The organism is Advenella sp. S44 (assembly GCF_002810445.1).
Lineage (GTDB): Bacteria > Pseudomonadota > Gammaproteobacteria > Burkholderiales > Burkholderiaceae_B > Advenella.
Genome location: NZ_NEXS01000003.1, coordinates 1,036,053 through 1,151,395 on the forward strand (window position 1 = coordinate 1,036,053; position 115,343 = coordinate 1,151,395).

General features: G+C 53.1%; 101 protein-coding genes, 4 tRNA genes and 1 pseudogene (2 of these 106 cut by a window edge). 71 read left to right on the forward strand and 35 right to left on the reverse strand.

Annotated elements, in window-relative coordinates; translation table 11 throughout:
* Positions 1-1,198 carry the 3' portion of a thiosulfohydrolase SoxB gene (gene soxB, locus CAP48_RS08840; RefSeq protein WP_100696737.1) on the forward strand. The gene continues 512 nt to the left of window position 1, outside the view, so the window shows 1,198 of its 1,710 coding nt (coding positions 513-1,710); the start codon falls outside the window, past its left edge; it ends in the stop codon at positions 1,196-1,198.
* Here soxB and CAP48_RS08845 read toward each other — a convergent pair.
* The 5 genes from CAP48_RS08845 to CAP48_RS08865 all read right to left on the reverse strand — a co-directional run bounded on the left by CAP48_RS08845 (position 1,183) and on the right by CAP48_RS08865 (position 6,535).
* Positions 1,183-1,605, reverse strand: a complete 423-nt coding sequence (locus CAP48_RS08845; RefSeq protein ID WP_100695641.1) for a DsrE family protein — start codon at positions 1,603-1,605, stop codon at positions 1,183-1,185. The genes soxB and CAP48_RS08845 overlap by 16 nt on opposite strands.
* Positions 1,606-1,980: 375 nt before the next feature.
* Positions 1,981-2,493, reverse strand: a complete 513-nt coding sequence (locus CAP48_RS08850) for a hypothetical protein (RefSeq protein ID WP_153045670.1) — start codon at positions 2,491-2,493, stop codon at positions 1,981-1,983.
* A 323-nt stretch (positions 2,494-2,816) separates the two neighbouring features.
* Positions 2,817-4,481 carry a GMC family oxidoreductase gene (locus CAP48_RS08855; protein ID WP_100695645.1) on the reverse strand — a complete coding sequence of 555 codons (1,665 nt, stop codon included), beginning with the start codon at positions 4,479-4,481 and terminating at the stop codon, positions 2,817-2,819.
* A 182-nt stretch (positions 4,482-4,663) separates the two neighbouring features.
* Positions 4,664-5,515 (reverse strand): NADPH-dependent oxidoreductase, encoded by an 852-nt coding sequence (locus CAP48_RS08860; RefSeq protein WP_242444370.1) that lies wholly within the window; start codon positions 5,513-5,515, stop codon positions 4,664-4,666.
* 33 nt (positions 5,516-5,548) lie between these two features.
* Positions 5,549-6,535, reverse strand: coding sequence for a tripartite tricarboxylate transporter substrate binding protein (locus CAP48_RS08865; RefSeq protein ID WP_161495223.1), 987 nt, complete (start codon positions 6,533-6,535; stop codon positions 5,549-5,551).
* Between the two features lie 389 nt (positions 6,536-6,924).
* On the opposite strand from CAP48_RS08865, the gene CAP48_RS08870 reads away from it, so the two are divergent.
* The 9 genes from CAP48_RS08870 (at position 6,925) to CAP48_RS08910 (ending at position 18,858) form a co-directional block, all read left to right on the forward strand.
* Positions 6,925-8,925, forward strand: a complete 2,001-nt coding sequence (locus CAP48_RS08870; protein WP_242444371.1) for a TonB-dependent receptor domain-containing protein — start codon at positions 6,925-6,927, stop codon at positions 8,923-8,925.
* Positions 8,925-12,863 (forward strand): cobaltochelatase subunit CobN, encoded by a 3,939-nt coding sequence (gene cobN / locus CAP48_RS08875; protein ID WP_197707250.1) that lies wholly within the window; start codon positions 8,925-8,927, stop codon positions 12,861-12,863. Before CAP48_RS08870 ends, cobN begins: the two co-directional genes overlap by 1 nt.
* 48 nt (positions 12,864-12,911) lie before the next feature.
* On the forward strand, positions 12,912-13,421 hold the full coding sequence (locus tag CAP48_RS08880) for a MotA/TolQ/ExbB proton channel family protein (RefSeq protein ID WP_100695651.1): 510 nt from the start codon (positions 12,912-12,914) through the stop codon (positions 13,419-13,421).
* Positions 13,421-13,747 carry a DUF2149 domain-containing protein gene (locus CAP48_RS08885; protein WP_100695653.1) on the forward strand — a complete coding sequence of 109 codons (327 nt, stop codon included), beginning with the start codon at positions 13,421-13,423 and terminating at the stop codon, positions 13,745-13,747. Before CAP48_RS08880 ends, CAP48_RS08885 begins: the two co-directional genes overlap by 1 nt.
* Before the next feature lie 151 nt (positions 13,748-13,898).
* On the forward strand, positions 13,899-15,218 hold the full coding sequence (gene hisD, locus CAP48_RS08890; RefSeq protein WP_100696744.1) for a histidinol dehydrogenase: 1,320 nt from the start codon (positions 13,899-13,901) through the stop codon (positions 15,216-15,218).
* On the forward strand, positions 15,215-15,982 hold the full coding sequence (locus tag CAP48_RS08895) for an SDR family NAD(P)-dependent oxidoreductase (protein ID WP_100695655.1): 768 nt from the start codon (positions 15,215-15,217) through the stop codon (positions 15,980-15,982). Before hisD ends, CAP48_RS08895 begins: the two co-directional genes overlap by 4 nt.
* Positions 15,979-16,995, forward strand: coding sequence for a LacI family DNA-binding transcriptional regulator (locus CAP48_RS08900; protein WP_100695657.1), 1,017 nt, complete (start codon positions 15,979-15,981; stop codon positions 16,993-16,995). The genes CAP48_RS08895 and CAP48_RS08900 overlap by 4 nt, the downstream gene beginning before the upstream one ends.
* A gap of 67 nt (positions 16,996-17,062) precedes the next feature.
* Positions 17,063-18,049 (forward strand): tripartite tricarboxylate transporter substrate binding protein, encoded by a 987-nt coding sequence (locus tag CAP48_RS08905; RefSeq protein ID WP_100695659.1) that lies wholly within the window; start codon positions 17,063-17,065, stop codon positions 18,047-18,049.
* Between the two features lie 23 nt (positions 18,050-18,072).
* Complete coding sequence (locus CAP48_RS08910) at positions 18,073-18,858, forward strand: HpcH/HpaI aldolase/citrate lyase family protein (RefSeq protein ID WP_100695661.1); 786 nt, start codon at positions 18,073-18,075, stop codon at positions 18,856-18,858.
* A gap of 45 nt (positions 18,859-18,903) precedes the next feature.
* On the opposite strand, the gene CAP48_RS08915 is transcribed toward CAP48_RS08910, so the two are convergent.
* On the reverse strand, positions 18,904-19,374 hold the full coding sequence (locus CAP48_RS08915; protein WP_369806333.1) for a MarR family winged helix-turn-helix transcriptional regulator: 471 nt from the start codon (positions 19,372-19,374) through the stop codon (positions 18,904-18,906).
* 62 nt (positions 19,375-19,436) lie between these two features.
* Between CAP48_RS08915 and CAP48_RS08920 the strand changes: the two genes are divergently transcribed.
* The 3 genes from CAP48_RS08920 (at position 19,437) to CAP48_RS08930 (ending at position 23,495) form a co-directional block, all read left to right on the forward strand.
* On the forward strand, positions 19,437-20,930 hold the full coding sequence (locus CAP48_RS08920; RefSeq protein ID WP_100695665.1) for an FAD-dependent oxidoreductase: 1,494 nt from the start codon (positions 19,437-19,439) through the stop codon (positions 20,928-20,930).
* A gap of 188 nt (positions 20,931-21,118) precedes the next feature.
* Positions 21,119-22,108 (forward strand): tripartite tricarboxylate transporter substrate binding protein, encoded by a 990-nt coding sequence (locus CAP48_RS08925; RefSeq protein WP_100695667.1) that lies wholly within the window; start codon positions 21,119-21,121, stop codon positions 22,106-22,108.
* A gap of 139 nt (positions 22,109-22,247) precedes the next feature.
* Positions 22,248-23,495, forward strand: coding sequence for a serine hydrolase (locus tag CAP48_RS08930; RefSeq protein WP_100695669.1), 1,248 nt, complete (start codon positions 22,248-22,250; stop codon positions 23,493-23,495).
* Between the two features lie 81 nt (positions 23,496-23,576).
* On the opposite strand, the gene CAP48_RS08935 is transcribed toward CAP48_RS08930, so the two are convergent.
* Together CAP48_RS08935 and CAP48_RS08940 are read right to left on the reverse strand one after the other, a co-directional pair.
* Positions 23,577-23,825, reverse strand: coding sequence for a hypothetical protein (locus CAP48_RS08935; RefSeq protein ID WP_192871303.1), 249 nt, complete (start codon positions 23,823-23,825; stop codon positions 23,577-23,579).
* On the reverse strand, positions 23,822-24,988 hold the full coding sequence (locus CAP48_RS08940) for an acyl-CoA dehydrogenase family protein (RefSeq protein ID WP_100695673.1): 1,167 nt from the start codon (positions 24,986-24,988) through the stop codon (positions 23,822-23,824). The genes CAP48_RS08935 and CAP48_RS08940 overlap by 4 nt, the downstream gene beginning before the upstream one ends.
* Positions 24,989-25,094: 106 nt before the next feature.
* Here CAP48_RS08940 and CAP48_RS08945 point away from each other — a divergent pair, with 106 nt between their 5' ends.
* Positions 25,095-26,009: a LysR family transcriptional regulator gene (locus CAP48_RS08945; RefSeq protein ID WP_100695675.1), complete on the forward strand. Its 915-nt coding sequence runs from the start codon at positions 25,095-25,097 to the stop codon at positions 26,007-26,009.
* A gap of 17 nt (positions 26,010-26,026) precedes the next feature.
* Here the strand turns inward: CAP48_RS08945 and CAP48_RS08950 are convergent, their stop codons facing one another.
* Entirely contained in the window at positions 26,027-27,580 is a 1,554-nt protein-coding gene (locus CAP48_RS08950) for a long-chain fatty acid--CoA ligase (protein WP_100695677.1), read from the reverse strand.
* A 240-nt stretch (positions 27,581-27,820) separates the two neighbouring features.
* Between CAP48_RS08950 and CAP48_RS08955 the strand changes: the two genes are divergently transcribed.
* Both CAP48_RS08955 and CAP48_RS08960 read left to right on the forward strand, forming a co-directional pair.
* Positions 27,821-28,801, forward strand: coding sequence for a tripartite tricarboxylate transporter substrate binding protein (locus tag CAP48_RS08955; RefSeq protein ID WP_100695679.1), 981 nt, complete (start codon positions 27,821-27,823; stop codon positions 28,799-28,801).
* Between the two features lie 493 nt (positions 28,802-29,294).
* Positions 29,295-31,496: an OsmC domain/YcaO domain-containing protein gene (locus tag CAP48_RS08960; protein ID WP_100695681.1), complete on the forward strand. Its 2,202-nt coding sequence runs from the start codon at positions 29,295-29,297 to the stop codon at positions 31,494-31,496.
* Between the two features lie 172 nt (positions 31,497-31,668).
* On the opposite strand, the gene CAP48_RS08965 is transcribed toward CAP48_RS08960, so the two are convergent.
* Positions 31,669-32,577, reverse strand: coding sequence for a LysR family transcriptional regulator (locus CAP48_RS08965; protein WP_100695683.1), 909 nt, complete (start codon positions 32,575-32,577; stop codon positions 31,669-31,671).
* A gap of 102 nt (positions 32,578-32,679) precedes the next feature.
* Between CAP48_RS08965 and CAP48_RS08970 the strand changes: the two genes are divergently transcribed.
* Positions 32,680-34,026, forward strand: coding sequence for an aspartate aminotransferase family protein (locus CAP48_RS08970; protein WP_100695685.1), 1,347 nt, complete (start codon positions 32,680-32,682; stop codon positions 34,024-34,026).
* Between the two features lie 156 nt (positions 34,027-34,182).
* Here the strand turns inward: CAP48_RS08970 and CAP48_RS08975 are convergent, their stop codons facing one another.
* Entirely contained in the window at positions 34,183-34,998 is an 816-nt protein-coding gene (locus CAP48_RS08975) for an IclR family transcriptional regulator (protein WP_100695687.1), read from the reverse strand.
* A gap of 106 nt (positions 34,999-35,104) precedes the next feature.
* On the opposite strand from CAP48_RS08975, the gene CAP48_RS08980 reads away from it, so the two are divergent.
* Both CAP48_RS08980 and CAP48_RS08985 read left to right on the forward strand, forming a co-directional pair.
* The gene (locus tag CAP48_RS08980; RefSeq protein WP_100695689.1) at positions 35,105-37,153 is read left to right on the forward strand and encodes a metallophosphoesterase; all 2,049 of its coding nucleotides are present in this window, start codon (positions 35,105-35,107) and stop codon (positions 37,151-37,153) included.
* A 64-nt stretch (positions 37,154-37,217) separates the two neighbouring features.
* Positions 37,218-38,183 (forward strand): tripartite tricarboxylate transporter substrate binding protein, encoded by a 966-nt coding sequence (locus CAP48_RS08985; protein WP_100695691.1) that lies wholly within the window; start codon positions 37,218-37,220, stop codon positions 38,181-38,183.
* Positions 38,184-38,388: 205 nt separating this feature from the next.
* Here the strand turns inward: CAP48_RS08985 and CAP48_RS08990 are convergent, their stop codons facing one another.
* From CAP48_RS08990 to CAP48_RS09010, 5 genes are read right to left on the reverse strand one after another with little or no spacing between them, the layout of a single operon-like run.
* Positions 38,389-39,201, reverse strand: coding sequence for an enoyl-CoA hydratase (locus CAP48_RS08990; protein ID WP_100695694.1), 813 nt, complete (start codon positions 39,199-39,201; stop codon positions 38,389-38,391).
* A gap of 11 nt (positions 39,202-39,212) precedes the next feature.
* The gene (locus CAP48_RS08995; protein ID WP_100695696.1) at positions 39,213-40,652 is read right to left on the reverse strand and encodes an aldehyde dehydrogenase family protein; all 1,440 of its coding nucleotides are present in this window, start codon (positions 40,650-40,652) and stop codon (positions 39,213-39,215) included.
* A gap of 6 nt (positions 40,653-40,658) precedes the next feature.
* The gene (locus CAP48_RS09000; RefSeq protein ID WP_100695698.1) at positions 40,659-41,453 is read right to left on the reverse strand and encodes an enoyl-CoA hydratase/isomerase family protein; all 795 of its coding nucleotides are present in this window, start codon (positions 41,451-41,453) and stop codon (positions 40,659-40,661) included.
* The gene (locus tag CAP48_RS09005; RefSeq protein ID WP_100695700.1) at positions 41,450-43,567 is read right to left on the reverse strand and encodes an acetate--CoA ligase family protein; all 2,118 of its coding nucleotides are present in this window, start codon (positions 43,565-43,567) and stop codon (positions 41,450-41,452) included. Before CAP48_RS09005 ends, CAP48_RS09000 begins: the two co-directional genes overlap by 4 nt.
* Before the next feature lie 14 nt (positions 43,568-43,581).
* A complete protein-coding gene (locus CAP48_RS09010; RefSeq protein WP_100695702.1) occupies positions 43,582-44,559 on the reverse strand; it encodes a tripartite tricarboxylate transporter substrate binding protein in 978 nt (325 codons plus the stop codon).
* 105 nt (positions 44,560-44,664) lie between these two features.
* Between CAP48_RS09010 and CAP48_RS09015 the strand changes: the two genes are divergently transcribed.
* On the forward strand, positions 44,665-45,576 hold the full coding sequence (locus CAP48_RS09015; RefSeq protein WP_100695704.1) for a LysR family transcriptional regulator: 912 nt from the start codon (positions 44,665-44,667) through the stop codon (positions 45,574-45,576).
* Between the two features lie 249 nt (positions 45,577-45,825).
* Here CAP48_RS09015 and CAP48_RS09020 read toward each other — a convergent pair whose 3' ends face one another.
* Entirely contained in the window at positions 45,826-46,740 is a 915-nt protein-coding gene (locus CAP48_RS09020) for a LysR family transcriptional regulator (protein WP_100695706.1), read from the reverse strand.
* Positions 46,741-46,865: 125 nt separating this feature from the next.
* On the opposite strand from CAP48_RS09020, the gene CAP48_RS09025 reads away from it, so the two are divergent.
* From CAP48_RS09025 to CAP48_RS09080, 11 genes are all read left to right on the forward strand, one after another.
* Positions 46,866-48,053, forward strand: a complete 1,188-nt coding sequence (locus tag CAP48_RS09025) for an amidohydrolase family protein (protein ID WP_100695708.1) — start codon at positions 46,866-46,868, stop codon at positions 48,051-48,053.
* Positions 48,043-48,396, forward strand: a complete 354-nt coding sequence (locus CAP48_RS09030) for a Rieske (2Fe-2S) protein (RefSeq protein WP_100695710.1) — start codon at positions 48,043-48,045, stop codon at positions 48,394-48,396. Before CAP48_RS09025 ends, CAP48_RS09030 begins: the two co-directional genes overlap by 11 nt.
* A gap of 62 nt (positions 48,397-48,458) precedes the next feature.
* Positions 48,459-48,860, forward strand: a complete 402-nt coding sequence (locus tag CAP48_RS09035; protein ID WP_100695712.1) for a carboxymuconolactone decarboxylase family protein — start codon at positions 48,459-48,461, stop codon at positions 48,858-48,860.
* The gene (locus CAP48_RS09040; protein WP_100695714.1) at positions 48,857-50,290 is read left to right on the forward strand and encodes an aldehyde dehydrogenase family protein; all 1,434 of its coding nucleotides are present in this window, start codon (positions 48,857-48,859) and stop codon (positions 50,288-50,290) included. The genes CAP48_RS09035 and CAP48_RS09040 overlap by 4 nt, the downstream gene beginning before the upstream one ends.
* An 82-nt stretch (positions 50,291-50,372) precedes the next feature.
* The gene (locus tag CAP48_RS09045) at positions 50,373-51,350 is read left to right on the forward strand and encodes a tripartite tricarboxylate transporter substrate binding protein (RefSeq protein WP_100695716.1); all 978 of its coding nucleotides are present in this window, start codon (positions 50,373-50,375) and stop codon (positions 51,348-51,350) included.
* 81 nt (positions 51,351-51,431) lie between these two features.
* Complete coding sequence (locus CAP48_RS09050; RefSeq protein ID WP_100695718.1) at positions 51,432-52,670, forward strand: NAD(P)/FAD-dependent oxidoreductase; 1,239 nt, start codon at positions 51,432-51,434, stop codon at positions 52,668-52,670.
* Positions 52,671-52,686: 16 nt separating this feature from the next.
* Positions 52,687-53,007: a 2Fe-2S iron-sulfur cluster-binding protein gene (locus CAP48_RS09055; protein WP_100695720.1), complete on the forward strand. Its 321-nt coding sequence runs from the start codon at positions 52,687-52,689 to the stop codon at positions 53,005-53,007.
* 11 nt (positions 53,008-53,018) lie between these two features.
* Positions 53,019-53,945 (forward strand): NAD(P)-dependent oxidoreductase, encoded by a 927-nt coding sequence (locus tag CAP48_RS09060; RefSeq protein ID WP_100695722.1) that lies wholly within the window; start codon positions 53,019-53,021, stop codon positions 53,943-53,945.
* A 387-nt stretch (positions 53,946-54,332) separates the two neighbouring features.
* Positions 54,333-57,887: an ABC transporter ATP-binding protein gene (locus CAP48_RS09070; protein ID WP_100695726.1), complete on the forward strand. Its 3,555-nt coding sequence runs from the start codon at positions 54,333-54,335 to the stop codon at positions 57,885-57,887.
* A 75-nt stretch (positions 57,888-57,962) separates the two neighbouring features.
* Positions 57,963-58,583, forward strand: coding sequence for a hypothetical protein (locus CAP48_RS09075; RefSeq protein WP_100695728.1), 621 nt, complete (start codon positions 57,963-57,965; stop codon positions 58,581-58,583).
* A gap of 16 nt (positions 58,584-58,599) precedes the next feature.
* Entirely contained in the window at positions 58,600-58,878 is a 279-nt protein-coding gene (locus tag CAP48_RS09080; RefSeq protein ID WP_242444372.1) for a helix-turn-helix domain-containing protein, read from the forward strand.
* A gap of 238 nt (positions 58,879-59,116) precedes the next feature.
* On the opposite strand, the gene CAP48_RS09085 is transcribed toward CAP48_RS09080, so the two are convergent.
* A complete protein-coding gene (locus CAP48_RS09085; protein ID WP_100695730.1) occupies positions 59,117-60,022 on the reverse strand; it encodes a LysR family transcriptional regulator in 906 nt (301 codons plus the stop codon).
* Positions 60,023-60,122: 100 nt separating this feature from the next.
* Here CAP48_RS09085 and CAP48_RS09090 point away from each other — a divergent pair, with 100 nt between their 5' ends.
* The 6 genes from CAP48_RS09090 to CAP48_RS09115 all read left to right on the forward strand — a co-directional run bounded on the left by CAP48_RS09090 (position 60,123) and on the right by CAP48_RS09115 (position 67,120).
* On the forward strand, positions 60,123-60,914 hold the full coding sequence (locus tag CAP48_RS09090) for an enoyl-CoA hydratase-related protein (protein ID WP_100695732.1): 792 nt from the start codon (positions 60,123-60,125) through the stop codon (positions 60,912-60,914).
* 33 nt (positions 60,915-60,947) lie between these two features.
* Complete coding sequence (locus CAP48_RS09095) at positions 60,948-62,159, forward strand: thiolase family protein (protein ID WP_100695734.1); 1,212 nt, start codon at positions 60,948-60,950, stop codon at positions 62,157-62,159.
* Positions 62,160-62,173: 14 nt separating this feature from the next.
* Positions 62,174-62,596, forward strand: coding sequence for a Zn-ribbon domain-containing OB-fold protein (locus tag CAP48_RS09100; protein ID WP_100695736.1), 423 nt, complete (start codon positions 62,174-62,176; stop codon positions 62,594-62,596).
* A 46-nt stretch (positions 62,597-62,642) separates the two neighbouring features.
* Positions 62,643-63,818 (forward strand): acyl-CoA dehydrogenase, encoded by a 1,176-nt coding sequence (locus CAP48_RS09105; protein WP_100696748.1) that lies wholly within the window; start codon positions 62,643-62,645, stop codon positions 63,816-63,818.
* 93 nt (positions 63,819-63,911) lie between these two features.
* Positions 63,912-66,053, forward strand: coding sequence for an acetate--CoA ligase family protein (locus CAP48_RS09110; protein WP_100695738.1), 2,142 nt, complete (start codon positions 63,912-63,914; stop codon positions 66,051-66,053).
* A gap of 62 nt (positions 66,054-66,115) precedes the next feature.
* The gene (locus CAP48_RS09115) at positions 66,116-67,120 is read left to right on the forward strand and encodes a tripartite tricarboxylate transporter substrate binding protein (protein ID WP_100695740.1); all 1,005 of its coding nucleotides are present in this window, start codon (positions 66,116-66,118) and stop codon (positions 67,118-67,120) included.
* A gap of 129 nt (positions 67,121-67,249) precedes the next feature.
* Here the strand turns inward: CAP48_RS09115 and CAP48_RS09120 are convergent, their stop codons facing one another.
* The 7 genes from CAP48_RS09120 to CAP48_RS09150 are packed head-to-tail and all read right to left on the reverse strand — an operon-like array spanning position 67,250 to position 74,067.
* Positions 67,250-68,740: an aldehyde dehydrogenase family protein gene (locus tag CAP48_RS09120; protein ID WP_100695742.1), complete on the reverse strand. Its 1,491-nt coding sequence runs from the start codon at positions 68,738-68,740 to the stop codon at positions 67,250-67,252.
* Positions 68,741-68,755: 15 nt separating this feature from the next.
* Positions 68,756-69,535: an enoyl-CoA hydratase/isomerase family protein gene (locus CAP48_RS09125; RefSeq protein ID WP_100695743.1), complete on the reverse strand. Its 780-nt coding sequence runs from the start codon at positions 69,533-69,535 to the stop codon at positions 68,756-68,758.
* Between the two features lie 20 nt (positions 69,536-69,555).
* Positions 69,556-70,749 carry a CaiB/BaiF CoA-transferase family protein gene (locus CAP48_RS09130; RefSeq protein ID WP_100695745.1) on the reverse strand — a complete coding sequence of 398 codons (1,194 nt, stop codon included), beginning with the start codon at positions 70,747-70,749 and terminating at the stop codon, positions 69,556-69,558.
* Positions 70,750-70,775: 26 nt separating this feature from the next.
* The gene (locus CAP48_RS09135; protein ID WP_100695747.1) at positions 70,776-71,765 is read right to left on the reverse strand and encodes a tripartite tricarboxylate transporter substrate binding protein; all 990 of its coding nucleotides are present in this window, start codon (positions 71,763-71,765) and stop codon (positions 70,776-70,778) included.
* A gap of 46 nt (positions 71,766-71,811) precedes the next feature.
* Positions 71,812-72,456 carry a GntR family transcriptional regulator gene (locus CAP48_RS09140; protein ID WP_100695749.1) on the reverse strand — a complete coding sequence of 215 codons (645 nt, stop codon included), beginning with the start codon at positions 72,454-72,456 and terminating at the stop codon, positions 71,812-71,814.
* A 13-nt stretch (positions 72,457-72,469) separates the two neighbouring features.
* Positions 72,470-72,880: a Zn-ribbon domain-containing OB-fold protein gene (locus CAP48_RS09145; RefSeq protein WP_100695751.1), complete on the reverse strand. Its 411-nt coding sequence runs from the start codon at positions 72,878-72,880 to the stop codon at positions 72,470-72,472.
* A gap of 2 nt (positions 72,881-72,882) precedes the next feature.
* Positions 72,883-74,067: a thiolase family protein gene (locus CAP48_RS09150; RefSeq protein WP_100695754.1), complete on the reverse strand. Its 1,185-nt coding sequence runs from the start codon at positions 74,065-74,067 to the stop codon at positions 72,883-72,885.
* A gap of 644 nt (positions 74,068-74,711) precedes the next feature.
* Between CAP48_RS09150 and CAP48_RS09160 the strand changes: the two genes are divergently transcribed.
* From CAP48_RS09160 to CAP48_RS09180, 5 genes are all read left to right on the forward strand, one after another.
* Complete coding sequence (locus tag CAP48_RS09160) at positions 74,712-75,620, forward strand: LysR substrate-binding domain-containing protein (protein WP_161495225.1); 909 nt, start codon at positions 74,712-74,714, stop codon at positions 75,618-75,620.
* A gap of 349 nt (positions 75,621-75,969) precedes the next feature.
* A complete protein-coding gene (locus CAP48_RS09165) occupies positions 75,970-77,184 on the forward strand; it encodes a CaiB/BaiF CoA-transferase family protein (RefSeq protein ID WP_100695761.1) in 1,215 nt (404 codons plus the stop codon).
* Positions 77,168-77,617 (forward strand): hypothetical protein, encoded by a 450-nt coding sequence (locus CAP48_RS09170; protein ID WP_100695763.1) that lies wholly within the window; start codon positions 77,168-77,170, stop codon positions 77,615-77,617. Before CAP48_RS09165 ends, CAP48_RS09170 begins: the two co-directional genes overlap by 17 nt.
* A gap of 46 nt (positions 77,618-77,663) precedes the next feature.
* On the forward strand, positions 77,664-78,011 hold the full coding sequence (locus CAP48_RS09175; protein ID WP_100695765.1) for a MaoC family dehydratase: 348 nt from the start codon (positions 77,664-77,666) through the stop codon (positions 78,009-78,011).
* 9 nt (positions 78,012-78,020) lie between these two features.
* On the forward strand, positions 78,021-78,794 hold the full coding sequence (locus tag CAP48_RS09180; RefSeq protein WP_100695767.1) for a citryl-CoA lyase: 774 nt from the start codon (positions 78,021-78,023) through the stop codon (positions 78,792-78,794).
* Positions 78,795-78,916: 122 nt separating this feature from the next.
* On the opposite strand, the gene CAP48_RS09185 is transcribed toward CAP48_RS09180, so the two are convergent.
* On the reverse strand, positions 78,917-79,975 hold the full coding sequence (locus tag CAP48_RS09185; RefSeq protein ID WP_100695769.1) for a tripartite tricarboxylate transporter substrate binding protein: 1,059 nt from the start codon (positions 79,973-79,975) through the stop codon (positions 78,917-78,919).
* A gap of 389 nt (positions 79,976-80,364) precedes the next feature.
* On the opposite strand from CAP48_RS09185, the gene CAP48_RS09190 reads away from it, so the two are divergent.
* Positions 80,365-81,171, forward strand: a complete 807-nt coding sequence (locus tag CAP48_RS09190; protein WP_100695771.1) for a transporter substrate-binding domain-containing protein — start codon at positions 80,365-80,367, stop codon at positions 81,169-81,171.
* Positions 81,172-81,220: 49 nt separating this feature from the next.
* Here the strand turns inward: CAP48_RS09190 and CAP48_RS09195 are convergent, their stop codons facing one another.
* A complete protein-coding gene (locus CAP48_RS09195; protein ID WP_100695773.1) occupies positions 81,221-82,141 on the reverse strand; it encodes a LysR family transcriptional regulator in 921 nt (306 codons plus the stop codon).
* 131 nt (positions 82,142-82,272) lie between these two features.
* Here CAP48_RS09195 and CAP48_RS09200 point away from each other — a divergent pair, with 131 nt between their 5' ends.
* Genes CAP48_RS09200 through CAP48_RS09210 form a run of 3 tightly spaced genes read left to right on the forward strand, consistent with a single transcriptional unit; the run spans position 82,273 to position 84,760 of the window.
* Positions 82,273-83,259 carry a tripartite tricarboxylate transporter substrate binding protein gene (locus CAP48_RS09200; protein WP_242444373.1) on the forward strand — a complete coding sequence of 329 codons (987 nt, stop codon included), beginning with the start codon at positions 82,273-82,275 and terminating at the stop codon, positions 83,257-83,259.
* 49 nt (positions 83,260-83,308) lie between these two features.
* Entirely contained in the window at positions 83,309-84,022 is a 714-nt protein-coding gene (locus CAP48_RS09205) for a PIG-L deacetylase family protein (protein ID WP_100695775.1), read from the forward strand.
* 24 nt (positions 84,023-84,046) lie between these two features.
* Complete coding sequence (locus CAP48_RS09210) at positions 84,047-84,760, forward strand: RraA family protein (RefSeq protein WP_100695777.1); 714 nt, start codon at positions 84,047-84,049, stop codon at positions 84,758-84,760.
* A 394-nt stretch (positions 84,761-85,154) separates the two neighbouring features.
* On the opposite strand, the gene CAP48_RS09215 is transcribed toward CAP48_RS09210, so the two are convergent.
* From CAP48_RS09215 to CAP48_RS09230, 4 genes are read right to left on the reverse strand one after another with little or no spacing between them, the layout of a single operon-like run.
* Positions 85,155-85,925, reverse strand: coding sequence for a fumarylacetoacetate hydrolase family protein (locus tag CAP48_RS09215; RefSeq protein ID WP_100695779.1), 771 nt, complete (start codon positions 85,923-85,925; stop codon positions 85,155-85,157).
* Positions 85,926-85,940: 15 nt separating this feature from the next.
* A complete protein-coding gene (locus CAP48_RS09220; protein ID WP_100695781.1) occupies positions 85,941-86,372 on the reverse strand; it encodes a nuclear transport factor 2 family protein in 432 nt (143 codons plus the stop codon).
* On the reverse strand, positions 86,369-87,337 hold the full coding sequence (locus CAP48_RS09225; RefSeq protein WP_242444374.1) for a TauD/TfdA family dioxygenase: 969 nt from the start codon (positions 87,335-87,337) through the stop codon (positions 86,369-86,371). Before CAP48_RS09225 ends, CAP48_RS09220 begins: the two co-directional genes overlap by 4 nt.
* The gene (locus CAP48_RS09230; RefSeq protein WP_100695785.1) at positions 87,303-88,478 is read right to left on the reverse strand and encodes an alpha-hydroxy acid oxidase; all 1,176 of its coding nucleotides are present in this window, start codon (positions 88,476-88,478) and stop codon (positions 87,303-87,305) included. The genes CAP48_RS09225 and CAP48_RS09230 overlap by 35 nt, the downstream gene beginning before the upstream one ends.
* Positions 88,479-88,663: 185 nt before the next feature.
* On the opposite strand from CAP48_RS09230, the gene CAP48_RS09235 reads away from it, so the two are divergent.
* On the forward strand, positions 88,664-89,578 hold the full coding sequence (locus CAP48_RS09235; protein WP_161495226.1) for a LysR family transcriptional regulator: 915 nt from the start codon (positions 88,664-88,666) through the stop codon (positions 89,576-89,578).
* A gap of 53 nt (positions 89,579-89,631) precedes the next feature.
* Here CAP48_RS09235 and CAP48_RS09240 read toward each other — a convergent pair whose 3' ends face one another.
* The 4 genes from CAP48_RS09240 to CAP48_RS09265 form a co-directional block, all read right to left on the reverse strand.
* A complete protein-coding gene (locus CAP48_RS09240) occupies positions 89,632-90,675 on the reverse strand; it encodes a D-isomer specific 2-hydroxyacid dehydrogenase family protein (protein WP_100695789.1) in 1,044 nt (347 codons plus the stop codon).
* 110 nt (positions 90,676-90,785) lie between these two features.
* Complete coding sequence (locus tag CAP48_RS09245; RefSeq protein ID WP_100695791.1) at positions 90,786-91,766, reverse strand: tripartite tricarboxylate transporter substrate binding protein; 981 nt, start codon at positions 91,764-91,766, stop codon at positions 90,786-90,788.
* A gap of 1,057 nt (positions 91,767-92,823) precedes the next feature.
* Positions 92,824-92,900, reverse strand: a tRNA-Pro gene (locus tag CAP48_RS09260).
* 93 nt (positions 92,901-92,993) lie between these two features.
* Positions 92,994-93,362 carry a hypothetical protein gene (locus CAP48_RS09265; RefSeq protein WP_153045672.1) on the reverse strand — a complete coding sequence of 123 codons (369 nt, stop codon included), beginning with the start codon at positions 93,360-93,362 and terminating at the stop codon, positions 92,994-92,996.
* A 576-nt stretch (positions 93,363-93,938) separates the two neighbouring features.
* Here CAP48_RS09265 and CAP48_RS09270 point away from each other — a divergent pair.
* From CAP48_RS09270 to CAP48_RS09390, 24 genes and pseudogenes are all read left to right on the forward strand, one after another.
* Positions 93,939-94,026: transfer RNA gene (locus CAP48_RS09270), tRNA-Leu, on the forward strand.
* A 21-nt stretch (positions 94,027-94,047) separates the two neighbouring features.
* Positions 94,048-94,137, forward strand: a tRNA-Ser gene (locus CAP48_RS09275).
* Between the two features lie 609 nt (positions 94,138-94,746).
* Positions 94,747-95,988: an MFS transporter gene (locus tag CAP48_RS09280; RefSeq protein ID WP_100695799.1), complete on the forward strand. Its 1,242-nt coding sequence runs from the start codon at positions 94,747-94,749 to the stop codon at positions 95,986-95,988.
* A gap of 372 nt (positions 95,989-96,360) precedes the next feature.
* A pseudogene (locus tag CAP48_RS09285) lies at positions 96,361-96,719 on the forward strand (STAS domain-containing protein); the annotation flags it as partial.
* A complete protein-coding gene (locus CAP48_RS09290; RefSeq protein WP_100695801.1) occupies positions 96,716-97,570 on the forward strand; it encodes a universal stress protein in 855 nt (284 codons plus the stop codon). The pseudogene CAP48_RS09285 and the gene CAP48_RS09290, both read left to right, overlap by 4 nt.
* A 156-nt stretch (positions 97,571-97,726) precedes the next feature.
* Positions 97,727-98,704: an NAD(P)H-quinone oxidoreductase gene (locus tag CAP48_RS09295; RefSeq protein WP_100695803.1), complete on the forward strand. Its 978-nt coding sequence runs from the start codon at positions 97,727-97,729 to the stop codon at positions 98,702-98,704.
* Positions 98,705-98,772: 68 nt separating this feature from the next.
* Complete coding sequence (tpiA, locus tag CAP48_RS09300) at positions 98,773-99,525, forward strand: triose-phosphate isomerase (protein WP_100695805.1); 753 nt, start codon at positions 98,773-98,775, stop codon at positions 99,523-99,525.
* Between the two features lie 45 nt (positions 99,526-99,570).
* Positions 99,571-100,152 (forward strand): preprotein translocase subunit SecG, encoded by a 582-nt coding sequence (secG, locus tag CAP48_RS09305; RefSeq protein WP_100695807.1) that lies wholly within the window; start codon positions 99,571-99,573, stop codon positions 100,150-100,152.
* A 44-nt stretch (positions 100,153-100,196) separates the two neighbouring features.
* Positions 100,197-100,281, forward strand: a tRNA-Leu gene (locus CAP48_RS09310).
* A gap of 420 nt (positions 100,282-100,701) precedes the next feature.
* Positions 100,702-101,160, forward strand: coding sequence for an azurin (gene azu / locus CAP48_RS09315; protein WP_100695809.1), 459 nt, complete (start codon positions 100,702-100,704; stop codon positions 101,158-101,160).
* 532 nt (positions 101,161-101,692) lie between these two features.
* Complete coding sequence (locus tag CAP48_RS09320) at positions 101,693-102,901, forward strand: porin (RefSeq protein WP_100695811.1); 1,209 nt, start codon at positions 101,693-101,695, stop codon at positions 102,899-102,901.
* Positions 102,902-103,588: 687 nt separating this feature from the next.
* The gene (locus CAP48_RS09330; protein WP_100695815.1) at positions 103,589-103,948 is read left to right on the forward strand and encodes an NADH-quinone oxidoreductase subunit A; all 360 of its coding nucleotides are present in this window, start codon (positions 103,589-103,591) and stop codon (positions 103,946-103,948) included.
* 24 nt (positions 103,949-103,972) lie between these two features.
* Positions 103,973-104,461: an NADH-quinone oxidoreductase subunit B family protein gene (locus tag CAP48_RS09335; protein WP_014750293.1), complete on the forward strand. Its 489-nt coding sequence runs from the start codon at positions 103,973-103,975 to the stop codon at positions 104,459-104,461.
* Positions 104,462-104,503: 42 nt separating this feature from the next.
* Positions 104,504-105,118 (forward strand): NADH-quinone oxidoreductase subunit C, encoded by a 615-nt coding sequence (locus CAP48_RS09340; RefSeq protein ID WP_100695817.1) that lies wholly within the window; start codon positions 104,504-104,506, stop codon positions 105,116-105,118.
* A gap of 1 nt (position 105,119) precedes the next feature.
* Positions 105,120-106,376: an NADH-quinone oxidoreductase subunit D gene (locus CAP48_RS09345; protein ID WP_100695821.1), complete on the forward strand. Its 1,257-nt coding sequence runs from the start codon at positions 105,120-105,122 to the stop codon at positions 106,374-106,376.
* A gap of 25 nt (positions 106,377-106,401) precedes the next feature.
* Positions 106,402-106,896 (forward strand): NADH-quinone oxidoreductase subunit NuoE, encoded by a 495-nt coding sequence (gene nuoE / locus CAP48_RS09350; protein ID WP_100695823.1) that lies wholly within the window; start codon positions 106,402-106,404, stop codon positions 106,894-106,896.
* On the forward strand, positions 106,893-108,254 hold the full coding sequence (gene nuoF, locus CAP48_RS09355; RefSeq protein ID WP_100695825.1) for an NADH-quinone oxidoreductase subunit NuoF: 1,362 nt from the start codon (positions 106,893-106,895) through the stop codon (positions 108,252-108,254). The genes nuoE and nuoF overlap by 4 nt, the downstream gene beginning before the upstream one ends.
* A gap of 8 nt (positions 108,255-108,262) precedes the next feature.
* Entirely contained in the window at positions 108,263-110,599 is a 2,337-nt protein-coding gene (gene nuoG / locus CAP48_RS09360; RefSeq protein ID WP_100695827.1) for an NADH-quinone oxidoreductase subunit NuoG, read from the forward strand.
* Entirely contained in the window at positions 110,599-111,693 is a 1,095-nt protein-coding gene (gene nuoH / locus CAP48_RS09365; RefSeq protein ID WP_100695829.1) for an NADH-quinone oxidoreductase subunit NuoH, read from the forward strand. The genes nuoG and nuoH overlap by 1 nt, the downstream gene beginning before the upstream one ends.
* Positions 111,694-111,705: 12 nt before the next feature.
* On the forward strand, positions 111,706-112,194 hold the full coding sequence (nuoI, locus tag CAP48_RS09370) for an NADH-quinone oxidoreductase subunit NuoI (protein WP_100695831.1): 489 nt from the start codon (positions 111,706-111,708) through the stop codon (positions 112,192-112,194).
* A 20-nt stretch (positions 112,195-112,214) separates the two neighbouring features.
* The gene (locus CAP48_RS09375; RefSeq protein ID WP_100695833.1) at positions 112,215-112,853 is read left to right on the forward strand and encodes an NADH-quinone oxidoreductase subunit J; all 639 of its coding nucleotides are present in this window, start codon (positions 112,215-112,217) and stop codon (positions 112,851-112,853) included.
* The gene (nuoK, locus tag CAP48_RS09380) at positions 112,850-113,176 is read left to right on the forward strand and encodes an NADH-quinone oxidoreductase subunit NuoK (RefSeq protein ID WP_025373168.1); all 327 of its coding nucleotides are present in this window, start codon (positions 112,850-112,852) and stop codon (positions 113,174-113,176) included. Before CAP48_RS09375 ends, nuoK begins: the two co-directional genes overlap by 4 nt.
* Positions 113,177-113,185: 9 nt before the next feature.
* Positions 113,186-115,237 carry an NADH-quinone oxidoreductase subunit L gene (gene nuoL / locus CAP48_RS09385; protein WP_100695835.1) on the forward strand — a complete coding sequence of 684 codons (2,052 nt, stop codon included), beginning with the start codon at positions 113,186-113,188 and terminating at the stop codon, positions 115,235-115,237.
* A gap of 10 nt (positions 115,238-115,247) precedes the next feature.
* A protein-coding gene (locus tag CAP48_RS09390; RefSeq protein ID WP_100696752.1) for an NADH-quinone oxidoreductase subunit M crosses the window boundary here: on the forward strand, positions 115,248-115,343 show its beginning. It continues 1,386 nt past the right edge of the window; 96 of the gene's 1,482 nt are visible here — the first part of the coding sequence; it begins with the start codon at positions 115,248-115,250; the stop codon falls past the right edge of the window.

Genomic DNA, 115,343 nt, shown 5'->3' on the forward strand with positions numbered 1-115,343 from the left:
GGCGCATTGGGAATTTACTTATGGCATGGATCGTGTGCAGGAAGCGGTAGAGGGCCTGAAGGGCAAGATCAATTTTCTGGCACAGAATGTAGAAACCTCGGACTTTGGCGATCCGGTCTTTGAACCTTATTCCATCCGTGAAATAAATGGCGTACCGGTTGCAGTTATCGGTCAGGCTTTTCCATATACCCCTATTGCCAACCCGCGCTATATGGTCAGCGACTGGACATTCGGTATTCAGGACCAGAAATTACAGGAAACCGTTGACGAGGTCCGAGGCAAAGGCGTGGCTGCGGTTATTGTCCTGTCTCATAATGGGATGGACGTTGACCTGAAGCTTGCAAGCAGGGTCACTGGGATCGACGCCATATTAGGAGGGCACACGCACGATGGTGTACCGGATCCTGTGATCGTGTCCAATGGAAAAGGCAAAACTCTGGTGACCAATGCCGGCAGTAATGGTAAGTATCTGGGTGTACTGGATTTGAACGTGGATAAGGGTGGCGTTAAGGACTTTCAGTATAAATTGCTGCCGGTATTTTCCAACTTCCTGGATCCGGACCCGCAGATGGAAAAGATGATCCAGTCCGTGCGGGCACCATATCTGGATAAGTTGAACCAAAAACTCGCGGTCACAAACGAGTTGCTTTATCGCAGAGGCAATTTCAACGGATCTTTTGATCAGCTCATTGTTGATGCATTGCTGCAGGAAAAAGGCGCACAGATTGCTTTTTCACCCGGATTTCGCTGGGGGACCACCTTGTTGCCAGGGCAGACAATCACGATGGAAGATGTGATGAATCAAACTGCGATTACGTATCCGGGTACGACGCTCAATGAGATGAGCGGTGATACGATAAAAACCGTGCTGGAAGATGTCGCTGACAACCTGTTCAATACCGATCCTTACTATCAGCAAGGCGGCGATATGGTTCGTGTCGGTGGCTTGAACTATACCATTGATCCGAATCAGTCCATGGGCAATCGCATCAGCAATATGACACTAAACGATAAGCCGCTGGAATCGGGCAAAGTGTATAAGGTTGCGGGCTGGGCTTCCGTGCAGGAGTCGAGTGAGCAGGGCGAGCCCATCTGGGAGCTGGTCAGTCGCTATCTGACAGACAAAAAAGTGGTCGGAGATATTCAACTGAACACTCCGAAAATTAAAGGCATTGAAAACAATCAGGGCTTGATGTAAGCATAGCCCTGATTTTGCAATTGCGTGAGACGTACAACACCGGACGGGGTAAAGTCAGCTTCCAGCATGAATTTATCCTTGTCCAGCTTTCTGCGCTTTATTGTAATTTCACATACTTCAAACGTGACGTTTCTCGCCGCCAGTGCAGCAATGAGCGGGGCCGTGGAGGCAGCATCTTTATAGTCAGTCATCATCATGTCTACGCCTTCCGAGTGCATGACAACTTTCATATCTGTCTCGGGATTGTAGTCCATTTGATTGCGAATATTGCGCAAGGCCTTGAGCGCTTGATGCTCGGAATCATCTATGTGGTAAACGACCTTGTCCTTGGCAAGCGCTACGCCGGAAGCTAAAACACAAGAAACACCAATTATTAAAAGTGAAATTTTTCTGAGCATATTCATCATCCAATTTAAAAAAATCTGTAATTAATTTAGTCGCTGCAATATTAGAATGCGAGTTTTCCAACGGCAGCGAAATGGGGAAAACCCCTAGGACATGATCATTGCTCTTATATTTATTTCATTTGAAATAATTTAATTAAATGCACTTGACCTGGGCTGAATGAAAACAAGCATTTAGCCTGGATACCTGCGTTCAGATAACCGTACATTGACTTTGTTTAGATTGTTGTTGCTGATGTTTATATACGTCAGCTTAATATTCCATTAATCTTCGGAGTGCATAATTGGCCCGCATTTGCGTCAGCATGAAAAGTGCGTTGCAAGAACACTTAATCGTCGCAGTGCGCGGCACCTGATCAGACACTGCGGATCTATAAACTAATGCATCTGTGAAGCGTCATGTCGCGACAGCGTATTTAGCGCGTCATCGCTGCTCATTCCCTGCTCGCGCAGTGTTGAGTAATACTGACACAGTGCTCCGAAACGGGCGCTTTGGATCGACGGGTTTTTAATGGAATTGAGTTTGACGATAATATCTCTGGCACGCTCGTTGATCCCCTTACTTGCTAGCGTATTTTGCAGTTGAACTGCCCGGTTCGCGATCATCCGGGCTGACTCGACAAAGTTCTCGTTAGCGCGATCGAGCAGTTCCCGGATCTCGGCCGTCGCCGCCTCTTTGTCATAAGCCGGATCGTTCGCGGCTTCTTTTTCTGCCATCCACTGGGCCGGATCAACGTTATCTTCACGCTTTAACCAATCTTTCGTGAGTTCGTCATCCTGGGTGACAATCGTGGGGGCCGTTAGAACCGGATCCTCCTGCGGCTCTTCGCCGCATCCTGAAAGAATAGCGGCAAGCAGAACCATGCCGCCGCAAGCTGTCCTGGTAGACATTGTTTACGCCCTTTGCTTATGCTCAAGAGTACGACAAACGGGATATATTGTGTCTTGATAGTATCGGTTTGCAGTCATTACCTATGCTGCGAATATACTACATTATCGTCATTGGATGACCGGGTCTTGATCAGGGATCTGCTGAATTACCCCATTGAATTATCACTTACGCATTTGGCATCTTCGCTTGCGGCCAGGGTCGATCAGTTCTGGTCCAAAGCGTCGTTGACGCGGGCGGCACCGGTATGCGGCTCTAGCAGCAGACCCGCTTTCCTCAATCTGATAAGGCTATGCCAGTTGGCATGGGCGATCCGAACAATTAGTTAGTCGTTATCCATGATCCAGCGCGAGGCTTTCTCTGCAATCATCAGCGTCGGGCTATTGGTATTGCCGCTGGTGATAGTGGGCATGATACTGGCGTCAACCACTCTCAATCCTGAGACGCCGTGAACCCTGAGGCGGGAGTCCACCACTGCCATGAGATCATCGGCATTCCCCATTTTGGCAGTGCCGACAGGATGAAAGATCGTGGTGGCGATGTCGCCGGCCAGCCGGGCAAGTGCCTCTTCAGTTTGAAACTGAATGCCTGGCTTGTATTCTACGGGCTTATATTTGGCCAGAGCAGGTTGGTCCACAATGCTGCGGGTCAGCCGCAGCGAGTCGACGGCAACTTTGCGGTCTTCGACGGTGCTCAGATAATTGGGGCGGATTGCAGGTGCCTGGGCCGGATCAGGCCCCTGCAACTGTACCGTGCCTCGACTCGTTGGGTTCAGATTGCAAACGCTTGCGGTAAAGGCATTGAAGCTATGTAGGGACTGGCCAAACGCATCCAGGCTCAAGGGCTGCACGTGGTACTGTATATTGGGGTGTGGGCGCGACGGGTCGCTGCGCGTAAAGGCGCCAAGCTGCGAGGGCGCCATGCTCATGGGGCCGGTGCGGCGCAAGGCATACTCCAGACCGATCCTGGCTTTGCCCCATCGAGTGCCTGTGATCTGGTTCAAAGTACGGGTTCCTTCCACTTTATAGATTGTCCGTATTTGCAAATGGTCCTGCAAATTGGCACCGACCCCTGGTTTGTCCAGGAGCACATCAATTCCATGTTGCTGAAGCAGGGCGCCAGGGCCGATTCCGGAGAGCTGGAGCAAATGCGGTGTGCCGATGCTGCCCGTGGCGAGAATGACCTCGCGTCTGGCTCGAATATGATGGCGAGCCCCGTTACGAATAAGCTCGACTCCCATGCAGGTTAAACCGAGCGTGCTGTCACGCGAGATGTCCAGGCGTGTGACCTGCGTGTGTGTCCAGAGCGAAAAATTGGCGCGTTGCATGCAGATCGGCCGCAGAAACGCCTTGGCCGTATTCCAGCGCCAGCCGGCTTTCTGATTGACTTCGAAATAACCCACCCCTTCATTATCGCCCTGATTGAAGTCTTCTGTGGCGGGAATACCGCTCTGTCGGGCTGCATCCATAAACGCGTCAAGAATGTCCCAGCGCAGTCGTTGTTTCTCTATTCGCCACTCGCCGCCATGGCCATGGAAGTGGGAAAAGGCCTCATCCGGCTTACTTTGACTGCTGGCGGCATCAAGGCGATAGTGATTTTCATGGCGTTTGAAATCGGCCAGGCAGTTTTCCCAAGCCCAACTGTTGTCGCCCGTAGCTGTGGCCCATTCATTGTAATCGCGGGCCTGGCCACGCATGTATATCATGCCGTTTATGCTGGAGCAGCCGCCCAGCGTCTTGCCGCGCGGATAGGACAGAGATCGGCCATTCAGGCCGACTTCAGGCTCGGTTCGGTAGAGCCAGTCGGTGCGGGCGTTGCCGATGCAGTAAAGATAGCCAACCGGAACGTGAATCCAGTGGTAATTGTCTTTGCCACCGGCTTCGATCAGCAGCACCTTGTTCTCTGTCTGCGCGCTCAGGCGATTTGCCAGCAGGCATCCCGCCGTACCTGCACCGATGATGATATAGTCAAATTCCTCGTTAGCGCTCATGCTTTGTTCTTTTGTCGGAAACTTGGGGACCAAGCGATCAAGTTTCGAAAGGTTCGTATATACACAGCATTTGATCCTTATATAAGTGAGCAGTTTGCAAAAAAACTCTATGATCACGGCTACACTGGAGGCGCTCAGCGTGTGGGATCTTAGTTGCAGCCTTCCTGGCGAAGAGGGTAAAGCTAACGTAGCTCGAACCCCAGATTATTAAGGGCCTCAACCAGACGGTGTCGTCCTGCCATCGCGTCCGGGCCGCGAACACGATTCAGGGAGTGCAAATCCCAAGGGCCACTGTTTTTCATCCCCTGCGTCGCGTAAAACTCCGTCATGGTTGCGTTATAGCTTTGTGTGGCGGCATCAAGGGTCGATCCGTCATACTTCTCCATATGAAGGACCGCCTCCTGAGGAAGGCGTGGCTTGATCGACGCGGGCCGGGCGGCGTCCGGATGGCCAATACACATGCCAAAGGTTGCGAATGTCAAATCAGGTAAACCAAGCTCCTTGGCGACTTCCTCGGGGTGGTTTCGCATCCCGCCGATATAAACCACTCCAAGACCCATTGATTCGGCCGCGAGTGCGGCATTCTGTGCGGCCAGTGCCGAATCGATGGTTGCCACCAGGAATGTCTCTAAATGATCAAGACTGCCATGACGCACGTCGAGCTTCAGGCCAAGCGTTTTCAAACGTGATAAATCGGCCAACCAGACAAGAAACAGTGGGCAGCGTCGAATGTGTTCCTGGTTTCCTGCCAATCGAGCTAACCGATCCTTGCTTGCAGGGTCCTGTACAGCCACTACGCTCCAGGTCTGTAAATTGGATGATGACGACGCCGATTGCGCAGCAGCAATCAGTGTCTCCAGCGTATTGGGCTTGAGCGCTTCGTCGGTATACGCACGGACCGAACGGTGATTGAGTATGGTTTCTATCGTCGCATTCAGTTTGTCTGCAATGAAGGGTGCTTGCCGATAGCGTGCCTGGATAAGGTCTTGCGGGACACTGGAGGTCGTGGCAGGGTGCATGGTTTCTTTACTCATAGATTAACGTAATTGCTTGTTTCGTTGCAGTGACTAATCGACTTTGATCCCGAGCTGACGGATCAACGGCGCCCACCGATCCATTTCGCTTCGTATGAACACGTCCAGCTCCTCAGGCGTGGAGCTGACCAGTTCCATGGCTGAAAGACGATCCCCCAAACCGGGAAGCCCTACAATGCGTCGGATTTCCGTGTTGAGCTTCTCAACGATGTCGGGCGGTGTGCCAGCGGGCGCAAGCAGGCCAAGCCATTCTGTCGTAACCACATCTATCCCTTGTTCCTTAAAGGTAGGAATATCGGGCATGGACGGATAACGTTTCTCAGATGAAATACCTAAAGGTTTGACTTTCCTGTTTTTATATTGCTCCCACGCCTGGCCTACGGTCGCGAACGTCATGGGTATATGGCCCGCCATTGTGTCCAAGAGGGCCGGCGTCCCGCCTTTGTATACGACATGCTGGATGTCTATTCCTGTCTTCTGTTTCATCAGTTCAGCCGTCAGATGCGTCATGGACCCCGTGCCGGCGGATCCGAAGCTGATGACATTCGGTTTGCGTTTGGCCAACGCAACCAGTTCGGTCAGATTATTCGCTTCAAAGCCGGGATTGGCATAGGCCACAATAGGCGTACGAGCCATCAGGCTGATGGGTTGAAAATCCTTGAGCGTGTCATAGGGCATCGTCGAGCGCATAGCCGGATTGGTCGTGTGATTGCTGACGGAAATAATGAGCGTATAACCGTCCGCCGGCGATCGAGCCAGTGCGGTCGTTCCGATCAGCGTGGATGCTCCGGGTCGCAATTCAACCAGGACTGGCTGCCCCCAATGCTCCTGCATTTTCTGGCTGATCACGCGTGCAAACGTGTCTACCGGCCCGCCCGCCGCAAAGGGCACGATAATCCTGATCGGCTTTTCCGGGTACTTGTCAGCTGCTGACTGTGCGAATGGGGCGCTTGTCATACACAGGCCGATTGTCGTGGCGACTGACACCACGAGTGTTCGACGTTTGATATTTGTCGTCATCTCCATGTCCTTTGGAAGGTTGTTGTGTTTTGTGCCGCAAAAGCCATTGCATCGGCCGATTTTATTGAGCGTATTATATCGGCGTATTTTTCGAAATATGATGCTTCAGTATTTCGATATTCGAAACACTATTTTTCCTTTATGGCCGGAGGCAATAGGTGTATTACGCTGTTTGAAGAACACCCGGCGAAGCCGTAGTAAGGCTGTAAATATAGCCCTTGCTATCGTGGTCGTCCCTTTCTTTAGTCGTTCACGCCAAGACAATAACGCAAATCATTCTGGTATTTTTAACTGTTATGTTATAACATTGCAATTTTTGCCGCTTGAACATCAGCATTGACCTGATGCGATGGCGTCGAGTCGATAGCGCGATGAAAACCGGATTTGCCATGAATAATCGAAGTAAGGTCGCAGCCAGCCTGATTGCGTTGCTAGTGTGGAGCACTGGCGTCTGCGCTCCGTCCGCGCCTATGGAAGAGGGGCGGCAAAACGAAAGCAACTCGGGCGCTCTACTGCCAAAGCATGATGACGTAACGATCCTACCCAGCGTTGTGGTGACTGCGACTGCCAATGAAAGGGCTCCCGACAATGTACCTGCCAGTATTGCTGTTGTCGGGGGCGACGACCTGCGCCGGCGCCCCGTGAACGATCTGGCAGACGCGCTTCGGGGCGCAGAAGGAATCAGTCTGGAAGACGTGGGCCAGGGCCGCCGGGGTATTTCGATTCGGGGCATGAGCAGCGAACATACCCTGATGCTGGTGGATGGACAGCGAATCAGCGCATCTGCCTCTGCTATTGCGCATTCGGATTTCGAACTGGGCTGGGTGCCCGCTGAAGCCATCGACCGGCTGGAAGTCGTACGCGGGCCGATGTCTTCCTTATACGGCTCAGAAGCGCTTGGCGGCGTCGTTAACGTTATTACTCGTGCGCCGACCGATCACTGGACCGGGTCTTTGAGCAGTTACGCCCTCGCCACCGATCATGGTCTGGGTGGCAACCAATATAAAAACGGATTTTACATTGCCGGACCGCTGATACCGGGTCAACTGGGCCTGAGCGCCTGGGGCGAAGTCAGACGCCGTCATATGTTGCACGATGCGTCCAGCCCGGCACTAAGCGCCCTGGACCGGCAGCGTGCTGTTACCGGACATCTTGGGCTAAGCTGGACGCCAGACGCACGCCAGCGTATCGACCTGACGATAGATGCGGTTAACGAGGATCAGACAGGCTTACACGCCGGAACCCGCAATATTCCGTATCAATCCGACAATGAGATTCAGCGTCGCCGTTACGCTTTTACACATACCGGCCAGTGGAGCTGGGGAAACAGCCGTGTCCGGCTGTATCGCAGCACACTTGACCGACAGATCTGGCGCAGCGACGGGGATCAGGCCAGCGGCCCCAACCGATTCGTCGATACTGTCTTCGATACCCAGGCAAGTTTTTCTCCCGTTTCTGCACATCGGCTCACGGTAGGCGGGCAGCTAAGAAGAGAAAGCCTGCAAGATCCGAATGTAAACCGTCAGGGAAAGAAAGCGCAGGCCCATCAGGCGTTCTTTGTGCAGGACGAGATGACGCTTGGCAGTCACTGGGAACTGGTGTTGGGCAGCCGTTTTGACCGACATGATAGTTTCGGTTGGGAGATCAGTCCTCGTGCCTATGTGCTTTTTCACCCGCTGGATGGGTTGGTATTGAAGGCCGGGGTCGGGCGTGGATTTAAAGCACCTACCCTTAAGCAGTTATCGCCGGAGTTCGAATCCTGGGCAGCGATGGGCGGGCGGGGCGTTATCCGCGGCAATCCCGATTTGCAGCCGGAAACGAATCTGTCGTACGAACTGGGTGCGACCTATGAGGCTGATAGCTGGTCGGCAGCAGCGACTTTTTTCCATAACAATGTACGCAACTTGATTGATACCGTCAGGCAGCCCACTTGTTTTGCTCCCGGTCGTGTCTGTCTGGCGTACGAAAATGTGGCCAGGGTTCGCTTGCAAGGCGTGGAATTGACTGGTGGCGCCGATCTTTCCGCAAGTTGGCGACTGGATGCCAACTATACCTATCTGGATGCTCGCGACCGGATAACCGGGGAACCGATGCCCGATCGTTCCCGGCATCGTGCTAATGCCACATTGGCCTGGAAACCGCTGGCGTCCTTGTCTACGCGTGTGCAGCTTGAGTATATAGGCGCCCAAGTTCGCCAAGACCAGGAAGGCAAGCGTCCAGGCTATGCAATGTTGCACTGGTATTTGGATTACGACCTGAACCGCAATCTCAGTGTGCAGCTCGGTGTAGAGAACCTGACGGATAAGCGGCTGGCCAACGATGATATTGGTCTTTTTAGCCGGGCAGACGAGGGGCGGCGCTATTTTGTCGGCATGCGGGTGCAGTTCTGATGCGATTATTACGAATCATACTGCACATGTGTTATTACCTGTTCATCGGCTTGGCAAGTCTTGCCCCTGTCTGCGTGTCTGCTAGTCCAGTGGTGCAGGTCCTGCACAATAGTTTTGTCTCGGCAGAAAAGTTCCGGCACCTGCAGTCTTTGGCCGCAGGGCAGGGATTGCGATTGCAGCATCAGAATGTTGAGTCCGCATCGCCACAGGCGTTAAGTGCAGCCGTCGCTGACGCGGCACTTACCGTGCTGGATGTGCCCCGCCCGGGTGACCGGTCAATGGTCGAGCAACGGCTGGCACAAGCACTAAATCAGCACAAGAGCCGCGCTGCGACCCGCTTGACAGTTGGCGGCGGCCAGCCCGCCTGGCACGGCCTGGCGGCGCCCGTGGGTGAGGTATTGGCTGAACTTTATGTGGCAGGCGGTCAAGCCAATTATTCACGTTTTTTCACGTTGCTCAGATCAATTCATGAAGGCGTGGCGCCATCCCCAGATTTGCTGGCGCCACCTGAAAAACCGCCTGCCACAGGTTTTTATCATCCGCAAGCACCACATACCCTGGACAATATACAGTCCTATCTGAATTGGTATGCGTCTGCGGTTTCCGCCTCAGTCAAAGGGCCTACTTCCATGGGCCGGGTCGCGTTTTTAATTTCCCGACAAATGGTGACCGGTTTCGTGACCAGCGAAGTAGATGCGCTGATTCGCCGTAGTGAGGCTGCCGGCTTGTTGCCTATCGTTTTCTGGGCTGATGCTGACGATCCGAAAGGATTTCAGGCAGCATTGCAAAACGCTGGCGTGGATGTGCTGGTTAACTTGACGCATATGCGAGGCGGCGCCCGGCGCACGCGTGATTTCAAGGCGTTGAATGTCCCGGTGATTCAGACACTGCATTTTCGCGAGGGCGACGCAGCGGACTGGCCAGCCGCAGCCAGTGGCGTTAACGCACGTACTGCCGCAGTTTTCCTGGCGGGGCCCGAAGGGTGGGGCGTTAGCGATCCGTTGGTGCTGTCTGCTGCAACTGCGGGCGTAGACAAACTGCTGCCGCAACAAGCGGAAGCTTTGATCGGTAAATTGCAAGCTTTGGTGGCCTTGCGACACACAAGCGCTGCAGACAAACGACTGGCGCTAATGTTCTGGAACTACCCGGCCGGTGAAAAAAACCTGGGCGCATCCCATCTGAATGTGCCTCGCAGTATTGTTTCTATTCAGCGTGCATTGGCGCAGCAGGGTTATGCGGTGGGCGATCCCGTAAGCGAAAGCGAGGTCATCGAGAAAGGCCAGCGTATGTTGGGCGCCCTGTATGGCAGCGTATCGCTGGATGCATTACTGACAGAAGATCTGGCGGCGCTGTATCCGCTGGCTGACTATGAAAGCTGGCTCTTGAGCCTGCCCGAGGAGCGGCAGACACAATTGCGCCATCAGGGCCCGCCTGGTGAACATCGTGCGATAAGATTAATCGATGGCCAGCGCTACTTCGTCATTCCCAGGTGGAAGATTGGGCACCTGCTGGTCATGCCGCAAATGCCGCGGCATCCTGATGCGGCCAGGCATTACCATGACACCGCGAGCGTACCCGACCATCTGTATATGGCCGCTTACCGGTATGTACAAAAACAGTATGCCGCCCATGCGCTCATTCATCTGGGCACGCATGGTACGCAGGAGTGGCTGCCTGGCAAGGATCGGGGCCTGGCGGCCAGCGACTATCCCTGGCTGGCTGTGGGTAGCATGCCAGTGTTCTATCCCTATATTCAGGATAACGTTGGCGAAGCCATCCAGGCCAAGCGGCGCGGGCGGGCAGTGACGATCAGTCATCAGACGCCTCCGTTTGCGCCTGCCGGACTATACGACCAGATGCGCGATCTGCACCACCTGATTCATGAGTATCAGCAGCTTGATGAAGGGGCCGTTCGTCAACAAGTGGCCTCGCATATCCTGGAGGCGGCGTTCGAGGCGAATCTGCATCGGGATCTGGGTTGGAGTAATGAGCAGGCCGAACGAGATTTTCCGGGCTTTATTCAGGCAGTCCATGACCAGTTGCATGAATTGGCGCGGACCGCCATGCCGCTTGGACTACATACTTTTGGGCAGCCGGCGAGCGACGAGCACCGGGCCAGCACGATCATGCAACAGCTCGCAGATCCATTCTATGCAGCCGTGGGGATCGACAGGCAAGAGCTGTTTGCCCAGGATCACAAGGACCTGAACAATAATCCTGCCTATCTTGCAGTACGTCAGTTGCTCAATGCGGACCGACAGCCTGCGGTGTCTGAGCCAATTGCCGCCTTTGCCGATCGCGCCAGGGAGCAGGACCGGCGTTTACGCGACACCCAGGAAAATGAGGCTTTGCTGGCTGGCCTGGCAGGCCGATTCATTGAGCCGGGCGCCGGCGGCGATCCCGTGCGCAACCCGGATGTCATGAGCGGACGCAATTTATATGCCTTCGAGGCCGATAAGGTCCCCGCCAAATCAGCTTATGATTCGGCTGCTACGGCATATGACCAACTTGTTCAGGCATTCCGTTCCGCACATGGCGGCCAGTGGCCGCGCAAACTGGCATTCAGCTTGTGGTCGTCCGAGGCGATTCGTCACTTGGGAATGACCGAGGCACAAATTCTGCACGCGCTTGGCTTACGTCCGGTCTGGGACGCAGGTGGACGTGTCACTGCGCTGGATATTATTCCGCGTAGCGAACTGGGCCGGCCCCGCACCGATGTCGTGATTCAGATTACCGGCGTATATCGCGACCAGTTCGACAGTTTTATCCGCCTGCTGGATGACGCCCTGGCGCGGCTGGCCACATTGGACGAGCCTGGTAATCCGATTATTGCCAACAATAAGCGTATTGCTGCCTCTTTGCATGAAGCGGGGATGCCATTGGAGCAGGCAGCCGCCGCGGCCAGCGCACGTATTTTTGGCAACGCCCCGGGGCAGTACGGCACGGGCGTGCCCGATCTGGCCTTGCGCTCTACCGAATGGAATGATGACGCCGAACTGGCGCAGCGCTTTCTGGCTAGCAGCAAATACGCATACGGCAGCCAGCAGTGGGGCAGCGCCCCGGCAAAAGCCAATCTGCTGGCGCAGCAGCTGCGCGGCACACAGGCCGCCATTATGTCGCGGTCCTCCAATCTTCATGGGGTGCTCTCAACCGACCATCCGTTTGAGTTTCTGGGGGGATTGTCGTCGGCCGTGCGGCATCTTGACGGCCAGGCCCCGCAACTGCTGATTTCGGATTTGCGCGACGGCCAGGTAAAAACGACCGGATTGCCGCGCTTTCTTGCCAACGAGATGCGCGCGCGTTATCTGAACCCGCAATGGATAGCTTCCATGCAGCAGGAAGGGTATGCCGGTACGCTGCAAGTGCTCAATGTCACGAACAATCTATTTGGCTGGCAGGTCATGGACCCGGAAGCGGTGCGAGACGACCAATGGCAGGCCATGTTCGATACCTATGTCAATGATACGCGGGACCTGGGCACCAAAGAGTGGTTCGAGCAGCACAATCCGACGGCGCAGGCGCAGATACTCGAACGGATGGCAGAAGCCATGCGCAAAGGGTACTGGGATGCATCGGAGCAGACGCAGCGCGAACTTGTCCAGCGCTGGCAACAACTGGCTGAACAGTTCGACGTTCAGACTGGAGCCCAGCAGACGCGCCGCTATATTGCCGAGCTTGCACAGGGATTTGGCTTGAACTCCGGAACGGCGCCCGACATGGACACCGCTGCACCCGCCGAGCCCTTGCCCGAAAGCCAGGCGCCGGCGGGGCAGCAATTAGAAGCGGTGCAAGGCCAGGTGCTGGAGCGGGTGCAAGTGTCGCCCGAGCCTTCATCCGAGACTTCACGGGTATTGCTTCTGTTGCTGTTTGTCGCCATGGCGGGTGCAGTGCGGCAATGGCGCGCCGGCCGTGCGCCCGAGCGCGTGATACCGATTTGATCTGCAGCCATCGCCATTTTCTCTTTTACCGTTTTCCGAGACCGTCTTATGGACTTTTTTGCCAATATCGAACAGCTGCTTTACGCCGTTTCCCGTGTTTTTCTTATGCCGATCCTGTTTCTGATCGTCTTGTCGCTGCTTTATGCAGTTGCAATGCTGGGCGCTTTCCTGGTCGAAGGCTGGCAACGGCGGGGGCAGGGCAGTGCAGACCGACTGGTGATGCAGGCCAGGCACTATTTACAGCGTCAGGTGATTACGTCGGCCGATTTGGAGCTGTACATCTTGAAGCGGCTGGAATGGCTGCGCATTGTGTCGCGCACTGCGCCAATGCTGGGCCTGATTGCGACCATGATCCCGATGGGGCCGGCTTTACTGGCACTGGGCAATGGCGATGCGACTGAAGTGGGTAAAAACATGGTGGCGGCATTCTCGGCCGTTATTCTCGCCCTGCTGGCTGCCAGCCTTTGCTTTTTCATCCTTATAATACGCCGCCGCTGGCTGCTGCAGGATCTGCATCAAGCTGAACGCAGTATGCTCTCTCAAGAGGAGTCTGCCTGATGCGCTTTCTTGACGACGACGACACCGATCCGATGCTCTCGGTGGTCAATCTCATTGATCTGTTCCTGGTGATCATCGGGCTGTTGATGATTATCATTGCCCAGAATCCGCTGGGCCCGTTAGCCAGTGAAAACGCAGTCCTTGTGGAAAACCCGGGCCAATCTGATATGCGCATCACAATCAAAGAAGGCAAGGAGCTGACACGCTACGAATCCAGCGGCAAAGTTGGTCAGGGGCAGGGTGCACGCGCGGGCGTAACGTACCGTCTGGATGACGGGCGGATGATTTATATTCCCGAAGATAAGGAAAAGCCAGCAAACAAGTAGTGTGAGCGATGGTGCACTGAGTCAGTTTGGCGAGACTATTTCCAATAAAAATTAATTGATCCAAGGGTAAACCCCTATTTGCATACCTATGCAAGAAATCGAACATAAGGTCAATTCCATTTTTTATAGCCATGCCAAAGACCAAACCATTATGATCCAATACCTGAAACGCGGCCGCTCGGCACAAGTCAAAACCGATGATGATGCGAAGGTGCGCGCCACTGTCGAAGACATTATTCGTCATATCGAACAAGACGGGGACGAAGCTGTCCGCCAGTACAGCCGCAAGTTCGACAATTGGGACCCGGAAGACTTCCGGCTGTCTCGTGACCAGATTGCCGCAGCGCGCAAGCAACTGTCTGCGCGCGAGATCGAGGATATCGCTTTTGCCCAGGAACAAGTTCGCAATTTCGCGCAAATTCAGCGTGATTCCATGAAGGATGTGGAAGTGGAGACATATCCCGGCGTCGTGTTAGGCCATAAGCACATCCCAATGAATGCGGTGGGCTGTTATATTCCCGGCGGCAAGTACCCCTTGCTGGCATCTGCCCATATGAGTGTGCTGACCGCAAAAGTGGCGGGCGTCAAGCGCGTGGTGTCTACCGCGCCACCGTATCAGGGCAATCCGCATCCAGCCATTGTGACGGCGATGGACATGGCAGGCGCTGACGAAATTCTGGTGCTTGGGGGCGTGCAGGCCGTTGTGGCCATGGCAGTTGGCACACCCAGCGTCGCCCCGGTGGATATGCTGGTCGGGCCTGGCAATATGTTCGTGGCCGAGGCCAAGCGCCAGTTGTATGGTCGCGTGGGTATCGACCTGTTTGCCGGGCCCACCGAAACGCTGGTGATTGCCGATGATAGTGTCGACGGCCAGTTGTGCGCCGTTGACCTTCTCGGCCAGGCAGAGCATGGCCCGACCTCGCCAGCCGTATTGCTGACCACCAGCGAAAAGCTGGCGCGCGACACGCTGGCCGAGATCGAACGCCAATTGACGATACTGCCCACGGCCGCCATTGCCCGGCAAAGCTGGGACGATTGCGGTGAAGTTATTCTCTGCGATACGGATGAAGAAATGCTTCGTGTGGCCGATGAACTGGCTTTTGAACATGTGCAAGTGATGACCCACGACGTGGATTATTTCCTCAAAAACATGACGAACTATGGCGCGCTGTTCCTGGGGCCACGTACCAACGTGAGTTTCGGCGACAAGGTCATCGGCACCAATCATACGCTACCTACTAACCGCAACGCTCGCTATACCGGTGGTTTGTGGGTTGGCAAGTTTCTGAAGACCTGCACGTATCAGCGCGTGCTCACCGATGAGGCCAGCGTGACCATGGGCGAGTATTGTTCGCGCTTGTGTCATATGGAAAATTTTGCGGGCCACGGTGAGCAGGCAAACATCCGGGTGCGTCGTTATGGCAATCGTCCCGAGTTGCCTTGGTATGAACCGGTAAGGGATCAGGCATGATTGAGCTGCCTACATGCCCGGATTTTCGGGTGGATGGCAAGCGTGCGCTGGTGACCGGCGGTAGCAGTGGTATCGGGCTGGCTGCGGCGACGGCGTTAGGCCGCGCCGGTGCCCATGTCACCCTGGCGGCGCGCCGCAGCGCCGAACTGGGAAACGCGTGCGCAGCCTTGCGTGACAGCCAAATCTCCTGTGATTTCGTGGTGCTGGACGTCACGCAGTCTGCAGATGTCGATGCCGCCATTGCCAATGCGTTGCCGTACGATATTCTGGTGAACAACGCCGGAATGAACCGGCCGGTGCCGCTGATTGAGCAGAATGACGATGAGATTGATCAGGTGTTCGAGGTGAACGTCAAGGCGGCATTCTACACCAGCCGGGCAGTGGCGCGACGCCTGTTGGCGGCCAACCGTCCCGGTTCCATTATCAATATATCGTCGCAGATGGGGCATGTAGGCAGTCCAGGCCGAGTGCTGTATTGTGCCAGCAAACACGCCATGGAAGGCATGACCAAAGCCCTGGCGTGGGAGCTGGGTGCAAAGAATATCCGCGTCAATTCCATCTGCCCGACCTTTATTGAAACACCGATGACGGCAGCAATGTTCGATAAACCCGGCTTCAGACAATGGGTTTGCGAAAGAATTGCCCTGGGCCGCCTGGGCCGGGTTGATGAAGTGATGGGGGCAGTCGTATTTCTGGCCAGCAGCGCGTCCAGTCTGATGACAGGCAGCGCACTGATGCTGGACGGAGGGTGGACCGCAGCATGAAAACCGCAGTGCGCGCACAAGATGTGGCCGATCTGGCCAACGTGTCGCAATCGGCCGTCAGCCGCACGTTTACGCCGGGCGCCAGTGTGTCCGAGAGCACTCGCAAGAAGGTGCTCGCGGCCGCGCAACGCCTGGGCTACCGGCCAAACGCCCTGGCACGCAGTCTGATCACGCGGCAAAGCCGTATCGTGGCGCTGGTGATGAGCTATCTGGAAAACCAGTTTTATCCGTTGGTCATTGAAAAGCTGTCCCAGCAACTCCAAAAGAAAGGCTATCACGTACTGATGTTCATTGCAGACATCGACGAGGGTGCCGATGGCGTGCTGGCTGATATTCTGCAATATCAGGTGGACGGCATTGTCATGGCTTCTACCATGTTGTCGCCGACGCTGGCAAAAAGCTGCTCGGATGTGGGGGTACCCGTGGTGCAGTTCAACCGCATTTCGGACCTGGGCGGATTAACGCGTTATGCGACCAGTTCCGTGACCTCTGACAATGCGGCGGGAGGTCGACTGGCAGCGCAATTGTTGCTGGCAAGAGGCTATGGGCGAATCGCATTTCTGGCTGGACTGGAGGATTCATCGACCAGTCTGGAGCGTGAGCGTGGGTTTACGCAGGCGCTTGCCGAGTCAGGCATGGGAATCGCTTATCGTGACACGGGCCACTACAGCTTCGCCGGAGCGCAGGACGCGACGCGGCGTTTGTTTGACCGCACCGAGCGCCCCGATGCTGTATTCGTTGCCAATGATCACATGGCAATCGCCGCAATGGATGTGTTGCGCCTGGAATTTGGCTTGCGTGTACCGCAGGACGTAGGCGTGATCGGCTTTGACGATGTGCCCCAGGCATCCTGGGGCGCGTACCAACTGACTACGGTCTCTCAGCGGGTGGAGCCTATGGTCGACGCGACGGTCGAGCTATTACTGGAGCAAATGTGCGGTGAAGTTCGCGCGCGCGAGATCGTGGTTCCCTGTAGCCTGGTGGAAAGAAAAACCGTCAGGCCCGCTGCCTGACGAATAATGACTTAAACGTGAAGTCGCGTGCGATTTTGCTCGTGACTCAAAAATTGGAAATTTTAATATGAACAAACGAAGCCTGATTTCAAGTGTTTTCTGTGCTGTGGCGTTAATGGCCATCGGTCCCATCGCAGGAGCACAAAGCCCTGCAAACTGGCCAGAAAAGCCTGTGAGATACATTGTTCCATTTTCGCCAGGCGGCGTTTCCGATGGCGTGGCAAGATTGCTGGCCGAGCAACTGTCCAAACAGTTGGGACAGAGCATTATTATCGAGAACAAGCCTGGCGTCTCTGGTATTCTGGGTACGCAAACCGTTGCACGTTCAACACCGGACGGTTACACGATCATGGGCGGAACAATTACCACTCACGCAGTTAACCCTTTTTTCGTGAAGTCATTAAGTTACGATCCGGTCAAGGATTTTACGCCAGTCTCATTGGTGGGGATGGTCAGTAACGCGCTGGTCGTGCGCGCCGATAGCCCGTTTAACTCGGTGCAAGACGTCATTGAAGCGGCGCGCGCCAAACCGGGCGCGCTCAACTACGGTACGGCCGGACCGGGCACCTCGCAACACCTTTCAGGCGAACTATTCCAGTCCATCACAAAAACCACTTTCCAGCAGATTTCCTACAAGGGCGGATCGCAGGCGATGATGGATTTGATTGGCGGCCAGATCGATCTGATTTTCGAAACCGTGGCGGCGGCCCGGCCAATGATCGACGCCAAGCGCGTCAAGGTACTGGGCGTGACATCAGCACACGAACTGGATGATCTGCCTGGGGTAAAACCGTTGGCCGAGCTCGGGGTGCCAGATTTCGAAATGCAATCGTGGCAAGGCGTTTTTGCCCCTGCCGGCACACCGCAAGCGATCGTTGATAAACTGGCCAGTGAAGTTGCAATCGCCGTCAAAACGCCTGAATTGAGCGCAAAGCTGCGGCAATTGGGTGTAGAGCCCGATGGCCGGGGTAGCAGCGAATTTGCGGCTTTCCAGAAAGCGGAAGTGGAAAAGTGGCGCAAGGTTGTCCAAGATGCCGGCATAAAAGCGAATTGACCAACTAGAACAAGGAAGCAGGCATGACAGAATCTCATTACCCCCTGGACGGTCGATTGCCGGCGCTGTTATGTGGACAGCAACGGGTGCGCGGTCTATTTAACGGACTGCCCAGTCCTGCCATCGTTGAGATGTGCGGTTATGCAGGGTTTGATTTCATTATCATCGACAACGAACACGGCAGTGCCGACCTGGGGGTTACCGAGAACATGCTGCGAGCTGCGCGCGCCAGTGGCATTATTCCCGTTGTCCGGTGTTTTGTCCACGACCTGCCACGCGTACTGGACATGGGGGCCAGTGCGGTGCAGGTTCCCATGGTGGAATCGGCCCAGCAGGCGCGCGAACTGGTCGCCAAAGTGTTTTATCCGCCCAAAGGTACACGGGGCAGTGCGTTCAGTACACGAGCGGCAGGATATGGGGCATTCAGCGGTGCTGGCCATACCCAGCGCAGTAACGAGGGCATCAGTCTGATCGTGATGATAGAAACGCCACAAGCGATTGATCAGGCGTATGAGATTGCCCATGTTGATGGGGTCGACGCTGTGTTCATTGGCCCGAATGACCTGGCACATGCCATGGGACATGGCAGCGACTGGAATGCGCCACCCGTACAAGAGGCCATACGCAAAGGGCTGGCAGCCATTGCTGAAGCCGGCAAGTGTCCGGGCATCATCGCACTAACCCCTGAAGATGAAGATAAATATGCAGCACTTGGCGCAAGGTATTTCGCCAATGTGAGCACTGCCTTGATAACCCGCGCATTCAAACAGGCGGCCACCCGGGGAGAGGACGCTGACTTGCGTTATTGATCCACCGTCAAATCGCCCGGGGCTAGCCGGCTGCACAACACGAACTCATGTTCCAATCGGCGGCCCTGCGTCCAGGGCGTCGGCAAATTTGCGCATTGATTTGACGAAAGCATCCAGCTCTTGCTGACTCCAGTCCTTGAAAATCGCCTCGGCCATGCGCTCACGCGCCGCGTCGATCCGGTCTGTCATGGCCTTTCCTTCAGCAGAAATGACCGCCTCGCGCACCCGCCGATCCAGCGAATTTGCCTGACGCTTGACAAGCCCCAGGCTTTCGAGGCGGGCGACCTGGCGACTGATTGTGGTGTAGTCCCGCCCAGAGCGATCAGCCAAATCCACCACGCCGATTGGTCCCAGCCGTTCGATCATCACCAGGGCAGAGAACAATGCCCGATCCAGTCGAATCCCTGCATCCTCGATCATCTTCTCGTCGTTCCGTGGGCGGTTCAGCGCACTAAGAATGCTGATCAACGAACTATGCAGCGACTTCATTTGCTTCGATATATGTGTATCTTGCATATTTTTTCCAAATGACATAATATAACTCCTATTGAGTGCATAATACACATATTGGAGCAATCATGGCAAGTCAATTGACGACAGATGTAATCATTTGCGGGGCGGGTGCCGCAGGGCTGACGCTGGCCATCGAGCTGGCGCGGCGTGGCGTTTCTTTCCAACTGGTTGAAAAACTGGCCACGCCATTTCCCGGTTCGCGGGGCAAGGGTATTCAGCCGCGAACACAAGAAGTGTTTGAAGATCTGGGCATCCTTGACAAAGTGGTGGCTCGGGGTGGCATTTATCCACGCCAGCGCGCTTATCGTGAGGACGGCAGCTATGTTGAATCGGATTTGGCGCAACCGGCGGATGCGTCGCCGGCCGAGCCATATCAACGGCCGGTTATGCTCCCGCAGTTCCTGACCGAGCAGATCATGCGCGAACGCTTGAACGAGCTGGGTTGCCAGGTGCAATTCGGTTGCGAACTGCTGGGCTTTGAACAGGACGCCGACGGCATCACTGCAATCCTTTCAGTAGCTAGCGGCAGGCAGGCGGTTCGCGCTCGCTACCTCGTGGGCGCCGATGGCGGACGCAGCTTTGTCAGGAAAACACTTGGCGTGGATTTTCCGGGAAAGACGCTGAACGTGCGCGCTATCGTAGCCGATGTTACGCTGACCGGCCTGGAGGGCGATGCATGGCATCTGTTTAATGACGCGGACATGCAACGCATGGTGGCCATTTGTCCGCTGGCCGGTACGGATCTGTTCCAGATTCAGGCGCCGATTTCTCCGGACCAGCCGACAGACCTGTCGGAAAAAGGGCTGACCCAGTGGCTTGCGCACCGAACGGGTCGCGACACTATCGTCGTGCATGCCGTGTCGTGGGCCTCTGACTACCAGATGAGCGCGCGGCTGGCGCAACGCTATCGGGTAGACCGGGTTTTTCTGGTCGGCGATGCGGCGCATGTACATCCGCCCACCGGCGGACAGGGGCTTAACACGAGCGTGCAAGATGCCTACAACCTGGGCTGGAAGCTGGCCGCAGTGCTGCGTGGCGCGCATGACAGCCTTCTGGACAGTTACGAGACTGAACGTCGTCCGGTGGCCCAGGCCGTGCTTGGTCTGTCTACCAGGCTGCTGGGTGATCAGAAACAAGGCGGCGTGCGCCGCGGACGCGAAACGCGGCAACTGGATCTCGGTTACACCGACTCGCCGCTGGCAACCGAGTTGCCGCGGCGAAAAAGCGGCATCCGGGCGGGTGCTAGAGCGCCGGATGCGGTGATTTGCGGCGCAGCAGGCCAGCCATCAAGACTGTTCCAGCTGTTCAAAGGCGTGCATTGGACGCTGCTGGCTCATGCCGGACGACCCGAGACGCCGGTGTCACGGCCAGGGCTGCAGGTGCACTATATCGGAGCGAAGGGCGACATCATTGACGTCAGGGGACACATCCGGGACGCGTATGGCTTGGAGCCAGGAGAGTGTGCGCTTATTCGCCCGGATGGATATGTGGGCGCGATTGTTGATGCAGATGGGGCTGCGGGACTTGGCGATTATCTGGATCGCGTGGGGCTGGGGTAATGTGCAGCGCCCAGGGCATGAAGGTGATTTTTGTTATGTATGCCATGACTCAATAACGATTGGTTATCGAAATTAAGTATTTCATTATTGGATAAAATGGCTAGCGTCGATTAAATTGTCTGCCATAGTGCGGCAACGAAGACTCGAGTGCCGCGATTCGTTGTTTCAACAATCCGTGGGGTCTGCACATGCTCTTTTCACTCGATCGTCGACGTATGTTGCTGGGCGTGGCTGCCACGCTATGTCTGCCCGGCGTACGGGCTTTAGCGCAGGCGTCTGGTTGGCCTGGTCGAAACATTCGTTTCGTTACGCAATCTGCCCCTGGCGACGCTGTGGATGTGCGGTTGCGCGAATTGCTGCTTGATCTGGGACCACTGTTGAACGGCCAGACGCTTATCCCCGACAATAAGCCCGGCGCCGGTGGCGTGTTGGCCCACCAATCTGTGCTCAATGCCCCCGCCGACGGCTACAGTGTCTTGCTGGCCAATGCAACGATGACCATTCTTCCCGCATTCAATCGTAAGCTTTCTTACAATCCTCTTGAAGAATTTACACCGGTGGCAGTACAGGGGCTCTCGCCCATTGGTTTGGCGATTCCAGCCTCTCGCCCTGAGAAAACGTTGGATGATTGGCTGCAGTGGGCTCGCCAGCAAGGCGATCAGCTCAATTACGGTTCTGTCGGAAATGGCTCAGTGTCCCATCTGTATGGTTTCCAGTTGGCAGACGACATGGGTTTTCGTGCTACGCATATTCCGTTCAAGGGAGGAACGCCGGGACTGCTCGCCATGCTCGCGGGCGATGTGCACTACGGTATGTATGACACTTTCTCGCTGCGCCCGTTGCTCAATAAGGGTGGCCTGCGTGTACTTGCCGTTACCGGTGAAAAACGCAGCAGGTTCCTCCCTAATGTACCGACATTCAAGGAGCTAGGTCACGCCGGTTATGACCGAATGGGCTGGACGGGTTACTTTCTCAAGAAGGAGACTCCCGTCGAAATCGTCGCCAGATTGGCGCAATCTATCAACCAAGTTAACGCTAAACCACAGTGGAGTACTAAGCGTGAACAATTATGGTCTGAATGGCATGATATGACTCCTGAGCAATTGGCTACCCGAGTACAGACGGATGCGCAGGCCTGGGCCTCGATTGTACAAAAAACGGGTGTATATGCCGACTGATATTGAGAACGTATCGATCACAACGAGCACCTTGGGCCTCCCTGCCGTTCTCACGGGGGGATCGTGACCGCTGGTATTATCAATTGGACCCGCGTTGCCGCTGCTTGACTAACGCCTTACTGGAATTAGACCCGTTACTATGAACTTTCCTTCCGCGACTTCCTCCTGTGCTGTGATGCAGGGATTTCCACCACCGCCTGAAAACCGCATCACTTCAGAGAACTGGCATGAGCCAGCCTTTCTGCGTTGGAGTTTGATGAATCGGTCGGTGCAGGTGCCCAGTGTATCGATCTGGCGCGGCGATGGCCCTGCCAGTGCCTTGCCAGAGGTACCGCTGGATCTGGACACATTGCCGGTACCAGCATTGGACGGGGCCCCGGCGCCGCTGCGTTCTGTGCTCAATAGATTGGAGGTAGACGCTTTCCTTGTCATGCATCGTGGCTGCATCGTTTACGAACGCTACTTCCATGGTATGCAGCCTCATACGTTGCATGGTACCGCCTCGATCAGTAAGTCGTTCATGGCGGTGCTCATCGGTATCCTGCAAGGGCAGGGCATACTTGACCTGGAGCGCGAGGCACAGCACTATGTGCCCGAAATGCGCGGTTGCGCCATGGGCGATGCTACGTTGCAGCAGTTGTTGGATATGCAGGCGGGGATTGAGCGACCGGCAATGACAGGTCGGGATGGCAAGATAGGCCAGCAGGACGGCGGGGTTTACGAGATCTTGGGTCTATTGCCGAGCCGGCCCGATGCGCCTGCCGACTTTTACGATTTTGTATTGCGCAAGCTACGTTCGGGCCCGCATGGTCACCGGTTCTATTACGACAACGGCACCGTGGAGGCATTGGCCTGGGTTGTGCGCCGGGCCACCGAGCGCACAATTGCCGAGCTGTACTCGGAGTTACTGTTCAAGCCATTAGGCGCGCAGCGCGACGCTTATATCACGGTGGACAGACTGGGCGCGGAATTTACCTCTGGCGGCCTGGCCACGACGTTGCGTGACATGGCGCGTTTTGGCGAAATGTTACGCAATGACGGTTATTGGAATGGGCGTCAAATTGTCCCCGAAGCGTTCGTTGCTGCTACTCGGCGCGGTGGCGATCGTGCGATGTTTGCCGCTTCAGCCCGCCACGCCGTGATGCCTACCGGCTCTTATCGAAACTGTTTCTTTCATATGCATGACGACATGGAGGGCTTTGCAGCCTCAGGCCGCTATGGTCAGCGGATTTATGTGTCGCCGCGTGCGCAATTGGTCATCGCGCAGTTCAGTTCGGCAGGCGGCGCGCCACCGCCGCATCCATTCGATGGTCCGACCGCAAACCTGCAGCATGCCCTGGCAACATTTTTCGCTCGCGAGCTGGGGGCATGGCCCGGTAACGAGTGAGAGCGCGTTCTGCATGTGTGCACGGGCGGGCAGTTTCATCGAATGCTGAACCCTTTTTGTTGGCCTATCGGTAAGTTCTCATTAGCCGCTTTGGCCAAAGCGTTGTTGTTGTTGTTGTTGTTGTTGTTGTTGTTGTTGTTGTTGTTGTTGTTGTTGTTGTTGTTGTTGTTGTTGTTGTTGTTGTTGTTGTTGTTGTTGTTGCGATGATAGGTGCCGATCCGGATTGGCCCGGCCCCGTGCAATCTTAAAATCTCGGGCAAACGAGTGGCTCAGCATCTTACCTCTCCCGTTATGAAGGATTGCTAAGTGCTGAAAACCTTTTGGCATCATGACAGGATAGCCTTCGCGATGGTATTTCTTTGAATTTCACTCGTTCCCGTTACGATGCGATAGAGGCGCAGACGCCGGAAGATGAACTCGACAGGATGATTGCGTGTCACCCCTACGTTGCCATGGATTTGCATTGCTTTGTCGGCAATATCAAAGCATTTCTCGGATACAAATAATTTGCACATCGCGGCTTCCTTGCGGATGTCCTGGCCCGCGTCAGCTTTGCGTGCTGCAGCAAGAATCATGCTATCGCAAGCGTAAAGCCCTGTAGCCATATCGGCCAGCATATGCTGAATGGCCTGAAAGCGGCTGATGGGCCCGCCAAATTGTTGTCTGTGCTGTGCATAGTGCAATGCCATTTGATAGGCTTGTCGAGCCAGGCCTGTCATAGTCGGGCAATGTAGAAGACGATTGGTACTGATGCGACCTATCGCGGTCTTGAAACCTTTTCCTTCCTCTCCCAACAGATTGCTGCGTGGAACTCGCACGTTGTCAAAGTGAATGTCGGCATCGACATGTTGTCCGGTCATCGGAAGATAGTCATAGGTCAGACGGACTCCGGGACGATCCAATTCAATAAGAACGGCCGATATTCCGTCAACCCCTTTATCCGGGTCAGTGACACACATGGTAATGGCGTAATCTGCGAAGGCAGACGCACTGATATAATGCTTGCAACCAGTGATAACGTAATCGTCGCCGTCAACAATGGCGCGGGTCTGTATACTTGCTGCATCGGATCCCGACTGGGGCTCGGTCATGGCAAAGCAGGTTCCCATTTCACCGCGCACTACAGGTTCGATGAAGCGTGTTATCTGATCTGGTGTCGCATATTTGACAAGGTTACCGATGCGCGCCGGCCCCCCCCAGTCTCCCAGTACGTGGGGAAATAAGATCGCACCGGATGCCGCAACGTCATCCTTCAGGATACATAAATCATGAATACTTATTCCCTTGCCGCCCAACGCACGTGGTACCTGCAGACCGTAGAATCCCAACTGATGTGATCTTTGCCAGATTTTTCGTATTTCCGGCTTGGAGAATCGATCCTCATACCCGAAACCCTGTGCTTGTTCATAAGGTATCAGTTCGTCAAATAGATAGGCGCGAAGTCGTGCGCGCAAGTCTTGTAATTCAGATGAAATAAACGTGCAGTTTTCCATAGTGTTGTGTCCTCAGGACTTTTTGGTATCGGGAGGACCATATTGGCATGATCCGTCATATACTTGAATAATGGTTAAATAAGTTTCAATAACAAACGGGAATGATGTGAGAATCGAAGACTTGAATTATTTTCTTGCCGTGGCCGAATCGAAACACGTGGGACGGGCCGCAGAAGCACTGGGGCAGACGCAACCTGCGCTTACCAAAGGTATACAGCGACTGGAAAAGGAACTCAGCCTGCAATTGTTTGAGCGGACACCGAAAGGCATGGTGCTCACGGCCGTGGGGCAAGCATTTTTCGATCGAGCGCAGACGGTCAGACTAAGTATGGATCACGCGATAAGAGAGGCGCGCGATCTTCATTTGGGCACCATTGGCACTTTGCGGGTGGGTGTGCCGCCCAATTATGCGGATTACTTTTCGGCTGTCTGCGAATTGCTGTTGAAGCAACGACCTGCAGCACGCGTGCAGGTGACATTGGGTATGAATGATCAGTTGTTCTCCGCGTTGCGCGTTGGTGATATTGATATGTGTATCAGCGGTCAGCACAATGCGGCAAACAGCGAATTTGACCAGTTGCCGCTCTTTACCGATAACCTGCTCATTGTGGCGCGAGAAGGGCATCCGCTTTTTTATCGTAACCGCCTCACATTCCCTGACCTGGCACAAGCCTCATGGATTTTGCCTCGTGAACGTATTGTGGCGCGCCAGTGGGTCCAGGCGCGATTTGCCGAACATGGACTTCCTGCTCCGAATGTTGTCGTTGAATCCAACTCATCGAGTATTGCGCTAATTCGAATGGTGCGCAATTCAGACCTGCTGACTATCGCTACCGAGTCTGCGCTGATTCATCCAGAGCACTGCAACCTTAGACCGATTCCCTTGAAGGAAGCACGGTGGTCGCGGGTGGTTGGTGTTACCACCCGTCACGATGCCTATCTGTCTCCACTAGTTAAGCGTTTTATCGAGTTGTTGCAATCGCATAAACCGGAAGATTTTAGGGCAGATATCCATGCCTGAATTACAAAATTGGGGATTTAACCGACCTGGCGTTCCAAACCTGCCCAGTAAGGATCCTTGAGTAGCTTTCTGGCAATTTTGCCGTTAGAGTTTTTAGGAAGTTCGGACAGCAACTCTATTGAGCGTGGTTTTTTGAAATCTGCAAGCAGCAATCTGCAATGCTCAGCAAGTGTCTCTGCGGTTACATTGAAACCCGGTTTCAATACGACGGCCGCTTTTACTGCCTCTCCCCAGATATCATCGGGAACACCAAAAACACATGCTTCATAAATAGCAGGGTGCTGGTATAGAACCTGTTCCACTTCAGTCGGGTAGACATTGAAACCACCAGAGATAATCATGTCTTTTTTACGGTCGACAATATACAAATAACCTTCGCTGTCCATGCGCGCCAGATCTCCGGTATAACACCATCCGTTGCGAAGAGACTGTGCCGTCAGCTCGGGTTCTCGCCAGAAACCAGCGAATACATCCGGCCCTCTGACGACAATTTCTCCAATTTCTCCGGTAGCTACTGGATTGCCTTCATTGTCCAGTAGTTGTAGTTCGGTTTCACCAAAAACGCGCCCACATGACAACAGTAGATGTTCCTCCCCATGCATGGCCCGGGCATGATCATCGGTGCTTAGCATCGCCATGCCGCCCGTCGTTTCACCTGCACCATAGCCCTGACTCAGGACAGGCCCCAGTGCTCTCCAGGCATCTTTGATCCTTGCCGGGGCCATAGGCGCAGCTCCGTAGGAGATCTGACATAAGGAACTCAAATCGTATTGATCCATTGCCGGATGTGCAATTAGCATATTGATCATGGTCGGAACCATGAACGTGAAGTTGATCTTGTGTTCCTGTATCGATGACAGGAAATGATCTGGCTCAAAACGGTCGTGCAGCACAATGGTGCCACCCTGAAATAAAAAGGGCTGTATGAACATACCACTCGCGTGCGTAATAGGGCCGGCCAGCCCGAGTACGTCGCCGGGTTTTGCCCGCATACGCCCTATGATGACTTTGCGTAGCGATGCCATGCGGTTGCCGACTGTTTGCATTGCCGCTTTCAGCTTTCCCGTTGATCCAGATGTAAAATGCAATACTGCCAAGTCATCGGGCTGCATCTGAATATTAGGATTCTGATCCGATCCCTCAGCAACTAGAGTTTCATATTGGCTGGTGGCACCATAGTCTGCTGCTAGGAATACTAAGTGCTCCACATTTGGCATATCGGACATGACTGGTGTGGCAATTGGCCGATGGGCTTCGTCTAAAAATAGAATCCGGGCCTGCGCATTGCTTACTGCATCGGCCAGTTCCGTTGCGGACAGACGCGCATTCAGGGCGACCTTAACAAGACCCGCCTTGTAGAGAGCACACTCCAGCTCGATAATCTCCGGACGGTTCCAGGCTTGTATAGCAACCCGGTCACCTTTTCGCAGTCCTAAGCTGATGAGCGCATTAGCCAATCGACTGGATCGACTGTCGAGCTGCTTAAAAGTCACCACGCTGTTTTTGAAAATAATAGCTGGATTCTCGCCCCAGTAGCGAGCATTGCGGCTAACGAAACTTCCTTGATTCATCACAGATCACCTCATCGAAATAAGCTCAATGTTGATCGAACAAGGGCAGTATTGGTATAACGAAAATAGGTATTTCGATAACAAAACGTCATGTAGGTGGGGAGCAATTGCGTTTGCCGTATTGATCATGCCTTATTGTTATGACGTTTGGCATCAACGGAATCGAAAGCCTCGCGACACTCCGTTATAAATAGCACTGTCAATAGCGCAAAATAGTGCAATTATTATTTGGAGACATGAATGACGATTTATTCGTATGCCCAGCGCCTGATCTTGGCGATAAGTGCCGGACTCTTGCTTTCAACGGCTTCGTATGCTGACAACACGCAATTTCCTGAACGTCCTGTTCAAATGGTGGTGCCGTTCAGTGCGGGTGGTCAATTCGATCTTGTTGCGCGGCTCGTGGCGTCATCTATGAGCAAATCGCTAGGGACGGAAATCATTATTGAGAATCTTGGCGGTGCAGGAGGCAATATTGGTGGGGCTAAAGTGGCGAAGGCAAAGCCGGATGGGTACACGCTGCTAGAATATGGTGGCAACTTCGCTGTCGCGAAGTATCTGACAAAAGGGTTGCGTTATGATCCGATCGGTGACTTTGAGCCGATCGCTGCGCTCAGCCTGGCCTCGCATGTCGTACTCGTCAACAAAGACTTGCCCGTTAGCAATTTTAAGGAACTGGTAGCGTATTCAAAGGCAAATCCAGGTAAATTGAATTACGCAACGCCGGGCGTGGGCACTTCCATGCACTTGACGTTCGAGGAAATCAAATCGCATTTTGGTATCAGGGCAACACATATTCCATACCGGGGCGGCAGCAATGCGCTGAACGATTTGGCAGGCGGACAAGTACAAATAACCATCGTAGCGGTCGCACCGGCCATGCCATTCATTGAATCGGGACAGATCCGGGCGTTGGCTGTGACCGGTTCCGAGCGAGCACGATCTCTGCCAGATGTGCCGACCATTGCTGAGATGGGGTACAAGGACTTCAGTAGTGGCAGTTGGGCGGGATTGGTGGCTCCAAAGGGTACCCCAGAGGCAGTTATCAACCGATTGCATCAGGCGGCGCAAGAGGCGTTGAAAGATCCGCGAGTAAAAGATCGGCTCGAGTCACTGTCCTTTACAGCACTGGCCGGATCAAGAGAGAGCTTCACAAACCTCATCAAAACAGAAGAAGAACGATATGGACCTCTGATTGAGAGACTCAAGTTACAGCAATAGTCCGTGTCAACATAGTTTCTCCAGACATGGTCTTGGCCTCGGGATCGATCGTTGCGTCATCATGTGCCAGGTAAGTGATTAATATCAAAGCGCAAATGACTGATATTGTCTAGGTTCCATTACTCACAGCCAGGGCCAAAAAAACAGAAAAATACCAATTGAGTGAATTGGCGAGGACTTTGCATGATAGGCCCTTATAATGTTCAGCTGATTGGCGACTAATAAAAATACAGTGGCAGATAGCCATTTCAGACGAAGCATGACGGCTGCCTGAACTCACTCGTTTTATTCAGGCCATGCCACGGCGAAAATCTGTCGCTTTCCACACCGCATTGGCACCTGTTCGACCCTCAAGAAAAGCTACACCCCAGTCTTTCTGTTTTGATACCCCGGTACCCCATTTACCGGTGCTCGCCGCTCATTCCTGTCATTCCACTCTGTACACCCAGAAATCCGGACAGGCACTTTTTCAGCTCTATTTTTAACATTCGCTATGGAAATTAAAGTCAACTTTCTCGACAAGCTGCGCCTTGAAGCCAAATTCGATGATTTCACGGTTGTGGCCGATCAGCCGATTCGTTATAAGGGCGACGGCTCGGCACCTGGCCCCTTCGATTATTTCCTGGCCTCATCAGCCTTGTGCGCTGCCTACTTTGTGAAGCTGTACTGCGTCACCCGCAATATTCCAACTGAAAATATCCGTCTGTCGCAGAATAATATTGTGGATCCGGAAAACCGCTACAAGCAGATTTTCAAAATTCAAGTTGAATTGCCTTCGGATATCGCCGAATCCGATCGTCGGGGCATCCTGCGCGCCATTGAACGTTGTACGGTGAAAAAAGTCGTGCAGGTCGGTCCGCAATTTGTGATTGAAGAGGTAGAGAATCTCGATGCGGATGCCCAGTCGTTGCTGACATTGAAGCCAGCTGCCGGCGCCAGTACCTATACTCAAGGCAAAGACCTGCCGCTGGAACAAACCATTGCCAATATGTCCGGCGTTTTGGCAAATCTAGGCATCAAAATTGAAATCGCCTCATGGCGAAATATCGTCCCAAATGTGTGGTCGCTGCATATTCGTGATGCGCACTCACCGATGTGTTTTACCAATGGCAAGGGAGCAACTAAAGAAAGCGCGCTGGCTTCTGCGTTGGGCGAGTATATCGAGCGCCTCAGTTGCAACCACTTCTATGCCGGTTCTTATTGGGGCGAAGACATCGCCAACGCGCCGTTTGTGCATTATCCGGATGAGCGCTGGTTTCAGCCTGGTTCTGCCGATGCGCTGCCCGCTGATATTCTGGATACATACAGCCGGCTCATTTATAACCCGGATGGCGAACTGCGTGGCTCGCATCTGTATGATACCAATTCCGGTAATAGGTCGCGCGGTATCTGTTCGCTGCCGTTTGTTCGGCAGTCAGATGGGAAAGTGGTGTATTTCCCGTCAAATCTGATCGAAAACCTGTACGTTAGCAATGGGATGAGTGCCGGCAATACGCTGGTAGAAGCGCAGGTACAATGTCTGTCCGAAATTTTCGAGCGGGCGGTAAAGCGCGAGATTCTGGAAAGGGAGATCGCGTTGCCAGATGTGCCGCAAGACGTGCTGGCGAAATATCCGGGAATTTTGGCCGGGATTGGCGCCTTGGAAGATCAGGGTTTTCCGGTGCTGATCAAGGACGCGTCGCTGGGCGGAATTTACCCGGTAATGTGCGTGACCTTGATGAACCCGCGCACAGGAGGCGTCTTTGCCTCGTTTGGCGCACATCCAAGGATGCAAGTGGCGCTGGAGCGCAGCCTCACGGAATTGCTGCAGGGGCGCAGTATTGAAGGTTTGAATGATTTGCCGGAACCGACTTTTGTCAGTGAAGTCGTGACCGAACCCAATAACTTTGTCGAGCACTTTATTGATTCCAGCGGTGTGGTATCGTGGCGCTTTTTCAGCGCCAAGGCCGATTTTGAGTTTGTCGAATGGGATTTTTCCGGCCAGGGTGAAAACGCTAATGCCCAGGAAGCGGCCACTTTGTTTGGCATCTTCGAAGACCTGGGCAAAGAGGTGTACGTGGCGGTGTATGACCAGCTGGGCGCCATTGCCTGTCGGATTCTGGTTCCCGGCTATTCGGAGGTCTATCCGATCGATGATGTGATGTGGGATAACACAAGCAAAGCGCTATTGTTTCGCACCGATATTTTGAACCTGCATCGCCTGGACAACGCCGCGCTGGCAGCGCTGCTTGAACGCTTGGAGAACAACGATCTGGATGAATATGCCGATATTGCTACGTTGATCGGTATTGAGTTTGATGAGAATACGGACTGGGGACAGCTCACTGTCCTGGAGTTGAAGCTGCTTATTAACCTGGCCTTACAGCAGTTTGAGGCGGCGCAAGAGCTGACTGGCGCGTTTCTGCAGTACAACGACAACACGGTCGAGCGCGGATTGTTTTATCAGGCCGTGAATGTGGTGCTGGAAGTGCTGCTTGATGACGAACTGGAACTGGACGACTACGAAGTCAACTTTCGCAAGATGTTCGGCAACACCCGCATGGACGCCGTCATGGGGGCGGTGGACGGCAGCGTGCGCTTCTTCGGCCTAACGCCAACCAGTACGAAACTGGAGGGGCTGGATCGGCATCACCGGCTGATCGATAGCTATAAGAAATTGCATAACGCGCGGGGGCAGGCTGCGGTTGTTGGTTAGGGGAGGGGGCAGGCCGGGTGCTGCTCAGCCGCTTTTGACCGGAGAATGCGTGATTGGTGGCTGCACAACCCGGTAGGATTGGCTATGTACATATTGCCTCGGGGTTCCGGGGCAATTCGGTGCAGGCGACGTGCAAGTTGACTTGTTACGACAGGTTCATGGGTGCGACGTCTTATGCGACACAGTCCAGCGCAGCAAGAAAACGTTCAACAATCAGATTTTGCCTTCTTCCGGTGCGCATTGCGATCGCAATCGGGACGGTAAAGTGCATGCGGTCTGGTGCAATGGCAGTCATCTGTCCTTTCTCTACCCAGGTGGCGGCGTAATGGTCGGGAAGAAAGCCGATATATTGGTCGGTTAATATCAGAAAAGCAATGGCTTCCCTGTCTGTTGCCGTCGCCGCGCAATTCATGCGATGGTGCAGTTCAACGGCTTCGGCATTCAGGCGATAGCTGGGTGCGACTGCCGGCACATCACGCAAATCAGCATCGCAGACGGCACCGGCATTCTTGCCTAAAGGGTGCATACTGCTGCGGTACAGTAAAGAGTGCTCTTCATACAAAGTGTGATAATCCAATCCCGTCAAGGTATTGATCAGGGGTAATGCGCCAATATGAAGACGGCCGTCCAGCAGGCCTCGTTCAATCTCGCCGGGCGTACTCATGCTGATATTGATCCGTATATCGTTGCTTTGCTGGCGCAGTGTCTTCAGGGCAGAGGTAATGCGCATCTGCGGCTGCGTGACCAGATTATTCATAAGTCCGATATTGATTTCACCGCGAAGACTGTGATGCAGTTGATTGACCTCCCTGCGAAAATCTTCGATTGAGGCCAGTACGGTATCGCTTGCCCGCAGCACCTCTCTTCCCTGGTCGGTCAGAGAAAATCCGGCACGGCCTCGTTGGCATAGCCGCATGCCAAGACGCTTTTCAAGGTCGCTCATATGCAGGCTGATTGCGGAACGGGTGATGCCCAGTGCGCTTTCGGCCGCAGTAAAGCTGCCCATTTTTGCAACGGTTCTGAATACCCGCAGCAACCGGAGATCGAAGTCCGTCACCTGGGCAAGAGGTTGGCTTTTCATTGCGTGAGTATTTCCGTATTTATTGATAAATAAAGTTGTATTTTACTAAACCAATTGAGTTCCTATAATCAAAGACACCAACTATTTGAAATAGGACGCGCCATGAACTATCCGGATCTGCAGCCCACCACAATGACAGATGCATTGAATTTAAGATCGCACTGGCTCCCTTTTAGTGCAAACCGCAATTTTCATAAGGACCCACGGATTATCGTGGGCGCCGAAGGCAACTGGCTGGTCGACGCCAGGGGCAGGCGAATCTACGACAGTTTGTCGGGCCTGTGGACTTGCGGCGCGGGCCACACCCGGCAGGAAATTCAGCAGGCCGTATCCCGCCAGCTCGGAACGCTGGATTACTCTCCCGGGTTTCAATACGCGCATCCTTTGTCGTTTCAATTGGCGGAAAAAATGATCGGGCTCACCCCCGAAGGGCTGGATCATGTATTTTTCACCAATTCCGGTTCCGAAGCGGCCGACACGGCGGTCAAAATGGCACGCGGCTACTGGCGTGTGAAAGGCCAGGCGAACAAGACCAAGCTGATAGGTCGAGCCCGTGGCTATCACGGCGTCAATATCGGCGGCACCAGCCTTGGAGGCATTGGGGCAAACCGCAAGGCGTTTGGATCATTTATGGACGTGGATCATCTTGCGCATACCTTGCAGCCTGGCCTTGCCTTTGGTCGGGGTGAACCCGAAACCGGCGGGATTGCACTTGCCGACGAACTGCTTAAGCTGATCGAGTTGCACGATGCATCGAATATTGCCGCTGTTATCGTCGAGCCGGTGGCCGGTTCTGCCGGCGTGCTCGTTCCGCCAAAAGGGTATCTGCAACGTCTGCGTGAAATCTGCAACCAGTTCGGCATCTTGTTGATATTCGATGAAGTCATCACCGGCTTCGGACGGTTGGGGGCAGCCACCGGCGCCGAGTATTTCGGCGTCACCCCCGACCTGATGAATGTCGCTAAGCAGCTTACCAACGGCGCCATTCCAATGGGTGCGGTCATCGCTTCTTCTGAAATTTATAATACGTTCATGCAACAGGATTTACCCGAGCATGTGACCGAGTTCGGTCACGGGTACACCTATTCTGCCCATCCGGTTGGCTGTGCGGCTGGACTGGCGGCCCTGGATATTCTGCAGCGGGATCATTTGATTGAGAAGGTGCAGGTGTTGGCGCCGTATTTCGAGCAGGCGTTGCATAGTCTGCGAGAGGCATCGCATGTGGTCGATATCCGCAATTGCGGCCTGGCCGGGGCCATTCAGCTGGCGCCCCGAGACGGGGATGGTGCGATCCGGCCGTTCGAAGCCGGCCTCAAGCTGTGGGAGAAAGGCTTTTATGTCCGATTCGGGGGCGATACCTTGCAATTTGGCCCGCCGTTTACCACGACGCGTGAAGAGCTGGATTCGCTTTTTAACGCGGTGGGCGAAACGCTCAACGCGCTATCCTGAATCGCCCGGGATCTGCCCCTGCCACGGCAGATCCTGGTTACCGACGGCCAAAACGGCCTGGGGCAAATAAGAAAGGCAGGGCTGCGGGGATGGTCCAACATTTGCCTGGATCAAACGGGACGGCGGCAGATGGATGCCGGCATGAACGAGGCGTCTTCACTCCCCCAGCATCGCCTCAATGCCTTGGACCAGCGCGAGCAGGCGCGGCCCGAGATCGTCGTACAGGTCTTGCGATGTCGTGCCATGGCTGGGCACGGTCAAATTGAAAGCCAGCGACATGCCGTTGATGGGTGTGCCAAGTGGAACGGCCACTGCCGCAAGCGACGATCGCCATGCACCGGCCACAGAGCAAAAGCCGTGTTTTTCGATGTCTTCGAATGCCTGTGTCACGCCTTCCCTGTGCTGCGCCCATTCCTGCGGCAAGTGGCGTTCAAGTTGCCTCAATACCGATGCTCTTTCCGCTTGCGGCAAGCCGTAAAGAATCGCGCGCCCCATCGCGGTACGCAACAAAGGGCGGGTAGAACCGATGCCAGGACGCGTTTCGTTGGATTCCCGACTATGGATGGTTTCAACGTATACCGCTTGCAGGCGGTCCCGGGTGCCCACTGACACCGGACCCTTGGCGTATTCCGCCAGCTTGAGCATTTCATGTGCGCCTACCTGTCGGAGCATCAATTGCGAAAGCAAAGGATAGCCCAGAGAGAGCACAGCAGGGCCAAGCGCATATTTGCTCGTATGCGGATCGCGGCGCAAATAACCTAATCCGACCAGGGTAAAGGTCAGGCGCGAGACGGTGGGACGAGCCATGCCAAGCCTGTCCGCAAAATCTTTATTTCCCAGGCTGTTTGTCGTTGCCGAAAAGCATCCCAATATCGACAGACCATTGGCCAGTGTCGACGCGTACTGGGGGTGGTTGAGCAGATCTGCAGGATCAAGTATTTCGGAGCTTGCTTTTGTTTTGGATGGACGCATACGCAAAAAATTGCCGGCGCAGCCTTGACAGCTAACGCCAATAAGTTAATAATCAATTCAAATAATTATATCATAATTCCATTTATTTGAATTAAAGGATTTGGTCATGGATTTTGAATTGCGTCCCAAGGGTAAGAAATGCTTTTCTTTTGTAGTAGTGGCCGATACACATATCAATCAGGATGAGCACACCTCCAGTTCACCCTATGCAACCAACGCATTGGCAAATGCGCGCGCTCGCCAGGTGTTTCTGGAAATCGCCGCCATGCCGGAACAGCCGCAATTTGTGATTCATCTTGGCGACATCGTCAATCCCGTTCCCTCTTTGCCGACTTTTGATCAGGCGGTAATGCATTTCAAAGAAATTATCAAACCGGTCAAAGTGCCGGTGCACGTGCTGCCGGGCAACCATGATGTGGGAGACAAGCGCATCGAATGGATGCCGGCCGAACAGGTATGCGATTCTTTCCTGGAAAAATACCGCGCATCATTTGGAGATGATTTCTTTTCTTTCGAGCAAGAGGGCTTACGGTTTATCCTGGTTAATTCCTTGCTCATCAATTCTGGCCTTGAAGATGAGAAACGTCAGCAGCAATGGCTGGAACGGCAGTTGGAGGTCGCTGAGGCCAAAGCACAACGGGTCTTCATGTTCATGCATTACCCGCCCTACATCTATTCGACCCAAGAGAAGGGCAACTACGACAACCTGGACGAGCCGGGCAGAGGCTGGCTGCTTGGCTTGATGGCCCGGCCCCAGGTCGAGGCCGTATTTGCCGGTCATGTTCACAATTTTTGGTACGACAGGGTAGGCACGTCGGAGTTTTATATGCTGCCTTCTACTGCATTTCTGCGTCACGATTTTTCCGAGTTCTTCCGTTGTGCGCCTGAAGCAGGCGACGAATTCGGCCGCGGTGACCTTCAGAAATTCGGCTATGCCATCGTTGACGTCTACGAGACTGGCCACGTGTGTTACTCGGTGCGCAGTAACGGTCGTAGCGCCGAACCAGGTCAGCCATGCTCCGACCAACCCATGTCTTACCGGGCTCATCCGAAAGTGTCCGGCCTTGCATCTATCGGCGTTGAACTGCGGCATCCATGGGCAGAGAGCGTGCAGATTACCTCCACAGGAGGGGTGCAGGAGTTCGGACGTAAATGGGCGCGTAACGACTACCCGTTGCAGGCGTTATGGGAGATGGGGGCGCGTCTGGCAAAAGTGCCCGATATTGACCTCATCGAAGACGAATCCCGGGAGCGGATGCAGAAACTGGCTGCAGTAGGTCACCACTTTGTTGTGACCTGTGTAGGTATGCCAAAAAAGAAAGCGCTGTCAGACGTCAATTTAAAAAATGTAGGTGTCAGCGCACTTGAAGTGAATCTCACGGCGCAGCGTTTTGAGCAAGCGGCAGAAAATCTGGCTGCTATTCGCCGTGAGCACGGCGTGAAGATTTATTACGCCAAGCTTCTGACCGCCGATCCCTCGCAATATGATGGCACGCATTTTTCCCATGTGGTGCGCGCCGGCTTTGAACTTGATGAGCTTGATGGATACATTGAGGTCATCACCCAGGCAGTCAAAGATGGCGTGATCGACGGCATTACCGTACGCGTCGATTCAACGCAGTGTTTACAGGCGGCTTGCCGCCGTATGCAGGCCTTTCATGATCGCACCGGCGCGCAAATACTGGCGTCGTTAAAGCTTTCGGGGCCAGGCATCGCGACCGAGCGGGCAGATGACGCAGCCAATGTTGCCAGTGTCGCGCATGCGATGGTGTTTGCCGCCACCACGCGCGGGATTCAGTTCGTCTATGACACTTTTATGGATGTCGATCGAGGATATTTCCCGCGTCATGCCTTTATCGACCGCCGATACAACCCGCGTCCCATGGCACGCGCTTTTACAACATTGATGACAATTCTGGGTGGCAGGCAGGCAGTTCGTGTGGCGAAGGGCAGCGACGAGAAATGGGCGTTGAGATTCTCGGTAGGGAGCGACCAGTACGGGTTGACAGCTGCTCAGGCGGGGGCGGCGACGCATCTTCATGTATTAGATGCGAGCACTGAAGACACGACCAGCATGATTGATCTGGCGACGGGCATGCCTGTTTCTTCCCAGGGTTTGCTGCATACCGAAACGACGCAGGTAACCGGGTCATGAGGCGATTTTGATTTGATGGACAAGGCAAAAAATGGCGTGGCGATCTTGCCACAGGAGGAGTCCTATGAAAGCACGTATCTTGGTAGCAGTGTTATTTTCCCTGTCGGCACTTGGCACTTCTGCAGTGCATGCCGCTTATCCGGAAAAATCCGTGAGGCTGGTCGTTGGCTACGCGCCAGGAGGTTCTACCGACATTGTAGCCCGGCTGCTTGCAAATGCGCTGAGCGAGAAATGGGGGCAGGCGGTTGTTGTTGAGAACAAGGGTGGCGCAAGTGGCATGATTGCAACCGAGCAGGTCGTGCGCGCTGCACCTGACGGCTACACCCTGCAGCTTGCCTACACACCAGAGGTATCAATCAACAAATTGGTATTCAAAGACATCCGGTATGATCCGGCCACCGACCTAACTGCCTTGAATCTCGTTGCATCGGCGCCCCTGGTCCTGGCTGCAGGCCCAAGTAAGGGTATTAAGTCCATTGAAGGACTACTTGCTTTGAAAGGAAAGGCGTCCGAACTCACATACGGATCGCCTGGGGTCGGCGGACAACAACATATGGCAGGCGAAGTATTGCGTAAACTGACGGGCATGCCCTTAGTTCATGTTCCCTATCGAGGAACGTCGCTTGCCGTGACCGATCTTGTGGGCGGGCAGATCGACTTGTTTTTTGCCACCACCCCGCCATTGCTGGGTAACATCCAGGCGGGCAAGATCAAGCCGTTACTTGTCGCAGGAGATAAGCGCGAAGCCCTGCTGCCCGACGTGCCCACGGCAGTTGAGAAGGGCATGCCGGAACTGCAACTGACCAACTGGTTTGGTCTGTTCGGCCCTAAAGGCTTGTCCGAAGCCATCAAGGAGCGGATTAATATGGACGTCATGGCGATCATGGCAGACAAGGCGTTTCAAAACAGCCTGAAGGAAAAAGGGCTGACTCCGACACCACTGTCGCCCGATGCATTCTCCAGATTTATTGCGGCGGAGATGACCAAGTACGAAGTGATTGTGCGTGAAACGGGTATCAAGCAACAGTAGCGGTGTCGTGGACAAACATGTTTATATGTCACGCCAATCTTGAAAGTCGGGGACCACCTCAATGTTTGGAAGAAAGTGGCAAGGGCAGGCTATAGTGTTTCTATCTTTCGCGTGCGCTTCATGCCGTATGTCTGCAATCATTTTGAACTGGTATCTGCCAGATAACGTGCGCAGGACAGTTGGTGACGTTTCGATGCTAGTTGGGTCAACGTCCTTGAAAGCGAGCGGGACGCCGCTCGATGAAATGTGCGATGCCTTCCTTGAAATCTTCACTTTGCAAACTCATGACCATCTCGGTATTGGCTTGCGATATCGCTTCTCCCAGCGTCTGAAATGGCGCTTCCCATAGTTGTTGTTTCATGATGCGCACCGAACGTGGCGACACATCGTTGCCAAGGCGGTGCGCAAGCTGCCGAGCGGCGTCCGGTAGTGCATCCGCAGTAACAACACGATGAACCAAGCCCATTTTCAGCGCTTCCTCGGCGTCGATTTTGCGTGACGTCAGCAGCAGATCCGTCGCATGAGCATGGCCGACAATGCACGGGAGTATCCAGGCAATGCCATGTTCGGCAATCAGTCCGCGCTGGGCAAAGGCGGTGGCAAATACCGCCTTGTCCGCCGCAATCCGAAAATCGCTGTAGAGCGCCATGATCAGTCCGAGTCCGGCTGCCGCGCCATTGATGGCGCTGATAATGGGTTTGGGGGCGGCAGGGAAATAGGAATAACGTGTCTGGTAGTCGGCACGACGATTCATGTCGTAGGGGCGCATCCACTCTTGAGCCCGGATGTCTTCGGGAGGCAACACTTCCAGTTCGTCCATGTCCATGCCTGCACAAAATGCACGTCCCGCGCCGGTCAGTATGATGGCGCGCACGGCGTCGTCTCGTCCCGCTGTTTCGATGGATGAACGTAATTCTGCCTCCATGACTTTGGTCAGTGCGTTCATGCGTTCCGGCCGGTTCAGCGTGATTGTGGCAATTGCATCGTCGACGGCGTAGTTCAATGTTTCATATGTCATAGTCAGAGTATTTATCCAAAGATTGATTCGAGAAAGGAGGCTGGAAGCTGGATGGCGACCGGTTCAAGAAACTCTTGTATTCCGTGACAACCGTTTTCGCGTCCGATGCCGGATTTTCCGAAGCCTCCGAACGGCGCGGCGGGATTGAAGGGAGCGCCATTGATGTCAACCTGACCTGCACGAATGCGGCGCGCTACAGCCAGTGTGTCGGGCGTACCAGGACCCCAGACAGCGCCGGCCAACCCGTATTCGGTGCCATTGGCCAGGGCGATACCATCTTCGATATCGTCATAGCACATGATGCATAGGACCGGGCCGAACACTTCTCCCATTGCGATTGTCATTGCGGGTGTGATGTCCGACAGCACCGTCGCGGGAATGAAAAAACCATGATCGGGAACGGGAGGATTGTCTCCAACCGAACGAGCACCTGCGGCGACGGCATTGTCTATCATGGCCTGCACTTTTTCGCGCTGGTCCGCAGAAACGAGGGGGCCGAGTCGCGTTGCCGCGTCTGCCGGGTCGCCCATGCGATAGCCGCCAATGCGTTCTCGCACAAGCTGTTCGACTTCGGCAAGCACATCGCGTTGTACCAGCAGGCGCGTTATGGATGAACAGGTTTGTCCTGAATTGAGCATGCAACTGGCCAGGGTGGCTTTGACGGCTGTCGGCAGCTCGGCGTCGGGCAGCACGAGTGCGGCAGATTTGCCGCCCAGTTCCAGGGCCATGCGCTTGATCTGGCTGCCAGCGATGGATGCGATATGACTGCCTGCGCGTGTGGAACCGGTGAAGGAGACCATATCGATACCGGGATGGGAGACCAGCATCTCTCCGATATCCGGGCCGGTGCCATATATCACGTTGAATACGCCTGGTGGCAAACCAGCCTGTTGGATCGCTTCGGCCAACAGAGCAGCGCTGGTCGGTGCGATTTCAGAGGGTTTCAGGACAACCGTGCAGCCGGCCAGCAGCGCCGGTGCGACCTTGCCGGTGATTTGGTGCAAAGGATAGTTCCATGGCGTAATGCAGGCCACCACGCCCACCGGTACATTCAGCACCAGGGAATGACCCATGCGCGTTTCCCAAACCATCTCAGCCGCAAGATCGGCATAGCTGTTCCACGCGGCAATGGGTGCGCCCACCTGGATACGCGCAGCTAATTTGCGCGGCATTCCCACTTCGCGGGAGATTGCTGTTGTCAGCGCTTCGGCCTTTTCCGACAGCGCGGCAGCCACTAGACGCACTGCCGCGATGCGTTCGGTCAGGGGCGTGGCGGACCAGCCGATCCATGCTGCGCGTGCAGCTGCGACCGCGCGATGTACATCGTCATGCGAGGCAGAACGATAACGAGCGAAAACGTCTTCAGTGAAACTGTCCGTGACGGGCAGCTCCTGCTCGCCGCTTGCGGCTGTCATGACGCCGTCTATGAATAAGTGAGTCTGTTTAAGCATGGGTAGTTAATCCTTGTGGAGGCGGGCCGATGTGGATGAAGCGCGTCGAGAGATAAACGCGCGCATAACCTGTTGTGGTTCCCCGGATGCATAGCATTCAAGTTGATAGCGGATGCCGGCGCTGCACGCCTCGTTAAAGCCGGGCTGCGTGCGTTCCCTGAAGCGCTGCTTGGTCAAGCGGACAGCGGTACGCGGCAATGCAGCCAGCTTGGCTGCCCGATCCAGGGCACGAGGTAATACCTGATCGGCAGATACCAGGTCGTTGACGAGCCCGAGTGCATGCGCCCGTTCGCCTGTGATGAGTTCACCAGTCAGCGAGAGTTCCTGGCTGAGCGAATGGCCAATTTGTAATGACATCAGATATGAACCGACAATACTCGCCAGTCCGGCCTTGACTTCGGGCTGTCCCATGCGTAGCGCTGGATGGGCTACCCGCAAGTCGCACATCAGGGCGATCTGAAAGCCCGCGCCAACGGCGGTTCCATTGAGTGCTGCAACAATTGGCTTGGTCATGTCGCGTGCAGCCTGGTACATGGCGTGTTGGCGATTGAGCCAGTCAGCAAGATTACCAGTGTCGATCGTGGCCGCCTCATCCAGGTCCTGGCCTGCGCAGAAGGCGCGCTCGCCGGTACCTGTCAGCACGATGGCACGGACTGTGTCGTCAGCCTCGAGCGCATATAAAGTGTCTGTGAGTTCTGCGCGCAACGAGGCATTTACGGCGTTCATTTCGGCCGGGCGATTGAGGCGAACGACGGCAATCTCGTCGATGTAGTCTGTCACTACGGTACTTTGAGGGGTCATGCCTGCTCCTTGCAACGTTCGATGACGGCATCGACGGCCCAGCCTGCGCTGCCCGTATCGCCGACAATCAGCGGGTTAAGATCGATGGATGTAATATCGCGCGGATGAGATGCGGCCAGGCGAGCAAGCGCCACGGCCGTATGCGCTACAGTATCAAGGTCGATGGGCGCCTCGCCGCGTACACCGGCCAGAATCGGCGCGATGCGAAGTGTGTTCAGCTTGGCGATAACGTCATCTTGAGAAAACGGGTGTAGCAGCACAACGAAGTCGCGCAGGGCTTCTACATATTTGCCGCCATCGCCGATCATTACCACGGTGCCAAAGGCTGGATCCTGCCGAACGCCCAGCGCAAACTCACGGCGACCTGAAACGCGCCTGGCGACAATAACGCCATCGAACGGGACCTGCAGGGCGGCAGCGCGTTGCGTGCACTGTTTCCATGCATCAACGATTTGTTGTTCGCTGTCCAGGCCAATAAATACCAAACCATGCTCGGATTTGTGCGGAATGTGAGCAGAACAGGCTTTCATCACAACGTCCTGTCCCAGTGCACGCCAGGCGGTGAGGGCTTCATCCGCATTGCGGCACAGTACATACGGCACAGTTGGAATATCCGCTTTTGCCAGTACGGCCAGGCTTTCGTCTTCGCTCAGGAAGTGACTCGTTCGGTTCGGGAGGGCGAGCACTGATGCTGCCGCTGCTTCCAGCTGATCGCGTGCCGATGCCTGTCGCATCAGGATCCCATGGCGGCTCCACTGGTGCAGCGCATTGATGGCATCCGTTTCGTGCGCGTACACGGGTACGCCGGCCGAGCGAAAAACCTGGCGCACCGACGCCTGGGGCGCAGACACCACGGCTGGTTTACCTGTATTGGCTGCAAACGTGGCGGTATCGGTAGCCATGCCCTGCACGTCATAGCCAGGGCCAGCCACGGGCACGCCAATAAGGAACATATCTGCCTGCGGATCGGTAGCCAGGGTATTGAGCGTGGCGGCATACATGCCGCTTTGGGTCATCAGCGAGGCGGTCAGATCTACCGGATTCTGCGCGGTTGCAAAGCTGGGCATAATATCGGCCAGGCTGCATACCACAGCAGGGGCCAATTCCGTTAACGGAAGATTCAGCGTTTCGGCTGCATCCGCGCACAGTACCCCGACCGCGCCGCTGTGGCTCATGACAACCAGGCTGTCTGCTAGTCGGGGTGGCAGTGCCAGATAAAGTTCAACGGCATTGATCAGTCCGTGCACATCGGCGGCACGCCAGATGCCGTGGCGCTCCAAGAAGGCATCCACGACGATATCATCGTTGACCATCGCGCCTGTGTGCGAGGCCGCTGCCTTCGCACCTTGGACGCTGCGTCCGGCCTTCAGGGCAATGACCGCTGCACCGCGCGAGATGGCCAGTCTGGCTGTTTCGGCTAGCATGGCCGGATCAGCGAGCGATTCGATATACAACAGGATGACCCGGATTGCAGGATCGACGGCGGCTGCCAGCGCTAATTCGCACACCGAGGCATCAGCATCATTGCCAGAGGCAATCAGATAGCGCACGCCCACACCGCGTTCACGCAGCATGGCGTAGGGCATGACGCTGGCGGCGCCGCTCTGGCTAATGATGGCAACTGGCCCGTCTTCGGGCTCAATTTCCATGAACATGGTGCTAAAGTTCATTACTGCGCCGGTTTGAAAATTGGCCACGCCTTGCGCGTTGGGCCCCACCAGCCGCACGCCCAGTCGGCGAGCATGTTGTACCAATGCGGTTTGCCGCTGGACTCCCGCGCTGCCTGTTTCGCCAAAGCCCGAGCTCATCACGATGACACATGCAATTGCCCGCGTAGCGCATTGTTCTATGACGTCAGGAACGGCATCCTGGCCGACTGCGACAATGGCGACATCTGGTGTCTCCGGCAGTTCCGCGAGCGATGCATATGCTTGCATACCCTGTATTATCTTGCGTCTCGGATTAATCGGGTACACTGCGCCGGAAAATCCGAAGCGCTTAAGGTAATGCAGGGGGCGGCCCCCAACCTTATTGGGGTCTTCCGTCGCGCCAATCACGGCGATGCTGCGTGGAGCCAGGGCGTTGCGCAGGCGAGGATCAGGAGAGAATGTCATGGATGCTGCTCGTATCAATTCAGGCTGGCGCCGGAGTTTTTGACGACTGGTGTCCATTTGGCGGTGTCGGTTTTAATCAGATCGGTAAACTCTGCAGGTGTGGTGCTTTGCGCAGCGGCGCCGTCCCTTTGCATGCGCGCTTTCATATCTTCTGTTGCCATGATGGCTGCAATTTCCCGATGTAGTCGGTTCACGATGGCGTCGGGCGTGCCATGTGGGGCAAGCACGCCATACCAGATGGTGACGTCAAAGTCATCAAGCCCGGCCTGCTGGGCAGTAGGTACGTCAGGCAGCAGTGGTGAGCGCTTTGGACCGGTTACAGCGAGGGCAGTTACCTTGCCTGCAGAAATATTTTGGGTCTGCTGCGCAATGGTGTCGAACATCATTGATATGCGACCGGCCAGCAGATCAACGAGTGCAGGTGCTGAGCCTTTGTATGGAATGTGATTGATCTGGATGTCGGCGGAGGTGCGAAACAACTCGCCCGACAGGTGGTTGGAGCTTCCATTGCCCGCTGAGCCGTAAGTGAGTTCGTCCGGCTTCGCCTTGGCTAGTTTCACCAGATCACTAAGTGTTTTAACCGGCAGTTTGGGGTTGACGACCAAGACATTCATCGTTGTCGCCATCAGGCTGATGGGTGCGAAATCCTTGATGGGATCGTAACGCAGTTTGGCGTACAGGCTCGGATTGATCGCCATGGTGCCGGTCGTACCGAACAAGAGGGTATAGCCGTCTGCTTTGGAACGAGCAACCAGTTCCGCAGCGATGCTGCCGCCTGCACCCCCACGGTTGTCGACAACCACTTGTTGCCCAAGTCGTTCGCCCAGTTTTTGCGCCAGGATGCGCGCCATGGCGTCGGTGGGACCACCGGCGGAAAAGGGAACAACAAAATTGACGGGGCGGGTCGGGTACGAGGATTCTTGCGCATTCGCTGATAAGGCCAGCAGGCAGCTTGCGGCAAATGCCGCAGTGAAGCAATAGGTGAGTTTCAAGGTAGTCTCCATATTTGTTCTGCGTTAATGGAGATAAGCTTAGCCACAATTGAGATATATATAAATACAAAGTTTATAATTTCAGATTTCCATTTAAGTGAAATCATGAATCTCAAGCAACTGGACACTTTCCTGTTAGTGGCGGACATGCAGTCGTTGTCCCGCGCAGCGATTGCATCCGACATGGCGCAGTCATTGGTCAGCCGTCAGATCGCCATGCTGGAAAAAGAGTGGGGCAAGCGTCTGTTTGACAGAACGGGGCGGGGCATGGTGCTGTCCGATTTTGGACGACGCATGTATCCCGAAGTCAAGCGCCTCATTGATCAGGTCGAACAGCTCGGCGCCACCGCTCATCAGGCTGCCGGCATATTGACCGGGACAGTGCATATCGGTGTCTTGCCCTCGCTGGCACGGCAATTGTTGCCGCTTTTGCTGGCCGATATCCGTGATCAAGCACCGCAGCTTCGTCTGCATGTGACAGAGGGCTTTAGCGGCTCCCTTGATGAACAGCTTGCGTCGGGCCACCTGGATATGATCGTAGTCAATCGCTATGGTTCGTCTGCATCGCGCGGGGAAGATGTGCTTGGTAAACTGGATACCTTCCTGGTTGGCAAGGCCGGCCTGCCCGAATTGGCGGCGAAAAGCCTGCCTTTTCATTCTCTTGACGGCATTCCGTTAGTATTGCCTGCTGTACCAAATGGCTTGCGAGCAACGCTGGACGTATTGTCTCGTCGCCACGATACCAGGCTGAACATTGTCATGGAGGTGGAAACCGCGACGGCGATGAAAGACGTTGCTGCCGGCGGACATGCCTTTACGCTACTGCCCCTGACGGCAGTGGCACAGGAAGTAACCGCCGGAGAACTGGGTGCCTGTCTGATTATCAGCCCGGGGATACGCAGAACGATTGCATTGAGTGTGACTCGCCAGCGTCCGTTGTCCGAAGGTGCCAGGCTTGTATCGTCCAGAGTCAGATTACTGGCGTCAGAGTTACTGACAGATTCAAGCGTTGATTAAGTATGAATATAAGGTGCTGCTCTGGTACTTCGAGCGACATAAATCGTGGTATTAGGAGCGCAACGTGGTGCTAGAGGACCCGGGTTCGTGTCCGAAGATCAACTGGCGGTATTTCTTGTCGCATCGAAGGATTGATAACTGATCGTTTGCAAGTAATGTCGAATCAGTTTCGCTCACGGCTTGTGCCCATATTGCAATCATCCATGGGCGATAACCAGGCTGGTCTCCTGCTCAATGGACCCAGGCAAACTAATTTGGCGAGGGCTTGGCGCGATTGCCGATGCGATCAACGATCGTGTCGATGAGTTCCTTCACGCACCCAGGCACTGCGTCCAGTTCGCGAACCAATAGACTGCGTTCACGTATGGCCCATGGTTCCTGCAAAGGCACCGTCACGAATCGCATGGTGTTGCAGTATCGCCTGGATGCGGACTCTGGAATGATGCCTAGGCCTACCCCCGTTTCAATCATCCGGCAAATAGCTTCGTAGCTTGAGACTTGTACTCGCATTGGAAGGCTGCGACCTAGCCGCTCCACTTGCACCCTCATCAAGTCGTATAAAGTGCTGCCTTCCCGAAAGCTGATATGTGGATAATCCAGGGTCTCGGCCAAAGTAATACAGGATCTGCTTGCCAATACATGCCCGACCGGCAAGGCCAACAACAGTCGATCCGTACTGTAGTGTATGACTTCGAGTCCTTCGGCTTCGACCGGCCCGGCAATCAGTCCCAGGTCTGCTGACCCATCAAGTACTCCCCGGACAATATCGCGCGACAAACGTTCCTGCAAGTCCACCGTGACGGCTGGGTGCAGGGCGAGGAATTGGGCCAGCAATTCTGGCAGTGATTCGGTGACCGCCGTGGTATTGGCAAAGATTCGAATATGCCCCAGCATGCCGCTTCCATATTCGGCGAATTCACTCTTTACGAAGTCGACCTGGCGCATGATGACTCGGCTGTGCCTCAGCAGTTTGATACCTGCAGGCGTAAGCGTAACGCCTCGGCTATCGCGGTACAGCAGTTTTGCTCCCAGTTGACCTTCTAGCGCTTTTATCCTGGCGCTTGTCGCCGCCGTGGACAGATGTGCCCGCTTGGCGCCCTGCGTGATGCTGGACGATTCGGCTACATGGATAAAAACGCGCATATCGGATAGCTCAAAGTACATTCCTCGGTCTCCTATATTGCCTGTGCATTGGAAAATTGCAGCTGTCATTAGCGTTTTGGCGTTCGGTTTGACCGAAACCCGATGCTTGAAATTCAAAATTCCCCGAACGCGGCTTCGATAGTAGCATGACGACAATACCAATCACCACGGCTTTAAAAGAAATTTATCGTGCCGCTGGAGAAATTGAAAAGAGAGCAGCCATGAACACGTCACTTATGAAAATTATCGATGCTGATGTCCATCCTTGGATAAGCGGGGATATCGAGGGTTTGAAGCCCTATCTGAGCAAAAGCTGGCAGATGAGATTCGACGGGAAACGGTCCATTTTGCCCGACCATCCGCTCCGACCACCTTTGGCGGGCGCCACTTCCATTCGTCGCGACGCAAAGACGCCGGACGGTGGTGTGGGCGGCTCGGACCCATATTTTCTACGAGAAGCGCACCTGGATAAATTAAACATCGAATACGCAATCCTTTCGTCCATCCAGGCGGGAAAGCTGGTGTCCTTGCCGAATGCTGGAGAAGCTACGGTGCTGGCCCGGGCATTCAACGATTACTTCATCGATAAATGGCTATCGGTTGATGATCGGTTTCGCCTGGCCATGTGCGTGGCAGTACACGACCCTGTGGAGGCGGCAAGGGAAATTCGCAGAATCGGCAGTCAGGAAAATATCGTGGCAGTGTACATGCCGCTTATGAATATTCTTATGGGCAATGTTCACTACTACCCAATATATGAAGCGGCCGAAGAGCTCGGTTTGCCCATTTTTCTTCACCCGACTGGTACGGAAGGCGCATTCCAGACAAGTGTCTCTTTTGCGGGTGGTGTGCCCAGCACCTATATCGAACGGCACTCCTGTTTTCCGCAGATTGCGATGGGCAATATTACAAGCCTGCTATTTGAGGGGGTATTTGTCCGGTTTCCTGGATTGAAGGTGCTTGCTGCCGAATTCGGCTTCGGGTGGGTGCCGCATATGCTTTGGCGGTTCGATCAGAATTGGCGGCAGTTTCGCAACGAAGTTCCCTGGCTGGAAAAGGAGCCGAGCTCCTATGTGCTGGACCGCGTGCGTTTCACCAGTCAGCCCTTGGAGGAACCAGAGAAAGACGAATATCTGACCCAAATTCTGGAGATGGTGCATGCGGATCGAACAATTCTTTTTAGCACTGACTATCCACATTGGGATACCGATTATCCGCAAACGACATTTCAACGTCTTCCCGAAAACCTGAAGCAGCGCATCTTTCACGACAATGCCGCGGAGCTATTCGGATTGAAACCACGCCACAACCCTGGAGCGAGTCATGCTGCATAAAGTCGGACATATGAGCGATATTCCCGAGGATGATGCATTAACGGTAGATATAGATGGTCGTCCGATAGGCGTATTTAAGGCAGCAGGCAAGGTTTTTGCTGTCAAGAATATCTGCCCACATAAACGAGCGCCGCTGGCGCGGGGAACCGTACAGGGAACCATGTTACCGACATCCTGCGCGGGCCAATACCAGTATGGGATGGAAAATCAGGTACTCAAGTGCCCCTGGCACGGGTGGGAATTTGATCTTGAAACTGGCAAATGTCTGTTTGGCGTGAGCAACAGCCGAATCAAGACATACGAGGTATCCATTCGCGATGATGAAATTTACGTGGATGTTTGAAGCAACAGTGTCTTCAATTGAATCCGACTATACAACCAGATTTATCAACATTAAACGAGATTATGACAGTTTTCAAAAAATCTGAAAAATTCGAACGTGGGCTCAAGACCCGTCGTGATGTCCTGGGAGACGAGTATGTCGACAAGGCGTTGAACAGTGCTACCGACTACAACTGGCCTATGCAGGCGTTTGTCACTGAATATTGCTGGGACGAAATCTGGAATCGTCCAGGATTGAGCCGAAAGAATCGATCAATGCTGAATCTGGGAATGGTCTGTGCTCTGGGACGGACAAACGAGCTCAAAGCCCATGTGCGCGGCGCGGTCAATAACGGCTGGACGCAGGAAGAACTCCGTGAGGTGTTTCTGCAGGTTGCCGTGTATTGCGGTGTTCCTGCTGGAGTAGACAGTTTTCGGACTGCGCAGGAAGTGCTCAGGGAAATGGATCAGGCTGAAGATTCATGAAGACATTATTGATCAATGGGAGATGGCAGTCGTCACATGACGAGCGTGTCATCGATATCGAGGATCCGGCAACCGGCCAGGTCTTTACCCAAGTGGGTAGGGGAGGGGCAGTCGACGTCGACGCCGCTGTAAAAGCAGCGCGCAACGCCTTCCTGAACCACTGGGGTAGTTGGTCTGCGCTTGAGCGTGGGCGATTGCTATGCCGGATCGGAGAGGAAATTCTATTGCATGCAGAGGAAATCGCAAAAATAGAATCAAGTGATACCGGAAAACCCTTGCATCTTGCCCGAAACGATATTGCGGTTCTTGCTCGCTACTTCGAGTTCTATGGAGCGGCAGCCGACAAGCACCATGGTCAAGTGATTCCCTATGTCAATGGTTACAACGTTCAGGTGGTACATGAGCCTCTGGGGGTAACGGCTCACATCATTCCGTGGAACTACCCATCTCAGATGTTTGGCCGTACATCGTGTCCGGCATTGGCAGCAGGCAATGCAATTGTACTGAAGCCCTCAGAGGAGGCCTGTCAGTCGGTGCTTTACATTGCAAAGCTGATGCAGAGCGTTGGACTACCTGACGGGGTGTTGAATATTGTCACAGGCTATGGCCATGAAGCTGGCGATGCATTAGCACGGCATCCCGATATCAACCTTATTACGTTTACCGGATCTCCAGTCGTCGGTGCGCATATTCAGGCGGCCAGTGCGATCAATCAGGTCCCTTGCCTGCTGGAACTCGGTGGAAAATCCCCACAAATCGTGTTTGCAGATGCCAATCTGGACAAGGCGATTCCGGCGATTGTCGGGGGCATTGTTCAGAATACCGGACAGACTTGCTCGGCCGGTACGCGCTTGCTAATACAGCAAGAAATATACGAGGAGGTGAGCGCCCGTGTTGCCCACGCGGTCTCTTCGATTACGGTAGGCATGCCCGACGCCGGTGCGCAATGCGGTCCTATCATCACACGAGCTCAGTTTGAAAGGCTGAATACGCTTCTCGAACGTCTCGATCAGTCGAGCATACCGCTCATTGCCAAAGGAAAAATTATCGATGTTCAGGCGGGCGGGTTCTTCGTGCCGCCCATGTTATACGGGCCGGTTCCTCGCGATCATGAATTAGCTCGCGCAGAGGCATTTGGCCCCATCTTGGCTGCCATGCCTTTTGAAGATGAAGCTGATGCTGCACGACTGGCAAATGATACTGATTACGCTCTGGTGGCCGCAATATGGACTGAAAGTGGAGCGCGGCAGCAGCGTATGGCGCGCACGGTGTCAGCCGGCCAGTTCTATATCAATTGCTATGGCGCAGGGGGTGGCGTGGAGTTGCCCTTTGGCGGTCGCAAGAAAAGTGGTTATGGCAGGGAAAAGGGCTTTCAAGCGCTGGACGAATTTACTACGACGAAAACCATTGTGCATTGCTTCGCTGACTAAGACTGTATGCAGTAGTGGAGGGTTAAGTTTCTGTACATATATGAAATAAACCAATAGACAGTAAAAATTCAAGGAGACAGGTATGAGGACAGTAATAAAAAGTTTTAATGTGGCGTTGTTATTTTTGATATTCGCGCTGTACTGCCATTCCCAGGTCTACGCGGCTTATCCTGAGCGGCCAGTCACATTGGTCGTGCCGCAAGCTCCGGGAGGCGCTTCTGACGCTTTGGCGCGAATTTTGGCGCAGAAATTATCGGGAATATGGGGCCAGCCGGTCGTTGTTGAAAATCGAGCAGGTGCTGGTGGAAACATCGGGCTTAGTCATGTAGCCAAATCCAAGCAAGATGGTTATACCTTGCTGATGTCCTACGAAGGGACTCAGGCGATCAATGTCAGTCTGTATAGTGATTTGCAATATGATCCCGTCAAAGATTTTGTTGCAGTAGCAACAATTGCGACCGTTCCCTTTCTCTGTGTGGTGAATAACAACGTAAACGCCAAAACATTCGAAGAATTCATCGCGCTGGAAAAGTCAGAATCGAATATGACTTTTGGTTCGGCGGGCAGTGGATCGGTCAATCATCTGCTTGGTGAAATGTTGAACCTGGCGGCAGGCACACAACTGACTCATGTTCCTTATAAGGGTGCAGGCCCTGCTTTGACCGATCTTCTGGGCGGGAGAATCACTGCGGTTTTCACTAGTGTTCCTTCCATAGCGCAACAAATTGAAAGTGGCAAGGTACGAGCGCTTGCCGTCACAAGCGCCGATCGGTCCAAGCAGTTACCTACAGTGCCAACCATCGCCGAATCCGGCTATACCAATTTTGATGTTAATCCGTGGTTTGGCATATTTGCGCCAAAAGATACGCCAGTGGAGATCGTCAATAAGATCAACGCAGATATCGGCACCTTACTGCAGAGCGCAGGAATGGCAAAAAGCATTGCGGCCCAGGGCGCCAGTCCGCTGGTTAGCACGCCGGCTCAATTTCAGTCGATGTTGGATCGTGACATTAAGAAATGGGCAACCGTCGTGCAGAAATCTGGTGCAAAAGTCAATTGAGACAGGAATATCCGGAGTTGATCTAGTGGCAATGCGCTTTCGCAAGTCAATTGTATTTATACGTAAAGGAATAGATTCAGAATGAACGGAGACGTTGTAATCGTAGGCTCAGGACATGCCGGGGTGTCTGTTGCGTTCAAGCTGCGTGCCCTGGGTTTCAAGGGAAATATCACCTTGATCGGGGAAGACATTTATCTGCCCTACCATAGGCCTCCGTTATCGAAAAAATACATAGCCAATCTGGCAGATGAAGGGCGGTTGTACCTTAAACCGGAAAGCCAATACAGGAGTGCGCAAATCGACCTTCGGTTGAACTGTCGCGTTAATGTAATCCATCGCTCAGAAAAACAGATTGAATTGGAAGACGGGCAGCGGATTCGTTACGACGCTCTGGTACTGGCAACCGGAGCTCGTGCAAGGTCACTTTCTGAAGAGCAGGGGGGAAGGGCAAAGAACGTCCATTTACTTAGAAGTCTGTCAGATGCAAAGCGTATCCAAGATGCGTTTACACAAAACAAAAATCTCCTTGTGGTGGGCGGGGGATATATTGGCCTGGAAATGGCTGCGGTTGCTAGAAGTCTTGGCTTACAAGTTACGCTCATTGAGCGCGAGGATCGTATTCTCGGGCGCGTTGCTGCCGCGCAAACCGCCGCGCACTTCAAAAACCTTCATCAGAAGCATGGTGTTCGAGTTCTTGAGGGTGTGGGTCTTAAATATCTGGAACAGTCTAACGATCGGGTCGAAAAAGCCGGGTTGAGCGATGGCACAGTGATCGACGTTGGTGTCGTGGTAGCAGGAATTGGCGTAACCCCTGAAGTCAAGTTGGCGAAAGAGGCAGGGCTGCAAGTGGCCAATGGCATCGTTGTAGATCACGCAGGGCGCACTTCAGATACGGCCATATACGCAATCGGCGACTGCGCCAGCTTTGCTTTTCGTGGACAGATGATCCGCCTGGAGTCGGTTCAGAATGCGGTAGATATGGCTGAGATTGTGGGGCGGTCTATTACCGGGGAATCTGTCAGATACGATTGCCAGCCGTGGTTCTGGTCAGATCAATACGCAACCAAACTCCAGATCGCCGGGCTGAATTTGGGTTACACCCAGGTCGCGGTCAGGAGGAAAAATGATAGTTCTCTCTCTATTTGGTATTTTGATCAGGAACGGCTGATTGCGGTAGACGCGGTTAATGATGCGAAGGCATTCATGACGGCGCGAAGATGGCTAAGCACAGGTCAAAGTCCAGACATTGATGAGATTGCCAATGAATCCCTTGAGTTAAGCACCCTGACCTTATCCGAAAAAACAGATTTAGTCACTTAGAAATACGGAAATCTACATGCCAAATATTATATTTATTGAGCCGGATGGCACACGCAAATCCGTGAATGCCGAGATTGGCCAGTCCATTATGGAAGTGGCTGTCCAGAACGGAGTAAACGGTATTGATGCTGACTGTGGCGGCGCCTGCTCCTGTGCCACTTGCCATGGGTATATCGATGAAAAATGGCGCGACCGAATCGAAAGTGCCGATTCCGTTGAGTTAGAAATGCTGGATTTCGCCTATATGCGTGCAGACGGATCACGATTGACATGTCAGATTAAAGTGGTTGATGACATGGACGGTCTGTTGATTCGCCTTCCCGATGCTCAGGCTTGAAAGGTATTGCAATGAATCGATTACAGGAAAAAATCATGAAAAAAAACATCGCAGTTGTGGGCTTAGGAAACATGGGGGGACGCATCGCCAAACGGTTATTGCAGCTGGGACATGAAGTCGGCGTATATGATACCAACAAGGAAGTACTGAAGACGTTCGAGTCACTGGGGGCAAAACCCTATGAAACGCTCGCTTTACTTGGCGCAGTGCATAACATCATTCTAACTGTTCTTCCCAATGCCGACATCGTTAGGCAGGTTGTATTGGGAACAGAGGGGTTATCCACTGGTATGCGACCAGGGACGGTGCTGATTGAAATGACAACTTCGATACCTGAGGTTACCCAGGAAATCGCGGCGGCTCTATCTCGGCAAGATGTAATGATGATCGACGCGCCAGTAAGCGGTGGCGTTCAAAAGGCGGAAAATGGTACGCTCACCATCATGGTTGGCGGAAATGAGCAAACTGTGGAACGGGCCAAGCCAATCCTTGACTTGATCGGTACGCAGATTATCCATGTTGGGCGGATAGGCGCGGGACACACCGCGAAGGCGCTGAATAATCTCATTACCGCCACGACACTTGCTATCACGTCCGAAGCGTTGGCATTGGGAGTGAAAATGGGCGTCGATGCGCAAAAACTGCTGGACGTGGTGAATTCCGGTAGCGGACGTAGCGCAGCAAGCGAAACGAAATTTCCGCAACAGGTACTTTCCAGAGCGTTCAAGCCCGGATTTTCCATGGCACTGATGGCTAAGGATGTCGGTATCGCTGTTGATATGGCTCACAGTGTAAACTCGCCTGTCTGGGTTTCCTCCGCCGTTCAGAAACTTTGGCAGTATGGCGTGGACGGTGGGCGTGGTGACATGGACCACACTGCCATTGCCCTTACCATAGAAGACATGGCAGAGATTGAAATAAAGCCCGGGCTCATATAAATATCAGCTCTATAATCCGGAGTATCAGGAGCGATGTGCCGTTTCTGTAATTTATTTAAATATGGGATGTCCATCGATTTGCTATTGGATATCACGACAGTGCTCAAAGCGTTTCAAAAATATCCACTTGCTGACCGGCAAAGATTGCATCCCGTCCTCTCCGAAAACAAAAGTCTCCAAACCTTGTCGCGGGACCTTCTTGCGCGAGCCAAAATGTGACATACCTTTGATCCTCGTCATAGCCGTACCAATTTTCCAGGCAAGGATTGCCTGTTATTTTGATTACCGGCTGCACGCAAGCCGCGGTTGCATAGTCCCAGCTGGTCACAATCGATTGTCTTTGGTCTGCTCTGTCAGTAAGATAGCGGGATCTGAAGAGGAGTGGCTATGTACTTTGACTATCGCTTGTGGCTGATGACCGCGGGCTTGCGCACCCGCATGATGAGCGGGGTGTTGCTCGGCCTGCTGGCCTTGCTGGCGGGTATCGCCCGTTACGTTTTCCTGGGCCAGTTATTGTCCCGCGTGTTCGATCAGCAACCTTGGCAGCAATGGTTGGCGCCGGCGTTGTGTGCGGTTGCCATGGTACTGTTGCGAGCCGGGCTTGATCATCTGCGTACGATAGAAGCTAACCGGTCTGCAGCCAGGATTCAATTGACTTTACGTGCAGGCCTCTATGATCGCATTGTTGATTTGGGGCCAGCCTGGCTTGGTAGCCAGCGTACTGGCGGGGTCATGTTGAGCGTCATTGATGGCGTAGAGCAATTGCAGACCTTTTTTGGTCGCTATTTGCCCCAGGTCGCCATTTCGCTCATTGCACCAATTGCTATCTTCGCCGTCATTGCGTTCTGGGACGTCCCAACGGCCTCCGTGCTACTGGTTGCGGCGCTTTTCTCATTACTAGCTCCCGCTGCCGTGCATGCGCTGGATCGGCGTGCCAGCCGCGAGCGTTCGCAGGCACTCAGGGCGTTCGGAGAAGATTTTCTGGACGCCATGCAAGGCTTGCCTACGCTGAAAGCATTTGGCCAAGGTAAAAGCTTTGGCCTGCGACTGGCTGAACGAGCACGGCAGTTGTCAGATAAGACATTCTGGGTCTTGTCGGTTAGCGTACTTACGCGAGGTATGAGCGACCTTGGGGTTGCCTTGGGTGCGGCGATTGCCATTGCATTGGGTGCGGGCCGGGTGGCGCAGGGCCAGATGAGCCTGGAAGCGCTTCTGATTGTCCTGATGGCGGGTACCGAGATTTTCCGTCCGCTACGCGACCTGCGCTCGGTACTGCATCAGGGGATGCTTGGACAGTCCGCAGCGGCCAGTATTCACGCGCTTAACGACGCGCGTCGCGTTAACACGGCATCAGAACGGTCAATAGCACCGAAGGATCTGGAACCGCGTATTCGATTTGATAATGTGACATTTGCGTACCAGCCCGAGCGCGTCGCACACAGTGGGCTAAGCTTCGACATATCCGCCGGACAGCGTATTGGTGTGGTCGGCCCCAGCGGTGCCGGTAAATCCACCATTGTCCGATTGCTGTTGCGTGAAGTGACACCGCAGAGTGGGCACATATATCTCGGTGGATATGACATCCGTGATCTCTCCGAAGAGGCGTTGCTATCGCGCATTGCATTGGTCAGTCAGGATATCACGCTGTTTCATGGCACCCTGGACGAGAATATTCGTTTGGGTCGCCCCGATGCCACCCCGGAGCAGGTGCGCGCAGCGGCGCGGTCGGCTAATATCGACACATTCATTATGGCTTTGCCCGATGGTTACCAGACCCAGGTGGGCGATCGTGGACTGCAACTGTCAGGTGGGCAGCGGCAGCGTGTCGGTATCGCCCGTGCGCTGTTGCGAGACGCGCCGATCCTTATCCTGGACGAAGCGCTGTCATCGGTCGACTCACAGAATGAATTTCTGATCCAGGAAGCGCTGGACCGGCTGATGGCGGGAAGAACCACGCTGATCCTGGCGCACCGTCTGGCCAGTGTGATTAATGCCGATAGAATCCTGGTTCTGGAACATGGGCGGATTGTCGAGTCCGGAACCCACAAGGCATTGATGCAGGAAGAGGGGCTGTATTATCGATTGATGCGGGAGCAGACCAGTGTCAGCCAGGTCTCGGAAGAGGCCGAGACGCAAGCTGACCCGGTGACAACACCAAAGCGCGCCAGCGGCGCCGAAGCGCGGTCACTGGATGAAGATGCTGCTCAGGTGGGATGGTCAGATGTACTGGCTACGCTGCTGTCGGTCGTCAGGCCCTGGCGCCTGACGCTGATCGCAACCATTTTGCTTGGTGTGGCGCGGGTCGCCGCTTTTATTGGCGTGGGCGCGGTCAGTGCCCTTGTTGTAGCCGCCCTGCGCAATGGCCAGCCAACGCAGATGCTGATCACAGCATTGCTGGTGATTGCGCCGCTGGCAGCATTATTTCACTGGCTGGAGTCCTGGCTTGCGCATGCAATGGCCTATAAATTGCTGGCCAACATGCGCATCGATTTGTACGACAAGCTCGAGCAGCTTGCGCCGGCGTATCTGCTGGAACGACGCTCGGGGGATCTGGTATCACTGGCTACACAGGATGTGGAAATGATTGAGTACTTTTATGCCCATACCATCGCGCCAGCGATAGTATCGGTACTTGTGCCTGCCACAGTATTGGGATTTCTGGCAGTCTATAGCTGGCCGATCGCGTTGGCCTTGCTGCCTTTTCTTGCCTATGCGCTGGTCTCTCCGGTGCGCAGCAGACAAAGGATTGATGCGCTGGGGGAGCAGGCCCGCCAGTCCCTTGGTCAAATGAGTGCGCACCTGACCGACACCATCCAGGGAATGACCGATCTGACTGCCTTTCAGGCAACGGCACGCCGGCGCACGCAGTTCCTGGATATTGCACAATCATACAGTCACCAAAGGCAGGCCATTCTGAATGATCTATCGGCGCAAAGCGCCTGGTTCGAGGTGGCAATGGGGCTAGGTGGATTGGCCGTTGCAGTTACCGGTGCCTTGCTGGCTAATGCCGGCGCGCTTGATCCGACCATGGTCCCATTGCTGGTGCTCGTGGCGATCGCAACGTTCCTGCCTGTATCCGAAATATCACAGGTAAGTCGCCAGTTAGCCGATACCGTGGCTGCCAGCCGACGGCTGCATGTGGTGCATCAGGAGCCCGTTCCTGTCAGCGACGGCCCGGGGCGGCTCGTGCCAACGCCGCAAGGGCTATCGATTGATTTCGATAATGTGGCATTCAGGTATACGCCGGTAGCAAGCCATGTTCTGGATAATCTTTCTTTCTCCCTGCCGTCCGGCACCACCACGGCGCTGGTTGGGGCGTCCGGCGCAGGCAAAAGCACGGTTGCCAGCTTGCTGCTGCGTTTTTGGGATGTCAATGAGGGAGCGATTCGGCTCGATGGCACCGATATTCGCCGGCTCGAACTGGGCAATCTAAGAGAGCATGTCGCCCTGGTCACACAGGACACTTATTTGTTCAACGACACGCTGGCTGCAAACATCCGTTTGGCTCGTCCGCAAGCAAGTGAAGCCCAGGTACGCGAAGCGCTGGCATCTGCAGCGCTATCTGCGTTCGTCGCATCGTTGCCGCAGGGGCTGGACACGCTTGTTGGTGAACGCGGTACGCAGCTGTCGGGCGGCCAACGGCAACGTATCGCCATCGCACGTGCCTTTTTGAAGAACGCGCCCATTTTGATATTGGATGAGGCAACGTCGCATTTGGATAGCCTGAGTGAAATGCAAGTACGAGATGCGCTGACTTTGCTCATGCGCAAGCGCACCACCCTGATCATCGCACACCGGCTGTCGACTATTCGCGAGGCTGATCAGATACTGGTTCTGGATGATGGAAAATTGGTTGAACAGGGGACGCACGATGCATTGCTTGCCCAGTATGGCATTTATGCGCGTCTGATCCAGCGCCAGGAGCAGGGTATCGCCAGTTAATGTGGGTTGCAGCGTGGTAATGGCCGTTCTGACGCCATTTGCAAGCAGTGTGCGGTGAGAATTTATGGAGGCGTGATGACCGAGAGTCCGGACATTTGTGTCCAAATTCTTTACAAGTGGGGCGAGGCCAGCAAGCAGACTGCGAACTTGCGGCCGGCCAATAGCGCCGCGGCCTTGCTTACCTGGACGGTCCTGCCGCTCCCCATTGACGAAGGCGTTCCGGAACCGATTATGCGGGCGGTCACAGAAACTGCGGTAGCGACCGGCACGCTCGCGTTTCGGCTGTTTTTTAACGTAAACCTCCGAGATGGCCTGACGATCCATCCGGCGCCCCGGACCTGGTTCGGCAGGAGAATCGTCGAGCGCTTGCTTCATTCTTGGCCTGTGAGTGTTGCGACTGCAAAAACGCCATATGCTGCAACCGAGATGTTTTACCAAAATTGGCATTTGCAGGATCAGGCTGCACTGGTGCTGCGTGATGATACCCTTTCCCACGAGAGTACGAACCACTTAAGACGCGCGCGAGACTGGCGCCGTCTCGACTTTCCAGCAGATGCACGGATTTTGATTGCGCCCGCCGTAGACGGAGAAGGCGTCCTGTTTGCTGCTGCGGGTGAGGATGAGCTCGAGGATGCCGTGCTTGCGGTCACCGAGAGGCTGAAGGCTGCGGGGCTAGCGGTCATTATTGAGCGTTGAATGGGCGAAGACGTGTGTGATATGGTTTGCTGACGAAAGGCTGGAATTTATTCAGTGGATCATGTGTTGGTTATCCGAATACAAGCCGGTGCTCAGATTCAATGAACTGCAGCGCTGGATCGGGACGATTTCATACAAGGCGCTGAGCGGCACGCTCAAGGAAATGGAGCATGACGGGTTGGTTATTCCCAAGGAGTATCCACAAATCCCACCAAAAGTCGAGTACAACCTTTGGGAACGAGGCCAGTCGCTGCTGCTCGTGATCAACCTGATGTGTAGTTGGGGCGAGGCGTAATTGGCGTAACGAAGCGTTAAGGTCTGAGAGTTGATCGCGAACGTGCGTTTGGGGCTAACAGAGGCTCAACTTAACGCTGAGGATCGGGTGCGGCAAAAGTTTCGGGTTTTTCGTCTACTACGGGACGCCATGTCGCCCGCGTTTTCATAAGCACTTGTGTTGTTTTGTCATGGCTTCAAAGCACTCGATGACGTGTGAGCAGAAGAACCGCCGCTTATAAAGAAGGGAATCGGCCTTGCTACAATCGCTGACAGAAATCAGCCAATCGCTGGCGAATCCAGCGATGGCCAGCATCGTCATCCGCGTTCTGATGCCATGATAAATAGATCGGAAATTGCGGAATTCGCAGCGGGACCGGATGCATTCTAAGCCGAAAATTATCAGAATAGAGCTGTCCCATTCGCGCGGGTAGGGTAGCGATCATATCGCTGCTTTGGATCATGAGAGGCATCGACAGGAAATGCGGAACCAGGACTGCCACTTTTCTGCTGTAACCCCGTTTTGCAAGCGCCAGATCAATCATTGGACGGGATTTTGTATCGTGTGCCAATACGACATGCCTTAATGCAAGAAACATATCTAGATTTACTTTGCCTGTCACCAGAGGATGGTCTTCTCTGGTGAGCGAAATCAGTGATTCGGTGAGCACACAGGTGTTTCGCACCCCAGGGCTGTCTATCGGAAAGTAATTCAAGCTCAGGTCAACAGTGCCTTCTCTGAGTTCAGTCTCCAAATCCATGCTGGATATCGGCCGAATTTGGAAGCAGATACGAGGCGCTACTTTATCGAGCCAATCTATAAAGCGTGGCAAAACGACGGCTTCCCCGTAGCCTTCGACAACAATGACAAAGTGCCGTTCTGCGCTCGCAAAATCAAAATCATCATTTCCACGTAAGCCTCTTTCCAGAATGACCAGCGCTTGGCGTATCGGGTCAGACAGGATTTTTGCGCGCGGTGTCGGAATCATGCCTTGTGCTGTGCGCTCAAACAGGGGATCGTCCAATCGCTCGCGAAGTCGTGACAGAGCGTTGCTGACAGTCGGTTGGGACAAATGAAGCCGTCGTGCTGCCTTTGAAATACTTCGATCCGTATAAATAGCGTCAAACACCAGCAGCAGGTTGAGGTCAAGTGATCGCAGATTCATACTGAATATTTAATTTAAGAATAATGAGTATTGACAATATAAAGTAGCCGAATATAGCGAAGTGTACAACAATATTTTGAACGGTCACCAGGAGATGAAGATGAAGAATGGTAAGGAAACGGAAAGTCTAGTGTTGCTGGATTGTCCGGTCGAAGGGGTCGCCCGCATCACCCTTAATCGGCCTGATGCGCGAAATGCGCTCAATAATGCGCTTCGGCAGGCGTTGAAAAAGACATTCACTCTTTTGCAAGAGGATGACTCTGTCAGAACTGTAGTATTGCGAGGTAGCCAAAACTGCTTCGCAGCCGGAGCTGACCTCAAAGAGGTGTCGCAAATGGGACCATTGGCGGTGTCACAGTTGTCTGTACTGGAGTTCTGGAAGACGATTGCAGGTTTTCACAAACCAGTAATTGCAGCAGTGGCGGGCCCGGCGTTGGGCGGAGGATGTGAGTTGGCGCAACATGCCGACATTATTATCGCGGGGCGCAGCGCCCGCTTTGGACAGCCTGAAGTTAACGTTGGAATCATGCCGGGCGGCGGAGCTACACAGCGCCTTGTTCGTGCATTGGGCTACTGGCGAGCAATGCATCTGATTCTTACCGGAGAATCTATTGGCGCGGAAGAGGCGGCTGCTATCGGATTAGCGAGCGAGGTCGTGGACGATGACCAACTCGACGCCTATGCAATTGATCGGGCGCGCCAAATCGCATCGCGTCCTCCGATTGCAATACGCCGTATCAAGGAAGTCACGCTGGCCGGTGCAGACGCCGCGCTGGCAACCGGCTTGCAACTTGAACGTCGCGCATTCGAACAGTTATTCGATACAGCTGACCAGAAAGAAGGCATGCGCGCTTTTATAGAAAGGCGCGAGCCACGTTTTATTGGTCGTTAATACAGGATTACCACGTGGAAGGAGAGATATTTTATGGTGCAGGATGTTGCAATCATTGGTACTGGTCGGACGCCTTATAGCCGCGCCAAGCCGGGCGAGACACATTATACGGTGGACGAATATATTGCTTGGGCTGCGGATCTGGCTTTACAGCAAGCGGGTTTGACCAAAAACGATTTTGACGGCCAAGGTTTAGGAGTTGCGCATGCTGAGGCTGCGCACACCGTGAATTGGTCCGCGGCGACAGCCGAAACGCTTGGGATCAGTCCGCAACTTTTGTTGCGCGCTGATCAGGGAGGCGCTTCGGCAACTTCAATGCTGATACGGGCGGCAGCAATGATTCGTGAGGGTATTGTCGATAGAGTGCTGGTGGTTGGCGCCGACACCCCCCTGAGTATCCCGTCGGCCGCGCCTGGCCTGCCGCTATCGCCGGAACGTACCCGCGGGGTGTACTGGGACTTTCAAGGCCCGTTCGGGGTAATGGGAGCGACCGCACAGTTTGGCCTTGTATTGAGCCGTTATCGACATCAGTTTCCCGGGCTGAAGTTCGAAACGCTCGGAAAAATCGCTGTTAATAACCGCTTCCATGCTTCATTGCATCCCGGAGCAATCTATCGCGAGCCGTTCACGATCGAAGAGTACATGGAATCGCGCATGTTGTCCGATCCGATGCGGCTGCTCGATTGCGTACCAATTGTCAATGGAGGCCTGGCGTATGTTGTCACATCAGGCGAAACGGCGCGCAAGCTGTCTGACAAACCCGTCTGGCTGCGTGGTTTCGCAGAAATGAATAATTTTTATCACGGCTCGCGTTCGTTACCGGACATCACGACAACCGGATTTGCTGCGTCTGGGCCGCAGGCTTTGAAAATGGCTGGGATCTCTCCTTCTGATCTCGATTTTTTTCAACCTTACGACGACTATCCGTTTATATCAATGATGACCATCGAGGATTGGGGCTTTTGCAAAAAAGGCGAAGGAGGCAGTTTTATCGACGATCACGACCTGCGCTTTGATGGGGATTTTCCGTTATCAACTGATGGCGGGCAACTATCTGGAGGGCAGCCGGGCGGCGCGATTGGTGGATTTATGCCTTTGATCGAAGCTGTGATGCAATTGCGCGGGGATGCCGGCGAGCGTCAGGTCAAGGGCGCCCAAATAGGGGCGGCATGTGGTTTTGGCGGGATACCTTATGGCCGGCCTGGCCGAAGCTGCATATCCATTGTGCTTGGTAACGAAGGTTAAGGAGAATATATATCATGACGAAAGCCAGACTTCATAAACCGCTTCCGGAGTTGACGGATCAGACGCGTCCTTTCTGGACTGCTGCCAAAGAAGGACGTTTAGTATTGCAAAAATGCGAGCGTTGTAGCACGTTCAATTTCTTCCCCAAACCGTGGTGCATTGAGTGCGGATCGCGTGAATTGCATTGGACAGATGCGCAGCCCACCGGAACCGTGTACTCATATACCGTTTCACGATCGGTCGCAATGAATTATCCCGGCTGGAAAGATGAATTGCCTATCATTCTATGCCTGATCGATCTGGATGATAATGCGAGGTTATACGGTCAGGTTATTGATTGCGCGGCAGACGAGATAAGTATCGGACAACGTGTGGGTATGCATTTCGAGTCAATCAGTGATGAAGCCGGTGTTCCAAAATTTCATCTGGTGCGTTGACATGGAATACGCCAAGCCCGATGACAAAACGCTGCACAAGGCTGCCATGCAGCAAGTCGCATATAACTGGGAAGATCCTCTTTGTCTGGATGATCTGCTTACCGACGAAGAGAGGATGATAAGGGATAGTGCACGTGTGTATGCACAAGAACGCCTGATGCCCCGGATTCTGATGGCGAACAGGAACGAAACTTTCGATACTTCCGTAATGAAGGAAATGGCCGAGCTCGGCTTTCTCGGGGCCACTATCCAGGGGTTTGGCTGCGCGGGTATTGGATCTGTGGGCTACGGTCTAATTGCACGCGAGTTCGAACGCGTGGACACCGCATATCGTTCTGCGCTCGGGGTACAAAGTACCTTGTCAATGATGCCGATTTATCTGTTTGGCAGCCAGGAGCAAAGAGAGCGATACCTTCCTGCAATGGCCAAAGCTGAATTGTTGGGATGCTTCGGCTTGACTGAGCCAGATCATGGCTCAGATCCTAGCTCAATGTCTTCCCGTGCAAGATCCGTCCAGGGAGGCTGGCGTTTATCCGGAACCAAAACGTGGATTACCCATGCTCCCATCGCTGATGTGATGATCGTATGGTCCAAGGACGATAAAAAGGAAATTCGCGGCTTCATTTTGGAGCGTGGTATGCCAGGACTGGAAACACCAAAAATCGAGGGCAAGCTGTCGGTACGCGCCTCGCCTACGGGCCAAATCATCATGGATGATGTCTTTGTGCCCGAATCTCACTGTCTTCCTGCGGCCAAAGGCATCGGCGCTCCGTTTTCCTGTCTAAATAACGCCCGTTTTGGTATTTGTTGGGGGGCTATGGGGGCAGCCGAGTTTTGCTGGCATGCCGCTCGTCAATATACGCTTGACCGTAGGCAATTTGGACGTCCTCTGGCTGCCAATCAGTTGATTCAGAAAAAACTGGCTGATATGCAGACTGAAATTACGCTCGGCCTCCTGGGCTGTTTTCAACTCAGCAGTTTGCGGGACTGCGGCAAAGCGAGCCCATATATGATTTCACTGCTGAAGCGAAATTGTGCGGGCAAGGCGCTAGATATTGCCCGAAACGCTCGAGATATGCATGGAGGAAACGGGATATCGGACGAGTTTCATGTCATGCGTCATTTATTGAATCTGGAAACCGTCAATACCCTTGAAGGTACCCATGACATCCATGCTTTGGTGTTGGGGCGTGCTCAAACTGGGATTGCCGCTTTTTCGTAATTTCCTCGCTGTCCGTCATCCAGAATACCCTTTTTGCTTAGTGCTGGACAAGCGCGCCGGTGAACCCTTCTTTGTGTTTTTTTGAGGCCTGATATGAATCTACCACAGTTCGAAGTGCAGACACATTTTTCAAAATTATCCCGAGTCGAGGCCATTCATCGCCTGTTGCATCCAGAGTCGATTGCAATTATTGGAGCGTCGGCTAATCTTGACAAAGTGAACGGTCGGCCGCTGAAACATCTACTTGAAAAGGGATATCGCGGACAGATTCTTCCAGTTAACCCGAAGTACCGTGAAATCAAGGGTTTAGCATGTTACCCAGATATAGAAAGCCTGCCAAGCGGCGTGGATATTGCTATTGTCGCGGTCCCGGCAGCCGACGTCATTGCCGTTATAGAGTCCCTTGGTGAACGCGGTGTGGCAGCAGCCGTTGTTTTTAGCTCTGGATTCGGAGAAATGGGGAAAGAAGGGCAGCTTCTTGAAGCGTCATTGACTGATGCCGCACAGCGAGCGGGCGTACTACTGTGTGGACCCAATTGCCTGGGCTTTATTAACGCGTTTGAGAATGTCTACGCGACGTTCAGTCAATATGCCGATGGCGATACAGGAGCCGGCCCGGTTGGGTTTGTTACGCAATCGGGGGCCTTTGGTACAGCCATCGCGGCATTAATACGCGAACAGGACCTTGGTCTGGGGTATTTCATCAACACCGGTAACGAAGCCGATCTGGTATTTGCTGAACTTGCGCTAGCCGTGGTTGAAGATCCGCGAATCACAGTTGTTGCCGGATATCTCGAAGGGCTCGTGAATGGAGAGAGCTTGGTTCGTCTGGCAGAGCGTTGTCTCGAGCTTAATAAGCCACTCGTTCTGACAAAGGTGGGGCGTATGGGTGCCGGGGCTCGTGCCGCAGCGTCGCACACAGGCTCCCTTGCGGTCGAAGATGCAGTTTTTGATGCCGTGATATCACAGTATGGCGTGTTGCGAGCCCGCAATGAAGAGCAGATGCTGGATATGTTGGAAGCGTTGATACAGCCGCGTCGGTGTCTCGGCACGGGGCTTGGGATTGCTACCCAGTCAGGCGGGGCTGGTGTCATGATGGCTGACCGCGCCGAAGAGGTTGGTTTACGTGTGTCCTCTATCTCGAAAGCGACACAACAGCGTTTGGGACAGTTTTTGCCAAGCTTTGGCGCAGTCAACAATCCGGTCGATGTTACAGGTCAGTTCGTCGCTCGGCCGGAGTTACTGCGCGAAGCCGTTATTACTCTTTTGGACGATGTCGATATTCATGTGGGTATCGTCTGGCTTCAGCTTATGACAGCCCATGTTGACGCCTTGGTTTCCATTTTCGAGGAAATACAAAGTCGCACCGAGAAGCCCTTCCTGGTTTGCTGGGTAGCCGCCCCTCTGCAGGCGCGGGTAAAGCTTCGTCAGCTTGGCATAGCCGTCTATGGCGCTGGCGAAAGAGCGGTAGAAGCCGCCGCCATGATGGCACGATTTCATGCAAACGTAGAGAGGTATCGATCGAGTGGTTTTGTCAGAATCGAGGCTGCTTCGCCTGTACCCGAGTCGCGTTTGACGGGTGTGGTGCCAACCGAATATGCCTCGGCCTGGCTCGCTAGAGCAGGAATCCCGATGTCGCCGATCACACTTGTTCAGAATGCAGATGAAGCTGTGGATGCATGGAAAACATTCAGACAGGCAGTCGTCTTGAAAATTGAGTCGCCCGATGTCACACACAAGACGGAGGTGGGCGGTGTCGTACTGAATCTTGATAGTGAGGAGGCGGTGCGGCGAGGAGCGTCAGTATTGCTGTCGAACGTCGCGCGCAGTTTTCCCGCTGCAAGAATCAGCGGGATCCTGGTTCAGCCCATGGCTGAAGGGCATATTGAGCTCGTCGTTGGGGCGAAACGCGATCCCGTATTTGGCATGATGATCATGGTGGGAACCGGCGGCACCATGATCGAGGTGATGAAAGATGTGGTGTTCCGACGTGCGCCTTTCGATACCAACGAAGGACTGTGCATGCTCGAGCAGTTGCGTATGAGCGCGCTACTAGACGGTGTTCGTGGGCAAAAGGGCATTGATCGTTCTGCCGTGGCAAGTATGCTGTCAGTGCTGTCACGCTGGGCCGTGGCGATGCCACGGCTGATAGAGCTCGACTTGAATCCTATCCGAGTCGGGCAGTCGGGTCCGATCGCAGTGGATTGCGTAATGGTATTGGATGAAGCATCGTAAGGAGATCAATTGCTAATTCAATACTAATCTTTAAATTAAGCAATAGCGAAGGAGACAGATATATGTTGACCATTAAAAAAATGGCGCAGCGGACGCTGCAATTTCTAGTTGTTTTCAGCTTCTCATGTTTTTCGGTTGTACTGGCCGCTTATCCGGATCGTCCCATTACAATCGTTTCGCCGTTCAGTGCTGGAGGTGATGCTGATCTGGCAGCCCGTTCGTTTGCTCAGGCCGCTTCAAAGGCATTGGGGCAATCCGTCGTAGTATTGAACAAGCCTGGAGCCAGCGGCGTACTTGGATCGTCGCAAGTCATCTCTGCGCAGCCTGACGGCTATACGTTATTATTGGGACGTACAGGATCTCAGGCAATTCTGCCCGCAATTATGCCGACCAATACGCGTTACAACTGGGACAATTACACTTTTATTGGTTTGCTCGAAGTAAACCCCTACGGCTGTGTAGTCAGCGCAAAGTCGTCCTATCAGAATTTCGAAGATCTGGCCCAGGAAATTAAAAAGCGCGGAAAAACATTGAACTATGGCACTGCGGGGAGGCTGACCACTAACGATATGGGACCAAGAAAACTCTTTAGTTTGCTCAAGGTGTCGCCGCAAAATGTGCCGACCCAGATTCCGTATAAGGGTACCGGAGAAGCGGTCATTTCATTAATGGCAGGGCAAACCCAGTTCTCTTGCGGCAGTCTCGGGTCGTTCCTGACGCATATCAAGGCCGGTGAGTTAAGGGCGTTGATGGTTACGTCTGATAAACGGCTGGATCAGTTCCCGGAAGTTCCAACAGCCAGGGAGCTCGGATATGACGAAATGGAAACTATCGTCGGTTGGAGTGCAGTATTGGCGCCGCCAAACTTACCACAGGAGATCCAAGCCGCGCTTGCACGGGCCATGCAGAACATCGGCAAGGATCAACAGTGGCAGTCTCTGACAGCGCGAACCGGATCCATTCCACGTATCACCTCTGGACATGAAACAAAAATCTTCATCGGAAAACAGTACGAACTTTATCGCTCGCTGGGCGAGGAACTAGACATTATTGATAATCCGAACTGATCGCGGTATCGCTCTCGCGGATAGGGTGGTTGACCGGTCCGCGTGCTGCTTTGCTCCCGTGAATGCAAGTTGTATGCAACGAAATCAACATCTGGTCGCGACAGCTCGACTGCACGGTTGGACGTTAGATTAAGATTCGTTAGGTCTCCCACCGGCGAAGTTATTATAGAGCGTTTTTTTTCTGAGATATCCTTCTATTCCATGTTTACCATCCTCTCCTCCAATGCCACTGAGTTTGTAGCCGGCATGAAAGGCGTGTACGCTTTCGCCAGCACCACGGTTGACAAAAATTTCGCCAAACTCCAATTCCGTAAGGCAACGCATAATGTTTCTGTTATTTTGCGTAAACACGTAGGCGGACAAGCCATATTTGCTTTGGTTGGCATACATGATCGCCTCTGTCAGGGAAGAAATTTTCATGATGGGCGCTATGGGTCCAAAGGTTTCTTCCTGCATTATTTCCAGCTTATTTGATGCCACTTCCAGCACTGCGGGATAAAACCAGTTCCCGTTTGCATGTGATGGAGCGGGCGTCGAAGTCGCGTTTAGGTCGAGCAACATCGTCGCTCCAGAGCGACATGCGCGATTTAGCATCTCTTGCAGCTTACCCACCTCATGCTGGCTGGCCCTAGGACCTAAATCTACTTGTTCCATGGGATCCCCAGTCCGTAAATTGCTGACAGCTTCAATAAATTTTTCTACAAATTTGTCGTAAATTGCCTCGTCGACATACATCCGATCGTTCGCAGTACAAACCTGTCCGCCATTAATAAATTTCGCTTGAATTGCGGCTTGCACTGCTTTCTCTAAATCAGCGTCCGCCATTACGATAAACGGCGCTTTACCTCCCAATTCCAGCCGGATAGGCTTTATGTCATTACTGGCCGCTGCATAAATCTCGCGACCAGCCCTCACGCTTCCCGTCATGGAAACAAGTCTGACGTCGGGATGCCTGACCAAGTACTCTCCAACTGTGCGGCCGGTCCCGGTAATAACATTTAGGACTCCGGCAGGAATGCCTGCTTGTCGAGCGATTTCAGCAAGGGCGAGCGCTGTTAAGGGAGTGAGTTCATGAGGTTTGATGATAATTGTGTTTCCGGCAATCAACGCGGGGCCAACCTTTCTAGTAAACAGCGCAATAGGGAAATTCCAAGCGGTAATCCCCGCAACGACCCCATAGGGAACGCGGTGGATCATAATATGCTCATCTCTGTTATCCCCCGGCAGAATTTCTCCTTCTAGGCGACGCGCGGCTTCGGCGGCGTGCTGCAGAAACGAGATGGCAAATGCAACCTCCGCACGTGCTTCGGCTAGCGGTTTTCCTTGTTCTTGCGTAAGAAGCAGGGCAAGTTCCTCAAGGCGAGCCTCAATCTGCTCGGCAAAAGCATATAAATGACGCGCGCGCTCGGGAGCCGGGGTTGCCGACCATGCTGGAAATGCCCTTAGTGCAGCCGAGATCGCCGCATCCGCTTGGGGCACCGAGGTTTCATTGATCTGGCCGATTTTCTTTCCATCGACGGGATTATTTACGGCGATGGTGTTGCCGTCTGCAAGTACCCATTGATTTTCGACGAAAATGTGTTGTTCTGCAATGCCGAAGCATTTAGATAATGTGCTCATTACGATCTCCTGATTTTATCTTCCCTCGAAAGTTGGCTTGCGCTTTTCCTGAAATGCTTTGCGCCCTTCGATTCTGTCATGACTGTCTCGAAGAATTCCAAATACAAATGCCTCATGTTCAATTGCATGGTTCAACGGCATATCCATTCCCTCTTCCACCAGTTTCTTAATTGCACGGACCGAAAGTGGCGCATTCGCCGCAATGCGATTGGCCACGGCTATCGCCTCCGACATCAGTTCGGCTTCGTCCACGAGATGACTAACCAAGCCGACACGATGCGCCTCGCTGGCGTCCACAATGGTGCCAGTCAGGAGCATATGCATGGCGTTGGAAAGCCCAATGATTCTAGGCAGACGTTGTGTTCCGGCTCCGCCCGGAATGCTGCCAATGCACACTTCAGGCAGGCCGAATTTTGCATTCTGGCTTGCAATGCGCAGGTCACAAGCTAAAGCCAATTCCAGTCCACCACCGATGGCAAAACCATTGATAGCACATAAAATGGGAATTTTCACCAGGTCCATTCCATCGAGTAAATGCGGTGTGGTCTCGGCGCCAAATGTCAATTGCGCAATACCTTCCTTTGGAGGCATTGTTTTTTTCAGATCAGATCCCGTGCAAAAGGCTCGTGTGCCAGCTGCGGTCAGGATAACGCAGCGCAATTTGGGGTCCTGGCTAATTCTGATCCAGCAATCGCGTAATTCCGTTAACGTTTCAGGATCGATTGCGTTCATCGCTTCTGGCCGATTCAATGTGATAACTCCAACCGCGTTCGTGGCTTGATAAAGTAAACTCATCATTTTTCCTTGATATCCGGCTATTTGATAATGTCCGCTGTGTAAAAGGTTTGGATTTGCTCGGTCGAAAATCCGTTTTTTTCAAGTATCTTCCTTGAGTGCTGCCCACAGGAGGGGGGCATATCGTGCGGTTCGGCATTTGACGACATGCTGTTCACTGGAAACCCGACTGTTTTGATGGCGCCGAATTCAGGATGATCAAAACTGGTAAAAATACTGTTATGAATGGCTTGAGGATGTAGTTCAACATCTGCATATTGCGCGACTTTGGCACACAGAATGTCTGCGTTCCGTAGTTGGTTCATCCAGTATGCGGTTTCTTTCTTGCGGAATGCGTCATTAAGAATCTGCCGCATGAGCTGGCGGTTCTCCACTCGTGACGACGAGTGGGCTAGTCTTTCATCATTCGCAAGTTCGGAAATATCCAGGATGCCACACAAACGGGCCCAGCGTTCACCGTTATACGCGGCGACCATGATCCAACCATCTTGAGTTTCAAAGGCTTCATTGGGGGCAGAATAGGGTGCCGCACTACCTAGGGGCTGCGGTAAACTTTTTTGATGAAAAAAGTTTGTCAACGTTGTCTGCTGCAACACCAGAGCGGCATTCATCAGGCTGATGTCAATATGGCCTCCCGTTCCAACTTTTGTTTTGTCCAGCAGCTTGGCAAGAATGCTCATGCACGCGACATACCCCGTGGTGACGTCAACGATAGGCGCCTGCACCTTACATGGTTCTCGAGCATCGGGGTGACCAATCAGGCTCATTAGGCCGGTGTCTGCTTGTAGGATTCCATCTACGCCTGGGCGTTCCGAAAAAGGTCCTGACTGGCCATAAGCCGAAATAGAACAATAAATCAAATCCGGCTTGGCTTCGGCCAGCCGTTCGTAGCCAAGACCCAGTCGATCCATTACACCGGGCCTCAGGCTTTCAACCACGATTTGGGCATTTGCACAAAGTTCTCTAGCCAGATCGCGACCTTGTTCCTTCTTCAGGTCAATCACAATGGACTGCTTGTTGCGATTGAAACCATAATAGGCCGTGCAGTCCTCACCGATCCAGCCGGGACCTAACTTACGTCCAAGTTCTCCCCCCGGAGGTTCTACCTTGATAATCTCTGCCCCCATGTCCCCCAGCAACATGGTGCACATTGGCCCAGCGCCGACGTGGGTAAAGTCAAGTACTTTGACGCCTTCAAGAATTTTCCTAAACATACATGCCTTTTGATTCGGTTGAATTATTACTTTGTGGACAATTTGTTGTCTTCAGCGACTTTTTGCCATAGAGCGAGATCGCCGTCGATGATCTTGCCAAGCTCCTCCGGTGTGCTTTTGCTGATTTCAAAGCCTTGGTCCGACAGCTTTTTTTGTACGTCTGGCGAATCTAACGCGTCATTGATCGCCGCATTTAACGAGTCAATTTTGGCCTTGGATGTCCCGGCTGGCGCCATAATGCTGAACCACAGAGAAGCGTTGTATTGGCTCATTTCCCCGTCTTTAACTTCGCTGAATGCGGGGACGTCGGGTAGCACCGAAGTGCGTTTGTTTCTGGCCACGCCCAGGGCGCGCAGAGATCCATTCCGGATTTGAGGAAGAACCGATCCCATGGAGCCGAAAGTTGATTGGATCTGGCCCCCAATCACATCGGCTACGGAGGGGCCCGTCCCTTGGTAGGGAACATGTGTGATATCAATTTTCGCCAGTCCAGCCAACAATTCGCCTGCCAGGTGTTGGGGGACGCCGATACCCGGGCTGCTGTAGTTGATGTCGTTTGGATGATTTCGTGCGTAAAGAATGAATTCTTCCATTGTCTTGTAGGGCATTGTCGGATTAACGACAAAAATCATGGGAACTTCGGCCACCATTCCGACGGGTGCCAGGTCTTTCTGAATATCGAATGTAGTTTTCATGCCCAACGCCGGCTGGGTTGTAATTTGACTCCCGGCTATAAGGATCGTGTTTCCGTCCGGTTTTGCATGTGCAACGAATGAAGTACCGATATTGCCGCCGGCGCCTGGCTTGTTTTCAACAACGACGTTGCGATGAAGTTTTTCCGCCAGATGAGGTGCCAGAGTGCGTGCCAGAATGTCGTTTCCGCCACCGGGAGTAAATGGAACAACAAATCGCACGGGGGCGCCTTCTTGTGCTAGCGAGGGGGCCAGTGGTGTAAGAATGGTGGTTAGCGCAAATGCAGCGCGCAACAATCCCACTCGAGAGAAATTCTCGATCATTTTTGTCTCCTGTTTGGTTTTATGCTAAATGGTTAGCTGAGTATGCTCAGGGTGTTTCATAGAGCCGTCTTCGGCCCGCTATAAGGTGCTGCCTGAAGCTTTCGACCACGCCAGGCGTGTCGTGATTAAGTATTTTTTCCAGGATTTCACTGTGTTCATCGTGAATTTGATGAAAGCGGGCTGGTTCGCCAAGGTCCTGAAAGTTAAATGGCGTTTTGGCCCATAGCACACGGACAAATTGCAAGGTTTGTGGGCTGTTGCCAAGTTCGTACAATCTGAAATGGAATTTAACGTTCGTTGTCCGAATCCCAATATAATCCCGGGCCTCCAAGGCGTTGACATATTGCTTATGCAGAGATGTCAGTTCCAGAAGGTCGGTATCCTGAATGTTATCCATGGCTCGCTCCACAAGAAATGTCTCCAGCATCAATCGCAGTTCGTAGATTTCGAGGACGTCAGTACGGGATTGTTCGGGAATGTAGATACCCTTGTTTGGGTATACCTTCACATACCCCTCCATTTCGAGCGCTTTTAGCGCTTCCCGTACTGGTGTAATCGATACCCCTAGTCTGTCTGCAATATCCTGTTGTCTGAGGCGTTCTCCCCGCTTGTATTCGCCTGCAATGATCTGTTCGCGAATTTGTTCGATAACCTGATCTTGCTTAGTCAGAATTGGGCGGGAGTAATCCATAAAAATTAAAATCCTAGTCGGAGAGCTCGAATCGGGGGAGCACGAATCCGTCAGGCATCTTCGTGTAGACCAGTCTGACTTTACGACCAATCCAGGATGCTTCAGGTTGTCGGCCTTGCAAGTTCGAGATTATAACTGGACCTTCTTCCAAACGAACAGCAATCACATTGTGCGGTGCAGGGTATGCTTCCAGATATTGGCGGTGAAAGATGATCCAGGACAGGATTTCTCCTTTGCCGGATATCGATACCCAGTCAAAATTGGATGACAATGTTTCATCGCATACGGGGGCGGGTGGATACAGGTACTTCCCTGAGTCGCGGCTGCGTTGTAACTTCATGTTGCCATTTCGGATGCTTTCCCATAGCGGTTCATCGTACAGGCCCATAACCGGACGGGGCGTTTGAGCAATAACATTCGTCATAATCATTTCCCATAAATAATGGAGACAGCCTTACCAGCAACGTCGGATGTGTAATGAACCCAGTTGCAGCCGTGCACTTGGCGATCTCCACATTCGCCGCGTAGCTGCCGCACCGACTCAACCTGGTGAGCCCATCCCTGCATATAGCTTTCCGACAAATGTCCGCCACTTGTATTGACGGGAAGCTTGCCTCCCGGGCCGACGCCGCTTTCTGCGAGAAACTTTGCGGCTTCGCCTTTTCTGCAATAGCCATATCCTTCCAGGGCCAAGGGGATGTGTACTGAGAAACTGTCATAAACCTGCAGAATGTCAACGTCTTCAGGGCCGATCCCGGCCATGGCGAAGGCCTGTTTGGCGCAATCTTCCTGAGCAGGATGATAGAACTCAGTCAATCTGGGTTCCAGGCTGGTCGCTTTGCTGTTTAAATCCCGGCGACCCAAGCCATCGATATATACGGGCTTTTGCTTCATCGTTTTGGCTTTTTCTGCGGCGGTCACTATGAGTGCGACGCCGCCGTCATTAATCATGCAATAGTCATACAGGCGCAGCGGTTCACAGATATACGGCGCTTCAAGATAGTTCTCGACCTCTATGCGCTTGCGCATGACTGCATTGGGATTCTGCGATGACCATTCGCGTTGCGCCACTGCGACGCGAGCGAGATCAGACTCGCCAAACCCGGTTGCGTTTTTATAGGCCTGGAACGTGAGTGCATAAAGTGCTCCCTGGGAGGTCAGTCCCCATGGGGCATGGTAAATATAAGAAAGGAATGAGTCTCCTCCCATAGCCTGCGGTCCGCCGTATTGGATCTGTCCAGAGCGCTGGTCGTTTCCGTATACCAAGGCAATAGTTTCCGCCAACCCTGATTCGATCGCCATGACCGCCTGTGCTACCGACAATACGGCATCTGCCTGATCCCCCCATTTTGGGTCAACGCCAAGAATTTCGGCCATTCGTTCATAGGCGGTGGTCGGTCCGACGATTAAACCGTCAATCTCCGATTTGGTAATCCCAGCGTCGTTCAATGCGTTTACTAGCGCAGTAGCAGCGTAGCCGTAGCTATCGTTAGGCTTTTCGCTGTTGCGCACTCGCGTCCAATCCTGGCCCCAATTTGTATGCCCAATGCCCACCACTGCTGCCGCTCTTCGGTGCTTCGATGCATCTACGTATACCTTTTTACTACTCATGGTTGTCCTCCTTTTTTTATACTATGCCATGCATTAGGTATTTTATATAATATATTATAGTAACAAAATGTATAAATATAATCGTGATCGCTTTATCTCGATTTGTTTCGTCTTTAATTAAACGTATGGTCAGGCGAAACACTTTCGTGTTCTCAGGAGTTTTCGATTGACTCGACCCTTGCGGATTACGTGAACCGATTTACTACACGGATTTTTTAGTTGGTTGATCGCCTATGCTTGATCATGGCTTCCATTTGTGAAAATCGTCTTTCAGAACCTGACACCGCTGTACGCGTGGATTATGCGGATTTGCAGTACTTCGTCGCTACGATCAAGAATCAATCGGCTGTGCGAATAAGAGTGAACTTTCCATTGCATCGAATTGCTTTAAAAGTCTGGTATGCCGCTTCAAAAGAATCGCAAGTCATCGAAAAGACATTCAGAAATAATCATCAGCATGAATTGTTGCGTGCTCCGATAGAGCACGCGATGGAGTTCTACAAGAGGCATTGTGACCTGTATTCAGGACATATGAATCAGAATGACAACAAGCGGCCGGCCTTCGCCAGCCTATAGGTAATATCATTTATTGCTGATCGTGTCATCGCCAGTTATAGTCAGTTTTTGATTTGATGGAGCGCCCTATGAATCGTCGTTCATTGCCACTGAACGCTTTGCGTGCTTTTGAGTCTGTGGGGCGCCATCGAAGCTTTAGTCTGGCGGCCGATGAGCTTGGGGTGACGCATGGCGCAGTAAGCCGTCAGATCGGCATGCTGGAGTCTCTGCTCGGGCTGCGCCTATTTCGCCGCAGCCAACCCATTGAACTGACAAATGAGGGTCAAGCGCTTTTTTCTGGCGTGGGGCCAGCGTTTGACCGTTTGTCCGCAACCGTGGACAGTTTAATGAGCCCCAGTGATCACACGTTGCTGGTCAACGCACCACCGACCTTCACGATGAAATGGTTGATCCCTCGGCTCTCGGTATTTCAGCGTCGACACAGTAAAGCGGAGATTCGCTTGACTACCAGTACCGTAGGGATACGTTCCCTCAAGCTGAGCGATTTCGATGTGGTTATAAGAAGGCTCCCCAAAGCTGCGTCAGAGCTGTCGGCGCATGCGTTTCTGTCTGGCAAACTCGTTGCGGTATGTGCACCGGAACGACTTGAGACCTGTCCGGTACTATGTGCAGAAGACATAAAAAAGCATCGGCTGATTGAAGCCAAGAGTAATGAGTCTGTATGGACGCAATGGTTCGAGCAGGCCGGCTGCGTGAAGCCTCCTTCGGCCGATTTTCTAAAATTTGATGAAATGTTTTACGTGGTGCAGGCGGCTTTAGAGGGGCTGGGCGTGGCACTGGTTCCGCTTTCGCTTGTTGCAGATGATCTGGCGGCAGAGAATCTGGTTCTTGCATTTGATGGGCCCGATGTGAATGCTGTCGATTATGCCTATATCGTAACGCCTGGCGGCCACGGTCGCCCCTTGCTCAATGCGTTCTGTTCATGGCTGTCAGAAGAGGGTGCAGCATCCAATCAATTTTCCCGTACGGTGATTTAGATATCCCGTACCGGGCTCCGCATCGTTGACCCTCGGGCGGGGCGCAACGTTCATCAACGACCTTTATCAAGGGACTGCTGGTAAACCAATCAGCCGCTCCCATCCCAATTCTTGTCAGGGTTATACAAGCGGCTTTGGCAAGCAAACATACGCACCCTCATGCGCCAACGCGTCGGTGCTTATTCGGCGTTAGAGTGCCACCTGGCTACAGCAGGCAAGCCACCTATGTTGTGAGATTAATGCACATCTGTCGATTTTTAGTCGGTTTACGATCGGCTGCTGTCGGGTGCATCATAACGACACATCATAAGTTGTATGCCGTAAAAAAACTAACATGTCCGGAGCTAATATGCTAAGTGATTTTCGAGTGCTAGATCTGACCTGGGTACTGGGCGGGCCGTTTGCCAGTCAGTTGCTCGCCCAGCTTGGCGCGCAAGTGATAAAGGTAGAACCGTTGGAGGGCGACCTGTCACGCAGAGTGTCCAGTCACTCGACGGTCTTTGAAGGAGATTCCGGTTTTTTTCTTTCGGTAAATCGCGGCAAATCAAGTATTGCATTGGATTTGAAATCCGAACAAGGCCGCGAAGTTTTATATGATTTAGTGCGGCAGTCCGATGCCATTATTTACGGCTTTGCGCCTGATGTGCCAAAACGTCTGGGTCTGGATAAAGAATCCTTGCTGGCCGTCAATCCCAAACTTGCGATCGGCCAATTGATCGGCTTGCACGACAAAGGTCCTTATGCGAAGGCGCCCGCTTTTGACCTTGTCGTGCAAGCCATGAGCGGCGTCATGAGCATTACGGGCAACAAGGACGCCGAACCTGTTCGGCTCGGCTATCAGGCCGCCGATCTGACCGGAGGTTTGTATCTGGCTCTCGGTTGTGTGGCTCTCATGCTAAAGGCATTGAAATCCGGTCACGGCGACCTTCTGCAAGTGTCTTTGCTCGATTGCCAGCTTGCCATGCTCACTTGGCAGGCACAGAACTATTTTATTTCAGGCGTGATTCCAACGGCCAATGGCGCTCGTCATTCCGTTATTGCACCCAGTGATATTTATCCTTGCGCCGATGAGCAATTTATTGCCCTGTCTCCAACGGGCCAGGCGTTTTGGGAGAGGTTCTGCGAGACGATTGGACGTCCGGACCTTGCCATTGACCCCCGATTTGATCATCCGGTTCGCCGCATCGAGAATGTGGAAAGCCTGACACAAGAGTTGAACGAGGTCTTTCAATCGAAAAAGGCGTCTGACTGGGCAGAACATTTATTTGAACAGAGAGTCCCGGCGGCGCTTGTAAACAATATAGAGCAGGCGACCTCCCAGCACTTGGCGCATGAACGCAACATGGTCGAAGAGCTGACACATCCCAGGACGCAGGCCATGCTTCGCTTTCTTGGCAACCCTTTTAAATTCGACGGGTCGGAACCCGCTTCCTATCCCCCGGCGTTTGGCGAGCATACGCGCAAAATTCTGTCGCAGGTTTGCAGGTATGAAGCCGGCCAAATTGATCAACTGATACAAGCCAATGTTATTTTTCAAGGAGAAGTGAATGACCAGACCGAGTGATGTGAAACCAAGGGAAGGGGAGCTGCCTGCCGCGTTGTACAACGATTGGGTAATAGGACAGGAGTTTGATGCGCTGCCCTTTACTATCACGCAGGATATTGTGCAGGAATATATATCCGTTGTGAATGCGGATAGGGAAAACTATGTGATTGATGGCAGGCAGGCGGCGCCACCGAATGTCGTGCTGGTATACATGATGGCGGTAATGTATCGGAAGTATCCGCCGCAACAAGGCGGGATCATGATTGGAAATACGATTGAGTTTCATCATCCCGTGTGGGCCGACGAGGATACTGAGGTCGTAGGAATGGGACGCGTTACCGACAAGTACGAACGTAAAGGGCTCAAGTATATCAAGTACGATGTTCAGTTCAAGACGCCCGATGGCGTGCTGTTGGTAGCGGTAAACCACACGTCAGCTTTCCCCAATTAATCAAACCGGATGTCAATACTATTTAACCGCTTTAAGGTGACTGAAAATGAGTAATCAAGAACTGCAAAAAACCGTCAAACAGACGCAGGCACTGTTTGACAACTATGGCATTCTCAATGGTGATAATGATATTTTGCATTACGACGATGCCTATGCCAAGGAGCGAGGATTTCGTGGAACGCTGGGGCATGGCCTGATGTATACCGCGTATGTTTGCGATCTTGCCGCGAAAAAATTCGGCCGTGACTGGCACTATCGGGGCAGGCTCACCGTAAAGTATGTCAGAGGCGTATGTCCGGGTGATGAGTTGGTGACCACGATCACTGCGGACAATCAAGTGCACTGCAAGTCGCAATTTGAGACGACGCTTGTCGGTTCGGTTGGTCTTGCCTGAATCACAATCATGCACACATCCGCCAAGCAGCCGTACACTCGCACGGGCGCCTCGTCTCCCAAAGACGTCAGGGTGCGAGGCCGCGATCTGGTTAACGACTTGATGGGCGCCGCCAGTTTCACGCAGATGCTGTATTTTCTGACTTGCGGCCGTATGCCTACTGAACGTCAATGCGCCGTTCTGGACGCGTGTCTGGTCACACTAATGGAACATGGCCTGACGCCTTCTGCGGTGATTACCCGACTCATGACCATGAGCGTTCCCCAGGAGCCGCAGGTTGCCGTGGCTTCCGGCTTGCTGGCTATCGGTAGCGTTTACGCCGGCACCACAGAGCAATGTGCGACGCTATTGCTACAGATTGAACAGCGAGAGAAAAGCGGGGAAAACCTGGATGCGGTATTACACGACATCGTAGGCCGGTATAGGCAGGATAAGCTAGTGCTACCCGGTTTCGGGCATGCGACGCACAAGCCTGATGATCCCCGTTCGCTCAAGCTGTTTACGATCGCGTCTGAACTGGGTTGTGCTGACCGGTATGTGCGATTGGTTAAGCACCTGGGTAGCGAGGTGGACCGACAATACGGTCGGCATATCACGATTAACGCCACAGGAGCTATCGCCGCACTATTATTGGAGATTGATATTCCGGTTGACGCCATAAGAGGGTATTCCGTTGTGTCGCGAGCAGCCGGGCTAGTCGGCCATTATCTTGAAGAGCTTGAAAATCCGTCCGGAAAAGCGATATGGGCGGCTGCCAGACAAGCCGTTCCGTATCAGGAATAGGCAAAGCCACTTGAAAAATGAACAAAGCCTGCATCCTTCTTCCAGGGATGCAGGCTTTGTTCAAGACAGTCACATGCCATGTGCAATACTCAAGCGTAAGTCATACATATGGGTTTTTCTGGTTATTGAGACTTCGCTAAGCCGGCACGTTTAATGACGTCGCCCCATTTTTTCATATCGGATTTAATCAGATCGGAAAACGCTTGCGGGGTACTGCCGATCGCTTCACCGCCAATGGATGCCATGATCTTCTTTTTCACTTTGGGGTCGATCACAATGTTGTGTATTGTCGAGCTCAAGCGGTTTATGATCGGTTTCGGGGTTCCAGCTGGTGCGACAAGCCCATACCATACTGATGCCTCATAGCCGGGAAGGTTGCCGGCCTCTGCGACTGTCGGTATTTCCGGGTGGCCGGAAAGGCGTTGGTTCGATGTCACGCCAAGAATACGAACCTTTCCTGTTTCGGAAAAGGGCAGCAAATCATTACCGAAAACCACTTGGATAATGCCAGAGGATAGATCGGTGTTGCGCGCTGATGTTGCTTTATATGGAATCTGTAGCATATCGATCTTGGCCATATCATTAAAAAGCTCCCCGGCCAGATGCGACGACGTGCCGTTTCCCGAGGATCCATAGTTCAGTTTGCCAGGCTTCTGTTTTGCCAGCTTGATAAGATCTTGTACTGAAGTAACAGGCAAATCCATATTCGTGCCAAGAAAGAAGGGTGTCGATGCGACAACGGTAATCGGCGCGAAATCCTTGACCGGATCATAGTGGATTGTCGGCATAATGGTCGGATTGATCGACAAGGTGGTTACCGTTGCCATCAGTATCGTGTACCCGTCAGCCGGTGCTCGGGCGACAGCCTCGGCGGCGAGCGCCGTACTGGCGCCTGGACGATTTTCCACGACGATCGGCTGCCCCAGCTTGGTGGCCAGCTGCTCGGCCACGATACGCGAGAGGGTATCGGCAGCCCCGCCAGCCGCATGTGCCGACACCAATCGGATGGGTTTGCTTGGATAGTCCTGACCAAGAACGGTACCTGCGTGAACAGCCAGAATGCAGGCTACGGCTAATTTAGGAAAGGTCGACGTGATCCGGCTGGGTATATCATTTTGATTGCGCATCGGTCTTCGGTTCTCCAGTAAACGGCTACGTTTTAATAACGCGCTGATTTCCATATACCATGGGCTATTGTTGACTAGTTGCTATGGTAAGGAGCACGGGCGCAGCCTGCAAACGAATTTTATGCAGTCGCATGTCAGTTTTTTGCATACCGCTTAGCCGTTACGGCCGGATCCAACATGGTTTAGCGATTTTCAGGTTTTGCACGCTCACTTGAAGGCTGCCCGGGATTGATCGGCATTCATCGAAATTTATTGTTTTGACACGGAGAATCCCAAATATCCCTTATGGAGTCATGAATTCATATCACAGATATATTATTTTCGAATTTTACAAATAAAAAAAATACTGAGACTATGGGCAGTTGCAGCCAAATGCGCGACTTCGGCTGTTCAAAGTTGGTCAATCGTCAACGGCAACACCCATTAATTACTGTGAGACAAATATGTATAAATTTTTAAGAAAAGGCGCACTCTGGTTCCTCGGAATCCATTTGTTTTTAAATGCTGGCATTGTGTTGGCCGATGCGCATACGGCAACCCAAAGCGTTATTGCGCCTTCCGGTACTCTTCTGGTTGGCGTCTATCGCGGTAGCCCTAGTTCTATCATTGAAGGCGCGACGACCGAAGAAAACAGGGGGGTAGGCCACGATTTGGGGAAACAGTTTGCTGCAGACCTGGGCGTACCATTTCGTGCTGTTATCTTTCCCAATAATGCGGGGCTGCTTGACGCACTTAAGAAAGGGGAGGTTGATTTCAGTGTCACCAACGCAACGGCAGCTCGAAAAAAGATTATGGACTTTTCGCCAACCATTATGGACGTTGAAAAAAGTTTCCTGGTAGGACCAGATTCTGATTTTAAATCCCTCGAAGACATTACCCGTTCAGACGCGGTGGTCGGTGTAAGCAAAGGCAGTAGCACGGCAAAAACTCTAACCGACCTTTTCCCAAAACTACAGATCCGGGAAATAGGCACATTAAAAATTGCCTCAGATATGCTGAAAAATTACGACATAGACGCATTTGCCACGAACAACGCCATACTTTATGAAATGTCAGATGCTATACCGGGTGCCAGAATATTGCCAGGCCATTGGGACATGGAACATTTTGCCGCAGGCATACCAAAGGGTCGGCGCCAAGGGCTGCCGGCGCTGCAAAAATTTGTTAACGATGCGCAGGGTGATGGGCGGATAGCCAAGGCCATTGAACGCGCTGGTTTACGCGGGACTCTTGCGCCCAACAGCCAATAAAGACACATGGATCATGCCTGCACTGCATGCGGTATAGCCCACTGTTGAGTCATGAACGAATAGGTTTAGTCATTTGCGCGTGATGGCTATCAATACAATACTCCCGGAACAATTCCAGAGAAGGGATGTTTCTGTTGACGGCGGTGGCCATTACAATCCGTGAGTTGACTTGCGCACCGGCAATACTGCGAAATGCTACACCCGGCGGGCTGCTATTTCTGTAGATACTGGGCACGATGGATATACCCAATCCGGCAGCGACCAGCGCCAGCGTTGTGCTGTTTTCCCGCACTTGTTGCACAATCTTTGGAACAAATCCTGCTGCAGTGGCGATGCTGGAAATATGTTCGAACAGACCACAACCGAGCGCACTGGGAAATAAAATAAAATTCTCGTGGGCCAGACTGTCGATATGTACGGGGTCATTAACAGGCACGTGTTGCTGCTGAGCCGTTACCAGAACGAGTTCGTCCTGCCATAAATCCATGGTCTGAATACTGCGTGGCGGCTGAAAATTGAGCGCTGGTCGCAAAAAACCGATATCAATTTCATTGTCGTTCAGCGCAATGATCTGTTCCCCTGTAGACATATGCCGAAGATCAATTTCAATTCCCGGGTAAAGATTCGTGAACCCCTGGATCAGTTTAGGGAAGTGTTCAAACAGCGGCACCGAAGCCGTAAATGCCAACCGCAATTTTCCAACCTTGCCGTCCAGCGTCCAGGCACATAGCGCTTTGGCGCCGGCATAGCGTTCCAGGATGGCCATTGCCTCGCGATAAAAAAGCCGGCCTGCATGGGTTAGAGCAACCGAACGGCGGGTGCGCTCAAACAGCTGCACATTCAGATCTTGTTCCAGCAACTTGATCTGCTGGCTCAGCGGGGGCTGGCTAATATGCAGACGCTGTGCAGCTTTGCTAAAGCTGAGCGTCTGAGCCACTGCCACGAAGTAATTAAGCTGCCTGAAATCCATGTTATTCGAAAAACATATAAATATGAGATTTAAATAGTATTAGACCATATAAGTCAACTGCCGGACAATGTCGATTGCTCGATCCATCGTCATTGAGACAAGCGACTACATTAAAAATCAGGAGACCCAATATGAATATCCCTAATCTGAGCAAGCGCATGTCGCTTACGGTTGCCACCGTGTTCTGTATGACCGCCATGACAAGCGCCATAGCCGCTGCCGAGTACCCAGAAAAGCCCATCACAATCGTGGTGCCTTATTCGCCAGGAGGCGGCGTTGATATTGTCACTCGTATTGTGACCAAGGCCATGTCCGATGAGCTAAAACACCCCATCATTGTCGACAATCGCCCGGGCGGCGGCACGAATATTGGCATGGGCTACGCAGCCCGGGCCAAGCCGGATGGCTACACCCTGTACATGGCTTCCAATACCCTGACCACGAATAAAGCCCTGTACTCGAATCTGGGCTTTGACCCCGCAGCCGCTTTCGCACCAATCGGAAAAATCGGCGATGCGTCGTTGATTGTTGTCGTTACCAAGGACGCGCCATTCAAAACCCTGGGCGAGCTGGTGAAATATGGCAAGCAGCATAGCGGGGAACTGTCTTTCGGTACAGCTGGCACCGGCAGTTCGGGTCATATGGCAAGTGAATTGCTATTGCGCAAGGGCGGGTTTCAGGCGTTGCATGTTCCATATAAAGGCGGATCTCAGGCCATTACCGACCTGCTGGGTGGACGTCTTTCGTTCATGGCAATCAATCCGCTGGAAGTGATTTCTCATATCAAATCCGGTGCGTTGCAAGCGCTTGCAGTGCTGAACGACAAACCTACCGTCTTGCTGCCTGAGCTGACCACTGCTGAAAAAGCCGGCGTACATGGAGCCAATGCAACCGTATGGTGGGGGCTGGTCGCTCCAACCGGCACGCCCGATGGGGCAATACAGAAACTGAATGGTGCGCTGAATAATGCATTGAAGAAAGAGGAAATTATTCAGAGTCTGGCCAAACTTGGTGCGACACCCGCAGGCGGCACGCCTGCGCAATTTGCCAATTTCCTGAAAAAGGACGCCGCATCCATGGCTGAACTGGTCAAAAGCGCGAATATCAAAGTCGATTGATTATCTTCGGCATATTTTTAACTTACAACGCATTTTACGGAAACAAGATATGCAACAGAAAACCGCATTGGTCATCAGCGCCCATGCCGCCGATTTCGTGTGGCGCGCAGGCGGTGCCGTCGCCCTTTATGCCAGCCGGGGTTGGAACGTCCATATTTTATGCCTGTCATTCGGTGAACGTGGAGAGTCGGCAAAAATGTGGAAGGACCCAACCATCACGCTCGAAGCGGTCAAGCAGGCACGTCGCGCCGAAGCGCAGAGCGCTGCCAGTATTTTGGGCGCCTCGATCGAATTTCTGGATTGCGGCGACTATCCACTTCGGGTCAGCGACGAGATACTCATGGGTATCGCCGACCGTTATCGGACGCTAAGGCCAGAGTTTGTGCTGACACACTCATTTCGCGATCCTTATAATTTTGACCATCCATTTGCTAATCACCTGACGCTGGAAGCCCGCGTTATTGCGCAAGCGCATGGGCATAATCCGAGTGTTCCGGTTATTGGCGCGCCGCCTGTCTTTTTATTTGAACCTCACCAACCAGAACAATGCGAATGGAAGCCCGAATTTTTCCTGGATATTTCATCTGTATGGGAACAAAAATATGAAGCGTTCAAAACTATGGACGCGCAGGAGCACCTTTGGGAATATTACACGCGTGTTGGGCAGCAGCGCGGGGCACAGGCATCACGCAACAGTGGCCGGAAAATCAAGTATGCAGAAGGCTACCAGTGTGTTTACCCTCGCGTCTCGGACGCTTTCTGACCGCACACCTTCAGGAGAACACAAATGACAATGGTCAATACCACTTTCGACCGACCCGCAGCAGAACAGATTGAAGCAGCCAAAACCTTTGCCGCCTCTATCATGGCCGATGCAGCCGGGCGACGTGGCGCACTGGATGGCCGTATTCAGCCACTTGCCCCGCATATGCAACTGTGTGGTCCGGCTTTCACGGTCGAGGTTCGCCCAGGCGATAACCTGATGCTTCACGCGGCGCTGGTGCTGGCCCGCCCCGGCGATATATTGGTCGTAGACGGCCAGGCCGACACCCGCACCGCGCTGATGGGCGAGCTCATGTGCATGCACGCAGTAGCAGCGGGCCTGCAGGGCGTGGTCCTGGATGGCGCCATACGTGACCGTGGCGAACTGCGTGATGGCAATTTTCCGGTGTTTGCCTGCGCCAGCAATCCCAATGGGCCGACCAAGAATCTTGCCGGCCGCATCGGACATCCCGTGTCGGTCGGTGGCGTCACCGTCAATGCCGGAGACCTGGTGTGCGCGGATCTGGACGGCGTGCTGATTGTTCCGCGGCAGGACATTGACAGCGTATTAGCGGGCGCAAGAAAAAAAGTCCAGGTCGAACAAAAACGCAGGGATGATATCGCCAAGGGCAATCTTGTCTATGGCTGGCTGGAGCAAGCGCTTAAAGATGTGGGCGCGCTTTCAAAGGATGATAGTTTAGCTTCGCTTGTCGAGGCGTTTACTCCGAAAGGCAATTGATTACTCACGGTTTTGCTTCGGTTTGACTGGGTATGTATTCGAGATTTACTTCCCTGGCCGCGAACCAGAATGCCTCGTTGGGCGAGTTCATCGACGAGGAGGCTGCAACGCTATCGCACGCTTCGATGCCAAGTCCACTTTTTTGATCTGGCTTTTCGCTTTATCAGTCTGTCCCCATAGCGCCCAATTCAATTGGAGCGCTATGCAAACGCATGCTTTAGCCGTTTTTAAGAGAAGCAAGGTCAATCACGTACCGATATGTCACGTCGCTTTTGAGCATGCGCGCATAGGCGGTGTTGATATCCTGGATTGTTGGAGGACTGGTGGCCTCGTTATCTGGGATTTCATCTGTATTACCCGAATCGACCCGAAAAGGCAGCGGCGTTATCGCTGGTTATTGAGGCTTTGCGTTATCGTGGCTAAATTTATTTCGTAAGGTTCCAATTCCGCTGATTTCAACTTCTACGACATCACCGGGTGCAAGGTCAGGGGAGTGGCCATCCGTACCCATCCAGATAACATCTCCGGGATAAAGAGTGAGATATTTCGTCATTGCGCTAATAAATTGGGCGACCCCAAAAAGCATATTGTTAGTGGCGAATTTAGAGGTAACGACATCATTTACTCTTACCGTCGTTGTTAAGCCTTCAAGATTAAGCTCCGTTTCTATCCAGGGGCCCATAGGCTTGAAAGTATCGCTATTCTTTGCACGCCAAAGGGTCCGATCCTCTCGCTGCCAATTGCGTTCGCTAACATCGTTACCGATGGTGTAACCTAAAACGTACTGTAGCGCATCTTCTTCGCTTATGTTTTTTGCCTGACGTCCGATTACAACAACCAGCTCGCCTTCATAATGTATTGTCCTTGCATCAGAAGGGATCACAACGGGTACATTATGGGCAATCAGCGCGTTATTGGCGCGATAACCAATATCCGGCTTGGAAGGAATACGAGACGGATCCTTGATATGATCCACATAGTTCAGGCCTACGCAATAAAATGTTTGAGGAACGACCGGGACTTCCAATTTCACTTTTGCAAGAGGAAATTTTTTGCCTGTGACTTTGTGCTGAGTGAAGGGCGTACCACTTATTTCACTCACATATTCCCCTTCGAGAATTCCGTAGACAACCGTATCATCCTGTCGATATCTTATCCATCGCATGTTACTGTCCCCACTCTATTGATCAACTGCTGAAAATGAAGGTGCATCACTTGCGAGATGATAAATTCGCCATCCATCTGGTGTATGACGAAGCCGCGCACGTGTTGTTCTAATATTGGCGACACCATTCAATGGGGCCGAGCCGGTTATTTGTTTACCGCTATCGTGACGAACGACCAGCATGTAGCAAGTCACGGTGATGCCATCATTGACTATTTCAGAAAAAAGATTCGTCAATAAATGATGAATGTGTAGTGTGTGCGAGCGTTTCTCCAGAGCCTCAATAATTTCATTTTTACTCGTCAGGTTGCGGCCCTGACGTTCCCAACTGCCGTCGTCAGTCATAAGGTCAGCCAGCTGGCTGTATCTGCGCTCGTCAAGATATCGGAAAAACTGAACAAGTATATTTTTAGCGGCTGCTGCGCCGGCATCAGATTCGAATTTCACTTTTTATCGTCCTTGAGGGATAAATGACTATTTACAGATGTCATAAAGGACGGGTCAAACACTTTATCGGCCTTTATCTGGCAACGTTTAATAAGACGATGCTCTTCCGGTTCATAGTCTGGTACCGCATTATGCAACGTACCGATGTGGTCCCACATAAGCACATCGCCTTCGCTCCAGTCATGTACATATTGATATTTCGCTTGTAGTTGATGCTCAAATAGAAAATCGAGTATGGCGTTACTCTCTTTTTCAGAAAGCTCGTTGATGCGCACAGCGTAACCAGGATTGGCGTATAACACCGGTTTACCCGTGATCGGGTGGGTGAGAAACAAAGGGTGCCTGGACGGGGGGCGTTTTGCGCGCTGTTCGGCAGTGAGCGCCGGCCGTGGACTATCCGAGCGTTGCCGCATCTCCTCCCAGAACTTATTGAAATCATGAGTGACAGTCGCATCGGCCAGTCTTTGCACGAATGCTATTGGCAAATCATCATATGCGGCGTGCATATTGGCGAAATGTGTTGAGCCGAGGGCGCGATGGTTTCTGTGGGGAATTTTTAAAGCATAGAGGACATTCGCGAATCCAATGGTGGCGTTATAGGACATATCAGTATGCCAGTCCTGGCCAGCGTCAGCCAATCCTATCGGCACGCCATTCTCCACAATATTCGAAAGAATCCCTACCTCCGGAACATTTGGGTCACAGAACTTTCCAGTAACCGATGTTTGTAATCCACCAAATCGCTCAGAAAATGCTTTCAGTTCGATAGCATTAAGTTTTTGCTGAGGGAAATGCAGTACGCCGTAGCGTCCCAGGGACATGACAATTTGCGAAAAATCCATGTCACTTAATGGATTTGACAGATCGATTCCTCGTACCCTTGCTCCAAGGGTGGAGCCGGTTGGACAAACATCCACTATACAGTCCTCCTTATGACGATAATATTGAATTGCTAGCGCTTGCAAGACAGGATTTATCCAGAGCGGATAAATTTGGCCGGCCAAGCAGCCCCATGACTCTAAGTAATTCTTCATGTAGCAGGGCAAGCACGTGTTCTGCTCCAGGTTGTCCGGAAGTAGCAAGCCCGTATAATGTTGGGCGACCCGCAAGTACTGCTGACGCGCCAAGAGCAAGTGCCTTGGCAATATCGCTGCCTCGTCGAATATGACCGTCAATAAGTACAGGGACTTGCCCATTGACCGCATTGACGACTGCAGGAAGTGCTGAAAGCGGCGCAACGGAACAATCCAGCATGCGACCACCATGATTGGACACAATGATTCCGTCAACGCCAGACTCAATTGCTAAAACTGCGTCCTCCGGAGAAAGAACACCTTTAATCAGAAGAGTACGAGGCCAGATTTTTCGAAGCTCACGTAGGTCTCGCCATGTAAGGGCATCTGTTTTTTTCATTGCCTTACCCATGGGTTTGGCTACGATACTGTTGCGCATGTCAGGCGGATAATTCTCGTATTTCGGCATTCCTGTTGTTGCCATATATCGCGCCAGGACGTTAAAAAGCCAGCCGGGCTTTTTCATTACATCTATGACATTGCGCCTGGAAAATCTGAATGGAACCGTAAATCCATTTCTGACGTTGTACTCTCGATTCGAGTTGACTGCCGTGTCCACCGTTACGACTAATGCTTCGTAACCGGCGTTTTCCGCCCGGTGTACCAAGCCATAGGAGGCCTGTTTATCTGGCCACATGTACAATTGGAACCAAAGATTGCCCCCAGCTTTTTCTGCGACATCTTCCATTGAAGTCAATGAGCCAGTTGCTACGGTGAAAGGTACACCGGCATTTGCAGCAGCACGGGCCAATGCGATTTCTCCTTGATACCACATTAACCCTGCGGCTCCAGTCGGTGCTATAGCAAAGGGAAACGCCCATGGTTTGCCAAACAATGACAAGCTTGCCTGACGAGCTGAGACGTCGATTAATGTGCGCGGAAGCAGCTTTAGTGAGGTGTAAGCACGTCGGTTGTTCTCCAAAGCAACGTCGTCTTCTGTACCCCGATGGACGAATTCAAATAGACCTTTGGGCAGCCGGCTTCGGCTGGCTTCGCAGTAGTCTGCAATATTAAGAAAATCATTTCGGTTCATTAGTATCCGTACTCTTAATGGTTCGTCCAAATGCCACGCGTAAATACGAAATGTACGATGTTAGTATTCGCTACATACATGATAAAATTTTCAACGTCTGAGTGAAAAATTTATTCTATCGGTCGCTTTGATAGGCGGCAAGGTAGCATTCGGAAATTAAGTATTTCGATTAAGGAATGAACACAATGAACGAAGTGACGGCCATGCGTGTTTTTTTGGAGGTTGCACGACGTAAGAGCTTTGTCCGAGCCTCAGAACATTTCAATATTTCACCTGCGGCTGCCAGTAAGTATGTTAGTTGGCTTGAGCGCTCATTGGGTGCGCGTCTGTTAAATAGAACGACCAAACAAATGAGCTTGACCCCTGCGGGCGAGCAAGTCATTGAAAGCGCAAACGACGTATTGCAAGGCATCGAAGATATGAAGCAGGCCGTAAAAGGTCTTTCTAGTGGACTTGATGGCGTGGTCAGAGTAGGCGTTGCTCCCTATTTTGGGGCCTATCGTTTCGTACCGATAGTGGCAGCGTTTTGTAAACAATACCCTGACATTAAGATTGACATTAGTATTTTATCAAGGCAACGTATTGATGCATTTGTATCCGAAGGGTTGGATTTTGGCATTGTAATTAGTCCGACCTTGCCTGATGCGAGTCACGTCGCTTATATGTTAGGACGGCTTCCGCAAGTAATTGTCGCTGCACCGTCGTATTTGCGCGATAAAGAACCTATAACGCGTGTGCAGGACCTTGCTCGGCACGACTGTCTCATTAACGTATATAAGTCCTCTGCCGGGACCTGGCGTTTTGAAAGTGATGATGGGCTCATCACTGTACGCGTGAAGGGGCCATTGCGCTCCAATATCGGAGAAATATTAAAGCAAGCTGCTGTTGAGGGAATGGGGATTTCAATTCATCCACTTTATATGGTTGCAGATGAATTGAAGAACGATCAGTTAGAAATGGTTTTAGCCGGTGCTCAGCCTGAGATGCTGCATATTCACGCAATATATTCAAAGTTAGGGGCAGTCCCCAAACGCGCCCGTGCATTTCTTGAATTCATGAAATGTTGGATGCAACAGCATCCTGAATGGCCGGACAATTAACGCAAGGGCGAACCAGCAAACCGTAAATTGCCCAGCAAGATCGTTACCTTGTGCTATATGTGTTCCATTACTTTGCCCGCCCGTCGCATCAATTGTTCAGATATTTCCGGGTTTAGTAAACGCTCAGGCAGCTTGCCTAAAGCCAGACTAATGAAGCTGTCAGCAGCCATATTTGCGACTCTTTGACGACTCTCATGTGTCACGCCTGCAATATGGGGACTGGATATTACGCGAGCATGCTTGAGCAAGGGATGCGTTGACGAAGGCGGTTCTACATCCCATACATCAAGCCCTGCTCCAGCGATATGGCCCGACTCGATTGCCTCCAGCAGATCCTCTTCATGATGGATACTTCCTCTGGCTGTACTAATAAATATACTCCCGGCTTGCATTTGTAAAAAATTCGCTTTGTTCATTATTTCGCGGGTTTCTTCAGTTAACGGGCAGTGCAATGATACGATATCTGCCTTCCTTAGCAACGTTGCGAGTTCGACTTTTTGTGCTCCACGGGACATGCATGTTTCAACGTCAAGATAGGGATCATAAGCCAGAATCTTGCAGTCAAAAGCAGTCCGGAGAATGCTTGAAAGGCGCGTTCCAACGTGGCCCAGGCCGATTAAACCAATTGTTCTTCCCATTAGTTCTCGTCCCATGTATTGCTCACGGCGCTGGATTTGACCGGTGCGTAGATCAACATTACCTTCAGGGATGCGCTTGAGCAAAGTGAGCATCATCCCCAAAGTGTGCTCAGCCACGCCTTCAGCGTTCCCTCCTGCCTGATTAACGACTGCGACATCAGCTGCAGAGCACGCTGATACGTCTATGGTGTCATATCCGGCTCCATAGCTTGCTACTAAAAGTAAAGAGGGCATTCTGGCAAGTAGCTCTTTGGTCACGTGCCATTCACGTGGGAGCTCGTCACGAGCAGCCCGCGCGTAATAACCGTGGCAACTGGCGAGTATTTTCCAATTGTATTGCGCGCCATCTGAAAATTGCAGCTTAATGAGCTCAATACCATCTGTGGACTGAAGTTTATCGACAAATGACTGATGCATCGGTCTTTCAAAATATGCAACTCGAAATATTTTGCTGTTCATTGATTTTTGTTACCTCTTTCCACGATAAGGTCTGGCAAGGCTGAGAGACAAAAAAGTTGTAAAGTCCATTTTTTTCAAATGATCGTTTTATAAATTCAATCGTTCGTTATTCAAATGACAGACCTTTTTTTCAGAAGTTCTGTATAAATATCTATTTCTTTTTGCAGGGTTTTGCGAAGCACGTCAGGCCCCTTTACATTAAGTTCCATGCCTTGTTCGTCCAGGCTTTTCTTCACATCTTTCGCGTTCTCGAGTTTTAATAATTCTGTGTATAGCTTATTTATTACAGCAGGTGGTGTTTTGGCCGGCGCAAGGACGCCTTGCCACGATATTGATTCAAATCCTGGCAATCCGCCTTCCGCAACCGTTGGCGTATCCGGTGTAGCCCGATTGCGCTCAAGTCCTGTTGTTGCCAATAAAAGGATTTTTTTATTAGATATATATTCTCCAATTCCGACTAACGAGGTGAGCATCATATCCACTCGTCCGCCGAGCAGATCTTGTATAGCTGGGCCTGCACCTTTGTAAGGAATATGGAGCAGCTCAATACCGGCCGCTTCCTGAAATGCTTCTCCAGTTAGATGCTGACTTGATCCTACTCCTGACGAAGCAAAGTTCAATTTTCCGGGATTGGCTTTTGCATATGCGATCAGATCTTTAACTGAGTTGATTTTCAGTCCCGGCCTGACCAGTAATCCGAGCGCTTGTTGGGTAATTAGCGCAACAGGTTCGAAATCAACTAACGGATCCCAAGGCTTTGGTTTCGTTATCATTGAATGTATGACAAACGCATTTGTTCCAAATAATAAGCCATATCCATCTGGATTGGCATTTTGTACTGTTCGTGTTCCAATCGCCGTGCCGCCGCCTGCCTTGTTTTCAACAACGATCGACGTACCCAAATTTGTACTCAGATTTTGCGATACCAGTCGTGCAACCAGGTCTGTGGATCCTCCGGGGGCGTAGGCAACAATCATTCTTACCGGGTGTGAAGGATAAGTTTCGGCTTGTGCGCCGAAGGTTGCGCACACTGCTGCCAGGCCAGCAGATCTGATGATGAATTGTCTCCGGGAAGTACTGTTTACTTTCATTTGATTATTCTCGTCTATGTTTTTCCAAATTAAAAATCTCGACTGACGATCGTAAATGTCATAGCCTTAATCTTGTTTAATCCATGTCATAAAATTTTCAAACAGCGTGTTGCAAAGCCGATGAGAATTTATTTGATTTTCGGTTAAGTCCCTTAACGCGATTTGAGAATTGAGGATATGGGGCAATGTTTCGTCGTGAGGAAATAGACTTTCTATTGTCTGCAAACAATGACAGGGTCACAAGCCACCTACGGAAAATTTATCTTTCCATATAGGAAATATTGAACTGAGAAAAACTCATTCTCAAGTATTAATAGATTTGGCGAAATGATGGCTGGGCTATACTGAGAAATAGGCTTTCCATGAGCAGTTGATTAGCTCGCTGAGTAAGACTTCGGTCAGAACATATTTGTTAAAAACCACGAATAGCGTTTTATTACGCACGCGATGATATGGCCATACTGGCTATCACAGAATGGCGGTTCGATACCGGGCCAGTATGGTGGGAATTCAAAATCAATCCGCATTCAGATCCGCCGGTTCCGGTTTTTGTTGTACCAAGCGTGTATGCAATGCGGTACAAATCTGCGCGTGTTGTTGCATGTATTTCAGTCGCACAGCCCATTGTTGAATCATCGCGAGACCTGAATAAGGGAAATGTTTTTACTGATTGGCCAAACGAAAGGCGAAGATAAAACGGATGTGAAAGTCTGGCGTAGAAGATCTGCATGGCCATGATCTTTGGCATACCGTCGGTATGGGACTTAGCCGGGATGGAGTAGGGGAGCGCACTTCAGATGTAATTCTGTCGCACAGCAGTAATTACAGAAATTCGCATTATTATGCGATCGGGCAGCTGCGTGAAATTTATGATGTGTTGGGAAGGATTGCCCGCCCAAGTGAGGATGAAAAAACGGTCAACCTGCATGCGATGATCCGCCAGGCGCTGATCAGGTACGCGAATCGAGTCCCGCAAAAGTCCCGCAGATACGAAAAAGTCGTTTAAAGAACTGAGCTCTTTAAACGACTTAAGTGTTTGATATCACTAATATTTTTGTGGTCGGGACAGTAAGATTCGAACTTACGACCCTCTGGTCCCAAACCAGATGCGCTACCAGGCTGCGCTATGCCCCGACGTGTTCACTAAATCAGCGAAGAAAAGGATATTAACATAGACTCCGGTTTAATGGCAAGTGGGGTGTGCCTTAAAATCGACACATTCAACATCTAGCGTTGCTGTTTGTTGCGCATTTGCTCCAACCTGCGGTTGGCGCCTTCCATCCCCCGTTGAGTCCGTGTGTAGGAAGAGCGGCTTGGGGCCCGTCTGTTGTTCCAGTTGTTGCGATCATGATCGCGTCGGTTGCGCCAGTCGTTACGCTTTCGCTCACGCGCCGCGTGTTTTCGTGCTTCCTTGCGACGATCGTTGCGTCTGTAATCAACATTACGGTATCCGCTATAGCCACTTCCATAGTAGCCGCTGCGTGAACCATAACCGTCGTAACGATCCGAGTAACGTCCGTATCCGTCGCCCGCATAGCCAACGCATCCAGTAAGGGCGCCGATTGCCACTAAAAGTACGACCAATATTTTCCTCATATCGACCTCCAGATTGAATATTGCTTCTCTGATTTCATTGTTTTCGATCGCCCAAAAAATTTTAAAGTGACCCCAAAAATTTTCAACCACGGCATATCGACATACTGTTCCATTGATTATCGCGCTTATTGCGTTACAAATGTGTTTCTGAAATACGACAGATGCAAGGGGGCGGTGTTGTACTGTTACAAACAGTCCAGATATCTTGTACATTATTGATATTTAGGAGAATATTTAGTAATTGATCGTAATGTCTCCTACGTTTGCAATCTCTAATATAGAGAAAGGAGGTCGCGCTTCTATCAGCGTTGCTTCATGGGCAACGAATCGCAAGCAAAAAGGGCGGCGTCCAGGGATCGCGTTCATAACGATTGAAATAGCCCGCCTAACACTTCCATTGCGGTATGCGTTGTAGACACTCCCTGAGGTCACAGCGGTCATGTCATGTAGGCGAGGCAAGGTTTGTCGCATGGATGTCACTAACGGCTGATCCTATAACGCGTTTTGTACAATTTTATGGCCGGTGTGTAGACGCCTGTAAATTAGATGTGCTATATTCTCGTTTCTCCAGTTCACGCACTCGTGGTGAAATAGGTAGACACAAGAGACTTAAAATCTCTCGGGCATTGCGCCCGTGCCGGTTCGATTCCGGCCGAGTGCACCAGAGATGGGTCTCGCATCAACAGGAAGCTTGGCAGAGCGGTTGAATGCACCGGTCTTGAAAACCGGCGAAGGGTTAAACCTTCCGTGAGTTCGAATCTCACAGCTTCCGCCAGATTTCTATGCTTACTCGTGAGCATAAGTAAACACCCCGTTAATTCATTGAATTGCGGGGTTTTTTCTTGCCCGGTCGGCGCAGGTGTGTGACACTTTTCATTTGCCAAGGCGCTGTTTCGTTGATCTGATGCCTTGGTTTCTTACCAAAAAGCGCTTTCGCGTGACAGACATTGCGTGGCGCGCTTCTGTCATCGTGACGGTTGTATCGGCGCGCGCCCGGCTCGGCTTCGCTTTCGGTGGCAAGCCAGCACGGATGCAGGGGGCGATAAATCGTGATCGTGCTGGCTGCTATCGGACTGGATAAGCAGAATTTTTATGTGTATTTTCTACGTATGAATCTTTGATCAAGGTCCCACGCGGCGCTTACTAAGCACGGCGATTGCGCTGCAGGATGGTTCCTTTTAGGCTCAAGAATTTTTATTTTACGTTTCGGTTTTTGTCCTGTTGTGGCGTTTCGGCGTTAAGATCTTAATAACTATAAATAATAGTTTAATTACCAATTGTAATAAGTAAGCTTGCCAGGTCAGTTGTCGCGCAATTCCTGCCATTCCGGTGCAGGTCGTGATTTTGACCGAATACTCAATTCAGAAACCGACACACCATTGATATGAAATCCAACGACGTCGCCTCCAATGATTCTTCTATAGTATTTCCAGAAAGCGTTCAACGCGGCAACATCTGGCGGTTGGCCATTGCCCAGGCTTTGGCGGGTGCCAATTCAGTGGTGGTGTATGCCACCGGCGCGATCATTGGGGAAGCACTTGCTCCCACACCTGTGCTGGCAACGTTGCCGATTTCCATCTTCGTGGTGGGGATGGCGGCTTGTATCCTGCCGATGGGGAAAATCGCCCAGTGCTACGGGCGACGCGCCGCTTTTATGGCGGGAACCGGTGCTGGAGTGCTCACCGGCCTGCTGGCCACGCTTGCGGTCATTCAAGGCTGGTTCTGGTTGTTTTGCCTGGCTACGTTTTTCGGAGGTGGTTACGCGGCCGTGGTGTTGTCGTTTCGTTTCGCTGCTGCAGACGGCGTGGAAAAAGCCAAGCGCGCGCGGGCCCTGTCGCTTGTTATGGCCGGAGGGGTAGTTGCCGGGGTCATCGGACCCCAGCTTGTGACCTGGACCATGGATATATGGGACCCGTATAAATTCGCCGCAACATTTCTTGTGCAGGCGGCGGTTGCTGCGTTGTCTGCGCTGCTGTTGCTGGGCGTTAAGCTGCCCATGCCTACCTTGGCAGAGCAGGCTGGAGGCCGGCCGCTATCGGTCATTGCGAGGCAGCCTCGGTTTATCGCTGCGGCGATCAGCGGCGCAGTGGCCTACATGTTGATGAATTTTTTGATGACATCGGCGCCTCTGGCGATGCATCACAGCGGTCATTCCCAGGCATCTGCCAATCTGGGCCTGCAATGGCATGTGATTGCCATGTACGCGCCCAGCTTCTTTACTGGCAGTTTGATTGCCCGCTTTGGGGCCAGTTCGGTCGCGGCAGTGGGTTTGCTGCTAACCGGTATTTCAGCGGTTGTCGGGCTTGGCGGTGTCGATGTTATGCACTTCTGGGCAGCCCTGATTCTGCTGGGGTTGGGCTGGAACTTCGGGTTTTTGGGTGCATCTGCTTTGGTTCTGGAATGTCACCGGCCAGAGGAGAAAACTCGCGTCCAGTCACTCAATGACTTTATTGTTTTTGGGTTGATGGCTGCGGGGTCATTTTCATCGGGCGGCTTGCTAAATGCCTATGGCTGGAATACGGTGCTCTGGGTGTCTTTTATTCCGCTGCTGCTCGCCGTTGTTACGCTGGCGCTGGCCAGACGCACGAACGCTTCCGCTTTCAGCGTTCAGCAAGAAAGGCAATAGCGGGAACGACGTGTTTACCGCAAGCCGCAGTTGGCTGCATTTGCTGACGGGCCTCATTGGCAAGACGATGAGGGACCGATGTTAAGGGCAGTCGTTAAGGGCAGTAGGGGAGATATTAAGGTTTGCCGTTAGCATTGGCTGTTAAGGCTTGTAGTTAAAGGCGATAATTGGCAAAGCCTGGTAAAAAAATGTCAGGTAAAGGCACCCCAGGCACGTAATTTCAGGTAACACATGGCTGCATACCCGCCGGCGTATACTCAATCGTCCGACTTTTTCTCGCCTCAGACTGTACTGTGTGATGCATGAATGATCGCATGCGCGCTTGCTGGTGTGTCGGGAGTCGTCTTTTGTTGCCGAGGCGGGGCGGGCCAGTCGCATAAAGTGGCGCGGGTGTTGAGTGTCACTTCGATCAAGTCCGACATAGCTGCCTGCAGAACCTATCGGGTCGCCGGCCGGTGTTTTTTGCGTCGGCAGAATCGTTCATTTCAACGTTTGGCTTTCGCGAAGTGATTGATGAGGTTACCATTGATCTGCGTTCTGCGCGATTCTGGGACGTCACAGCGGTTAGTGCACTGGATACCGCCATACTCAAGTTCAGGCGTGAAGGCGCTCAGGTTAATATCGAAGGGCTGGATCGGGCCAGCGTTACGCTGGTGGATCGCCTTGCGCTTCATAACAAACCCGAAGCGCAAGGCGGGCGGGCGAACCATTATAGAGGGGGCCGCGAATGAAGAAAATTATTGCATGCGTCAATGGTGCCGCGCATACGCTTGCCGTGTGTGATTCTGCGGTTTGGGCGTCGCGGCATCTGAATATCCCGATTGACTTTTTGCATGTGTTGGACACGCATCAGGAAAGGGTGTCAATCGTCGACTTGAGCGGCGCTATCGGTTTTGATGCGCATGATGTACTGTTGGATCAATTGAGCGAGCTTGATGAGCAGCGCAGCAAATTGGCCCAGTTGCATGGCAAGCATATTCTGGATGCGGGTAGAGCTCGCGCAGCAGCCAGCGGAGTGACAGCGATCGAGACACGCCAGCGACATGGTGCGTTGGCAGAAAGCCTGCAGGATCTGCAGGATGAGGCGCGCTTGATAATTCTGGGGCAGCACAGTCAAGGCAAGCGTGGGCATCATCGCTATTTTGATCACAAGGTGGAAAAGGTGGTCAGGTCGGTTGATGTGCCGGTATTGGTCGTTTCCGAGTCGTTCCGTAAGCCTGAAAGTTTTCTGATTGCGTTCGATGGCAGTACCACGGCGCGTAACATGGTCCAGCGCCTGACCGACAGTCCGCTGCTGGCCGGGCTGAAATGTCATGTGCTGTATGTGGCGGAGGAAACGCAGCAGGCCGAGCAGCATTTGAACTGGCTACGCACAACGCTTGCTGCCATGCAGTTTGCGCCCGTCGTTGCCCGGTCTCCCGGCGAGCCCGAGACCATCATCGTGGACTATATCTCGTCCAATAATATTGATCTGCTGGCCATGGGCGCCTATGGGCATTCCCGGATTCGGGAATTCATTGTGGGGAGCCTGACGACAACGCTGTTAAGAACAAGCCCGGTGCCTGTGCTTATTATGCGCTAACAGGCGCATGGGACTGCGCAAGTCATGTCGGCTTTCGTTTATTTGTGAGATTGGTCCTGTCATTCGGGCACACACAGGTTTCGACGTTAAAATCCGTGAACAGCAGTAAAGCGTGATGTTCGCGCATATGACTCATTATTTTTGCAGGAGAGACAAATGAAGGCAGTTGAGATTTCAACCCCTGGCGGACCCGAAGTGTTAAAGCTGGTGGAGCGCGAGAAGCCCGCGTTAAAAAAGGGAGACGTCCTGATTCGCGTTACAGCCGCCGGCATCAACCGACCGGATGTATTCCAGCGCAAGGGTTCCTACCCACCGCCGCCGGGCGCTTCTGACCTGCCGGGGCTGGAAGTGGCCGGTGAGATTGTAGAGGGTGACGTCAGTGGTACTTCATTGAAAATCGGTGATCGCGTTTGTGCGCTAACGCCAGGCGGTGGTTACGCGCAATTTTGTGTCGCGCCTGCCGGCAATTGCCTGCCCATCCCGGAAGGCTTCAGTGATGTGCAAGCCGCTGCGCTGCCAGAAACCTTCTTTACCGTCTGGACCAATGTCTTTGACCGTGGCGCTCTGTCCGACGATGAGGTGTTGCTGGTCCATGGTGGCGCCAGTGGTATCGGTACGACAGCGATTCAAATTGCGCGCGCGCTCGGACATCAGGTTTTTGTGACGGTGGGAAGTGATGAGCGCGCAGCTGCGGTAGAGGCATTAGGCGCGACCAAGGCCATCAACTACAAGACCCAGGATTTTGTTGAAGAAATCAAAAAACTGACTGATGGCAAGGGTGTTGATGTCGTGCTGGATATGGTTTCGGGCGAATATATCAATCGCAATATCCAGTGTCTGGCCGATGATGGCCGGATTGTGATTATTGCCCAGTTGGGTGGAAGCAAGGCCACGATAGATACGGTACAAGTGATGCGGCGGCGTCTGACCATTACCGGCTCCACGTTGCGCCCGCGCAGTGTCGAGTTTAAGACACAAATCGCGCAGGCGCTGCAGGAAAAAGTCTGGCCATTGCTGGCTTCGGGCAAAATCCGTCCCGTCATTCATGCCACTTTCCCGCTGGCGCAGGCGAGCGACGCTCATGCCATGATGGAAAAGGGCGAGAACATCGGCAAGATCGTTTTGACATTTTAAGTTTCCTTTTAGAAATGAAAAGGTTATAATCTCTGGTTTTGTTAAAATCCCTTTTTTCCGAGGAAAATATGAGTGTGCGTCGGCGTCTGGTTATTGGGAACTGGAAAATGAATGGCAGCAAGGCTGAAAACCAGCAACTGCTTTCGGATCTGGTCAAATTGCAGAATGCCGCTGCGGTCAATGAGGCTGCGGCAGAGCTGGCTGTATGCGCGCCTTTTCCTTACCTGCAACAGGTGGCCGACTTGCTTGGACAGAGTAGTATCGGCTGGGGCGGGCAGGACGTCAGCGAGCATGATAAGGGAGCGTATACCGGAGAAGTCTCCGTTGCCATGCTGGCAGAGTTCGGTTGCAAATGGGCAATCGTGGGCCATTCCGAGCGACGTGCGTATCATGGCGAGAGCAGTGATACCGTTGCGCGCAAGGCCGCCGCAGCAATTTCCGGAGGGCTGACGCCGGTGGTATGTGTTGGCGAAACGCAATCCGAGCGCGAAGCTGGCAATACGCTGCAGGTTATCAGTAGCCAGCTCGAGCCGGTGCTGGCGCTTGGCGCCGATGCGCTCAAGAAAATGGTTCTGGCTTACGAGCCCGTCTGGGCCATTGGTACGGGATTGACGGCTTCGCCGGAGCAGGCTCAGGAAGTGCACGCGCATATTCGCAAGTTGCTGGCCCAGGCCGGGGCCCCCGAGCAACGCATACTGTATGGCGGCAGCGTCAAGGCGGCCAACGCTGCAAGCCTGTTTGCCAACGAAGACATTGACGGTGCGCTGGTGGGCGGTGCTTCACTGGTTGCCACCGATTTTCAGGGTATTGCCAACGCATAGCGGCCTGGTGATTCCCTTATACGGAATTTTTTGGAGTAATATTTAATGCCATCGTTTATATCCCCTTTACTGGCTGTCGTGCAGGTGCTGTCTGCGTTGGCAGTTATTGTCCTGGTGCTGTTGCAGCAGGGCAAGGGCGCTGATATGGGTTCATCCTTTGGTGGCGGTTCTGCCGGGAGCCTTTTTGGCTCCACCGGTGCAGCGAACTTTTTCTCGCGCGTGACAAAATGGGTGTCAATTCTCTTTTTCGCCTGCACACTGGGTCTGGCCTATATTGGCAGCAATTCGGGTCGCAGCGCCGGCCCCGAATCAGGTGGTGGTGTGATGCAGGGCTACGAGGCTCCTGCGCCTTCATCAAGTACGCCGGCCCCGGCGGCGCCCCAGCCGTCTGCGGATCTGCCGGTTGCTCCGGCGCCATCTGAAGCGCCTGCAGCACCAGCGCCATCTACTCCGGCCGAGCCGGACGCGACAGATGCAACGCCGGCAGCACCAGCAGCTGGTGAGGCACCGGCCACTGATGCGCCTGCAACTGAAAAAGCGCCTTCCACCGATGCGCCTGCTGTCGAAAATACAACACCTGCAGCGCCTGCTTCGCAGCCAAACGCAAATACGGAAACAAAACAGTAAGCGTTTATAAATAAATAGTGTTATAATCTTCTGTCTTTGCAGATGCTCACGTGGTGGAATTGGTAGACACGCTATCTTGAGGGGGTAGTGGCGAGAGCTGTGCGAGTTCGAGTCTCGCCGTGAGCACCAACTGTAAATGTTAATCCGTATTCCGTAGTCATCAAGCCCTTGCTTTTTTTCAGAGCAAGGGCTTTTTGCTGTGCGCCCTGTATGGGTGGTTCGGTAGGTGTTAAGGGTACTTTCTTTCTGGCTTTCCGCTTTCGCGCGCACTGAGTTGCGGCGCATAAAAAGCTGGGGCGCCAAGCACTTGCGTTGGTCGTTATGCTGATGACGGAATGGATAGGTACGCCGTTCCCGGGCCGGCTAACGGGCAATGAGTTTGGGTAATGCGTTTGCTGCGACCGTTATATGGCTGACTGCGCCTGAAAGCCGATGATACGGCAAGATGATTGATGCTAATCAATGCTGGTGGGGATATCGATGCAGCCCTAAAAACGAAGTGGTATAGTAATGGGGCATAATCAATTTCATTAACCCAGGGAGTACATAATGGCTTTTAAGTTAAAATTGAAACACGCGTTGGCTGCAATGGCATTGTCTGCAGCTTCACTGCCCGTTATGGCTGCTGAATGCGAGGTCGATGTTGAGGCCACGGATGCAATGCAATTTAACACCAAGGAAATCACGGTCAGTAAATCGTGCGAGGAATTCACGATCAATCTGAAGCATACCGGTCAATTGCCGAAAGCGGCAATGGGGCACAATATAGTCATCACCAAGTCTGCTGATATGGCAGCTGCGGAAACCGACGGCATTGCAGCGGGTGCCGACAGCGATTATGTGAAAGAGGGCGATGAGCGGGTTATTGCGCACACCAAGCTGGTTGGTGGCGGTGAGTCCGATTCGGTGAAAGTTCCTGTCGATAAGCTGACCGGCGATGATGTCTTCTTTTGCTCCTTCCCGGGACACAGTTCAATGATGAAAGGAACTGTCAAACTGGTTGATTAATCGTTTGACGCGTGCGCCAGGCTTGATGCCGGCACGCAAAATGCTCAATCTATGCCTCCCGTCGGGAGGCTTTTGTTTATTGCCGTCAGGCTTGCGGACGGCCCGAGGCACCCGTGATATTTGCATATATACAACAATATGTATGAAATTTGCAACACATTGCCGGCGTATCTGTTAACCTAAGTGTGACTGTGGAGTTTTCGCAACGCGAACGCTTAATTGTCACCTGGTAAAAACTCAGCAAGGCTGTAGGTGCCTGATTTCCTTGGGAATCGCCAACTTAAAGTAATTTCTAGCTTAAACGCGACTTTCTTTTGATTTTCCAGTCGTTGTTTGCCGTTTAAATTGTGGTTTTGTTGCATGCAACCTACAAAAAAGCAAAAAAAACGGTTCTTGATGCAGATCAAGGTAGCCAGATGGATCAAAATTTGGTGCAATAACTACAACTTCCCTTCGCGGAGTTTTATAGAGCGGTAGAACATAACGTCTTGATCGCTGCTCTGATCACTCAAAATCTACGGAGATTTAACAAATGAAAAAGACTTTGCTTGCTGCAGCTCTGGTTACCGGCTTCGCTGGTGTAGCTCACGCAGAAACTTCTGTAACGCTGTATGGTCTGGTTGATGCTGGTATTGGTTACAACCAAACCAAAGTCACTCAGGGTGATGCTTTCACAAAAACACGCGATATCGGTCTGATCAACGGCGTTAAGAACGGCAACCGTTGGGGCCTGAAAGGTACTGAAGATCTGGGTAACGGTACTAGCGCAATTTTCCAACTGGAAAGTGGCTTTGATCTGGGTAACGGTCATTCTTCACAAGGTGGCCGCCTGTTCGGTCGTAAAGCCATCGTTGGTTTGACTGGTGACAGCTGGGGTACATTGACTCTGGGTCGTCAGTACAACGTTGCTGATGATTTCATCTCTCCAATCGATCCATTCGGTACAAGCTTCTTCCAAGCTGGTGTTGTTGACGGTGCTTTCGGTTCTTCACCATCTGCCCGTATGGACAACTCCATCAAGTACATGACACCTGATTTCGCAGGTTTCAAAGCTGCTGTTGGTTATGCTGGTAAAAACACAAAAACCACATCAGAAGATTACTTGGGTAATGATTTCGAAGAGCGCGATACTTCCAACTGGATCACCGCTGGTCTGGCATACTACAATGGCCCGATCTCTGTAGCTGGTTCGTATGACCGCTTCCGTACAGATGTACGTGGTACAGAAGGCGATCTCAAAGGTACAACACACATGTGGAATATCTTTGGTGCGTATGACTTCGAAGTTGTCAAACTGCACTTGGGCTACGGTCAGATCCGTGGTTCTGTAGCAAACGACGTTGTTGCTGATGCTGGTGTTGGTAGCGTGGGCCTGAACGGCGCGCTGGCTGACTTCACTGCCGGCATGCGTGCTAACGACATGCTCGACTACACGCAAACTAACGGCTATCGTCAACAGTCTTGGATGGCTGGTCTGACTGCACCCGTTGGTGATGATGGTAAAGTACTGTTCTCTTACCAAGGCAACAAGTCCAAAAACACTGGCGAAGCATTCGACGGTGTAAAAGGCAAGCTGCACATCTTCAGCCTGGGTTATGTACACGACCTGTCTAAACGCACCAGCCTGTATGCAGTCGCATCTTACGGTACTGGCAAACTGAAGTTCAATGACAGCGAAGTAAACGAGAAAGTTAAACTGAAATCAACTCTGGTTGGTGTAGGTATGCAACACCGCTTCTAATGAAATGCATCGCTTAGCGATGTTTTCATAGAGCAGAGAAAAACCACCCTTCGGGGTGGTTTTTTTTTGCGTGCGATAAACGTGATCATCGCAGGGGCGCTGCAGCCATCTGTAACGCCATCTGGTGTGGCCTCTGGTCGGGGGGGGGCCACAAGTTCTTTCACATCTGGTTTTCCTGTTGATTGTGAATTCATCCTGGCTGTTGCTTTTCTGTCCAGTTTCTATTTGGGTTGTCGATGGGGTTTTTCCTGGTCTTCGATCTGCTATCATGATTGACGTAAGTGATGCGCGGGCCTATGCTGTGTGTCAGGCGGAGCGCCGTCAGGCAGGGCGTGGTCAAGCGCAAACCGCCTCAGGTTTTTGATGCCAATGTGGCGATTCTCCCCTCATTTGCTGCGCAACAGCTAATGAGTGGTTGCAGGGGCGGGCAGGGCGATGGTAATCGGTTGTCTGATGTTGTTACGGCTCAATATCTCCGGTTATTTTTTGATCATCGTGTCCGCAATTTTGCTTGAAAGATCAATCTGTTAAGCTGTGGTTCAGCTCATTGGGCAAATGTTGTATCAAGGTGTCTGCACCAGCCTAATTATCTGTTTTTAACCGGATGAATCCGCGCGCGGATGTTTATGAAATGATACAATCTAAAAGTTTATAAATTTTCATATTCAACCTTTGTGGCGGCGTATTATGTCTATCGCTGAATACTTCCCGGTCCTCCTTTTTATTGTGGTTGCAGGCATCATTGGTGTTGCATTGCTGGCCATGGGATCATTCCTAGGACCGCGTCAGCCCGGTGCCGAAAAAGATTCACCTTACGAGTGTGGTTTCGAGGCCTTCGAAGACGCGCGTATGCGCTTTGATGTTCGTTATTATCTGGTGGCTATCCTGTTTATTCTGTTCGACCTGGAAATTGCATTCCTGTTTCCCTGGGCCATCGCCAATGGGCAGGTCGGTCTGGTCGGATTCTGGACGGTCATCGTGTTCCTGACAGTGCTTACTGTCGGGTTTATTTATGAATGGAAAAAAGGTGCACTGGACTGGGATTAATTTTTCCCTGACGTGTATGTCATTATGTCTTCTGAACAAAACGTATTGAACAAGCAGGGCTTTCTGGTTACATCAACCGATGCCGTGCTCAACTGGGTGAAAACCGGCTCCATGTGGCCTGTCACTTTCGGTCTGGCCTGTTGTGCGGTCGAAATGATGCATGCCGGTGCGTCGCGCTATGACCTGGACCAGTTTGGTATTATTTTCCGACCCAGCCCCCGGCAGTCCGACGTGATGATTGTTGCCGGCACTCTCTGTAATAAAATGGCGCCGCCGCTGCGCAAGGTTTACGACCAGATGGCCGAGCCTCGCTGGGTCGTTTCCATGGGATCCTGTGCCAACGGTGGTGGATACTACCACTATTCGTATTCCGTCGTGCGTGGCTGTGATCGTATCGTCCCTGTCGATATCTATGTGCCGGGCTGTCCGCCCACGGCAGAGGCCCTGGTATACGGCCTGCTGCAGTTGCAGAACAAGATTCGTCGCACCAATACCATCGCACGCGAAGCGTAACTGGCCTCTGGCCGCACCTCTTTTTGTAAAAGCGTCAATGTTATGACCCGTTTAGAAACCTTGGAACAAGCCCTGCGTGAACAGTTCGGCGACCATGAGTCGTTCGTGCTGACTAGCGCCTATGGCGAGCTTAACCTGGAAATTCCAGCCGAAAAATGGATAGATACCTGTCGGTTCCTGCGCGATGACGCCGCTTTGCGCTTCGAGTCCTGTATTGACTTGTGCGGGGTCGATTACCTGACCTACGGCCAGCCCGGTGTGCATGCGACACGTACTTTTCCAACCCGCTTTGCGGTTGCCGTGCAATTGCTGTCACTGACGCACAACTGGCGCCTGCGCGTCCGAACATGGGTTCCGAATGACGAGTTTCCCGTGATTGCCTCGCTGATCGACGTCTGGCCTGCGGTCAACTGGTTTGAGCGGGAGGCATTCGACCTTTATGGCATCGTTTTTGAAGGGCATCCCGACTTGCGCCGTATCCTGACCGATTATGGTTTTATTGGCCATCCGTTCCGCAAGGATTTCCCGTTGTCCGGCTATGTGGAAATGCGTTACGACGAGGCTTCCCAGCGCGTGATCTATCAGCCCGTCACCATCGAGCCGCGCGAAATTACACCACGCGTGATCCGCGAGGAAGGCTACGGAGTAGGACGTTAATATGGCAGAAATCAAGAACTACACGCTTAACTTTGGCCCCCAGCATCCTGCTGCGCACGGCGTATTGCGTCTTATCCTGGAACTGAGTGGCGAGGTTATTCAGCGCGCCGACCCACATATCGGTCTGCTGCATCGCGCCACCGAAAAACTGGCCGAGCACAAGACCTATTTGCAGGCCTTGCCCTACATGGACCGTCTCGATTACGTCTCCATGATGTGTAATGAGCATGCCTACGTGATGGCCATCGAGAAACTGCTGGGTATTGAAGTGCCGTTGCGCGCGCAATACATCCGCGTCATGTTCGATGAAATCACCCGCCTGCTGAACCACCTCATGAGTGTTGGCACGCACGGGCTTGACGTGGGCGCCATGGCGGCCATGCTGTACGCTTTCCGTGAACGTGAAGACCTGATGGACTGCTATGAGGCGGTTTCGGGTGCGCGCATGCATGCTGCTTATTATCGTCCGGGTGGCGTATATCGCGATCTGCCCGATAGCATGCCGCAGCATAAGATGGAATCCAAGTATCGAAGCAAGCGTGAAATCAAGCAATTTAACGAGAATCGTGACGGTTCTCTGCTCGATTTCATCGAAGCGTTTACCGAGAGATTCCCTAAGTGTGTCGATGAATACGAAACATTGCTGACCGATAATCGTATCTGGAAGCAACGCCTGGTTGGTATCGGCGTTGTCGATCCCGATCGCGCCATGGCGCTGGGCTTTACCGGTCCGATGCTGCGTGGCTCGGGCATAAGCTGGGATTTGCGTCGCATGCAGCCCTATGAAGTTTATGATCGCCTGGAGTTTGATATCCCGGTGGGTACTAACGGCGATTGTTATGACCGTTATCTGGTGCGTATTGCAGAGATGCGGGAAAGTAACCGCATTATTTCTCAATGCGTGCATTGGCTGCGTAATAACCCCGGACCGGTTATCAACGATAACCACAAGATCACACCGCCGAATCGGACCAGCATGAAATCCAATATGGAAGAGCTGATCCATCACTTCAAACTGTTTACCGAAGGTTTTCCGGTACCTGCAGGCGAAGTGTATTCTGCGGTCGAACATCCGAAAGGAGAGTTCGGCATTTACCTGGTGTCTGACGGGGCGAACAAACCGTATCGCCTGAAAATTCGTCCACCTGGGTTTGTACACCTTCAATCACTGGACGAAATGTCCCGCGGTCATATGCTGGCCGATGCTGTCACGATTATCGGTACTCAGGATATCGTGTTTGGTGAAATTGACCGCTGACCGCAGCGGATTACTGGATTAAAAAATGTTGCTTTCTCAACAGGCGTATACAAGGATAGACAAAGAGCTGGCCAAATATCCGGCCGATCAGCGTCAGTCCGCCATTATGTCGGCCCTGCGCATTGCGCAGGTGGAAAAAGGCTGGGTATCGGCAGAAATTATTGCCGATGTGGCGCGCTATATCGGCGTGGAGCCGATAGCGGTTCAGGAAGTCGCCACCTTTTACAACATGTTCAACACCAAGCCGGCGGGCCGGTTCAAGATTAGTGTGTGCACCAATCTGCCCTGTGCCTTGCGCGATGGTGAGAAAACCGCCGAGTATCTGAAGCAGAAGCTGGGTATCGAGCTGGGAGAAACCACGCCCGACGGCCTGTTCACGCTGCAGGAAGGCGAGTGCATGGGCGCTTGCGGCGACTCGCCCGTTCTGATTGTGAACAACCACCATATGTGTGTACGTATGTCGACAGAAAAAATCGACGCTATGCTGTCCGAGCTTGCCCAACAGGGAGATGCCGCATGAGTATCATTCTGAGCAAGTACTCACAGGGACTGGATACTAACCCTTCGGGCGATCTGAGTGCCTCCATGGCGCTACACGGCCGTCATATCCAGCCACAAATCATGGCCGATCTTGATGGCGAGAACTGGCGCCTGCAAGACTACGTCAAGCGTGGCGGATATGAGGCGCTGCGCAAGATTCTGACCACAGGCATGAGCCAGGAAGATGTCATTGCCGAAGTCAAGGCCTCTGGCTTGCGTGGCCGTGGCGGCGCCGGGTTTCCGACCGGCCTGAAGTGGAGCTTCATGCCCCGTAATTTTCCGGGCCAGAAGTATTTGGTTTGCAATTCCGATGAAGGTGAACCGGGCACGTTCAAGGATCGCGATATCCTGCGTTCCAATCCGCATATCGTCATCGAGGGGATGGCCATTGCCGCCTATGCCATGGGCATCACGGTAGGCTACAACTATATCCACGGTGAGATTTTCGAAATTTATGAGCGCTTTGAAGAGGCGCTGGAAGAGGCGCGAGCTGCAGGCTTTCTAGGCGATGACATTCTCGGGTCTGATTTCTCGTTCCAGCTGCATGCCCATCATGGTTACGGCGCCTATATCTGCGGTGAAGAGACGGCGTTGCTCGAATCGCTGGAAGGCAAGAAAGGACAGCCTCGATTCAAGCCGCCGTTTCCGGCCAGCTTTGGTCTGTATGGCAAGCCGACGACCATTAACAATACCGAAACATTTGCAGCCGTCCCCTGGATCATCCGCAATGGTGGCCAGCAGTATCTGGACATCGGCCTGCCCAATAATGGCGGCACCAAGCTGTTTTCCATCACCGGCGACGTCGAGCGTCCCGGCAACTATGAAATTCCACTGGGTACGCCGTTTTCCAAGCTGCTGGAATTGGCTGGCGGTATGCGCGAAGGGCGTCAGCTCAAGGCCGTGATTCCGGGCGGCTCCAGTGCACCGGTATTGCCAGCCGATATCATGATGGATTGCACCATGGATTATGACGCTATTGCCAAGGCCGGCTCCATGCTGGGTTCGGGCGCGGTCATTGTCATGGACGAAACCCGCTGCATGGTCAAATCTCTGCTGCGGCTGTCCTATTTCTATTTCGAAGAGAGCTGTGGCCAGTGTACGCCGTGCCGGGAAGGAACCGGTTGGCTTTACCGCATGGTTAACCGCATTGAACACGGGCAGGGACGTCAGGAAGACCTGGATCTGCTCGACACCATTGCCGGCAATATCATGGGCCGCACCATTTGTGCGCTGGGCGACGCGGCGGCAATGCCGGTTCGCGGGTTTTTGAAGCATTATCGCGATGAATTCGCATACCACATTGAGCATAAGCAATGTGTGGTTCCTCAATATCTGTAGGTCAAAGCATGGTTGAACTTACCATAGACGGAAAACCCGTATCAGTGCCCGAAGGCAGCATGGTTATGCATGCGGCCAGCGAACTGGGCCTGTACGTTCCGCATTTCTGTTATCACAAGAAGCTGTCCATCGCGGCCAACTGTCGTATGTGCCTGGTCGAAGTCGAGAAAGCCCCCAAGGCGCTTCCAGCATGTGCGACGCCTGTTACGCAGGGCATGATCGTGCACACCTGCTCGGCTAAGGCCGTTGCGGCGCAGAAAAGCGTCATGGAATTTTTGCTGATCAACCATCCATTGGATTGCCCCATCTGTGACCAGGGCGGCGAATGCCAATTGCAGGACCTGGCGGTCGGCTACGGCAGTAGTGAATCGCGCTACCGCGAAGAAAAACGGGTTGTCTTTCACAAGGATGTCGGCCCGCTGGTGTCAGCCGAGGAAATGACCCGTTGCATCCATTGCACACGATGTGTTCGTTTCGGGCAGGAAGTGGCCGGTATCATGGAACTGGGCATGCTCAATCGTGGCGAACATGCGGAAATCCAGACTTTCGTTGGCAGCGCCATCGAGTCTGAATTGTCCGGCAATATGATTGATTTGTGTCCGGTCGGTGCGCTTACGTCCAAGCCGTTCCGTTATACGGCACGGACCTGGGAGCTGGCGCGACGCCGCTCAATCAGCGCACACGATAGTGTCGGCACCAACTTGGTTGTACAGGTCAAGGGCGACTCCGTTATGCGCGTCGTACCGTTTGAACAAGAAGATATCAACGAATGCTGGATTAGCGACAAGGATCGCTGGTCCTACGAAGGACTGAACGTTGACGATCGCTTGAAAACACCGATGATCAAGGGCGACGACGGCGTATGGCGCGAGGCGTCCTGGAACGAGGCGCTGACGGCTGCGGCGCAGGTGCTCGAGCGCATCAATCAGACTCATGGCGATGGCCAGATCGGCGCGCTTGCCACTGAATACTCCACGGTCGAGGAGCTGGCGTTGCTGGCTCGGCTTACGCGTGGCCTGGGTTCACAGCATATTGATTTTCGTTTGCGTCAGACCGACGCCGGCTTTGAACATGCGCTGCAAGGAGCCCCGTGGCTGGGCATGCCCATTGCCGAATTGAACACGCTCGATCGCGTGCTTGTTATCGGCTCAGTGCTGCGTAAGGATCACCCGCTGTTTGCCCAGCGGCTGCGCCAGGCGGCAAAGCAGGGGACGCAAATCGTCATTATCGATACGACGGGCGACGACCCCCTGATTCCTACCGCCAAACGAATTACCGTTGCGCCTGACCAGTTGCACAGCTTTGTTGCGCGGATCGCGGCAGCCGGTAATGCTGCCGGCCAGGACGAGTCGCAAGCCCAGTCGTCGGCCGACCAGGACCTGAAGCCGGCCGACGTTGCCGCCATTCTGGCCTCTGGCAGCAAGACGGCAGTGTTTTTGGGCAATATGGCCGTGGCCAGCCCACAAGCCTCGCAACTGGCCGTGCAGGCACAGGCCATCGCACAGCGCGCCAACGGCACACTGGGCTTTCTGACTGCCGGCGCCAATACGGTGGGCGGTTATCTGGCCGGCGCCGTGGCGACCGAAGACGGCATGAATGTGGTCAAGATGATGGACAATCCGCTAAAAGCGTATCTGGTTCTGCACGCGGAGCCGACGCTGGATATGGACGATGGCGAGAAGGCTGAAAAAATGCTGGCCGGCGCGTTCTCCATTGCGTTGACCTCATATAAATCGGCCGCAGAAAACTGGGCGCGTATCATGCTGCCGGTTGCGCCATTTACCGAAACTTCCGGTACCTTTGTCAGCGCCGAAGGGCGTGCGCAAAGCTTCAAGGGCGTGGTCGCCGGCCTTGGCCACAGTCGTCCTGCCTGGAAAGTGTTGCGGGTGCTGGGCAATATCCTGAAACTGACCGACTTTGAAGACGAGACCTCCGAGTCGGTGCGCGACAGTGTCCTGCTCAATGGCTTTACCTCAAAATTGTCAAACCGCGTAACAGTGGCGGCCAGTGAACCGGTAACATCGCCGGTAAGCGAAGGCGCATTGCAGCGTGTGGCCGATCTGCCCATCTATCGGACCGATGCCATTGTGCGCCGTGCGCATTCCCTGCAACTGGCGCCGGCCAGCGCGGCCCCCGTTGCCAGCCTGAACGGGGCAACGCTTGCGCGTCTGGGCGTGCAAAGTGGCGACACCGTTCGTGTGCGGGCCGGTAACGGCAACGATATCCAGATCCAGGCGAAGCTGGACGATCGCCTGGCGGACAATACCGTTCGTATCGCTCAGGGTTTTGCGCAAACTGCCGCACTTGGCAGTGCTTTCGGTAATGTAATCGTGGAGAAACTGTGATGGATATCTGGTCCTGGTTTACCGACGGCGTCAAGGCAGTCAATGTTTGGGGAACAGATTTGCTCGGTCCGGTGGCATGGCTCGTCCTCTGGACGTTGCTCATGATTGTCGTCATCGCGTTGCCCATCATCCTTTGCGTGGCTTTCCTGACCTTGTGGGAGCGTCGCATGATTGGTTACATGCACGTACGGCGTGGTCCCAATCGCGTCGGCCCCGGTGGCATGTTGCAGCCGTTCGCCGATGTGCTCAAGCTGCTGACAAAAGAAGTGATCGTGCCGGCACAGGCCAACAAGGTCCTGTATTTTATCGCGCCGGTGCTGATTCTGATCCCGGCGCTGGCGGCCTGGGCTGTCGTGCCTTTCGGGCCCGAAGTCGTGTTGGCCAATGTCAATGCCGGCTTGCTGTATCTCATGGCGATCACCTCTATCGGCGTGTATGGCGTGATTATTGCCGGCTGGGCATCCAACTCCAAGTACGCGTTCCTTGGCGCCATGCGTGCATCGGCACAAATGGTCTCTTATGAACTGGCTATCGGCTTCGTGCTGGTTACCGTATTGCTGGTGTCAGGCACATTGAACATGAACGGCATTGTCGAAGGGCAGTTGCGAGGCTGGTTCGCCTCCCATGGCGTCAATTTCATGTCCTGGAATTGGCTGCCTCTGTTGCCGTTGTTTGTTATTTATGTCATTTCTGCGGTAGCCGAAACCAACCGTCACCCGTTTGACGTGGTCGAGGGCGAGTCCGAGATCGTGGCCGGCCATATGGTGGAATATTCGGGCATGGGCTTTGCGCTGTTCTTCCTGGCCGAATACGCCAACATGATTTTGTTGTCTGCAATTGCGGCGGTGATGTTCCTGGGCGGCTGGGCTGCCCCGCTGGATATCGTGCCCTTTACGTGGGTCCCCGGCTGGTTGTGGCTGAGCTTGAAAACGTTTTTCGTGGTGTCGCTGTTCATCTGGTTCCGCGCTTCCTTTCCCCGCTACCGCTATGATCAGATCATGCGCCTGGGCTGGAAAGTATTCATTCCGCTCACCGGGGTCTGGCTGCTGATTGTCGCGATCTGGATGCAGACGCCCTTTAATATCTGGAAATAGGCTGACAGAGACATGAGTGCAATTAAAGATTTTTTTGGCAGCCTGTTACTGACTGAATTGCTAAAAGGCATGAGTCTGACGGGCAAGTACTTCTTCAAACGCAAGATTACGTTGCAATACCCTTACGAGAAAACGCCGGCTTCCCCGCGGTTTCGCGGATTGCATGCGCTGCGTCGCTATCCCAATGGGGAAGAGCGTTGCATTGCCTGTAAATTGTGCGAGGCAGTGTGTCCGGCGCTGGCGATCACCATCGAGTCGGAAGAGCGTGACGACGGTACCCGCCGCACCACACGCTACGACGTGGATTTGGCTAAGTGCATTTTTTGCGGTTTCTGCGAAGAAAGCTGCCCGGTCGACTCCATTGTCGAGACGCATATTCACGAGTACCACGGTGAGAAGCGGGGAGATCTGTATTTCACCAAGGATATGCTGCTCGCAGTAGGGGACAAGTATGAATCCGAGATCGCTGCGCGTCGCGAAGCCGATGCCCCGTACCGATAAAGGCAAGTGAGAAGATAACCATGTTTACAACTGTTCTCTTTTATATTCTGGCCGTTATCCTGATCATTGCAGGTGCGCGGGTCATTACTGCAAACAGCCCGGTGACAGCGGTGCTGCATCTGATACTGACTTTTTTCACGGCGTCCATGCTATGGATGTTGTTGGGTGCAGAATTTCTGTCGCTGTTGCTGGTCCTGGTCTACGTGGGCGCAGTGATGGTGCTGTTCCTTTTTGTGGTCATGATGATCGACATTACGCCGACCAATCTGCGCTCGGGCTTTAAGACCTATCTGCCGCTGGGGCTGGTTGTCGGTGGCGTTATGGTGCTGGAAATTGCGTTTGTACTGGGTAATATGTACCTAGGCTCGGGTCCGTCCCTTTCCATGCCGGCCGAATACAACAACACCCGTGAACTGGGTATTGCACTGTATTCCGAATACTCCTATGCGATCCAGATCGGCGCGATGACGCTGCTGGTGGGCATGGTCGCGGCGATCGCGCTAACCCTGCGCGAACGTCGCAACCGCAAGTACGTTACATCCGATCAGCAACTTGGCGTCAAGGCATCTGATCGTCTCAAAATGATCAATATCCCGTCACAAACGGAAGTGCCGACGGCGAATGAACAGGGTGTCAAACCAGTAGGGGAAGGCCAATGACCATATCACTCGCTCATTATTTGATCCTTGGCGCAATCATGTTTGCCATGGGGGTTTTTGGTATTTTCCTGAACCGTCGCAATCTGATCAGCCTGCTCATGTCGATCGAGCTTATGCTGCTGGCCGTCAATATCAACTTCGTGGCTTTTTCCAGCTGGATGCCGGGTGCCGATGGCATGCCTGATACAGCCGGACAGATATTCGTATTTTTCATCCTTACGGTGGCCGCTGCCGAAGCGGCTATCGGTCTGGCGATTCTTGTGATGCTGTTCCGTAAAATCAATTCAATCAACGTGGACGACATCGGTCGTTTGAAAGGGTAAGGATCCGGAATGAACAACTCCTTATCATCTTCGCTGCTTCTGGTGATTGCGCTGGCTCCCTTGTTGGGCGCGATCATTACCGGTCTGTTTGGAACCGGCTTTGTGGGACGGTCGGTCAGTCGTCGTGCTTCGCACATCATTACGATCATACTGGTGGCCGTGTCTTTCTTTGGTTCGGCCTATGTCCTGTATCAGGTTGCGTTCAACGCGGCTTATTATAACGATACGGTCTATACATGGAGCCTGATAGGCACCCGCGTAGCCGAGGTCGGCTTTCTGGTTGACGGGCTGACTGCGCTCATGATGGTTGTGGTCACTTCCGTGTCGCTGATGGTTCACATCTATACCATCGGCTACATGGTTGATGATCCTGGCTACCAGCGTTTCTTCTCTTATATCTCGCTATTTACGTTCTCCATGTTGATGCTGGTCATGGCCAACAACATGCTCCAGCTGTTTTTTGGCTGGGAAGCGGTGGGCCTGGTCTCGTACTTGCTGATTGGTTTCTGGTACACGCGGCCGACCGCGATTTTTGCCAACATGAAGGCGTTCCTGATCAACCGCGTCGGCGATTTCGGCTTTGTACTGGGTATTGCGCTGCTGTTCGCGTATACCGGCTCGCTGAACTACGCTGATGTTTTTGCGCAGTCCGACAAGCTGGCTGCCACAGCCTTTCCTGGCACCGACTGGCATCTGATCACCGTTGCGTGTATCTGCCTGTTTATTGGCGCCATGGGTAAATCGGCCCAGGTGCCGTTGCATGCCTGGCTGCCCGATTCCATGGAAGGCCCGACGCCCATTTCTGCCCTGATTCACGCGGCAACGATGGTGACGGCCGGGATCTTCATGGTCGCGCGTTTCTCGCCCTTGTTTGAGCTGTCTCCCACCGCGCTTTCATTTGTGATTGTGATCGGTAGTATCGGCGCCTTGTTTCTGGGTATTCTGGGGATTATTCAGAACGACATCAAACGGGTGGTTGCCTATTCAACGCTATCCCAGTTGGGTTATATGACGGTGGCCCTGGGTGCATCGGCTTATCCGATCGCCATTTTCCACCTGATGACGCACGCGTTTTTCAAGGCACTGCTGTTTTTGGGGGCCGGTTCCGTGATTATCGGCATGCACCATGACCAGGACATCCGCAATATGGGTGGCCTGCGCAAATTTATGCCGATTACGTGGATTACCTTCCTGATCGGCACCTTGTCCCTGGTGGGCACGCCGTTCTTTGCCGGCTTCTATTCCAAGGAACATATTATCGAGGCTGCCGGTGCCGCAACGGTATGGGGTAGCGGGTTCGCCTATTGGGCAACGCTGATCGGCGTGTTTGTCACGTCACTGTATTCGTTCCGTGTTTACTTCCTGGTATTTCACGGCAAACCCAGATTCAATACCGATGACCATGCGCATCATGGCCACGCTGATGCCGCGGCGCACGATACGCATAAAGACGATGCGCACGGTCATGATGACCACCATGGCGGCACACCGCATGAGTCGCCATGGGTTGTGACATTGCCGCTGGTGCTGTTGGCGATCCCATCCGTTGTGGTTGGCGCCTGGGTGATTGATCCTCTGCTGTTCGGCGACTTCTTCAAGGGCGTCATCACGGTTTCCGAAGCGCATCCGGCCATGCAGGAACTGGCACATGAGTTCCACGGCTGGGTTGCGTATGGTCTTCATGCTTTCACCACGGTCCCGTTCTGGCTGATGATTGCCGGACTGGTGGTTGCCTGGTACTGCTATCTGGTCAATCCGGCGTTGCCTGCCCGGGTATACGGTTCGTTGTCCGGTGTCAATCGGATCCTGGAGAACAAATACTATGTGGACTGGGTCAATGAAAACATCTTTGCGCGTGGCGCTCGCGGTCTGGGTACGCTGTTCTGGAATGTCGGCGACAAGGGTGTGATCGACGGTGGTCTGGTATCGGGCAGTACCCGCCTGGTCGGGCTGGTGGCTGCCATCAGCCGTCATTTGCAGTCTGGTTACATTTACCATTATGCATTTGCTATGATCGTAGGCGTGATTGCCTTCATTTCAATATTTGTGCTGGTACTTTAAGATGGGCGAAATGACTTCTACCTTACCCTGGCTGTCCCTGGCAATTTTTGTGCCGATCGTTGCCGGCATTCTGGTTCTGATCATGGGCAGTGACGAACGCGCCGAT

Bases quoted from the DNA above. Each gene is read 5' to 3' on its own strand.
- CAP48_RS08845 (WP_100695641.1), bottom strand. From the start codon at position 1,605: ATGATGAATATGCTCAGAAAAATTTCACTTTTAATAATTGGTGTTTCT.
- CAP48_RS08850 (WP_153045670.1), bottom strand. From the start codon at position 2,493: ATGTCTACCAGGACAGCTTGCGGCGGCATGGTTCTGCTTGCCGCTATT.
- CAP48_RS08855 (WP_100695645.1), bottom strand. From the start codon at position 4,481: ATGAGCGCTAACGAGGAATTTGACTATATCATCATCGGTGCAGGTACG.
- CAP48_RS08860 (WP_242444370.1), bottom strand. From the start codon at position 5,515: ATGAGTAAAGAAACCATGCACCCTGCCACGACCTCCAGTGTCCCGCAA.
- CAP48_RS08865 (WP_161495223.1), bottom strand. From the start codon at position 6,535: ATGACGACAAATATCAAACGTCGAACACTCGTGGTGTCAGTCGCCACG.
- CAP48_RS08870 (WP_242444371.1), top strand. From the start codon at position 6,925: ATGAATAATCGAAGTAAGGTCGCAGCCAGCCTGATTGCGTTGCTAGTG.
- cobN (WP_197707250.1), top strand. From the start codon at position 8,925: ATGCGATTATTACGAATCATACTGCACATGTGTTATTACCTGTTCATC.
- CAP48_RS08880 (WP_100695651.1), top strand. From the start codon at position 12,912: ATGGACTTTTTTGCCAATATCGAACAGCTGCTTTACGCCGTTTCCCGT.
- CAP48_RS08885 (WP_100695653.1), top strand. From the start codon at position 13,421: ATGCGCTTTCTTGACGACGACGACACCGATCCGATGCTCTCGGTGGTC.
- hisD (WP_100696744.1), top strand. From the start codon at position 13,899: ATGATCCAATACCTGAAACGCGGCCGCTCGGCACAAGTCAAAACCGAT.
- CAP48_RS08895 (WP_100695655.1), top strand. From the start codon at position 15,215: ATGATTGAGCTGCCTACATGCCCGGATTTTCGGGTGGATGGCAAGCGT.
- CAP48_RS08900 (WP_100695657.1), top strand. From the start codon at position 15,979: ATGAAAACCGCAGTGCGCGCACAAGATGTGGCCGATCTGGCCAACGTG.
- CAP48_RS08905 (WP_100695659.1), top strand. From the start codon at position 17,063: ATGAACAAACGAAGCCTGATTTCAAGTGTTTTCTGTGCTGTGGCGTTA.
- CAP48_RS08910 (WP_100695661.1), top strand. From the start codon at position 18,073: ATGACAGAATCTCATTACCCCCTGGACGGTCGATTGCCGGCGCTGTTA.
- CAP48_RS08915 (WP_369806333.1), bottom strand. From the start codon at position 19,374: ATGCAAGATACACATATATCGAAGCAAATGAAGTCGCTGCATAGTTCG.
- CAP48_RS08920 (WP_100695665.1), top strand. From the start codon at position 19,437: ATGGCAAGTCAATTGACGACAGATGTAATCATTTGCGGGGCGGGTGCC.
- CAP48_RS08925 (WP_100695667.1), top strand. From the start codon at position 21,119: ATGCTCTTTTCACTCGATCGTCGACGTATGTTGCTGGGCGTGGCTGCC.
- CAP48_RS08930 (WP_100695669.1), top strand. From the start codon at position 22,248: ATGAACTTTCCTTCCGCGACTTCCTCCTGTGCTGTGATGCAGGGATTT.
- CAP48_RS08935 (WP_192871303.1), bottom strand. From the start codon at position 23,825: ATGATGCCAAAAGGTTTTCAGCACTTAGCAATCCTTCATAACGGGAGA.
- CAP48_RS08940 (WP_100695673.1), bottom strand. From the start codon at position 24,988: ATGGAAAACTGCACGTTTATTTCATCTGAATTACAAGACTTGCGCGCA.
- CAP48_RS08950 (WP_100695677.1), bottom strand. From the start codon at position 27,580: ATGAATCAAGGAAGTTTCGTTAGCCGCAATGCTCGCTACTGGGGCGAG.
- CAP48_RS08955 (WP_100695679.1), top strand. From the start codon at position 27,821: ATGACGATTTATTCGTATGCCCAGCGCCTGATCTTGGCGATAAGTGCC.
- CAP48_RS08960 (WP_100695681.1), top strand. From the start codon at position 29,295: ATGGAAATTAAAGTCAACTTTCTCGACAAGCTGCGCCTTGAAGCCAAA.
- CAP48_RS08965 (WP_100695683.1), bottom strand. From the start codon at position 32,577: ATGAAAAGCCAACCTCTTGCCCAGGTGACGGACTTCGATCTCCGGTTG.
- CAP48_RS08970 (WP_100695685.1), top strand. From the start codon at position 32,680: ATGAACTATCCGGATCTGCAGCCCACCACAATGACAGATGCATTGAAT.
- CAP48_RS08975 (WP_100695687.1), bottom strand. From the start codon at position 34,998: ATGCGTCCATCCAAAACAAAAGCAAGCTCCGAAATACTTGATCCTGCA.
- CAP48_RS08980 (WP_100695689.1), top strand. From the start codon at position 35,105: ATGGATTTTGAATTGCGTCCCAAGGGTAAGAAATGCTTTTCTTTTGTA.
- CAP48_RS08985 (WP_100695691.1), top strand. From the start codon at position 37,218: ATGAAAGCACGTATCTTGGTAGCAGTGTTATTTTCCCTGTCGGCACTT.
- CAP48_RS08990 (WP_100695694.1), bottom strand. From the start codon at position 39,201: ATGACATATGAAACATTGAACTACGCCGTCGACGATGCAATTGCCACA.
- CAP48_RS08995 (WP_100695696.1), bottom strand. From the start codon at position 40,652: ATGCTTAAACAGACTCACTTATTCATAGACGGCGTCATGACAGCCGCA.
- CAP48_RS09000 (WP_100695698.1), bottom strand. From the start codon at position 41,453: ATGACCCCTCAAAGTACCGTAGTGACAGACTACATCGACGAGATTGCC.
- CAP48_RS09005 (WP_100695700.1), bottom strand. From the start codon at position 43,567: ATGACATTCTCTCCTGATCCTCGCCTGCGCAACGCCCTGGCTCCACGC.
- CAP48_RS09015 (WP_100695704.1), top strand. From the start codon at position 44,665: ATGAATCTCAAGCAACTGGACACTTTCCTGTTAGTGGCGGACATGCAG.
- CAP48_RS09020 (WP_100695706.1), bottom strand. From the start codon at position 46,740: ATGTACTTTGAGCTATCCGATATGCGCGTTTTTATCCATGTAGCCGAA.
- CAP48_RS09025 (WP_100695708.1), top strand. From the start codon at position 46,866: ATGACGACAATACCAATCACCACGGCTTTAAAAGAAATTTATCGTGCC.
- CAP48_RS09030 (WP_100695710.1), top strand. From the start codon at position 48,043: ATGCTGCATAAAGTCGGACATATGAGCGATATTCCCGAGGATGATGCA.
- CAP48_RS09035 (WP_100695712.1), top strand. From the start codon at position 48,459: ATGACAGTTTTCAAAAAATCTGAAAAATTCGAACGTGGGCTCAAGACC.
- CAP48_RS09040 (WP_100695714.1), top strand. From the start codon at position 48,857: ATGAAGACATTATTGATCAATGGGAGATGGCAGTCGTCACATGACGAG.
- CAP48_RS09045 (WP_100695716.1), top strand. From the start codon at position 50,373: ATGAGGACAGTAATAAAAAGTTTTAATGTGGCGTTGTTATTTTTGATA.
- CAP48_RS09050 (WP_100695718.1), top strand. From the start codon at position 51,432: ATGAACGGAGACGTTGTAATCGTAGGCTCAGGACATGCCGGGGTGTCT.
- CAP48_RS09055 (WP_100695720.1), top strand. From the start codon at position 52,687: ATGCCAAATATTATATTTATTGAGCCGGATGGCACACGCAAATCCGTG.
- CAP48_RS09060 (WP_100695722.1), top strand. From the start codon at position 53,019: ATGAATCGATTACAGGAAAAAATCATGAAAAAAAACATCGCAGTTGTG.
- CAP48_RS09070 (WP_100695726.1), top strand. From the start codon at position 54,333: ATGTACTTTGACTATCGCTTGTGGCTGATGACCGCGGGCTTGCGCACC.
- CAP48_RS09075 (WP_100695728.1), top strand. From the start codon at position 57,963: ATGACCGAGAGTCCGGACATTTGTGTCCAAATTCTTTACAAGTGGGGC.
- CAP48_RS09085 (WP_100695730.1), bottom strand. From the start codon at position 60,022: ATGAATCTGCGATCACTTGACCTCAACCTGCTGCTGGTGTTTGACGCT.
- CAP48_RS09090 (WP_100695732.1), top strand. From the start codon at position 60,123: ATGAAGAATGGTAAGGAAACGGAAAGTCTAGTGTTGCTGGATTGTCCG.
- CAP48_RS09095 (WP_100695734.1), top strand. From the start codon at position 60,948: ATGGTGCAGGATGTTGCAATCATTGGTACTGGTCGGACGCCTTATAGC.
- CAP48_RS09100 (WP_100695736.1), top strand. From the start codon at position 62,174: ATGACGAAAGCCAGACTTCATAAACCGCTTCCGGAGTTGACGGATCAG.
- CAP48_RS09105 (WP_100696748.1), top strand. From the start codon at position 62,643: ATGCAGCAAGTCGCATATAACTGGGAAGATCCTCTTTGTCTGGATGAT.
- CAP48_RS09110 (WP_100695738.1), top strand. From the start codon at position 63,912: ATGAATCTACCACAGTTCGAAGTGCAGACACATTTTTCAAAATTATCC.
- CAP48_RS09115 (WP_100695740.1), top strand. From the start codon at position 66,116: ATGTTGACCATTAAAAAAATGGCGCAGCGGACGCTGCAATTTCTAGTT.
- CAP48_RS09120 (WP_100695742.1), bottom strand. From the start codon at position 68,740: ATGAGCACATTATCTAAATGCTTCGGCATTGCAGAACAACACATTTTC.
- CAP48_RS09125 (WP_100695743.1), bottom strand. From the start codon at position 69,535: ATGAGTTTACTTTATCAAGCCACGAACGCGGTTGGAGTTATCACATTG.
- CAP48_RS09130 (WP_100695745.1), bottom strand. From the start codon at position 70,749: ATGTTTAGGAAAATTCTTGAAGGCGTCAAAGTACTTGACTTTACCCAC.
- CAP48_RS09135 (WP_100695747.1), bottom strand. From the start codon at position 71,765: ATGATCGAGAATTTCTCTCGAGTGGGATTGTTGCGCGCTGCATTTGCG.
- CAP48_RS09140 (WP_100695749.1), bottom strand. From the start codon at position 72,456: ATGGATTACTCCCGCCCAATTCTGACTAAGCAAGATCAGGTTATCGAA.
- CAP48_RS09145 (WP_100695751.1), bottom strand. From the start codon at position 72,880: ATGACGAATGTTATTGCTCAAACGCCCCGTCCGGTTATGGGCCTGTAC.
- CAP48_RS09150 (WP_100695754.1), bottom strand. From the start codon at position 74,067: ATGAGTAGTAAAAAGGTATACGTAGATGCATCGAAGCACCGAAGAGCG.
- CAP48_RS09160 (WP_161495225.1), top strand. From the start codon at position 74,712: ATGAATCGTCGTTCATTGCCACTGAACGCTTTGCGTGCTTTTGAGTCT.
- CAP48_RS09165 (WP_100695761.1), top strand. From the start codon at position 75,970: ATGCTAAGTGATTTTCGAGTGCTAGATCTGACCTGGGTACTGGGCGGG.
- CAP48_RS09170 (WP_100695763.1), top strand. From the start codon at position 77,168: ATGACCAGACCGAGTGATGTGAAACCAAGGGAAGGGGAGCTGCCTGCC.
- CAP48_RS09175 (WP_100695765.1), top strand. From the start codon at position 77,664: ATGAGTAATCAAGAACTGCAAAAAACCGTCAAACAGACGCAGGCACTG.
- CAP48_RS09180 (WP_100695767.1), top strand. From the start codon at position 78,021: ATGCACACATCCGCCAAGCAGCCGTACACTCGCACGGGCGCCTCGTCT.
- CAP48_RS09185 (WP_100695769.1), bottom strand. From the start codon at position 79,975: ATGGAAATCAGCGCGTTATTAAAACGTAGCCGTTTACTGGAGAACCGA.
- CAP48_RS09190 (WP_100695771.1), top strand. From the start codon at position 80,365: ATGTATAAATTTTTAAGAAAAGGCGCACTCTGGTTCCTCGGAATCCAT.
- CAP48_RS09195 (WP_100695773.1), bottom strand. From the start codon at position 82,141: ATGGATTTCAGGCAGCTTAATTACTTCGTGGCAGTGGCTCAGACGCTC.
- CAP48_RS09200 (WP_242444373.1), top strand. From the start codon at position 82,273: ATGAATATCCCTAATCTGAGCAAGCGCATGTCGCTTACGGTTGCCACC.
- CAP48_RS09205 (WP_100695775.1), top strand. From the start codon at position 83,309: ATGCAACAGAAAACCGCATTGGTCATCAGCGCCCATGCCGCCGATTTC.
- CAP48_RS09210 (WP_100695777.1), top strand. From the start codon at position 84,047: ATGACAATGGTCAATACCACTTTCGACCGACCCGCAGCAGAACAGATT.
- CAP48_RS09215 (WP_100695779.1), bottom strand. From the start codon at position 85,925: ATGCGATGGATAAGATATCGACAGGATGATACGGTTGTCTACGGAATT.
- CAP48_RS09230 (WP_100695785.1), bottom strand. From the start codon at position 88,478: ATGAACCGAAATGATTTTCTTAATATTGCAGACTACTGCGAAGCCAGC.
- CAP48_RS09235 (WP_161495226.1), top strand. From the start codon at position 88,664: ATGAACGAAGTGACGGCCATGCGTGTTTTTTTGGAGGTTGCACGACGT.
- CAP48_RS09240 (WP_100695789.1), bottom strand. From the start codon at position 90,675: ATGAACAGCAAAATATTTCGAGTTGCATATTTTGAAAGACCGATGCAT.
- CAP48_RS09245 (WP_100695791.1), bottom strand. From the start codon at position 91,766: ATGAAAGTAAACAGTACTTCCCGGAGACAATTCATCATCAGATCTGCT.
- CAP48_RS09265 (WP_153045672.1), bottom strand. From the start codon at position 93,362: ATGAGGAAAATATTGGTCGTACTTTTAGTGGCAATCGGCGCCCTTACT.
- CAP48_RS09280 (WP_100695799.1), top strand. From the start codon at position 94,747: ATGAAATCCAACGACGTCGCCTCCAATGATTCTTCTATAGTATTTCCA.
- CAP48_RS09290 (WP_100695801.1), top strand. From the start codon at position 96,716: ATGAAGAAAATTATTGCATGCGTCAATGGTGCCGCGCATACGCTTGCC.
- CAP48_RS09295 (WP_100695803.1), top strand. From the start codon at position 97,727: ATGAAGGCAGTTGAGATTTCAACCCCTGGCGGACCCGAAGTGTTAAAG.
- tpiA (WP_100695805.1), top strand. From the start codon at position 98,773: ATGAGTGTGCGTCGGCGTCTGGTTATTGGGAACTGGAAAATGAATGGC.
- secG (WP_100695807.1), top strand. From the start codon at position 99,571: ATGCCATCGTTTATATCCCCTTTACTGGCTGTCGTGCAGGTGCTGTCT.
- azu (WP_100695809.1), top strand. From the start codon at position 100,702: ATGGCTTTTAAGTTAAAATTGAAACACGCGTTGGCTGCAATGGCATTG.
- CAP48_RS09320 (WP_100695811.1), top strand. From the start codon at position 101,693: ATGAAAAAGACTTTGCTTGCTGCAGCTCTGGTTACCGGCTTCGCTGGT.
- CAP48_RS09330 (WP_100695815.1), top strand. From the start codon at position 103,589: ATGTCTATCGCTGAATACTTCCCGGTCCTCCTTTTTATTGTGGTTGCA.
- CAP48_RS09335 (WP_014750293.1), top strand. From the start codon at position 103,973: ATGTCTTCTGAACAAAACGTATTGAACAAGCAGGGCTTTCTGGTTACA.
- CAP48_RS09340 (WP_100695817.1), top strand. From the start codon at position 104,504: ATGACCCGTTTAGAAACCTTGGAACAAGCCCTGCGTGAACAGTTCGGC.
- CAP48_RS09345 (WP_100695821.1), top strand. From the start codon at position 105,120: ATGGCAGAAATCAAGAACTACACGCTTAACTTTGGCCCCCAGCATCCT.
- nuoE (WP_100695823.1), top strand. From the start codon at position 106,402: ATGTTGCTTTCTCAACAGGCGTATACAAGGATAGACAAAGAGCTGGCC.
- nuoF (WP_100695825.1), top strand. From the start codon at position 106,893: ATGAGTATCATTCTGAGCAAGTACTCACAGGGACTGGATACTAACCCT.
- nuoG (WP_100695827.1), top strand. From the start codon at position 108,263: ATGGTTGAACTTACCATAGACGGAAAACCCGTATCAGTGCCCGAAGGC.
- nuoH (WP_100695829.1), top strand. From the start codon at position 110,599: ATGGATATCTGGTCCTGGTTTACCGACGGCGTCAAGGCAGTCAATGTT.
- nuoI (WP_100695831.1), top strand. From the start codon at position 111,706: ATGAGTGCAATTAAAGATTTTTTTGGCAGCCTGTTACTGACTGAATTG.
- CAP48_RS09375 (WP_100695833.1), top strand. From the start codon at position 112,215: ATGTTTACAACTGTTCTCTTTTATATTCTGGCCGTTATCCTGATCATT.
- nuoK (WP_025373168.1), top strand. From the start codon at position 112,850: ATGACCATATCACTCGCTCATTATTTGATCCTTGGCGCAATCATGTTT.
- nuoL (WP_100695835.1), top strand. From the start codon at position 113,186: ATGAACAACTCCTTATCATCTTCGCTGCTTCTGGTGATTGCGCTGGCT.